Consider the following 109620-nt stretch of genomic DNA (forward strand, 5'->3'; position numbering starts at 1 on the left):
CCTGGAGATCGACGTCGCCGACGCCTGGGCCACCGGCATCACCCCGGACTCCACCTCACCGCTGGAGCACGTGCGCGCCGGGCTGGACCGCCAGGGCGTGCTCACGGTGGCCGCGGCCACGGCGACGGAGCCGGGACGCCGCGTCGCGGTCGGCGGGGTGGTCACCCACCGGCAGCGGCCGGGCACCGCCGGCGGGGTGACGTTCCTGTCCCTGGAGGACGAGACCGGGCTGCTCAACGTCATCTGCACCCCCGGGCTGTGGCGCCGGTTCCGCACCGTGGCGCGCGGCGCCCCGGCGCTCGTGGTACGCGGACAGGTGGAGCAGGCCGACGGCGCGGTCAACCTGCTCGCCGAGCACCTGGCGCCGCTGCGCCTGCCGGTCACGACCCGGTCGCGCGACTTCCGCTGACAGCGCTCGGCGCCGGTCCGCCCGCCGCCTCAGGCGAGCGGCACCACGACGCAGACCTCGAAGGTGCCCCGGGCCCGCCGCAGCAGGTAGCGCACCCGCCGGCTGGAGCGTTCCGCGGCCAGCTCGTCGCGCAGGCTCCAGCGCACCTCGACCCACAGCAGCGCCCAGCCCAGCTCGGCGGAGTCGGTGACCTGGGGCACCAGCGCGACGGCGTCCCCCGGGTCCGGCGCCCCGGCGTGCTCGCGCAGCATGTCGTGCACCCGCTCCGGGGTCGACAGCGCCACCGTCTCCTCGGCGAGCACCAGCACGGCGGTCGCGTCGAACCGGTCGGCGACCGCCTCCAGGTCGCCGGAACCCAGTGCCAGGCCCTGCTCGACGAAGTAGGTGCGCAGCGCCTCGTGGTCGTAGTCGCCGGTGTCGGTCGCCATCTGCCCACGGTAGGCCGGGTGCCGGGTCCACACGAGCCGACCGCCACGGCACGGCCCGGCGGCCGACCTTTTGACACGACCGGTCCGGTCACGTACTGACTGGAGGGTGCGCGTGCTCGCCCCGTCGGCCCTGACGGCGCGGGCACGCTGCGTGCATGAGACGCCACGATCCCGGGACGACCCGGGAGAAGGGAGACCCATGACCGCCATGGTCGAGACCACGACCGACCTCTACCCGAGCCGTCTGGCCCAGCCCGGCGCGTTCGTCGAGCGTCAGCACCCCACGGTGTGGGGCACGGCCGAGGACGGCCCGTTCGACGCCGACACCCTCGCGGCGCACGAGCAGCGGGGCTTCACCGTCCTCGAGGACTTCATCACCCCCGACGAGGTGACCCGGTACAGCGCGGAGCTGAGCCGGCTGTCCTCGGACGATTCGCTGCGGGGCGACCCGCGGGTCGTCACCGAGAAGAGCTCCGGCGAGGTCCGCTCCGTCTTCGAGGTCACGAGGCTCAGCCAGCAGATCGACGCGCTCGCCCGGGACCCGCGGCTGCTCGACCGTGCCCGCCAGCTGCTCGGCTCGGAGGTGTACCTGCACCAGACGCGCGTCAACTACATGCCCGGCTACAAGGGCGCCGGCTTCTACTGGCACTCGGACTTCGAGACCTGGCACGCCGAGGACGGCATGCCGGCCCCGCGCGCCGTGAGCTGCTCGATCGCGCTGACGCCCAACTACCCGTACAACGGCGGCCTGATGGTCATGCCGGGCTCGCACCGCACCTACGTGCCGTGCGTAGGCGAGACCCCGGAGAACTACCACCAGGACTCCCTCACGGAGCAGCGGATCGGCGTGCCCTCCGAGGACGCCATCACCGAGCTCGCCCGGAGGTACGGCATCGACCAGTTCACCGGTGCGGCCGGCTCGGCGCTCTGGTTCGACGCGAACATCATGCACGGGTCCGGCAACAACATCACGCCGTTCCCGCGGTCGAACATCTTCCTGGTGTTCAACAGCGTCGAGAACGCGCTCACCGAGCCGTACAGCGCGCCCGCGCCGCGGCCCGAGCACATCGGCAGCCGCGACACCACGCCGCTGCGGTAGTCCGGGAGCCGGGCTGGGCCGGGCAACACGGTGCCCGGCCCAGGTCGGCCGCCGGTCTGCCGGCCCGAGCGCCGGTGCGCTCGCAGCGCACCGGCGCCCGGTGCCGTCACCAGGCCTGCGCCAGCAGGTCGGCGAACACCTCGTCGGCGTCCACCGCGAGCCCGCGCGCGGCGAACCAGCGGCAGACCGTGCGGCAGTCGCGGTGCAGCAGCTCGGGGCCCGCAGGGTTGGCCACGAGGTCCACGACCTGGGGCACGTCGATGACGACGATGCGCCCGGCGTCGACCAGCACGTTGTACGGCGACAGGTCCCCGTGCGCCCAGCCGAGCCGGGCCAGCACGCTCATCGTGGCCAGCAGCTGCTCGAACCAGTCGGCGGCCTCGTCCGGGGCCGGCCGGCTGCGGTCCAGGCGCGGCGCCGCGACCGCCGTGCCGTCGTCGTCGACCGTGCCGACGAACTCCATGAGCACCTCGGTGCCGTCGACCTGCACCGGGTAGGGCACGGCCGCCCCCGCGTCCCACAGCGTGCCCAGCGTGGTGAACTCGGCGTCGGCCCACTGGGTCGCGCGCACGCCGCGCCCCCACGCCGAGCGACGGTCCTCGACGGCGCGCTGGTCGCGCGTGCGGCGCACGCGGCGTCCGTCGGTGTAGGTGCTGTCGCGGTGGAACTGGCGGTGCTCGGGGGTGCGGTACCGCTTGGCGGCCAGGAGCGAGGCCTGGCCGGGGTCGGCGGGCACGGCACGTTCGACGAGGAAGACGTCGGCCTCCTTGCCGGTCTTGAGGACGCCGAGCTCGGTGTCCAGGGCGGCGGCCGCGGTGACGACCCAGTCGGGTCGTGGCGCCGGGCCGCGCTGACCCTTCGCGACGGTCGGCCAGGTCGACCAGCGCTGGTCCGGGCCGGGGCCGTCGTGGTCGGCGGTGGTCAGGGAGAGGGAGAGGTTCGGGGGCACGGAAGGATCCTTCGGGTGGTGAGGGCACGAACGGTCCGGTGGGTCAGGGTCATCGCTCGGCCTCCTTCCGTGTCGGCCCGCGCAGGTCGCGGGTGCGTGCTCTGGCGCGTGCGGTGCCAGTCTGGGCCCGCTGGCGCGCGGGACGCACGGGATTTTCCGCGGCCTAGACTTGCACGGTGCGTCTGCTGTTTGCCGGAACCCCCGAACCCGCCGTGCCCGCCCTGCGGGCGCTGATCGACTCCGACCACGAGGTCGTCGCCGTGCTGACCCGCGCCGACGCCCGCGCCGGCCGCGGTCGCCGGCTGGTGCCCAGCCCCGTGCGCGTCGCCGCGGAGGAGGCCGGCCTCGAGGTCATCACCGACGTCCCGCGCGGGGAGGAGTTCGTGGCCCGGCTGCGCGCCCTCGAGGTGGACGCCGCCCCCGTGGTCGCCTACGGCCACCTGCTGCGCCCCGACGTGCTCGCCGTGCCCCGGCTGGGCTGGGTCAACCTGCACTTCTCCGTGCTGCCCGCCTGGCGCGGCGCCGCCCCCGTCCAGCACGCGGTGCTGGCCGGCGACGACGTCACCGGCGCCACGACGTTCCTGCTCGACGACGGCATGGACACCGGCCCGGTGCTGGGCACCTCCACCGAGACGATCCGGCCCCGCGACACCTCCGGCGACCTGCTCGGGCGTCTGGCCACCTCCGGCGCGGGGCTGCTCGTGGCCACCCTGGACGCCCTGGAGGCCGGCACCCTGTCCCCGGAGCCGCAGAGCCCCGACGGCGCCTCCTACGCCCCCAAGATCACCGCCGAGGACGCCCTGGTGCGCTGGGACGACCCGGCGCTCGCGGTCGACCGGCGCGTGCGGGCGGTCACCCCCGCGCCGGGGGCGTGGACGACGCTGCCCGCGTCCGAGGAGGGCACGCCGGGTGCCCGGCTCGGCCTGGGCCCGGTGCGCCCGCGACCCGACGTGGTCGACCTCGCCCCCGGCCAGGTGCGGGCCGGCAAGTCCGAGGTGCTGGTGGGCACCGCCACCCATGCCGTCGAGCTGGGCGAGGTGCGGCCCGTGGGCAAGAAGCCCATGGGCGCGGCCGACTGGGCGCGCGGCGCCGGACGGGCCGTCGTCGAGTCCGGCGCCCCGCTGGGAGGTGCCCGATGAGCGAGGACCGTCGCGACGAGCGCCGCAACCCCCGGGGACGTCAGCGGGGGGCCGCCCGCTCCCGCGGGCAGGGCCACCGCAGCGCCCAGGCGCCCTCCGAGCGCCGCCGACGCACCGACCCGGCGCGCACCGCCGCCTACGACGTGCTGCGCGAGGTCGACACCTCCGACGCCTACGCCAACCTCGTGCTGCCCCCGCTGCTGCGCGAGCGCGGCCTGAGCGGGCGCGACGCCGGGTTCGCCACCGAGCTCGCCTACGGCACCCTGCGCCTGCGCGGGCGCTACGACGCGATCCTGGCGCGCTGCGTCAGCCGCCCGCTGGACCGCCTCGACACCGAGGTGCTCGACGTGCTGCGCCTGGGCGCCCACCAGCTGCTCGGCATGCGGGTGCCCGCCCACGCCGCGGTCTCCGAGACGGTCGCCCTGTGCCGCGACCGGGTCGGCGCCGGACCCGCCCAGATGGTCAACGCCGTGCTGCGTGCCGTGGGTCGCCGCCCGCTGGACGAGTGGCTCGACGAGCTGCGCGCCGACGCTCCCGACGCCGTCACGGCCCTGGCGCAGGTCGGCTCGCACCCGGTGTGGGTCACCCGCGCCCTGCGCGAGGCCCTGCACGGGTCCGGGCGCGACGTCGGCGAGATCGGCGACCTGCTCGACGCGGACAACACGCCCCCGCGGGTGACCCTCGTCGCCCGGCCCGGGCTCGTGGACGCCGACGCCCTGGCCGACGGCGCCGGGCACGACGTGCGCCTCGAGGCGGGCCGCTGGGCCCCCACCGCGCGGGTGCTCGGCGCCGGCACCGACCCCGCCGACGTGCCCGCCGTCGCCGACGGGCGGGCCGGCGTCCAGGACGAGGGCAGCCAGCTCGTCACCCTCGCCCTGGCGGCCGCCCCCCTGGAGGGGCCCGACGCGCGCTGGCTCGACCTGTGCGCCGGCCCCGGGGGCAAGGCGGCCCTGCTGGCCGCGCTCGCCGCGCAGCGCGACGCCCGCCTGGTCGCCAACGAGGTCCAGCCGCACCGGGCGCGCCTGGTGCGCCGCGGGCTGCGGGCCGTGCCCGAGGGGGTCGTGGAGCAGGTGCGCACCGGGGACGGACGCGAGATGGGCTCCGAGGAGCCCGGCGCCTACGACCGCGTGCTCGTCGACGCCCCCTGCACCGGCCTGGGGGCGCTGCGCCGGCGTCCCGAGTCGCGCTGGCGACGCACCCCCGCCGACCTCGGGGTGCTCACCCGGCTGCAGGGCGAGCTGCTCGACTCCGCCGTGGACGCCGTCCGGCCCGGGGGAGTGGTCGCCTACGTGACCTGCTCGCCGCACCTGGCCGAGACGCGGCTCGTGGTCGACGACGTGCTGCGCCGCCGCGACGACGTCACCCGCCTGGACGCCCGCGCCGCCGTGCGTGACGTGCTCGTCCCGGGGGCGCAGATCGACCTCGGGCCCGACGACGGCGGCGCGGGCGGGCTCGACGTCCAGCTGTGGCCGCACGTGCACGGCACGGACGCGATGCACCTGACGCTGCTGCGCCGGGCCGGCTGACCGACGGGCTGCAGGCGATTGACGGGAAAATCTTGCACTCCACAGTGGAGTCAGGATAACCTGACGCCAGCCTGGCACGTGTGAATATCCTGACATGAGGAGGCGTCATGGCCGACGAGCCGCGATGGACGCAGGCCCGTAGCTCTCGGGACATCGGTCGCTTCGTGCAGAAATCCCGGCGCGGCCGAGGGCTCAGCCAGGCGGCGCTCGCGGAGGAGCTAGGTCTAACACGCCAGTACGTCTCCGAGGTGGAGTCAGGTGTCGGGAACCTGTACATCACCCGACTCTTCGAGATGTTCGACGAGCTCGGAATCGACGTTCAACTCGTCGAGCGGGGGATCGATGGTCGCGACTGAGATCGATGTCTGGCTCTACGGCAGCCGACTGGCGCGCTTCAGCAGCCGCGCCATGCTCCGGAGTGCCCCGCGAGCCGAGATGGAGTGGGACTCGTCGGCGGCCACTCGCTGGGGCTGGGGATCGCGCATCCTGTCCCACCTTCTGCCGATCGACGAAGGCGCGTTGCCTCATCCTGCCCGCGTGACCGCCTGGCTCGACGGGCTCATGCCAGAGGGGCGTGTCCGCGACAACATGGCGATGGAGGCCGGCATCGACCCCGATGACCCGGTGGCCTTCTTCGCTGCCTATGGCGGGGACACAGTCGGGGCGCTCCAGTTCGTCGAGGCGGGGCGACCCCCCGGGGTCGAAAGCGGCGGCCCTGTCCTGTTGGATGATGCCGGTGTTGCACAGCTTCTGCGTGAAGCTCTCGCTAGGGCTGGCGGGCGTGGCAGGAGCGAACATCTGACGAGCTCGCTCCCAGGTATGGAGCCGAAGCTCGGACTCGCGCGTGGACAGGGCTCTTGGATCCGGGCCCCTCGTGACCAGCCCACCACCCACATCCTCAAGGTCGCGCGCGCTGCGGACTCACCGACGGCGGACCTCGTCGACACCGAGGCTGCCGCGATCGACCTCGCACGCCGCGTCGGGCTCACGACGATCCAGGCACAGGTGGAGACGTTCGAGGACGTGCGCTGCCTCGTGGTGTCCCGGTACGACCGTGTCCCCGACGCCGAGGCACCGGGCGGGCTGCGGCGGATCCACCAGGAGGACGCCGCCCAGGCGCTGGGCATCAACACCCGCGACCCGGAGCGCAAGTTCCAGCACGGACGGACCATCCCGTCGCTGCGGGCGATCGCCCAGGTGCTGCGCGACGACGGCTCCCGCCCGGACCGCCTCCTGGCGCTGACGACGCTCAACCTGGCCCTCGGCAACACCGATGCACACGCCAAGAACATCTCGATGCTGCGCCGCGCGGACGGGACGGTGTCCCTCGCCCCGGCCTACGACATCTCCATGCACCTGCACCACGAGCACGCCTCGCGCGTCTTCGCCATGGACGTGGCGGGCACGCGGGACATGGATGCGATCACCGGCACCGACCTCGTGGACGAGGGGGTCGCGTGGGGGCTGCCGCGTCGCCGGGCGGAGCGGGTCGTCACGACCACGCTGGACGGCCTGCGCACGGCGCTGGGGGAGGTCGACCGCGACGCCCACCCCGGCGTCGGCGAGGCGGCGTGGCGCACCGTCGAGGCCTGCACCGACCGTCTGCGCGCTGACCTGCGCTGACCGGTCAGTGCAGCGTGCGCTGCATCAGCATCGTGCTGACGTCGCGTCCGTGCTTGCGCCCGACGTCGCGCAGCACCCCGACGACCTCGAACCCGAGGCGACGGTGCAGGGGCACCGACCCGGCACCCGCCGGGTCGTCGGCGACGACCGCGACCACCTGGCGGATGCCGGCCACCGTGCAGGCGTCCAGCAGCGCCGACAGCAGGCGGGTCCCCACGCCGCGCCCCTGCGCGGCCGGTGCCAGGTAGATCGTGTCCTCGACGGTGTGGCGGTAGGCCGCCCGCGGACGCCAGGGTGTCACGTAGGCGTACCCGACGACCGCGCCGTCGAGCTCGGCGACGAGGAAGGGGAGTCCGCCCGCGTCCGCGTCCTCCAGCCGGTCGGACCAGTCGGCGGCGCTCGGCGGGTCCTCCGCGAACGTCACCGCCGTACCGGTCACGTACGGCGCGAAGATCGCGGCGACCGCCGGGAGGTCGGCCGGGACCGCGCGCCGGATCCGGGGACGGTCCACCGCACCGGGCGGCCCGTCGCCGGGGGAGGGGAGTGGTGCCACGGGGCGAGCGTAGACCGACCGCGGCCTAGGCTGAGGCCATGCCTGCACTGATCAACCCGAGCATCCTGTCCGCCGACTTCGCCAACCTCGAGCGTGACCTGCACGCCATCGCGACGGCGGACGCCGCCCACGTCGACGTCATGGACTACCACTTCGTGCCGAACCTGACGCTCGGCCTGCCGGTGTTCGAGCGGCTGGTGCAGGTCTCGCCGGTGCCCGTCGACGGCCACCTGATGATCGCGGACCCCGACCGGTGGGCGCCCGCCTACGCCGAGGCCGGCGCGGCGTCGGTCACCTTCCACGCCGAGGCGGCACAGGCCCCGGTGCGGCTGGCGCGCGAGCTGCGACGCCTGGGAGCCCGCGCCGGGGTGGCGCTGCGCCCGGCGACGCCGGTGGAGCCGTACCTCGACCTGCTCGCCGAGGTGGACATGATCCTCGTCATGACCGTCGAACCGGGCTTCGGCGGTCAGTCCTTCATCGAGGGCACGCTGCCCAAGATCCGCCGCGCGCGGCGCGCGATCAGCGAGCAGGACCTCGATGTGCACATCCAGGTCGACGGGGGAGTGTCCCGCGACACGATCGAGCGGGCGGCCGAGGCGGGGGCGAACGTCTTCGTGGCGGGCTCCGCGGTGTACGGCGCCGAGGACGTCCCGGGGGAGATCGAGACCTTGCGGGCGATGGCCGAGCGCCACGTGCACTGAGCGGCACGGAGCCGGGTCGGCGCGCGATGACGCGCCGACCTCGCTCCCACAAAAAATAGTGTGCCAAGCACCAAAGGGTGACCAGATCGACGTCCGCACCACGGACCCCAGCAGCAGGGACGCGAGGGTCTCCGTCTACGCTGGGGATCGTGAAGACCTTCGACTCCCTGTTCGCCGAGCTGTCCGCCAAGGCCGAGTCCCGTCCCGCCGGGTCGGGGACCGTCGCGCAGCTGGACGCCGGCGTCCATGCGATCGGCAAGAAGATCGTGGAGGAGGCCGCCGAGGTGTGGATGGCCGCCGAGCACGAGTCGGACGACGCGGCCGCCGAGGAGATCTCCCAGCTGCTCTACCACCTGCAGGTCCTGATGCTGGCCAAGGGGCTCACGCTGGAGGACGTCTACGACCATCTCTGAGCGCTCGGTCGTTCCCGGCCCGGCGCGCTCCGACGTCTCCACCGATCCAGACCAGAACGAGGTAACCCGTTGCTCCGCATCGCCGTCCCCAACAAGGGGTCACTGTCCACACCCGCCACCGACATGCTGCGCGAGGCCGGGTACCGCCAGCGTCGCGACGGCCGTGAGCTCGTGCTCACCGACGCCGACAACGACGTCGAGTTCTTCTTCCTGCGCCCGCGGGACGTCGCCGTCTACGTCGGCGCCGGCACCGTCGACGTCGGTATCACCGGCCGCGACCTGCTGCTCGACTCGGGCGCCGCGGCGGTCGAGCACCTTCCGCTCGGCTTCGCAGGGTCGACGTTCCGCTACGCCGCACCGGCCGGGACCATCACACAGGTGGAGGACATCGCCGGCAAGCGCGTCGCCTCGTCCTACACCCGGTTGGTCGCCGACCACCTGGCACGCAAGGGTGTCGAGCCCTCGGCGATCGTGCACCTCGACGGTGCGGTGGAGAGCTCGGTCCGGCTCGGCGTCGCGGACGTCATCGCCGACGTCGTCGAGACCGGGACGACGCTGCGCGCCGCCGGCATGGAGGTGTTCGGCGAGCCGATCCTGCGGTCCGAGGCCGTGATGATCCGCCACGCCGACGCACCGGAGCCCGCCGGGCTCGACGTCCTCACACGACGCCTCCAGGGCGTGATCACCGCCCGGGAGTACGTCCTGCTGGACTACGACGTGCCGATGGAGCTCCTCGACGCCGCGGTGGCGGTGACCCCGGGCTTCGAGTCGCCCACGGTGTCCCCGCTGCACAACGGCCAGTCGGCCGCCGTGCGGTCGATGGTCCGCCGGGCGGACACCAACCGCGTCATGGACGTGCTCTACGAGGTGGGGGCACGCGGCATCCTCGTCACGTCCATCCACGCCTGCCGCCTCTAGACGATGGTCGACGACGGCACCGGTCGGGAGTTCCGCACGTTCCGCCCGCTCTGGGCGAGGGTGGCGGTCGTCGTGACCGGTGCCGTCGCGGCGGGCGGCAGCCTGCTCGTCGGGCTCTTCGCCCCCACGGGCGTGCTGCTGGGCGACGGGACCAGGCTGTCCTTCGTCGTCTTCGCCGCGTTCGTCGTGTGGCTGCTGTGGCGCCTGGGAGGCGTGCACGCCCGTCCGGACGACGACGGCCTCACGGTGCGCAACGTCGTGCGGACCCGACGGGTCACCTGGCCCGAGATCGTCGCGGTGCGGATGACGACGAACGACTCCTGGGTGGTGCTCGACCTGGCCGACGGCGGCACCCTCGCCGTCATGGCGATCCAGCGCGCCGACGGCGAGCGGGGGATGGCCGAGGCCCGTCGGCTGCAGTCTCTCGTGCAGCGCCTGGGCGAGGCGCCCGACGTCGACTGACGCCGGGCGCCCCGTGCTCAGGCGGTGTGGGCGGGGTGCCGCTCGCTGCGCGGGGCACGACCCTGCGGTGCGCCCTTGTCCGGGGCGATGCGCAGCTGGCGGCCGGCGACGTTGGCCCGGCCGATCTTGTTCATGGCCGCGTCGTCGAGCGGCTTGGTGATGTCGACGAGCGAGAAGCTGCCGAAGATGTCGATCTTGCCGATGTCCGCGCCGCGCAGACCGCCCTCGTTGGTCAGCGCCCCGACGATGCCGCGGGGCTGGGCGCCGTGCGCGTGGCCGACCGCGACCCGGTACCGGGTGCCCTCGGCGGGGCGCCGGATGCCGCGAGACCGGTCCTCACGACGGTCGGCCCGGGGGTGGCGGTGCGTGCGGTCGCCGTCACGGTCCGACCGCTCGGCACGCTTCGTCTCCCGCGTGCGTCCGCCGCGGACCTCGGCGCGCTCCTTCTCGTGCTCGGCCTGAGCGGCCAGGTGCTGCGGCCCGTCGTCTCCCACCGCGAGCGCCAGCAGGGCTGCGGCGACCTGGGTGGGGTCGGGGGTGGTGCCGTCCTCGCCGGGGGTGAGGTGCTGGGTGAGCAGCTCGGTGTACAGGTCGAGGCGGCCGGCCTCGAGCCGGGTGGGCACCGTGGACAGGATGGTGCCGGCCCGGTGGGCGGAGACGTCGCGGGGCGAGGGGATCTCGGCCTCGGTGAGCCTGGTGCGGATGGTGCGCTCGATGTGCTTGAGCTTGCCGCGCTCGTGGGGGGTGACGAAGGACAGGGCCTTGCCGGTGCGGCCGGCGCGACCGGTGCGGCCGATGCGGTGCACGTAGGCCTCGGCCTCGCGGGGCAGGTCGAAGTTGACGACGAGTCCGATGCGGTCGACGTCCAGGCCACGGGCGGCGACGTCGGTGGCGACGAGCACGTCGAGGGAGCCGTTGCGCAGGCGCTCGACGATCTTCTCGCGCTCCTTCTGGGCGACGTCGCCGGAGATGGTGGCGGCGGAGACGCCGCGCTCGACGAGGGCGACGCCGACCTCCTCGGCGGCGGCGCGGGTGCGGGTGAAGACGATGGTGGCGTCGGCGTCGGAGGTGGCCAGGACGCGGACCAGCGAGCCGACCTTGTGCCGGAAGGGCACGACGGCGTAGGTCTGCTCGACGGTGGTGACGGTGCTGGACTGCCGGCTGACGGCGATCTGCACCGGGTCGGTCATGTGGGTGTCGGCGACGTGGCGGATCGCGGCCGGCATGGTGGCGGAGAACAGGGCCACCTGCCGCTCGGCGGGCGCCTGGCCGAAGATCTTCTCGACGTCCTCCGCGAAGCCCATGCGCAGCATCTCGTCGGCCTCGTCGAGGACGAGGAACTTCACGTCCTCGAGGGTGAGAGCGGAACGCTCCATGTGGTCCATGACGCGCCCGGGGGTGCCGACGACGACGTGCACGCCGTCGCGCAGGGCGCGCTGCTGCGGCTGGTAGGGGGCGCCGCCGTAGACGGGCAGGACGTGGACGCCGGGCAGGTGGGCGGCGAAGGACTCGACGGCCTCGGCGACCTGCATGGCGAGCTCGCGGGTGGGGGCGAGCACGAGCGCCTGGACGCGGCCCCGGGCGACGTCGGCCGCGGGGTCGAGCGCGGCGAGCAGCGGCAGGCCGAAGGCGGCGGTCTTGCCGGTACCGGTCTGGGCGACACCGGTGATGTCGCGTCCGGCCAGCAGGGCGGGGATGGCCTCGGCCTGGATGGGGGAGGGCGTGGTGAAGCCGAGGTCGTCGACGGCGCGCTGGAGCGGGTCGGGCAGGCCGAGCTCGCTGAACGCGGGCTGCACGTCGGTGGGCAGGGTGGAGTCAGGGGTGCTCATGGGGTTTGACCATTCGTCGGGTGCGGGGGAGTCCTGCGTCGCCGTGGCGGCGAGGCGGTCGCTCTGTCCCGTACACACACCTGCCCCGCCGCTGGTGGCGGGGCCCTTGAACACGCGGGAGGACGACGAACTCCGAGGGAATGCCCCCATGCTACGGGGCGTGCGGTCACCGGGGGAGGGCGGGGCCCGGTGAGTTTGCCCACTACGTCGTGGACGTGCCGCGGGTGCGTAGGATGTGCGAGGTAGCAGCCCGGTGGACGCAGGCGGTGAACGTGCAGGCAGGTGGGCAGGCCGACTCGGCGGTCTGGACGGTCCCGAACGTCGTCAGCATGCTTCGTCTGGCGCTGGTGCCCGTGTTCGCCGTCCTGATCGTCGTGGGCGAGGACGTGTGGGCGCTGGTGGTCCTCGCCGTGTCGGGCGCGACGGACTGGCTGGACGGCGTCCTGGCGCGACGGCTGAACCAGGTCACCAAGCTGGGCCAGATGCTGGACCCCGCGGCGGACCGGTTGTTCATCCTCGTGACGCTGATCGGCCTGACCTGGCGCGGCGTCATCCCGTGGTGGGTGCTGGCGGTCATCGTGGCGCGCGACGTGATGCTCGCGTTCCTGGTGCGCCCGCTGGCCCGGCGTGGGTACGGTCCGGTGCCGGTCACGTTCGTCGGCAAGGCCGGCACGTTCGCGCTGCTGTACGCCTTCCCGCTGCTGCTCCTGGCGGCGATGCCGGGCGGCGTCGGTGCGGTGGCGCACGTGATCGGCTGGGCGTTCGCCTGGTGGGGCATCGGGCTGTACTGGCTGGCCGGCTTCCAGTACGTGCGGCACGTGCGCCGACTGGTGACCGACGACCGTGGTGAGGCGCAGACGGAAGGTGCGGCATGAACGTGGCGACGGGTCGGCGCCCGGACGAGTCGATGACGCTCCTGGTCGAGGTGATGGAGAGCCCGCTGGACGCGGGGTACGCCCAGGCGGCACGTCGCCGCGCGGCGGGGGAGCGGAGGCACCGGTCCACGCTGGCGCTGCTCGGGCTGCTGGCGGTGCTGCTCGGGCTGATGACGGTCGCTGCCGCCCAGCAGCTGCGAGCGCCCGTGGAGGGTGTCTCGGCGCGCGAGGTGCTCCAGGAGGAGATCCTCGCGCGGCAGGCGACCGCCGAGGACCTGCGGGAGCGCTCGGCGGCGCTGTCGGCGGAGATCACCGCACTGAACGAGGAGACGTTGGCCGCCCAGGACTCGGAGCTCGTGGACCGGCTGCGCCTGGACGGGGTGACCACCGGGTCGGTGGCGGTCTCGGGGCCGGGACTCGTGGTGACCCTGAGCGACGGCGCGGTGGGGACCGCCCAGGACGGTTCGGCGACGTCGGCGCCGGTGCAGGCGATCGACCTGCAGCGGGTCGTCAACGCGCTGTGGGCGTCCGGCGCGGAGGCGATCAGCGTCGGCGGGGAGCGGCTGACGTCGGTGTCGGCGATCCGGCACGCCGGCCAGGCGATCATGGTGGATCTCGTGCCGCTGCCCGGGCCGAGCTACGCGGTCGAGGCGATCGGTGACCCGGAGGCGATGCAGACCGCGTACGCTCGGACCGACGCGCCGGCGTACACGCAGCTCCTGTCGTCGCAGTACGGCATCGGGTCCTCGCTGGAGACCGCCGACTCGTTGGAGCTCGCCGGGGTGGGCAGCCAGCTGTTGCGGTATGCGGAGCCGGTGGAGGCGGACGTGAGTCCGGACGAAGACCAGGAGGGGAACCCATGATCGCCGTCGTCGGGCTCGTGATCGGCGTGGCCGCCGGTCTGCTGCTGGAGCCGACCGTGCCCGTGGCGCTGCAGCCGTACCTGCCCATCGCGGTGGTGGCGGCGCTGGACGCGTTGTTCGGTGGCCTGCGCGCGAAGCTGGACGGGCTGTTCGACGACAAGGTCTTCGTGGTGTCGTTCCTGTCCAACGTGCTGGTCGCGGCGTTCATCGTGTTCCTGGGCGATCAGCTCGGTGTCGGTTCGCAGCTGTCGACGGCCGTGGTGGTCGTGCTGGGCATCCGCATCTTCTCCAACGCGGCCTCGATCCGCCGGCACCTGTTCAAGGCATGAGGATGAACGACGACGAGCGCACGGACTCCCCGGACCGGACGCCGGGCGAGGACGACACCGCACCGCTGACGCCGCCGGACGCGGCCGCGGAGCCGCCCGCGCCGGGGGGCGGGGACGTCGAGCCGACGCCGGTCGCCGAGCACCCCGACGAGCCGGTCGGGGAGACGGCACCGCTCGAGGAAGCGACCCCGCTCGGCGAGGGCCTCGACGAGCCGACGCCGCTCGAGGAACCGGCACACCCGGACCTGCCCACGGACGCCTCCGGGGAGTCCGCGAGCGGCCACGGGGCGCGCGTCGCGGCGGACCCCCTGGACCTGTCGGTGCCCGTCGAGCAGCTCGACACCGGCGACGAGCCGGTGCCGGGCCACGGGGCGGCCGCGGCCGAGGACCCCGCCCCGGGGACGGGCGAGACCGACGACGGCGCGCACCGGACGCCGGAGCCGGTGCACACCGGCCCGTTCCCCCCGACGGGTGCCCAGGCCCTCCCCAGCCGTGCCGACGACGAACCGGCCGGCTCCGCCCCGAAGGGCACCGGTGCGCACGAACCGCCCCCGGCGACCGGCTGGCGGGCGCTGGGTCAGATGCTGCGCCCGCGGGGCACCCGCTCGCAGCTGCTGGTCGCGCTGCTGCTCGCCGCGCTCGGGTTCGCGCTCGTGGTCCAGGTGCAGCAGTCCGCCCAGGACCCGCTGTCCTCGGCGCGCCAGGACGACCTGGTGCGTCTGCTGGACGAGGTGACCCAGCGCTCGGAGCAGCTCGGCGACGAGGTGCGCGAGCTGACGGAGACCCGGGACGAGCTCGCCTCCGGTTCCGGGCAGGCGCAGGCGGCGCTCGAGCTGGCGGAGGAGCGGGCGACGTCCGAGGGCATCCTGTCCGGCAGGCTCCCCGCGGTGGGGCCCGGTCTGGAGATCGTCATCAGCGACCCCGACCGGGTGCTGGCGGCCTCGAAGATGTTCAACATGCTCGAGGAGCTGCGCAACGCCGGGGCGGAGGTCATCGCGGTCAACGACGTCCGCCTGGTGACCTCGACCTGGTTCCTGGACGGCGCGAGCGGCATCATCGTCGACGACCAGCTCATCGAGCCGCCGTACCGCTGGCAGGTCATCGGTGACCCCGCCACCCTGACACCCGCGCTGGAGATCCCCGGCGGCGCCCTCGCCGCGGTGCGCAACGACGGGGCCGACGCCCGCACGGAGGAACGGGACGAGGTCCTGATCGACGCCGTCCGCGTGCCCAGCGAACCCGAGTACGCCACCCCGAGGCGCCCCGCGGAGTAGACCGCGGTCGGAACCTCACGAAGGCTGCTTCCCGACGCAGGTGGTGAGAAGGTAGGTTGAGCGGACGACGGCGCACGTCGCCCGCGTGATTCAGCAGGAGGACGAATGACGGACCCGCGCTCCACGCCGCGCCACGAGGCCGGCGCGGACACCACCGCGCATCTCGGTCGGATCGGTGGTTCCACCGAGGAGCAGACCCCGCGCGTCCCGCTGACCGCGGAGGAGTCGGCCGCCGTGTCCGCGCTGCCGCGACACTCCGCCCTGCTCGTGGTCCAGTACGGGTCGGGTGCCGTCGGCGAACGGTTCCTGCTGGACACCGACCGCGCCGTGGCCGGACGCAGCGAGCACGCCGACATCTTCCTCGACGACGTCACCGTGTCGCGCAAGCACGCGGAGTTCGTCCGCGAGGGCGACCGCTTCGTGGTGCGCGACATCGGCTCGCTCAACGGCACGTACCTCAACCGCGAGCGCATCGACGCGGCGGTCCTGACCACGGGCGACGAGGTCCAGATCGGCAAGTTCCGGATGTCCTTCCACGCCAGCCCGCAGGCGCCGCGGGACCTGCAGGCGCCGGCATCGTGACGGCCGGTTCCGGGGCGGCCTCGGCTTCGGAGCCCGACGCGCCGGAACCCTGGCCGCGGGGGATCTCCCGCCACGCGGGCATGCGGATCTCCGACGTGCTCAACCACCTGCGGGGCGACTTCCCGCACGTGTCCCACTCCAAGCTGCGGTTCCTGGAGGACCAGGGCCTGATCACCCCGGTGCGGACACCGGCGGGCTACCGCCAGTACAGCCCTGCGGACGTCGAGCGGCTGCGGTTCGTGCTGTCGGAGCAGCGGGACTCCTACCTGCCGCTGAAGGTCATCAAGGAACGCCTGGCCGCGATGGACGCGGGGGAGCCCGCGCCCGGTCCGTCGCCGCGCCCGGCACCGGACGGTCCGGGCGAGGACTCGCGGCGACGCTGGACCGTGGAGTCGGTCGCCGGCACGACGGGCACGAGCGTCGAGTTCGTCGAGTCCCTGGTCACGGCCGGGGTGCTGCAGCCCAGCGGCGACACCCTGGACGGGTCGGCGGCCGAGGTGGTGCGCATCGTGCAGCGCCTGACCGAGCACGGCATCGAGCCGCGGCACCTGCGTCCGCTGCGTGCCTCCGCCGCCCGCCACGTGGCGCTCGTCGACCAGGCGGTGGCCCCGTACCGCAGCCACCAGAACGGCAACGGCGGCACGGTCGCCGGGGAGCTCGCCGCCGAGCTGGGCGACCTGCTGGCCCGGCTGCACACCACCTGGATCCGCCAGGGCACCGACGGCACCGTCTAGCCGACCCGGCACGCGCGGGTGGGCCCACGTCGTCGTACCGTGGACAAGGTGGGAAGAGACGAGGGCGCCGAGGCGCCCATGGTGCCCGTCGAGGTGCTCGGGGTGCGTCAGCAGCAGAACGACCAGGAGATCGTCGTGCTGCTGCTGGACACCTCCGCGGAGCTCGCCGTCCCGATCGTCATCGGTGCCCGCGAGGCGTCCGCCATCGCCATGGCGCAGGCGGGGGTCGCCACGCCGCGCCCCATGACGCACGACCTGCTGCGCGACCTGCTCACCGCCGTGGGGGTCGAGCTCGAGCGGGTGGAGATCGTCGCCCTGGACGGCGGCATCTTCTTCGCCGAGCTGGTGCTGTCCAACGGCACCCGCCTGGACTCGCGGGCCTCGGACGCGATCGCCCTGGCCGTGCGCACCGGCAGCCCCGTGCTGTGCTCGGCCGAGGTGGTCGCCGCGGCCGGCGTCGAGATCGTCGACCTCGCCCAGCAGCGCGAGGTGGAGAAGTTCCGCGACTTCCTCGACCACGTGAACCCGGAGGACTTCACCAACCCCGAGTCGGGCGACGACGTCGAGGACGGCGGCAGCCCCGACACGCCCCCTTGACCCTCACCTCGACGGTGAGGGTTCGCGCGTATCCTCGACAGCACCCGTCGGCCGCGACCGCAGGTCGCGGCTCGGCACCGCCCCGCGACACGCCACGTCCCGCGAAGGCGACGTCGTTGACGACCCCCCGGGGCCGCCATAGCGTGGAAGCGACAACTCAGGAGGCACAGTGGACAGCAGCAGCGAGGCCAGCGCTTCGGTCGGTGTCACCCCGGCGGGCGCCCAGGGTCTCCTGTTCGGCGAGAACCTCACGGAGCAGGACGCCGGGACCGGGTACCGGGGGACGACGGCGTGCCGCGTCGTCGGGATCACCTACCGGCAGCTGGACTACTGGGCCCGCACCGGTCTGGTGGAGCCGTCGATCCGCGCCGCCACCGGGTCCGGCACGCACCGTCTCTACAGCTTCCGCGACGTGCTCGTGCTCAAGATCGTCAAGCGGCTGCTCGACACCGGCGTCTCCCTGCAGCAGATCCGCAGCGCGGTGACGCACCTGCGGGAGCGCGGGGTGGAGGATCTCGCGCAGATCACCCTGATGAGCGACGGCGCGTCCGTCTACGAGTGCACCTCGCCGGACGAGGTCGTCGACCTCGTCCAGGGCGGTCAGGGCGTGTTCGGCATCGCGGTCGGCCGCGTGTGGCGCGAGATCGAGGGCACCCTGTCCCAGATGCCGACGGAGTCCCTCGAGGACCACGACCCGGAGGGCGTGCACGCCGACGACGAGCTCGCCGCCCGACGCCGGGCCCGCACCGCGGGCTGAGGACATCGACCGGCGGGACCGCCGGCAGGGTCCGGCCGGGGCGAGCGGCGCGGCTCAGAGCAGGGGCTCGAGCGGCTCCAGGGCGCGTTCGGCGACCTTGTTGACGAAGGAACGGCCCAACCACTCCTCGTAGGTCAGCTCGCGCGCGTTGGACTCGTCCATCCGGAAGATGTCCTCGAGCCGGCCCGCCAGGCCCCGGTCGACGATGTCGAGGTTGATCTCGTAGTTGCCCGTGAGGCTCAGCCGGTCGATGTTGGCCGTGCCGACCGTGGCCCACCGTCCGTCGATCGTGGCCGTCTTGGCGTGCACCATCGCACCCTGGTAGAGCATGATCCGCACGCCGCCGCGCAGCAGCTTGGTGTAGCGGCCCCGGGCCAGCCAGTCCGCGAGCGCGTGGTTGGACCGTTCGGGCACCAGCACGCGCACGTCGACGCCGCGGGCGGCGGCGGCGAGCAGCGCGCGCAGGATGTCGCGGTCCGGGATGAAGTAGGCCTGGGTGATGTAGATGTGGCTGGTGGCGCGGTCGATGGCGTCGAGGTAGATGCCCCGGATGGGGAACACGAGGTCGCTGGGGGCGTTGCGGGCGGCGCGCAGGGCGGGCTGCCAGTGCTCGGCGCCGACGTCCTGCAGCACGGGGTGCTTCGGGCCGCGCCACCGGTTCCAGAAGTCGACGAAGGCGTTGCGCAGCTCCCACACGGCCGGGCCGTCGATGCGCACGTGGGTGTCGCGCCACTGGGTGGCGTACACGTCACCGATGTTGTAGCCGCCGACGAACCCGACCCGGTCGTCCACGACGAGGATCTTGCGGTGGTCCCGCCCGGACTTGCGGATGTTGAGCGTGAGCAGCCCGGCCCGCACGACCGGGAAGCGCAGCACGTGCACCTGCGGCGGGAACACGTAGAAGGAGGGGGGCACGACGAGGTTCGCGAAGCCGTCGTAGATGACGTAGACCTCCACGCCGCGTTCGCACGCGTCGGCGATGGCCTGCTTGAAACGTTCGCCGATCCGGTCGCCCTTCCAGATGTAGGACTCCAGCAGGACCGTGTGCTCGGCCGACTCGATGGCCTCGAGCATCGCGTCGTACAGGTCGGCGCCGTAGGTGTACAGCGTGGCGTGCGACCCCTCGACGTCCGTCGTCGTCGGTTCCGCGGTGGGGAACTTGGCGTCCAGCGGATGGCGTTGACCGCGGATCTTGTCGATCGTCATCACGGCCGCGCCCGCGGTCAGCGGGATCGCGGCGGCGACGGCCGCGGCACGGCCGGCCAGGCGCAGGACCCTGCGCCAGTCGACGTGGACGTCGATGGGGAGCGTGGAACGGAAGGAACCATCGGGCACAGGGTCACCGTAGCGACGACTCCGGCGATCTGCGCGGCGAGCCGCTCGCCGCGGTCGGCGGTGTGCCCTGCAACGACGTCGCCAGGGGGTGGGTGCGCAGGGCGGCGGCGAGCTCGCCGTCGATGCGGTCGAGGTAGACGTCGGTGGTCGCGATCGAGGAGTGGCCGAGCAGCTCGGCGACGACCTTGACGTCCCACCCGTCGGCCACGAGGAGCGTCGCGGTGGTGTGGCGCAGGGCGTGCGGGGTCGTGGGTCGCCGGTAGGGCTCGGGCATCCGGGCCACGGCGCGCGCCAGCAGGGCCCGCACCGCCTGGGTGTCCAGCCGTCGGCCGCGCCAGGACAGCAGCAGGGCGCCCTGGGCGTCGGCGTCGTCGGGGCGGCGGGCGGCCAGCCGGGGGCGCAGGGTGCCCAGGTAGGTCTCCAGGGCGTCGGCCAGCGGCGGGCTGAGCGCGACCGTGCGGGTGCTGCCGCCCTTGCCGAGGATGCGCCAGCTCGTCTGGTCGGGTTCGCGCACGAAGTCCGCGACGTCGGCGCGCACCAGCTCCGAGACGCGGGGGCCGAGCACGATCAGCAGCGCCACGACGAGCCGGTCACGGTCGGCGAGCGCCTGGTCGGCCCGCGTCGGCGGTGCGGTGGTGGCGGCGTCCGGGTGGACGGTGCCGAGCAGGGCCTGGGCGGCGGACGCGGACAGGGCGGTGCGCTGGACGCGCAGGCGTTCGCGGACCTTGGCCGGGGGAGCGGCCCACTGCATCGGGTCGGCCTGGACCCAGCACTGCCGGGTGGCGTGGGAGAAGAAGCGGGTCACGGACTGGCGGAACCGGTTGACGGTGGCGGTGGAGCGGCCGGGGCCGGCCTTGCGGGCGGGGTCGGTGTACCGGCCGTCGGGGCCGGCCTGGTAGCGCACCAGGGCGTCGTCGACGTCATCTCCGGTGACGTCGTCCAGGACCCGGTCCGGGCCGAGCAGCTCGACGAGCTCGCGCACGTCGCGACGGTAGGAGCGTTCGGTGGCGGCGGAGAGCACGCCCCGCACCGTCTCCACACGGACGGCGGCGAGGTAGCGGTCGCCGGCGTCGGCGACGGTGACCCGTTCGGGGCGGGGTGGGGCGACCACGGCTGCAGAGGATCCTTTCGCTGCGTGACCTGCGACGACCCCGTGAGACTAGTGCCGGGCTCCGACACCGGCGCGGGTATCCCACGCGAGGGCGGACGTGCTTGGATGCCCCTGATGCCCGTCATGTCCGTGAAGGCCCGGTTGATCACCCTCCTCATGGCTGTGGTGGCCCTCGCCGTCACCCTGGCGTCGTCCGGGCACCCCGGGCCGGTCCCGTACGCCGAGGGGTTGGTCGAGCGTGTCGACGTGGGCGACGTCCAACCGTGGCCGGACTCGGTGCAGGGTGCGCCGGTGGACGTCGCCGACGCGGTGGTGGTCGGGAGGTTCACCACGCAGGTGCTGCTGGTCGGATTCTTCGACCAGCGCGAGCTCGCCGACGTGGCCGACGAGCTCGTCGCCGTCGAGCGTGTCGCGCTGTTCCTGAACCGTCCGGTGTTCACCGAGCGCTCCGGCTGGGCCGTCAGCCTGGACTGGAGCCTGCTGGGGGAGGTGTCCGCGGACGAGGCGGTGACGTGGCCGGTGCTGGACGCGGCGCGCGCGGCGGAGGAGGAGCGCCGCGACGGGGAGGCGCTCCCGCCCCAGCGGCAGGGCAGGACGCCGGGGAGCCTCCCGGTCGACGTGTTCACGCTGGAGGATCTGCGCTCCGGAGCCGGGTGAGGGGTTCGACGTCAGGACTGTCGACGGTCGCGCATCTCGGCACAGACCACTGTGTTGCCCTATACACAATGGTTTGGGCCTCATGTCCGTTTCATGATAGCGCGGACGGCCCGGTGGTGCCCGACGTCACCGGGCCGGCGGCGCGCGGGGGTGTCCGGGGGTGACGCCCGGTGCTAGCGTCCGGCGCAGAGTCCGCGACCAGGACTCCCGGACGAGGGGTGCCGTACCCGGAGCGCGACAAGACGGCATCGGGGAGTGGTGGTCATGTCCTGGATCCTGCTGGTGGTCTCCGGCGTGCTGGAGGCCGTGTGGGCGACCGCGCTGGAGCGCTCCGAGGGCTTCTCGCGCCCGGTGCCGTCGATCGTCTTCGCCGTCTCGCTGACCGCCAGCATGGCGGGCCTGGCGTTCGCGCTGCGTGAGCTGCCGGTCGGCACGGCCTACGCCGTCTGGGTCGGCATCGGCGCCACGCTGACCGCCGGGTACGCGATGTTCACCGGCGCCGAGCCGGTCACCGTCGTGCGCGTCCTGCTGATCCTGGGGATCGTCGGCTGCGTCGCCGGCCTGAAGTTCGCCGGCCACTGACGTCGGTGACAGAACGCCGGCAGGAGGGGACCGGCTCCCGTGCCGCGGGCCGGCTCCCTTCGCTCAAAATGACATAATGTACATTATCGGCCCCTTACCGGATCGGCCGGACGACCGCTGCGAGCCCCGAGATCCGCGCCTCTCGTGCTGGCTAGCCTGGTGCGCGTGACCCTCCGCCCACGTCGGGACGCCGACCTGCCCGAGCTCGTCGAGCGGCTCGACGAGACCCACCGGCTCGACCGGTACCCGGTGCGCCCCGCCAGCGTCCGCGTCGGCTGGCTCACCGCGCACGACGGGCCCGCGTTCGTGGCGCTCGTGGCCGGACGCCCGGTCGGCCACGTCGCCGTCCATGGCCACGGTCCGTGCGAGATCGTGCGCTTCTTCGTCGCGCCGACGGCACGAGGCCGTGGTCTGGCGGGTGCGCTGCTCGACCGTGCCGTCACCGCGGCGCGGCTGCGGTGCGACGACGTCGTGCTGCAGGTCATGGAGCACAGCACCGCCGCGATCGCGTTCTACGAACGGCGCGGCTGGCGACGCACCGGTGCGTCCACCATGGACTGGGACGACGCAGGCCGGTCCTGCCACTGGTACACGGCGCCGTGACCGGCTCCCGGCCGCGGCCGGCCGGGCGGGGGTGACACGTGCCCCTGCCGGCCCCGGCGCCGATCTTTCATGACACGGCGTCCTCTCCCCCGGGATCTGGACAGAAATTCTGTGAATTCTCCCAATTGACGCTCAATTTACGTGAGATTGATGCGCAGGAAGCATTCACCTGATATTCAGGTTCTGCAGTCCGTCCAGCACGATGACGTCGTCGGAGGTAGCAGAATGCCAGGCAAACGGATCATCAGCGGGGCCGCGGCGGCCGCGCTCGTCGGAGGGCTCCTCGTCGGAGGGGCTTCAGTGGCCGGGGCGCACCCCGGCCACGACTTCACCGGAGACAGCAAGCCGCTCAAGGAGCGCTACTTCGACAACGGCGTCGTCGCCGACGTCAGCCCCGGCGGGGTGCCCATGGAGGCGATGTCGGGCGAACGGTGCGAGGACGGCATGGCGGCCGACCTCTTCCCCTGCCAGAAGGTCGACCTCGCCTCGTTCACCCCGTTGCAGGACCTCGGCGCGACCCACCTCAACGACATCTGGGGCTGGGAGGACGACGAGACCGGCATGCAGGTGGCCATCGTCGGCACCTTCGAGGGCACCGCGTTCGTCGACGTGACCGACGGGGAGAACCCGGTCCTGCTCGGCACGCTGGGAGCCGTGAACCCGGACGACTCCGGGAACATCTGGGGTGACGTGCGGGTGTTCGAGGACACCGCCTACATCGTCACCGAGTCGTTCGACATCAGCACCTACGACCGTGCCACGGGCTACCTGGAGGGCAACGGCGTCCAGATCGTCGACCTGACCCAGTTCCGTGGTGCGACCGGCGAGATGGAGGTCGTCGAGGAACCGCGGATCACCGACTTCACGCAGAGCCACAACGTCTCGATCAACACCGACACGGGCCGGCTCTACGTGGTCGGCGCGGTCTACTCGGTGAAGAACGAGTGCGCCGTCGATCCCCCGGCCGGGTACCCGGCCGTGTACAGCGGCAGCGGTGGCGCGATCGTCTACGACCTCAACGGCGACCCGACCTCCCCGACCCTGGTCGGCTGCCTCAACGACGACGGGTACTCCCACGACATCCAGTGCGTGGTCTACCACGGCCCCGACGAGGACTACCAGGGCCGTGAGGTCTGCATCGGCTCCAACGAGGACACCGTCACGCTGTACGACGTCACGGACATCGACGACCCCGTCGTGCTGTCCCGCCTGCCCTACGACGCCGCGGCCTACACCCACCAGGGCTGGCTCAGCGAGGACCACCGGTTCTTCTTCCTCGGCGACGAGATCGACGAGCTGGCGGGCACCGTCAGCGAGCGCACCACCTACATCTGGGACTTCACCGACCTGGACGACGCCGAGCTCATCGGCATGCACAGCGACGGCAACACCTCGATCGACCACAACATGTTCGTCAAGGACGGGCTGCTGTACCAGTCGAACTACACCTCGGGCCTGTGGATCTACGACGCCTGGAAGGCCGAGCAGGGCCGGGTGACGTCGCGCGGCTTCTTCGACGTCTTCCCCTCGGACGACCGCACCGACTTCTTCGGCACCTGGGGCAACTACCCCTACTTCGGTGACGGGAAGGTCGTCGTGACCAGCAGCGACGAGGGTCTCTTCGTCCTGCAGTCGCGGGCGAAGAGCTCCTCGCAGAACAACGGCATGAAGCCTGCGATGTAGCAGGCACGCTGAACGAGCGTCGCGCGGGTCGGACCGGTCACGGTCCGGCCCGCGCGGTCGTTCCACCCGCACCTCTCCCCCGGCGGCCGCGACGGCGAAAGGTCGGATCCCGGACCAAGGTCCCGGCCGGGAGGGACGAACGCGGGTACCGCTGCATGCGCCGCACTCCTAGCGTGGACGGTGTCCGTCGGGGCGCCTCCACGAGGAGGCGCCCGGCGGGCACGGGACCGGGGAGAGCCACATGCGTACCGTCGTCGTCACGGGGTCCGCGTCCGGGATCGGGCGCGCGACCAGAGATCTGCTGCAGTCGCGCGGGCACCGGGTGATCGGGGTGGACGTGCACGACGCGGACGTCGTCGCCGACCTGTCGACCACGGACGGTCGCGCGCGGCTGGTCGAGGGCGTCCGCGAGCTGGGCGACGGACGCCTCGACGCCGTCGTCGCCAACGCGGGCCTGGCCCACGAGTCCCCGGCGACCGTGGCGGTCGACTTCTTCGGTGCCGTGGCGACGCTGGACGGGCTGCGCGACCTGCTGACGGGTTCCACGGCGCCGCGCGCCGCCGCCACCGCCTCGATGGCGGGGCTGCTCGGCGCGGACGACGAGCTCGTCGAGCGGTGCCTCGCCGGCGACGAACCCGCGGCGCTGGAGCGAGCCGAGCATCTCGTGACGTCCGGGCGGGGCGGCATGCTCTACCCGAGCGCCAAGAGGGCGCTGTGCCGGTGGGTCCGGCGGCACGCCGCGACGCCCGAGTGGGCCGGCGCCGGCATCCCGCTGAACGCCATCGCCCCGGGCATCGTGCGGACGCCGATGGTCGCGGACCTCATCGCGACGCCGGAGCAGCGTGACGCGATGGCGCAGGCGGTCCCCATGCCGTTGAACGGCTACATGGACCCCGAGGTCCCGGCACGACTGCTGGCCTGGCTCGTCGACGAGGAGAACTCGCACCTGTGCGGACAGGTCGTCTTCGTCGACGGTGGCTCCGACGTCGTCCTGCGCGGCGACACCACCTGGTAGCGAGAGAGGGCATCACCATGACCAAGGACGACAGCACGGGCGCCGTCACGCCGGCGTCGGACAACCCGGCGGCCGCCACGGTACGCCGCACCTGGGAGGACATGACCCGGGACCTCGGTGCGCTGTGGCCCGCACGGTGGGACTGGCCGTTCGGCGAGGGGACGTCGCCCCGCGACACGTCCCCCGTGAGCGGGTTCCCGCTGCGGGTCGAGGAGTTCCGTGAGGACGGCGACCTCGTGGTCCGCGCGGAGATCCCGGGCATCGACCCGGACGAGGACGTCGAGGTCACCGTCGACAACGGCGTGCTGAGGATCTCGGCGCACCGCGAGGAGCGCACCCGCCAGGAGGGCGACGAGTTCCGCAGCGAGTTCCGGTACGGCAGCTTCGAGCGCCGCATCCGGCTGCCGCAGGGCGCGGACGTCGCAGACGTGGCCGCCACCTACCGCGACGGTGTGCTCGAGGTGCGTCTCCCCCTGCCGGCGGAGCGTCCTGAGACCCGGTCGGTCCCCGTTCAGCGCACCTGACCCGCGGCGGTCCGACGCAGCGCCTGCTGCGCGCGGGCCAGCGTCCGGGCGACCTCGTCGTCCGGACGGGCACCGAGGACCGCGAACGCGACGATCTGCAACGGGATCGTCCCGCGGAACGCGTCGGCCCGGCGCACGGTGCCGGGGTCCGCGAGCGCCTCGACGTGCGGCCACAGGCCGAACGAGGTCGCGACGGTGGCGACGTCCTCGGCGGGGTCCTCCCGGGCGGTGAGGTCCCAGTCGATCACTCCGCTGACGCGGTCGCCCGACCACAGGACGTTGCTCGCCCCGAGGTCGCCGTGGTTGAGGGTGCGGGGGGCGTCCTCGAGGGCGGCGAGGGCGTCGATCCGGTCCTGGGCGTCGGCGCGCAGGTCGGCGTCCAGCAGGGGCACGACGCGCTCGCGCAGGGTCTGCTCCCAGGCCGCTCCCCCGCAGAACGCCCGTCGTGGTGCCAGGTGCTCGGTGACGGGCGCGGTGTCGACGGCGTGCACGGCGTCCAGCAGCTCGCGCAGCACGCCCGGGTCCGGCGTGGCGGCCGGTGCCGTGCTGCCGTGGAGGCGCCGGGTGGCGACGGCGGTGTAGCCGTCGATCTCGACGGCCTCGCCGAGCGACCGCGGCACGGCGAACGGCAGGTCGGGCAGCGCGTCCACGAGGCGTCGGGCCCGCAGCACCTCTCCCCCGGCCTGGCGCTGCCGGGCGACGCGCACGGCGACCCGGTCGGTGAGCGCGACGACGGTGGCCGAGCCGTGCTCGACCCAGGTGACCTCGGTGCCGGGCGGTTCGTCGGCGGCCGCGAGCGCCGCGGTGGCCAGGGCGTCGAGGGTGGCGCGCGGGGGGCGCGCGTAGCGGGTCTCCCAGGTCATGGCGTCAGGTCGGGGTGCGGGTCAGGCGGATCTCGGTGACGCCGTCGTCGTCGACGGTGCCGGCCCCGTCGGGGGTGAAGCCCTGCTTGCGGTAGAAGGCCTGGGCGCGGGGGTTGGGGTCGGCGACCCACAGCGCGGCGGCCTCGTCGGGGGCGAGGACGGCGTGCAGCAGGTCGGTGCCGGCGCCGGAGCCGTGGTGGGCGGCGTCGAGGTAGAGCACGTACAGCTCCCGGGCCCAGGCGGCGTCCTCGTCGCGGGGGATGCCGGCCAGCGCGATGCCGACGACCTCCCCGTCGGCGGTGGCGACGGCGGTGCGGTGCCCGCGCTCGTCCTGGTGTGCCAGCAGATCGGTCCACAGCCGCTGGCGGGCGGGCACGAAGCCGGGGTCGTCGAGCACCCGGTCGGGCATCAGCCCGCGGTAGGTCTGCTGCCAGCAGCGCACGTGCACGCGGGCCATGGCGGGGGCGTCGGCGGGGACCGGGGGGCGGACGGTGAGCGCGGGTCCGGGGGCGGGCATGCGTCATGCTCCCACGTAGTCGGCCAGGTGCTTCCCGGTCAGCGTGGCGCGGGCGGCGACGAGGTCGGCGGGGGTGCCCTCGAAGACCACGGTGCCGCCGTCGTGCCCGGCGCCGGGGCCGAGGTCGATGATGCGGTCGGCGTGCGCCATGACGGCCTGGTGGTGCTCGATGACCACGACGGTCCTGCCGGCGTCGACGAGGCGGTCCAGCAGGGCCAGCAGGTGGGCGACGTCCGCCAGGTGCAGGCCGGTGGTGGGTTCGTCCAGCACGAGCACGCCGCCGTCGTCGCCCATGCGCATCGCGAGCCTCAGGCGCTGGCGCTCGCCCCCGGACAGGGTGTTCAGCGGCTGGCCGAGCCGCAGGTAGCCGAGCCCGACGTCGTGCAGGTGTCCCAGGATCGTGCGGGCCGCGGGGACCTCGGCGTCGGTGGTGCCGAAGAAGTCGTGGGCCTGCGCCACGGAGAGGTCCAGGACGTCGGCGATGTTCTTGCCGCCCAGGGTGTACTCCAGGACGGCGGCCTGGAACCGGCGGCCGCCGCACTCCTCGCAGACGGTCTCGACGGTCTCCATGAAGCCGAGCTCGGTGTAGATGCGGCCGTTGCCCTGGCAGGTGGGGCAGGCGCCCTCGGAGTTGGCGCTGAACAGCGCGGGCTTGACGCCGTTCGCCTTCGCGAAGGCCTTGCGCACCGGGTCGAGCAGCCCGGTGTAGGTGGCGGGGTTGGACCGGCGCGAGCCCTTGATGGCGCCCTGGTCGACGACGACGACGCCCTCGCGCCCGGCGAGGTTGCCGTGGATCAGCGAGCTCTTGCCGGACCCGGCCACGCCGGTGACCACGGTGAGCACCCCGGTGGGGACGTCGACGTCGACGGCGCGCAGGTTGTTCTGCCTCGCCCCGCGGATCTCCAGCGCACCGGTGGGTTCGCGCACGGTGTCCTTGAGGCGGGCGCGGTCGTCGAGGTGGCGGCCCGTGAGGGTGTCGGCGGCGCGCAGCCCGGCCACGTCGCCCTCGTAGGTGATCGTCCCGCCGTCGCTGCCGGCGCCGGGGCCGAGGTCGACGACGTGGTCGGCGATGGCGATGGTCTCGGGCTTGTGCTCGACCACGAGCACGGTGTTGCCCTTGTCCCGCAGGTCCTCGAGCAGGGTGTTCATGCGGGCGATGTCGTGCGGGTGCAGGCCGCTGGTGGGCTCGTCGAACACGTAGGTGACGTCGGTCAGGGCGGAGCCGAGGTGGCGGATCATCTTGACCCGTTGCGCCTCTCCCCCGGACAGCGTGCCCGCGGGTCGGTCCAGGGAGAGGTAGCCCAGGCCGATCGCGACGAAGGCGTCGAACAGGCGCGCCAGGTTGGCCACCAGCGGCGCGACGCCCGGGTCGTCGACCTCGCGCACCCAGTCGGCGGCGTCGGTGATCTGCATCCGGGCGACCTCGGCGATGTTCCTGCCGTGCACGGTGGCCGAGCGGGCGGCGTCGTTCAGGCGGCTCCCCTCGCAGGCCGGGCAGGGCGCGAACACGGCGGCACGCTCGACGAAGCGGCGCACGTGCGGCTGCAGCGCGTCGGGGTCCTTGGAGAAGATCGACTCGCGCAGCTTGGGGATGAGCCCCTGGTAGGTCATGTTCATGCCCAGGGCCTTGATCTTGCCCTTGTCCCGGTACAGGAAGTCGTGGCGCTCGGTGGCGGTGTAGTCCTTGATCGGCTTGTCGCCGTCGAGGAACCCGGACTCGGAGAACCCGCGCACCATCCAGCCGTCGGCCTTGTAGCCGGGCACGAGGATCGCGCCGTCGTTCAGCGACCGCGACTCGTCGACGATGACGGACAGATCCAGGTCGGAGACGGTGCCGCGGCCCTCGCACTCGGGGCACATGCCGCCGAGATAGACGGCCTCGCGCACGATCTTGGTCGTGGTGCCCCCGCCGGCGGCCTCGGTGCGCATCACCCCGGAGGCGCGCGAGGTGGGCACGTTGAAGCTGAACGCGGCGGGCGGGCCGACGTACGGGTCCCCGGCGCGGCTGAACAGGTGGCGCAGCATGGCGTGGGCGTCGGTGACCGTGCCCACGGTGGAGCGCGCGTTGGCGCCCAGGCGCTCCTGGTCCACGACGATCGCCGTGGTGACGCCCTCGAGCTCGTCGACGTCGGGGCGGGGCAGGGACGCCATGAACCCCTGCAGGAACGTCGGGTAGGTCTCGTCGATGAGGCGGCGCGACTCGGCGGCGATCGTGGCGAACACCAGCGAGCTCTTGCCGGACCCGGACACGCCGGTGAACACGGTCAGGCGGCGCTTGGGCAGCTCGACGGACACCTCGCGCAGGTTGTTCTCCCGCGCGCCGACCACCCGGATGCGGTCGTGGCGGTCGGCCGGGTGCACCGCGGCGCCGGGCGCCGGGCGCGGGGTCGTGGTGGTCATCGCGCCGGCCCGACCTCGTCGATGCGGACCATGTTCCCGGCCGGGTCGCGGAACGCGCAGTCGCGCACGCCCCACGGCTGCTCGGCCGGCTCGGACACGACCTCGGCCGCGGCGCCGGCGACCCGGGCGAAGGTCGCGTCCAGGTCGGTGGTGGCCAGGATGATCGACTGGTAGGCACCCTTGGCCATCAGCTCGGCGATGGTGCGGCGCTCGTCGTCGGTGATGCCCGGGTCGGCGGCCGGCGGGGCCAGGACCAGACGCACGCCCCGCTGGGTCGGCGACATGAGCGTCAGCCAGCGCATGTCCCCCGAGCCGACGTCCTGGACGAGCTCGAAGCCGAGCAGGTCGCGGTAGAACGCCAGCGACGCCTCGGGGTTGGTGTGCGGCAGGAACGTGGTGTGAATGGCGATGTCCATGCCGACCACGCTAGGCATCACCGGGGGGCGACGCTTCTCGATTCCTGATCGGTCGGCGCACCTGCTTGGTCACGCAGGACGGCAGCTCGGCCGCTCCGGCGGTGCGGGCCCGACGCCGGTACTCCCCCGGCGGCATCCCCACCAGCTCGGTGAACCGCGTGGTGAACGTGCCCAGCGAGGACGCGCCGACGGCGAAGCACACCTCGGTCACGCTCAGGTCGCCGCGGCGCAGCAGCGCCATGGCCCGCTCCACCCGGCGGGTCATCAGGTACCGGTACGGCGGTTCGCCGAAGGTCTCGGCGAACCGGCGGCTGAGGTGCCCGGCGGACATGCCGACGCCGGCCGCGAGCGCCGTCACGTCCAGGGGTCGGGCGTGCTCGCGGTCGATGCGGTCGCGCACGCGGCGCAGCAGCACCAGGTCGTGCAGGTGCTGGTCGTGGGCGCTGCGGGCCATGGCCCCGATGGTGCCACCGTCGGGGCGGGTGTGCGCGGCACGGGCGGTTCAGTAGCCGGTGTAGCGCCCGGGCCGGTGGTTGAGCGCCACCAGGAAGTTCAGCAGCACCGCCCCGAGCGCGGACAGCAGCACCGTGGTGGCGGGCACGGCCGCGAACGCGGACAGCACCACGGCGGTGTCCAGGACCATCAGGACGTACCCGGCGCGCCAGCCGAGGCGGTCCTGGGCGATGAGGGCGGCGATCATGAAGCCGCCGAGGCTGGAGCGGTGCCGGAACAGGATGAGCAGGCCGACCCCGCACAGGATGTTGCCGGCCAGCACCGCGTACAGCGGGGGCAGGTCGAGGGTCCCGAACACGAGCGGGTGCAGCTGGGACAGGCCGGCGACCAGCGCGATGGACAGGCCGGTGCGCAGGGTGAAGTCCCAGCCCTTCTTGCGGATGGCCAGCAGGAAGAACGGCAGGTTCACGGCGGCGAACAGCACGCCGAAGGGCACCGGGGCGACGTAGCTGACCAGCAGCGACAGCCCGGCGGTGCCGCCGGTGACCGCCGAGACCGAGCGGAGCAGGAACAGCCCGAGGGAGACCACGAAGGTGCCGGTCAGGATGCCGAGGGCGTCCTCGACCGGGGAGTGCTTGACCCCGGCGGGGGCGACGGGCTGGTCGGCGGGGGCGGGCGGTGTGGCGGTCATCGGCGGGTCGGGTCCTCGTGGGTCCGGTGCGGCGGGCGGGGCACGGGGTCGCCGTGCGCGTGCCATGGTGCCACGTCGCCGGTGCGCCGAGGGTGACGGCCGGGCCGCCTCAGGGGGAAGGCGGTCCGGCCGTCGGGGTCGCCGGGCGCGGGAGGGGAGGTGCGCCCGGCGGGCTGCGCGGTCCTCAGGCGCGCATGTCCATCACGACGCGGCCGTCGATGGCGCCGGCGAGCATCTCGTCGAAGATGTCGTTGACCTCGCCCAGGGGCCGCACCGTGTAGGTGGGCTCGACCTGGCCGCGGGCGAAGAAGTCCAGCGCCTCGGCCATGTCGGCGCGGGTGCCGACGATGGAGCCGCGCACGGTCAGGCCGAACAGGACGGTGGAGAAGATGTCCAGGCCGAACTCCTCCGGCGGCAGGCCCACCAGCGCCACGGTGCCGCCGCGGCGCAGCCCGCCGACGGCCTGGCCGAAGGCCTTGCCGGCGACCGCGGTGACCAGGCCGCCGTGCGCTCCCCCGCCGGTGATGTCGACGATGCGGGCGGCGGGGTCGTCGGCGGTGGCGGCGTTGACGGTGGCCTCGGCGCCGTGCCGGCGGGCCAGGGCGAGCTTGTCGTCGGCGACGTCGACGGCCAGCACGCGCATGCCCATGGCGCGGGCGTACTGCACGGCGAGGTGGCCCAGTCCCCCGATGCCGGAGATCAGCACCCACTGCCCGGGGCGCACCTCGGACTGCTTGAGGCCCTTGTAGACGGTCACCCCGGCGCACAGGATGGGGGCGGCGGCGGCCAGGTCGACGCCGGCGGGGATGATCGGGGCGTAGCGGGCGTCGACGAGCATGTACTGCCCGAAGGAGCCGTCCACGCTGTAGCCGCCGTTGGTCTGGTCCGGGCAGAGGGTCTCGCGCCCGGTCTGGCAGAACTCGCACTGGCCGCACGCGCTCCACAGCCAGGCGTTGCCCACGGTGTCGCCGACGGCGAGGCGGGTGACGTCCTCGGCCACGGCCACGACCTCCCCCACGCCCTCGTGGCCGGGCACGAACGGCGGGGCGGGCTTGACCGGCCAGTCGCCGTGCGCGGCGTGCAGGTCGGTGTGGCACACGCCCGAGTAGAGCACCTTCACCAGCGCCTGGCCGGGGCCGGGCTGCGGGAGGTCGACGTCGGTGACCTCCAGCGGGGCGCGGAACGCGGTGACGACGGCTGCCTTCATGCTCATGGTGACCTCCTGGGTCCGTGTGGTAATACCATGCTACGCCTTGTGGTCGGACCTCACCGCCGCCGGCGATGTGGCGTGCGTCATCCCTGGCCTGCGGGCATCAGTTGCTGTAGAGTAACGGTTACTGATGAGCAACATTGTTGATCCCCACAGCGCGCTCGACGCCCTCGGCGACCCGACCCGGCGGCAGATCGTCGAGCGCCTGCGGCACGGACCCCTCCCGGTCGGCGACCTGGCCGCCGCGCTGCCCGTCGGGCGCCCCGCGGTGAGCAAGCACCTGCGGGTGCTGGCCGACGCCGGCCTGGTGCGGCATACCGCGGTCGGCACCCGCCACCTGTACTCCCTGGCCCCCGCCGGCCCGGACGCCGTGCGCTCCTGGCTGGCCGCGCAGTGGGGCGGGGTGCTGGAGGCGTTCGCCGACCACGTCGAGCACACCGAGCACAGGAGTCAGCCATGAGCGTCGAACCGAGCCTCGCACCCGTCGAGTGCGAGGTCCTCGTCCCCTGTCCCCCGGCGCGGGCCTACCGCCTGTTCGTCGACGACCTCGGCACCTGGTGGCCGCTGGGCACGCACAGCGTCTTCGGGGCCGAGGGCACCGTGGCCGTGACCGACGGCCGCCTGGTCGAGACCGGCCCGGACGGGGCCACCGCCGTGTGGGGCACGATCACCGAGGCCGTCGAACCCGAGGTGCTGGAGTTCACCTGGCACCCCGGCGCGGACCCCGACACCGCGACCCTGGTGCGGGTCACCTTCGCCGCGGCCGGGCCGGGCGGCACCCGCGTGCGGCTGGTGCACACCGGCTGGCAGGCCCGGCCCGACGGCGCCGCGGCCCGCGCGGGCTACGACCGCGGCTGGCCGGGGGTGCTGGACGCGCTGGCCGCGGCCGCCTGAACCGGCCGGCCGGTGCCGTCGCCACCGGCCCGCCCGCGCGCGTCGGCGTCGAGGCGGGCGCGCAGGTGGGCCGCCAGGCGCACGGACGCCTCGATCTCCGCGCGCCGGATCGAGACCGACTCGACGTTGAAGCCGTACGGGATGCGGTGCCGCGTGCAGAACTGGGCCAGGTCCTCGGCGATGGCGACGCACTGGTCGTAGCTGGTGGAAAGCGGGTCGTCGGTGTGCCGCAGGTCGTTGCGCATCCAGCCCGGCACGTGCACGCCCAGCCACTCCAGGAACTCCAGCGTGCGCGCCGAGCCGCACACGGACAGCGTGAACACCACCGGCACCGTGGCGGTGCCCGCGTCGCCGCAGGCGTAGTGGTAGTCCGAGACCATCGACTTGGCGGCGCCCACGTCGTAGACGACCTGGGTGACGAAGAAGCTCACGCCGGCGGCCTGCTTGGCGCGCATGCGCTCGTGCTCGTCCCCGCGCGAGGCGTGCCGCTCGGGGATCGCCACCCCGCCCAGCGGCAGGTCCGGGGCGTGCTCGCGGCGCAGCCGCTGGGCCTGGGACAGCGTGGTGCGCACCGCGGCGTCCGAGGAGGAGGCCCCCACCAGCACGGTGCGCACCCGCTGCGGGTCCTGGGCGGCGAACCAGTCCGCGAGCGCCGCCGGGTCGTGCTTGCCGGCGCTGCGGTAGACGATCACCGGCCGGTCCCAGGCCTGCAGGTGCCGGGCGTGGAAGTCGCCGGGGTCCAGGGTGGGCAGGTACGGGAACGGCCGCTCGGCGCTGGTGCGGTCGGACTCGTCGTCGATGTCGTAGATGACCAGGGCGTCCAGGTCGAGCCCGCGCAACCGGGCGCAGGTGCGGTCGGCGATGCGCTGGGCCTCGGCGGGCTCGGTCGAGCGCCGCGGCGGCGTGATCGCGAACAGCAGCCAGGGGCGCGGCGGGTCGGGGGCGGCCATGCGTCCACGCTAGCCGCGCCCGCGCCGGGGTGCCGGGCGGTGCGGCACTTCTGCCGATCAATGTCACTCTTCTGCCTGCCTGGTGCTGACAAGTGGCGCGCCCGGCGTATAAGTTGAGCGGAAGTACACAATGTCGTCCGCGCAAGGGAGCGCCATGACCACCTCGACCCGTCCTCGCCGCATCGTCTCCGCGCTGGCCACGTCCGCCGTCGCCGTCGGGCTGTGCTCGGCGGCCACCGCCCCGGCCGCGGCCGCCGAGCCCGGGCTGGAGGAGATCCTCGTCGTCGGCAAGACCCTCGGGTTCCGGCACTCGCACATCGACGAGACCACCCACGCCCTGATCGACCTCGGTGCCGAGCACGGCTACGAGGTCGACGTGTGGGACCCGCCCAACGACTCCGGCGGCTGGTGGGGGCCCGGCTCGGCCGGCCAGCCGGACCTGACGATGGACAGCACGCCGTTCACGACCGCCGCGGACCTGGCCCGCTACGACTCGATCGTGTTCGTCTCCCCGGTGGACAACACCAACAACCTCGACCCCGCCCAGCCCCGGCTGCTGGACGAGACCGAGATCGCCGCCCTGCAGGGCTACGTCCACGCCGGTGGCGGCGTGGTCGGCCTGCACGCCGCCACCGACACCATGCACACCTCGAGCTGGTTCACCCGGCTCATCGGCGGCGGGGCACGGTTCGCCGGGCACCCGCGCCAGCAGACCGCCACCATGCGCGTGGAGAACCCGGCCCACCCCTCGATGACGGACGTGCCCGCCACCTGGGAGCGCTGGGACGAGTGGTACAACTACACGCTCAACCCGCGCGGCGAGGTCCAGGTGCTCATGACCCTGGACGAGGACACCTACGACGGCGGCACGATGGGCGACGACCACCCCATCGCGTGGTGCCAGAACTTCGAGGGGGGCCGCTCCTGGCACCAGGGCGCCGGGCACGTCGACGAGGCGTGGTCGGACCCGACGTTCCTGACCTCGGTGCTGCGCGGCATCCGGTGGACGGCCGGGACGGTCAGCGGCGGCGGCGACTGCGTCACCTTCGGCGAGGTCGACGCCCTGGTGGCCGACCTGCCCGCCGCCACGGCGCGCGACCGGGTCGCCGTGGACCAGCTCGAGCGGCGGCTCGCCACCGCGCGGGCGCAGGCCGAGGCCGGCGAGCACGGCGCCGCGGTGCGCACGCTGCGCCCGGCCACGGCCCTGGCCGACGCGCTCGTGGCCGACGGCGCCACCGCCGGGCACCTGTCCGGCAAGGTCGCCGACCTGGTCACCTGGCAGCAGGCCCTCGCCACGACGTCCTGACCCGCCGCCCGCCGGCCGCGACGGTGCGCACCGCCTCGGCCACGGACTCGGCCACCCGGTGGTCGAACACCCCGGGGATGACGAAGGCGCTGTTGAGCTCGTCGTCGGCGACCACCCCGGCGATCGCCAGCGCGGCCACGCGCATCAGCTCGTCGGTGATCTCGGTGGCGCCGGAGTCCAGCAGGCCGCGGAACAGCCCGGGGAAGGCCAGCACGTTGTTGATCTGGTTGGGGTGGTCCGAGCGGCCGGTGGCCACCACGGTGGCGTGCTCGGAGGCGGCCACCGGGTCGACCTCGGGGGTGGGGTTGGCCAGCGCGAACACGATCGCGTCGTCGGCCATGCGGGCGATGTCGGCGCCGGTGAGGATGTCCCCGGCGGAGACGCCGATGAACACGTCGGCCCCGGCCAGCCCGTCGCGCAGGGAGCCGGTGAACCCCTCGGGGTTGGTGTGCTCGGCGATCCAGGCGCGGTGCGGGTCGCCGTGCTCCTCGCCGGGGTGCAGCGCCCCGGTGCGCCCGAAGGCGACGATGTGCCGGGCGCCCTGGGCGCGCAGCAGCCGGATGATGGCGTTGCCGGCCGCGCCCACCCCGGAGACGACCACGCGCACCTGGGAGATGTGCTTGTCCACCACCTTCAGGGCGTTGACCAGGGCCGCCAGCACCACGATCGCGGTGCCGTGCTGGTCGTCGTGGAAGACGGGGATGTCGAGCTCGGCGCGCAGCCGGGCCTCGATCTCGAAGCAGCGCGGGGCGGCGATGTCCTCGAGGTTCACCCCGCCGTACACCGGGGCGAGCGCCTTGACGATCGCGACGATCTCGTCGGTGTCGGTGGTGTCCAGGCACACGGGCCAGGCGTCCACCCCGCCGAACTGCTTGAACAGCGCCGCCTTGCCCTCCATCACCGGCAGCGCCGCGGCCGGGCCGATGTCGCCCAGGCCGAGCACCGCCGTGCCGTCGGTGACCACCGCGACGGTGTTGCGCTTGATCGTCAGCCGGCGCGCGTCCTCGGGGTTGTCGGCGATGGCGGTGCACACCCGCGCCACGCCCGGGGTGTAGGCGCGCGACAGGTCGCGCCGGGTGGTGATCGGGGACTTGACCGCCACCTCGATCTTGCCGCCCAGGTGCAGCAGGAACGTCGAGTCCGACCACTTGAGCACGTGCACGCCCTCGAGCTCCTCGAGCCGCGCCGCGATCCGGTCGCCGTGCTCGGCGTCGACGGTGTCGCAGGTCAGGTCCACGACCAGGCCGTGCGCGGTGGAGTGGGCGACGTCGACGCCGGTCACCGCCGCCCCGGTGTCCGCGACCGCGGCGACCACGGTGCTCGAGGCCCGCTGGGAGGCCGGGACCTGCACGCGCAGGGTGATGGTGTAGCTGGGGCTGGGCAGGGCCACGGTGCTTCCTTCCGCGACGGCCACGGTGCCGCCGGGTCGAGGTCGGGTCGGGGCCACAGTATGGCGCGCCCGCCACCCCGGCGCGCACCCCCGTCCCGCGGGTCGATATCGTGCCCCGATGACGTGCGAGCCGCAGGGACCCGACCCCGCCGTCCGCGACGTCGTGGCCGGCTGGCTCGGACCCGTCCGCGTCGTGGCCGCCCACTCCCGGGGATCGACCGGCACCGGCGTGTGGCAGGTGCGGGCCGCCGACGGCACCCTGGCGGCGGTCAGGCGCTACCGCGACGTGGACGGGCGTTTCGGGCGCGAGCTGGCCGCGCACACCGAGGTCCTGGACGACCTGACCGGCCAGGACCGCTTCCCCCGCCTGCTCGGCGCCGACCGCGAGCAGCGCCTGCTCGCGCTCGGCTGGCTGCCGGGGCGCCCGGCCGAGGGGCACCCCGCCGCGGAGCGGCCCGAGACCTACCGGCAGGCCGGGATGCTGCTGGCCCGGCTGCACGCGACCGGGTCGCGCGTGGACGGCGACTGGGAGGCCGCCCAGGACGCCCGCACGCTCGCCCTGCTCGACGACGACCACCGCATCGCGCCCGCCGCGGTGGCCGCGCTGCGCCGCGCGATCGCCGCGCACGAGCACCCGCCGGTGCGCGTGGTGCCCACCCACGGCGACTTCGTGCCCCGCCGCTGGCTGCTCGACGACGCCGGACTGCTGCGCGTGGTCGGCTTCGGGCGGTACGGGTGGCGCCCGCCGGTGGCCGACCTGGCCCGCCTGGACGCCCGGGAGCTCACCGGTCGGGCCGACCTGCGCGCCGCCGTCGTCGAGGGCTACGGCGCCGACCCCTTCCACGGCCCGACCTGGCGCCGGGCGCGGCTGCGCGAGGCGGTCCGCACCGCCGTGCGGGCCCACCGGGCCGGGGCGCGCGCCCTGGAGGCCCGCGGCCACCGGCTCATCGACGCGGCGCTCGCCGACGCCGCGGCCGACGCGCCGGCGGCCGCCTGCTGAGGCTCAGCGCCAGCCGAGCTGCGGGGCCACGTGCCGCACCACGTTCTCGATGACGTGGGCGTTGTAGTCCACCCCGAGCTGGTTGGGCACCGTCAGCAGCAGGGTGTCCGCGGCCGCGACCGCCGTGTCCCCGGCGAGGTCCGCCACGACCTGGTCGACCTCCCCGGCGTAGGTCTTGCCGAACCGCGCCCGGCCGCCCTCGAGCATGCCCACCTGGTCGGTGGAGCGCGTCTCCAGGCCGAAGTAGGCGCGGTCGCGGTCGTCGGTGATCGGGAAGACCGACCGGGACACCGACACCCGCGGGGCGTGCGCGTGCCCGGCCGCGGCCCAGGCGTCGCGGAACCGCCGGATCTGCTCGGCCTGCAGCTCGTGGAACGGCACGCCCGTGTCCTCGGTCAGCAGCGTCGAGCTCATGAGGTGCATGCCCTGGGCCGCCGCCCACTCGGCCGTCGCCCGCGAGCCCGCACCCCACCAGATGCGCTCGCGCAGGCCCGGCGCGTGCGGCTCCAGGCGCAGCAGGCCCGGCGGGTTGGGGAACATCGGGCGCGGGTTCGGCTCGGCGAACCCCTGGCCGGACAGCAGCTCCAGGAACCGGGCGGTGTGCCGGCGGGCCATGTCCGCGTCCGACTCCCCCGGCGCCGGGACGTGCTCGAAGTGCCGGTAGCCCTCGATGACCTGCTCCGGGCTGCCGCGCGAGATCCCCAGCTGCAGCCGCCCGCCGGCGATGAGGTCCGCCGCCCCGGCGTCCTCGACCATGTAGGCGGGGTTCTCGTAGCGCATGTCGATCACCCCCGTGCCGATCTCGATGCGGCGCGTGCGCGCCCCCACGGCCGCCAGCAGCGGGAACGGGCTGGCCAGCTGGCGGGCGAAGTGGTGCACCCGGAAGTAGGCGCCGTCGGCACCCAGCTCCTCGGCCGCCTCGGCCAGCTCGATCGACTGCGCGAGCACGTCCGCCGCGCTGCGGGTGGCCGAGGACGGGTGGTCGGTCCAGTGGCCGAAGGACAGGAAACCGATGTGCTTCATGTCCATGACAACCGATGGACCGGCGCGGCATTCCCGGGTGCGATCCGCCCCCACCCCTCCTAGCGTGGGGTCATGCTGCTCGCCCACGACGTCACCGGCACCGGTCCGCACGCCCTCCTGCTGCACGCCGGGGTCGCCGACCGGCACATGTGGGACCCCGTCATGACGGGTCTGAGCCAGGTCTTCCGCGTCCTGCGGCCCGACCTGCGCGGCTTCGGCGAGACCCCGCTGCCCGCCGAGGACTACGTCGACGCCGACGACGTGGCCGAGGTCATGGACGCCTGCGGCATCGAGGACGCCGTCGTGGTCGGCAACAGCCTCGGCGCGCGCGTGGCCCTCGAGCTCGCGAGCCGCCACCCCGACCGCGTGCGCGAGCTCGTGCTCATCTCCCCCGCCTACCCCGACCTGCCGCCGAGCGCCGCCCTGCGCGACTTCATCGCCCACGAGGAGACGCTGCTGGACGCCGGGGACCTGGACGCCGCCGTGGCGCTCAACGTCGACACCTGGCTGGGGCCCGACGCCGACGACGAGACCCGGGCCGCGCTGGCACGCATGCAGCACCGCGCCTTCGACATCCAGCTCGCCGCCGAGACCGACGCCCACGCCCGCGGCGCCGCCGCCGGCACCCCGCGACCCGTCGACGTCGACCTGCACCGCATCCACGTGCCCACCCTCGTGGTCACCGGCGGCCACGACATGGACCACTTCCGGGCCGTGGCCGCGCGCCTGGTCGAGTCCATCCCCGGCGCCGAGCTGCTCGCCCTGGACTGGGCCGGGCACCTGCCCACCCTGGAGAACCCCGACGCCATCGAGCCGCTGCTGCTGGACGTGCTGCGCGACGACCCCACCGTGCACGCTCCCTGAGACTCCCCGCGCCGCCGTCACACCCGCGCAACACGCGCCAGGGATGATGGCCTGCGTGAACATCGCCGTCGACTCCCCCGCCCGCGCGGACGTGCGCGCCCTGCTCGAGGAGCACCTCGCCGAGATGCACGCCACCTCCCCGCCGGAGTCCGTGCACGCCCTCGACCCGGTGGCGCTCGCGGGCCCGGCCGTGACGTTCCTGACCGCGCGCAGCGACGAGACCGGGCAGCTGCTCGGCTGCGGGGCGCTCAGCGAGCTCGACCCGGGTCCGGGCGGGCACGGGGAGATCAAGTCGATGCGCACCGCCCGCGGGGCGCGCGGGCTCGGGGTCGCCACCCGCCTGCTGGGCGAGCTGATGACCCTGGCCGCCGAGCGCGGGTACACCCGCGTGAGCCTGGAGACCGGCGCCGAGGACTTCTTCGCCCCGGCCCGGCGCATCTACACCCGGCACGGGTTCGTCGAGTGCGAGCCGTTCGCCACTTACGTGCCGGACCCGAACAGCGTTTTCATGACGTTCGCCTTGCCTGTCCCGCCTCCTGAGGACGGTCGCTGAACGGCGGCGTGCCGCCGTCGCGGCCCGGCAGCGGGCCGATAGCGTCAGGCGTATGCCGACGATCACCGGTTCCGCCGACCGGACCCGCACCCCGCAGGTCGGGGACGAGCGGGAGACGCTGCTGAGCATGCTCGCCTTCCAGCGCGACACGATCCGGTGGAAGTGCTCCGGGCTGAGTTCCGAACAGCTCGCCCAGCGGCATGCCCCGAGCGCGCTCACCCTCGGCGGTCTGCTCAAGCACCTGGCCGTCGTCGAGGCGGGCTGGGTCAACCTGACCTTCGCCGGCGGTGTGGAGGCGCCGTCCTGGCTCGACCAGTGGCAGCGCGAGAACGAGGGCTGGACATTCACCACGGCCGCGGCGGACTCCCCGGCGCAGCTGTTCGCCTGGCTCGACGAGTCGCAGCGCGTCACCGAGCAGATCGTGGCCAGCGCGGCAGGGCTCGACGTCCTCGCGGTGAACCCACCCGAGGGCGAGGGGCCGTACTCGCTGCGGTGGATCCTGCTGCACCTGGTCCAGGAGTACGCCCGGCACCTGGGGCACGCCGACCTGATCCGCGAGGCGATCGACGGCTCCGTGGGCGTCTAGGACCGGGCTGACCACCGGTCGGCGTTTCGCCCCCGGCCGCACACGGCGCGCCGCTAGCGTGGAAGTCGGCCCGTCGAGAGGTGGCAGCGTGGACGAGACGTTCGACCACGTCAACGGTCTGCCCTACTACGACCGCCAGGGGCGGCGGATCTCCCATGCGGAATGGCTCGACCACATGGCGGACTTCGAGTTCAGGGGGGTGGCCTTCGACGCGCTCGGCCGCTACCAGGTGTCGACCGTGTGGCTGGGCACCGACAACTGGCGCGGACTGCCCGTCGCGCGCCCGCTGATCTTCGAGACCATGGTCTTCCCGGTGCTCAAGCCGTCCCTCCCCGGCGTCAGGGGGCCGGACTACGGACCACCGTGCACGACACGGCGGTACGCCACCGAGGCCGAGGCGCTCGCCGGGCACGACCAGATCCTCGCGGAGTTCCGCATCCTGCGGGCCATGGAGGACGACCTCGCCGCCGAGCCCTGAGCAACTCGCACCGACCCTTGTCCTCCACGGCGTCGCCGCAGGTCATCGCCGTGACCGGGCCAGTAGGCTCCCCCCATGGCCTACACCGAGAAGCGCACCGGAGCCGGCGGCACGACGTCGTACGTAGGGCGCTTCCGCATCGACGGCCGTCTGCGCAGCACCCGGGCGTTCCGGGCCCGACGTGACGCGCTGGCCGAGGCCCGCCGGGCCGAGGAGGCGGGCAAGCGCGGGGACTGGGTCGACCCGCGGTCCGGCACGCTGACCGTGGCCGAGTGGTTCGAGGCCTGGCAGGCCGCCCGCGCCGACCGCGCCCCGCGCACCCTGGAGTCCGAGCGCGAACGGTTCCGGACCCTGGTCGCCCCCGCCTTCGGCCAGGAGCCGCTGCGCCGGGTGACGCACGACGACGTCGCCCGGTGGGCGGTCGAGATGCGCCCGCACGGGGCCGCCGAGCCGGCCTCCCCCGCCCGGCGTCGTGACGCGGTGCGACTGCTGGTGGCGCTGCTGGACGCCGCGGTGGACGCCCGCCGACTGACGGCCAACCCGGCCCGCACCCCCTCGGGGCGCGTGCCGTCCCTGCCGCGCGCGCCCAAGACCAAGCCGCACCGGTACCTGTCCCACGAACAGCTGCGCCGCGCGGCCGACGCGACCGCCTCCGCCCCGGCGCGCACGCTGGTGCTGCTGGCCGGGCTGACCGGGCTGCGCTGGGGCGAGGTCTCGGCCCTGCGCACCGGGGACGTGGACCTGCTGCGGCGACGCGTCACCATCGAACGCGCCTACACCCGCCTGGACGACGGCACCCTGCTGCTCGGCAGCACCAAGACCCACGCGCGCCGCGAGGTGCCGGTCCCGAGCGTGCTGGAGCCCCAGCTCGCCGAGCGGCTCGGCGGCCGCCCGGGCACCGCGCTGCTGTTCACCGCGCGCGACGGCGGCCCGCTGCGCCGCGAGTCCTTCGACCGGCACGCCTTCCGCCCGGCCGTGCGCGCCGCCGGCACCGCGGTGAGCACGCTCCAGGAGCTGCTCGGGCTGCCCGCCACCGGGATCTACGACACGACCACCCTGACCGCCGTGCGCCGGGTCCAGGCCGATCAGGACCTGCCGGTCACCGGCGTCGTGGACGCCGCCACCTGGGCGGTGCTGGTCGAGGCCGACCGCACCCGCCGCGACGGCCTGACCCGCGGCCAGAAGATCGCCCGCACGCGGCGCCTGGAGGCCGTGGCCCGCGTCACCCTGCGCGCCGGCGCCGAGGACTTCGCCCCGCTGACCCTGCACGACCTGCGGCACACCGCCGCCTCGTTGGCCATCGCCAGCGGCGCGAGCGTCAAGGCCGTCCAGCGCATGCTCGGCCACGAGTCCCCCGTCCTGACCCTGCGCACCTACGCGGGGCTGTTCGAGGACGACCTCGACCGCCTCGGCGAGTCGATGTCCGCGCAGTTCGCCGCGCACGACCCGGCAGACACTGCTCACGATGTGCTCACCGATGGTGCAGATGCACCGTTTGGGGTGGTTCACCTGACCGCCCGCGCAGCGCGCTGAACTGCGCAAACGCTCTCCGTACGGCATCCCCGCGCATTCTTGCGCACCCGCTTTGGAAAAGCGGGTGTCGGTAGTTGGTCAGGAGGAGTAACGGTAGGATCGCATCATGACTACTCCTCCTCCGGTCCTCTCGTCCGTCACACCCTCCGAGGACGACGGCCGCCCGGCGGACGACGCCGCCGACGCTCCCCCGGCACCGGTCACCGCCCGGGAGCGGGTGTTCGCCGCGGCCGACGCACTGCTGGCGGACGACGAGCCGGTGACGGTCAGCACCGTGCGCGAGCGGGCGGGGTGCTCCAACGCCACGGCCACCACCCACCTGCGCGCCTGGCGGACGCAGCGCGCCGAGGACGCCGCCGACGCGGCGCGCCTGCCCGACCTGCCCCGGTCGGTCGAGCTGCTGGTCGAGCGCGGGGTCGCCGGCCTCTGGGGGGAGGCGGTGCGACGGGCGCGCGACGAGCACGCCGAGGAGGCGGCGGACCTGGCGGAACGCGCCGCCTCGGCGCGCGAGGACGCCGTCCGGCTGGCACGCGCGGCCGATGCCGCCGGTGCCGAGTGGGACGAGGCCCGCGCCGACCTCGCCGAGGCACGGGCCGAGACCCAGCGGCTGCGGAACCTCCTGGACGAGGCCGGGCTCGCCCGCGAGCAGGCGGGCGCCGCGGCACGTCGGGCCGAGGGTCAGGCCGAGGAGCTGCGTGCCGAGCTGGCACGGGCGCACGCCGAGACCGCGGCGCTGCGCGAGGACCTCACCGCCGCGGTGGACGCCCGCTCGGCCGCGGCCGAGCAGCGCGCCGAGGCGCGCGCCGCGCTGAGCGGCGTCCAGGAGACGCTGGCCGAGGCCCGCTCCGCGCTGGAGTCGGTGCGCGGCGAGCACCGGCGCGGCGAGGACGAGCGGGCCCGCCTGGCCGCCGAGCTCACCGCGGCCCGGTCCGCGAGCGACCGGCTCGAGGGCGAGGCCGCCCGGCTGCGCGACGAGCTGGCCGCGGCCCGGTCCCGCGCGGACGACGCCGCCCGCGACGGGGCGGCCCAGGCGGCGGCCCGGGCGCGGGCCGAGGGCGAGCTCGCCGGGCTGCGCGCGTCGGCGACCGCGGCGGAGGGGACGGGGACCCCGGACACCCCGGAGGCGACGGCCTGAGCCGACGCCCGGGGGCTCAGTACCAGCCGCCGCGGGTGTGCTGGAAGATCAGGTTCGTCTCGGTCAGCGCCACCCCGGGGTTGGCCGAGAGGTTCTCGATGACGAACTCGTTGAGCACGTCCGTGTCCGGGGCGGTGACGTGCACGAAGAAGTCGTGGGCGCCGCCCAGCAGGTAGACGTCCAGCACACCCGGCAGCCTCGCCAGCTCGCGGGCGAACGCCGGCAGGTGCGACCGCGCCGCCCCCTGCATGCGCACGGCGATGACGGCCTGCAGGGGCCGGCCCGCCAGCGCCGGGTCGACGTCCGCGTGGAACCCGCGGATGACGCCCTCGTCCCGCAGGCGCCGCACCCGGGTCAGACAGGTCGACGGCGCGATGCCGACCTGGGCGGCCAGGGCGTTGTTCGGCACGCGGGCGTCCTCGGCCAGCGCCGCCAGCAGCCGGTGGTCGATCGCGTCCAGGCGCACCGCCGCGCGGGCGCGCCGCTCCAGACCGGGTGCGGCCTCGGCACGGGACCGAACATCCTGCGAACGGGATGTGCGCGAGGCTCGCGTGGACGAAGAACTCGATGCCATCCATCGACGGTACCGAAGAAACCGCTGATCTGACCGCACACACCGAACGGAGGCGTCACACTGGAGGTGAGCGCCGTCACATCCGGTCGGCGCGTCCGCGCTCGCGACCCGAGCCGACCGAGAGGGCCACGATGGACGTCGCCGTCCCGAAGGAAGTCAAGAACCACGAAGACCGCGTCGCCATCACCCCGGCCGGCGTGCACGAGCTGGTCACGCGCGGACACACCGTGCACGTCCAGGCCGGTGCCGGCCTCGGCGCCGGGATCACCGACGCCCAGTACGCCGAGGAGGGCGCCCACATCGTCGAGGGCGCCGCCGCGACCTGGGCGGCCGGCGAGATGGTGCTCAAGGTCAAGGAACCCGTCGCCGAGGAGTACCACCTCCTGCGCGAGGACCAGCTGCTGTTCACCTACCTGCACCTCGCCGCGGACAAGGCCCTCACCGAGGAGCTGCTCGCCCGGCGCGTCACCTCCGTGGCCTACGAGACCGTCCAGCACGCCGACGGCTTCCTGCCGCTGCTGGCCCCGATGTCCGAGGTCGCGGGCCGGCTCGCCACCCAGGTCGGGGCGGCCACCCTGCAGAACGCCGCCGGCGGCCGCGGGGTGCTGCTCGGCGGCGTGCCCGGCGTGCCGGCCGCGCAGGTCGTCATCATCGGTGCCGGCACCTCGGGGATGAACGCCGCCCGCATCGCCGTGGGCATGGGCGCCCACGTCACCCTGCTGGACACCAACGTCGACGTGCTGCGCGCCGCGGACCGCGAGTTCGCCGGCCGCGTGCAGACCCTGACGTCCAACCGGCTCAGCCTGCGCCAGGCCGTGCTCGAGGCCGACCTGGTCATCGGCGCCGTCCTGCTGCCCGGCGCCAAGGCCCCCGTCCTGGTGCCCAACGAGCTCGTGGCCCAGATGCGGCCCGGTGCGGTGCTGGTCGACATCGCGATCGACCAGGGCGGCTGCTTCGCGGACTCGCGGCCCACGACCCACGACCAGCCCACCTACCCGGTGCACGACACCGTGTTCTACTGCGTGGCCAACATGCCCGGCGCCGTGCCGCGCACCTCCACCTACGCCCTGACCAACGTCACGCTGCCCTACGCCGTGGCGCTCGCGGACTCGGGCTGGCGCGAGGCGCTGCGCGCCGACGCCGCGCTCGCGCGCGGGCTCAACACCCACGCCGGTCACATCACGCACGCGGGGGTCGCCCAGGCCCACGGCCTGGACCACCGCGAGGTCGCCGGGGTGCTGTGAGCCGACCCCGCCGCGGATCGACGCCCGCGCCCGGCACCGCCGGGCGCGGGCGTCCGCGCGCTCCGGCGGCGCTCGTCCTGGCCGGCGTCGTGCTGGCCGGGTGCCAGCCGGCCGGCCCGGACGACGGCGACGGCGCCCCGTCCTCCGCGACGACGGCGGACGCCCAGCGCCACCCGGACGTGCTGGAGGTGGTGGCCGACTGCTCGGGCGAGACCTGCGACCTCGAGGTCACGATGAGCTCGCCGTACGACACCCCCGAGCGGTACGCCGACGGCTGGCGGGTCCTGACCCCCGACGGCACCGAGCTCGCCGTGCACACCCTGGCCCACGACCACGCCGGCGAGCAGCCGTTCACGCGCACCCAGCGCGGCGTCGAGATCCCGCGGGAGGTCGAGGCGGTCGTCGTCGAGGGCCGCGACCAGGTCCACGGCTTCGGCGGGCGGACCGTGACGGTGACCCTGCCCGACCGCTGAGCCCGCGCGCCGACGTCGTTCCTGGTCAGGCGTCCGGGAAGCCCTGCGGGTTGGCCTGCTGCCAGCGCCAGGTGTCGGCGCACATGTCGTCGATCGTCTTGTGCGCACGCCAGCCCAGCTCGGTGTGCGCCCGCGTGGGGTCGGCCCAGAACGCCGGCAGGTCACCGGCGCGGCGCGGACCGATCTCGTAGGGCAGCTCGCGGCCGGTCGCGCGCTCGAAGGCGTGCAGCATCTGCAGCACCGAGGTGCCGGTGCCGGTGCCGAGGTTGAACGCCCGCACCGGCTCGACCATCGCGTCGAGGTGCTCCAGGGCGGCCACGTGCCCGGCGGCGAGGTCCTCGACGTGCAGGTAGTCGCGCTCGCAGGTGCCGTCCGCGGTCGGGTAGTCGTCGCCGAACACCGTCAGGCGCTCGCGGCGGCCCACCGCCACCTGGGCGATGAACGGCATGAGGTTGTTCGGGATGCCCTGGGGGTCCTCGCCGATCTGGCCCGACGGGTGGGCGCCGACGGGGTTGAAGTAGCGCAGCAGCGCCACCCGCAGCCCGTCGGTGGCGGCGGCGACGTCGGTCATGATGCGCTCGATCATGACCTTCGTCTGCCCGTACGGCGAGGAGGAGGACAGGTGCTCGTAGTCCTCGACGTACGGCACCGGGGCGTGCTCGCCGTAGACGGTCGCCGAGGAGGAGAACACCAGCCGGTGCACGTCGTGGCGGCGCATCGCCTCCAGCAGCGACAGCGTGGAGTCGATGTTGTTGCGGTAGTACGCCAGCGGCTTGGCCACGGACTCCCCCACCGCCTTGAACCCGGCGAAGTGCACGACCGCGTCGAAGGTCTCGTGGGCGAACAGCCGCTCGGTCTTCTCGGCGTCGGTCAGGTCGATCGCGTGCACCGGCACGTGCCGGCCGGACAGGGCCTCCAGCCGGCCGATGACGCTCGGCTTGGCGTTGGAGAAGTCGTCGACCACGACGACGTCGTGGCCGGAGGCCAGCAGGGACAGGACCGTGTGGGAACCGATGTAGCCGGCTCCGCCGGAGACCAGGACGCGCATGGGCCCGAGCGTACCCGGACCTGCGCGTCCGCCCCGACGGCGGACCGGTCAGGAGCCGCCGAGCAGCTCGGCGAAGTCGGGGGTGTCGCCGAACGGGTCGTCCTGCGGGCCCGCGGCCGGGCGGGCGCCCACGGCCTCGGCGAGCTCGCGGCCCGCCCGCGCGATGCGGCGCGGCAGGGCGCCGTCGTCGTCCTGGCCGGCCCAGTCGTCGGTGGCCGCGAAGACCGCGGTGGGCACCACCTGGGCGCGCAGGTAGGTCAGCAGCGGGCGCATCGAGTAGTCCAGCGCCAGGGAGTGCCGCGCGGTGCCGCCGGTCGCCCCGAGCAGCACCGGCGTCCCGGTCAGGGCGTCGGGGTCGACGATGTCGAGGAACGACTTGAACAGCCCCGAGTAGGTCGTGGTGAACAGCGGGCTGACCAGGACCAGGCCGTCGGCGTTCGTGACGGTGTCCAGGGCGTCGGCGAGATCGCCGGCGGGGAATCGGGTCAGCATCGCGTCGACGATGGCGTGCGCGTGCTCGCGCAGCTCGACGACCTCGACGTCGACCTCGTGCCCGGCGGCGCGCAGCTCGTCGGCGGCGGCGCCGGCCAGCCGGTCGGCGAGCAGCCGGGTCGAGGACGGCTGGGACAGCCCCGCGGTGACGACCGCGAGGGTGCGGCGGGTGCTCATCGGAGGACCTCCTCGGCTCGGGTGCCGGTCACGGCGTCGCCGCCGTCGCCGACGTGCGTGGCGCCGGAGCGGCCGGCCGTGCGGGCGGCGGCGACGCGTTCGGCGTGGGTGGGCGGGTTCAGCGGCACGTCCTCGGCGGGCCGCTTGGCCTCGACGATCGTGCGCAGAGCGGGCACGATCTCCTCGGCCAGCAGGTCGATCTGCTCCAGGACGGTCTTCAGGGGCAGGCCGGCGTGGTCGATGAGGAACATCTGGCGCTGGTAGTAGCCGACGTCCTCGACGAACGCGCCGTAGCGGTCGATGACCTGCTGGGGCGAGCCGACGGTCAGCGGCGTCTGGGCGGAGAAGTCCTCCAGGCTCGGGCCGTGGCCGTAGACCGGCGCGACGTCGAAGTAGGGGCGGAACTCGCGCACCGCGTCCTGGGAGTTCTTGCGCACGAACACCTGGCCGCCCAGGCCCACGATCGCCTGGTCGGCACGCCCGTGGCCGTGGTGCTCGTAGCGCTGGCGGTAGAACCGCACCATCTGCTTGGTGTGGTGCATGGGCCAGAAGATGTTGTTGTGCAGGAACCCGTCGCCGTAGTAGGCGGCCTGCTCGGCGATCTCCGGGGACCGGATGGAGCCGTGCCACACGAACGGCGGCACCCCGTCCAAGGGCCGCGGGGTGGAGGTGAAGCCCTGCAGCGGGGTGCGGAACTGCCCGCTCCAGTCCACGACGTCCTCGGTCCACAGCCGGCGCAGCAGCGCGTAGTTCTCGATCGCGAGCGGGATGCCGTTGCGGATGTCCTGGCCGAACCAGGGGTAGACGGGACCGGTGTTGCCGCGGCCCATCATCAGGTCCATGCGGCCGTCGGAGACGACCTGGAGCATCGCGTACTCCTCGGCCAGGCGCACCGGGTCGTTGGTGGTGATCAGGGTGGTGGCCGTGGACAGCGTGATGTTCTCGGTGACGCCGGCCAGGTAGCCGAGCAGCGTGGTGGGGCTCGAGGCCACGAACGGCGGGTTGTGGTGCTCGCCGGTGGCGAAGACGTCCAGGCCCGCGGCGTCGGCGTGCCGGGCGATGGTCAGCATCGAGCGCACCCGCTCGGTGTCGTCCGGGGTGCGGCCGGTGGTGGGGTCCGTCGTGACGTCCGAGACGGAGAAGATGCCGAACTGCACGTTGCACTCCTGTCGGTCCTCTGCATGCGTTTGCATGCACTCGCGCCAACCCGTCGGTGCCGTCGATTGTTCCCGGCGCACGCCCCGCCCGGGTGACGTCACCCACACCAGGGTGCCGCACAAGGCTCTCGACTTGCGAGCGGGGGCGGTCCTCGCCACATTGGGTCCCGTCGCCGGACCCGGAACCCGAGGAGCCGGTACGCTTCACCGGACCTTCACGCCCGGGCGGAACAACCGCCGTCGGCGGCGCGTTGGATCCCACGGCCCCCTGAAACCCGACCTGTGGAGGACGACATGCCCGACCGCTCTCTGCGTGGCATGAGCATCGGCAGCAAGAGCATGGAGTCCGACGAGGGCGTGGACTTCGCCCCGCGATTCCAGGCGCACTACGACTGCCCCAACGGCCACACCATCATCCTGCCGTTCTCCACCGACGCCGAGGTTCCCCCGATCTGGGAGTGCCAGTGCGGTGGGGAGGCCCTGCTGCGGGACGCGGAGCGTCCCGACGCCAAGCCGACCAAGCCGCAGCGCACCCACTGGGACATGCTGCTCGAGCGCCGCACCGTCTCCGAGCTCGAGGAGCTCCTCGACGAGCGGCTCGAGCTGCTGCGCGCCGGCAAGCTGCGCCGCTCGGCCTGACGTCGGCCGGCCCGGCGCCCGGCTCGACACGCACGATCAAGGGCGGCCCTCCCGCGGGAGGGCCGCCCTTCGTCGTGCCCGGCACCGCCGGTCGGGCGGGCGCCGGGGCGCGGTCAGGGGCGCCGCCGCCCGCCGGGCAGCAGCCGGCGCAGCTGGCGGCCGCGGTGCGCCAGGCCCCACGCGGTCACCTTCGTCAGCGCCTCGACCACGATCGCCCGCGACATCTTCGACTCCCCCACCGTGCGCTCGACGAACGTGATCGGCACCTCGGCGACGGTGCCGCCGCCGCGCAGCACCCGCCAGGTCATGTCCACCTGGAAGCAGTAGCCGTGCGACTCCACGGCGGCCAGGTCGATCGCCCGCAGCGTGTCCGCCCGGAAGGCGCGGAACCCCCCGGTGGCGTCCCGCACGGCCACGCCCAGCAGCAGCCGCACGTAGGTGTTGCCGCCGCGGGAGAGCAGCTGGCGGTGCCACGGCCAGTTCACGACCCGGCCCCCGGGCACCCAGCGCGAGCCGAGCACCAGACCGGGGGCGTCGGGGTCCGCCGCACGGTCCAGCAGCCGTGACAGCTCCTCGGGCCGGTGGGAGCCGTCGGCGTCCATCTCGCACAGCACGTCGTAGCCGCGCCCGAGCCCCCAGCCGAACCCGGCGACGTAGGCCGCGCCGAGCCCGCCCTTGCCGGTGCGGTGCAGCACGTGCACCCGTGGGTCCCGGGCCGCGACCTCCTCGGCCCATCGCCCGGTGCCGTCCGGCGAGGCGTCGTCGACCACCAGCACGTCCACGTCCGGCTGCGCGGTGCGCAGCCGTTCCAGCGTGCCCGGCAGCGACTCGCGTTCGTCGTACGTGGGGATGATGACCAGCGTGCTCACGACTCTCCTCCCGCGCGACGGCGGCTGACGAGGGCCGAGACCGCACCGGCGGCCACGAGCAGCACGGCCGCGGCCTCCACGACGATCCCCGGCCCCTCCCCGGCGCGCACCGCCGGGGTCATGGTGGTGCGCAGCGGCAGCTCCGCCACGAGCTGGTCGGCGGTGAACAGGTCGGTCGCCGCCACCAGCGTGCCGTCCGGTGCCACGACGCCCGAGACCCCCACGGTGGAGATCTGCACCGCCGCGCGACCGGTGGTCATCGCCTGCATGCGGGTCATGGCCAGCTGCTGGGTGGACTCCGCGGTGTACCCGAACGAGGCGTTGTTCGTCGGGACCACCAGCACCTGCGCACCGCGCCGCACCGCGTCCCGCACGATCTCGTCGTAGGCGACCTCGAAGCAGATCGCCGTGGCCATCGGCACCGTGGGCCCGTCCGGGCGCGGCAGGTCGACCACGGCCGGCTCGGTGCCCGCCAGCATGTCGTTGGTGACCCGGTCCACCTGGGCCGAGAACAGCCGCACGAACCCGCGCAGCGGGATGTACTCCCCGAACGGGGCCGGGTGCTGCTTGGCGTACCGGTCGATCACCCCGGCCCCCGGCTGCCACAGCAGGGACACGTTGTACCGGCCACCGGTCTCGGGGTACTCCTGGGCGCCCACCAGGATCGGGGCACCCACCCGCGCCGCGGCCGCGTCGAGCGCCGCGGCGACGTCGTCCGCCTCCTGCGGGTCCAGGTCCGATCCGTTCTCCGGCCACAGCACCACGTCGAGGTCGAGGTCGCGGCCGGCCAGCGCGTCGGTGCCGTCCAGGTGGTTGGTCAGCACCTCGGCCCGGTTGGCGAACGACCCCAGGCCGGGTTCGGCCACGTCGCCCTGCACCGCGCCGGCCCGCAGCACGGGGCCCGGCCCCTCGTGGGTGGCCGTGCCCGCGTCCACCACGACCGTGTCCAGGTCCGCGGTCGCCACCGGCTCCGGCGGCACGGGGCCGGCCGGCAGCGGCAGCGCCGCCGGCGCCACCGCCAGGACCACCGCGCCGAGCACGCCGGCCTCGGCACCCAGCAGCGCCGGCCGCACCGCACGACCCGCCCGCCGGGCACGGACCGCCGCCAGCACCCGGCCCGCGGCCACCGCACCGAGCACCCCGACCAGCGCCACCAGCAACGAGACCGCGACCGTGCCGCCCAGCCAGGCCGCCCGTCCGGTCGGGGCGTCCACCATCGTCCAGGCCAGCCGGCCCCACGGGAAGCCGCCGAACGGCACCTGCGAGCGGGCCTGCTCCACCCCGACGAACAGCACCGCGAACGCCGCCGCGTGCCCGAGCGTGCGCAGCACCGCGGTCGCGGCGGACGCGCCCGGGTCCGGCAGGGCCAGCGCCGGCCAGCGGCGCGCCCACGTCCACACCGCCCCCAGCAGCGCCCAGAACGCCGCCTGCAGGGTGGCCAGCGCCAGCCACGGCACGGTGTCCGTGGCGAAGTTCGCCCACCAGATGTGCGGCAACCAGAACGACCAGCCGGCCACCAGCCCCACCAGCGCGTTCCACGCGGCCGCGCGCCGGCCCGTGCGGCGCCAGGCCGCGAACAGCAGGCCCACCGCCACGAACGCCGCCGGCCAGGCCCCCACGTCGGGGAAAGCGGTCCACAGCACCACCCCGGCGGCGACGCCCAGCAGCAGCGTCGCCGACCGCGACGTCATCCAGGACGCCGGCGCGCCGGAGGCGCTCGCGGACGCGGGGGACGGGGCGGGATCGGTCACGGTGCTCATCCGGTCAGCCGTCGAGCACGTCGTGCAGCACGACGCCGTCCCGCACGGTGCGCAGGCACTGCGGGGCCGGCGCGTCCTCGGACAGGTCCGGCAGCAGCGGCTGGCCGGCACGCGCCTCGGGGTTCCACTGCGACAGCCGGCCCGGCGCGGACTGCACGGCCAGCGACCCGGTGCGCCACACCGCCAGGTGCGCCGGTGCACCGACGCGCAGCTCGCCGGCACCGGTGTGGTCCAGCCCGGCCAGGCGCCAGCCGCCGCGGGAGTGGGCGCGGAACGCCGAGCGGGCGCTGACCCGCTGGGAGGGGTCCGCGTGCCCGATCGCCGCGCGGACCGCCTGCCAGGGGTCCAGCGGGGTCACCGGACTGTCGGACCCGAACGCGATCGGCACCCCCGCCCCGGCCAGGTCCGCGAACGGCGACAGGTTCGCCGCGCGCGGCCCGCCGAGCCGCGTGGTGTACATGCCGTCCGGGCCGCCCCAGGTCGAGTCGTACGCCGGCTGGATCGACAGCCCCATGCCGTACAGCAGCAGCGAGGCCAGGGCCGCGGCGTCCACGAACAGGGCGTGCTCGATGCGGTGGTGCCCGCCGCGCAGCGTGGCGGCGTCCGCGCGGCCCACCGCGACCTCCAGCCCCTCGACGAGCTCGTCCATGGCCCGGTCGCCCACGACGTGCAGGCCGCCCTGGACCCCGGCGGCCGAGCAGGCCAGCAGGTGGGTGGCGATCTGGTCGGCCGACAGGTACAGCCGGCCGGTGCGCTCGCGGGCCTCCGACGGCAGGTCCGTGTAGGGCGAGGTCAGGGCCGCGGTGCGCGAACCGAGGGTGCCGTCCACGGTCAGGTCCCCGCCGATGCCGGTCAGGAACGGCAGCTCGGCCAGCAGCGCCCGGGCGTCCTCGGGACCGGTGCACAGCTCGGCGCGGTAGGCGGTCACGTGCGGCAGCCGCTGGTCGGGGTCGGCGGCGAGCGACATCAGCGCGGTCAGGCCCTCGCGGGTGTCCACGTGCGGGGTGCTCATCTCGTGCACGGCCACGATGCCGCGCGCGGCGGCCTGCGACAGCGCCCGGCGGTACAGCGTCTCGCGGCGCGCGGGGTCCAGGTCGTGCACGGCGGCGCGGGCGCTCGCGTACGCCTGCCCGCCGACGAGCCCGGTGCCGTCCCAGTCCGGGGTGCGGTCCAGGCCGGTGCGGGCGGCGAGCGAGGACGAGGCCAGCGCGCTGTGTCCGTCGACGCGCACCGCGAGCGTGGGCCGTCCCCCGGTGGCGGCGTCCAGCTCGCTCAGCCAGGGGGCGCGACCCTCGGGCCAGGCGCCCTCGTCCCACCCGAGGGCGAGCAGGATCTGCTGCCCGCCGGGGTCGGCGGCGTCCAGGTCGCGGGTGGCGGCCGCCAGGCGGTCCAGGGCGGCGGCCAGGGTGTGGCCGCCGGCGGCCGGGGACAGGTCGACGCCCGCGGCGGTCAGCCCCGTCTCGAGGGTGTGCACGTGGGCGTCGACGAACCCGGGAGTGACCAGCGCGCCGTCGAGGTCGACGACCTCGTCGGCACGGGCGGCCAGACCGGCGGCGGTGTCCTCGGCGCCGAGCCAGGCCACCACCCCGTCGTCGACGAGCAGGGCCTCGGCGAACGGGTCCGCGGCCGAGTGGACGACACCGTTGCGGTACAGGGTGGAGGTCACGGCCGAAAGCCTAGGGCACCGCGGGGGTGCCCCGGGGAACCGGCGGCCCGGGATCAGACCGTGGAGTGCGCCACGACACCGCGCAGCACCGCGTCCTGGGCGGCCCGCGCCCGGCCCCGCAGCGGCGGCCCGGCGGCCGCGGCGAGCTGGTCGAGCACGTCGACGACCTGCTTGCACCAGCGCACGAAGTCACCCGCCGCGATGTCGGTGCCGCGCAGCACCGTGTCGAGGCTGGCGCCCGAGGCCCACTGGTGCACGGGGGCGGTCAGCGCGGTGTCCAGGGTGCCGGTCACCTCCAGGCGATGGGCGGCCTCCAGCTCGGTGACACGGGCCCACACGGCGGCGGTCGCGTCCACGGCGTCGGCGAGCCGGCGCCCCGGCACCCCCGCCAGACCGGTCTGGGCCTCCTCACGCCGCCCGGCGTACACCACCACCGACACGGCGGCGGCCAGCTCGGCGGGTCGCAGCTCGTCCCACACGCCCTGGCGCAGGCACTCGGCCAGCAGCAGGTCGTCCTCGGCGTACAGCCGGCCCAGCCGGCGTCCGGACTCGGTGACCTGCAGCCCGTCGTCGCCGCGGTGCAGGTAGTCCAGCTCGGTCAGCACGTCGCAGATCCGGTCGAACGTGCGGGCGATGGACCCGGTGCGGCCCTCGATGCGCCGGACCAGCGCGTCCTGCTCGCGGGCGAGCGTCTCGGCGCGCTGGGCCCACCGCAGGTGGTCCTCCCGCTCCGGGCAGCCGTGGACCGGGTGGGCGCGCAGGTCGCCGCGCAGCCGCTGCAGCTCGCGGTCGGAGGCGACGTCACCGCCCCGCTCGCGCGCCTCGCGCCCGGCCGGGTCGTTACCGGGGGCGGACCGCTCCCCCAGCGCGTTGCGCAGGCTGGAGGCCAGGTCCCGCCGGTCGGCGGGCCGGCGGGAGTTGAAGCTCTTCGGGATGCGCACACGGGTCACGGTGCGCACCCCGTCGGGGGTGTCGGCGACGGTGAGCTTCTTGACCTGCCGCTCCTGGGTCAGCACCGTCGGGCGCGGCCCGTCGAAGCCGCCCTCGTCGCCGCCGGGGTCCAGCACGACCACGAAGCCGCGCCGCCGACCCGACGGCACCTCGGCGACGTCGCCACGCCGCAGCCGCGACAGCGAGTCGATCGCGTCGGCGCGGCGCGCCCCCTTGGCGGCGCGGGACAGCTCCTTCTCCCGGGCGGTGATGGCCCGCCGGATCGTGAGGTAGCCCTCGACGTCGCCGTGCTCGCAGTGCGCGGCGCCGCGGTAGCCCTCCAGCGCCTCGGCGTGCGCCTGGGCCTGCTTGGCCAGGTCGACCACGCCCCGGTCGGCCTGGAACTGCGCGAAGCTGGTCTCCAGCACCTCGCGGGCACGTTCGGCGCCGACCTGGCCGACGAGGTTGACCGCCATGTTGTACGTCGGGCGGAAGCTGGAGCGCAGCGGGTACAGCCGGCGCGAGGCGAGCCCGGCCAGGGCGACCGGGTCCAGGCCCACGTGGTCGACGACGACGGCGTGGCCCTCGACGTCGATGCCGCGCCGTCCGGCGCGTCCGGTCAGCTGGGTGTACTCCCCCGGCGTGATGGGCTGGTGGGCGGTGCCGTCGAACTTCACCAGCTTCTCCAGCACCACCGACCGGGCGGGCATGTTGATGCCGAGCGCGAGCGTCTCGGTGGCGAACACGACCTTGACCAGCCCGCGGGCGAACAGCTCCTCGACGGTCTCCTTGAACACCGGCAGCAGCCCGGCGTGGTGGGCGGCCACGCCCCGTGCCAGCGCGTGCTGCCACTGCCAGAAGCCCAGCACCTCCAGGTCCTCGGGCGGCACGGTGACCGTGCGCTCCTCGATCACCCGGCGGATCTCGGCCTCCTCCTCGGCGTTGGTCAGGCGCAGCCCGGCGCGCAGGCACTGCTCGACGGCGCCCTCGCAGCCGGCGCGGGAGAAGATGAAGTAGATCGCCGGCAGCAGGGCGTCCTCGTCGAGCGCCTCGACCACGGCGTACCGGCGCGGCACGCGGCGCTGCGGGACCACGCCCTGGTCGCCGCCGCGCCCGCCGCGACCGCGGTAGCCGCGGTCCCCGCGGCCACGGCGTCGGGCGCCCGGCGCGGACCCGGCGCGGCCGTGCGTGCGGAACAGCCGGGCCAGGTCGGGGTCGATCGGCGGGTTGGTGCCGGGGTCGGTGGGGTCGACGTGCCCCGCGTACAGGTCGAACAGGCGCGGGTGCCCGCGCGGCTCGTCCGGGGCGGTGATGACGTGCTGCCACAGCGGCACCGGGCGGTGCTCGCTGACCACCACGGCGGTGTCGCCGCGCACGGTGGCGAGCCAGTCGCCGAACTCCTCGGCGTTGGACACCGTCGCCGACAGCGAGACGAGCTGGACGTGGTCGGGCAGGTGGATGATGACCTCCTCCCACACCGGGCCGCGGAACCGGTCGGCGAGGTAGTGCACCTCGTCCATCACCACGTAGGCCAGCCCCTCCAGCGTGGTCGAGCCGGCGTAGAGCATGTTGCGCAGCACCTCGGTGGTCATCACGACCACCGGCGCGTCGCCGTTGATGGAGGTGTCGCCGGTCAGCAGCCCGACGGCGTCGACGCCGTGCCGGTCGACGAGGTCGTGGTACTTCTGGTTGCTCAGCGCCTTGATGGGCGTGGTGTAGAAGGTCTTGCCGCCGCGGGCGAGCGCCAGGTGCACGGCGAACTCGCCGACCACGGTCTTGCCGGCGCCGGTGGGGGCCGCCACCAGGACGCCGCGGCCGCGCTCCAGGGCGGCGCAGGCCTCGGCCTGGAAGTCGTCGAGCTCGAAGTCGACCAGGGAGCGGAACCGGCCGAGCTCCCCGGCCTCGGCCCGCGCGCGGGCCGAGCGGGCCCGGGCGGCGGCGTAACGTTCGGCGGGGCTGGGTACTGCCGTCATGCCGTCAGCCTACGGCTCAGGCCGAGGTCAGCACCTGCAGCGCCCCGGGCACCGCGCGGGCGGTCAGGGGCAGCGCGGACAGCGCCTCCCCGTCGCCGTGGGCCACCGGCCAGACGGTGCCGGGCTCGGCGTCCGGGCCGGGGCTGATCGTCACCGCCCGGGCGCGCAGCACGTGCACGTCGCGCCGGCGGACGTGGGTGCCGGCGTACATGAACGGGAAGATGCTCGCCGCGGCCGCCCGGGAGGTGATCGGCGCCACGAGCACGTCGAGCAGCCCGTCGTCGACCCGCGCGTGCGGGGTGACGCGGATGCCGCCGCCGATGCGGTCGACGTTGGCGGCGGTGACCATCGCGGCACGCCCCTGCCAGGTCGGGCGGCCCGGGTCGCCGGCCAGCGCCAGCCCGCCGTCGTCGACGACGTCGGTGAGCTCCAGGCGGTAGTCCCACGCCCGGAACCGGGCCAGCTCGGCCAGGGTGGCCACGGTGTAGCGGGCGGGACCGCGCGGGTGCCGCATCCGCAGCGCCCGGGCGCTGACGGCGGCGTCCAGCCCGGCCGAGACCGCGCCGGCCACCCAGCGCGGGGGGTCGTGCGGGCCGGTGACCTCGATGGCGTCCACGGCGCGGCGGGTGCCGTGCTCCAGGGCCGCCACGACGTGGTCGACGGCGTCCAGCGGGTCGTCGGGCAGCCCGAGCACGGCGGCGAAGTCGTTGCCGGTCCCCACCGGCACCACCCCGAGCGGGGTGCCGGTGCCCGCGGTCGCGCCCGCTCCCAGGTGGACCATGCCGTCGCCGCCGACCACCACCAGGGCCTCCAGGTCGTGCCGGGCGGCCAGGCGCGCGGCCGTCGCCGCCCCGTCGGGGCCGGACAGGTCGCTGACCCGGTGCCCCGCTCGCCGCAGCCGGTCGGTGGCCACCGTGGCGATCACGCGGCCGCGGCCCGCCCCGGCGGTGGGGTTGACCACCAGCCCGACGTGGTGGGCGCCGGTCCGTGCCGCGGCGCTCACTCGACGGGGGCGACGCGGCGCCGGTCGACGCGGCGGTCGTGCACGAAGCAGATCCCGGTCGCCACGAAGTACAGCGCGGCGATGGGCAGCGCGATCCCGAACATGCTCAGCACGTCCATGGTCGGGGTGACGATCGCGGCGAAGAGGAACGAGACGAGGATCGCCCAGCGCCAGCCCGCGAGCCAGGTGCGCGCGCGCACGAGGCCCATCAGGTTGAGCACCACCATGAACACCGGCACCAGGAACGCGATGCCGCACGCCAGGATCAGGCGCATCACGAAGCTGAGGTAGAGCTGGGCGCCGATGAGGTTCGAGCCGCCCTCGGGCACGAAGTCGTTGAGGACCTCGACCACGAACGGCAGCACCGACCAGGCCAGCAGCGCCCCGGCCAGGAACATCGGCACCGCCGCGGTCAGGAACCCGAAGACGTAGCGGCGCTCGGAGCGGGTCAGACCCGGGGTGATGAACGCGAAGACCTGGTACAGCCACCAGGGGCTGGAGACGATCACTGCCAGGAACAGCGAGACCTTGACCCGCATGTCGATCGCGGTGGCCACGCCGTCGAAGTTCAGCCCGATCAGCGCGCCGCGCCGGTCCGCCGCCATCTCCAGGGGACGCATCAGCGCGTCCAGCAGCGGGTCGTACAGGATCCAGCCGACGATCGCGCCGAGCAGCAGGCCGATCGCGATGCGCACGATCCGCCGCCGCGCCTCGACCAGGTGCTCGCGCAGCGGCATCCGCCCCTCGGGATCCCGGGGGGTTCGAGCCATCAGCCCGCTCTCAGGACTGGTGCGGGTCGGGACGACCCGAGCCCTGCGCCGGGGCCTCGCCCTGCGGCGGCTGCGCCGACGACGCCGACGGGGCGCCGTCCTGCGCACCGGTGCCCTGCGTCGTGGTGCCCGACGCGGTGGACCGCGAGGTCGTGGTGTCGTTGTCGTCGTCGTCCTCGCCCAGGTCCTTGATCTCCTTCTTGAAGATCTTCAGCGACGAACCGACGCTGCGGGCCACGTCCGGCAGACGGTTGGCCCCGAACAGCAGCACGACCAGCAGGATCAGCGCGATGATCACAGCCGGGTTGCGGAAGATACCCACGGACTTCAACTCCCAGGACGTTCGGACGTGCCGCGACCGGCACGCAAGCCCAGTGTAGGCCGACACCGGTGTGCGACGGAACACACGCCCGCCCCGCGGCGCCGGTCAGGGGTGCCGGTCAGCGCGGCGCTCGGCCTGCCGGCGTTCCAGCCAGGTGCTCTCGGACCAGGTGCGCCACACCGCGGCCTGGTCCACGCGTCGCCGGTCGCGCCGCTCCCAGCGGTCCCGCCGCAGCTGCTCGCGCCGCGCCCGCAGCACCGCACGGTCCTCGAACATCGTCGCCGTGATCCGCGGCGGGTCGGCCTGCGCGGCCGCGGCCGCCGCCCCGACACGCTCCGCCGCCTCGCCCCACGTGCTGCCCGCCTCCGCGGCGGTGCGCAGCAGCGCGAGCCCGGTGCGCACCACGCGCCAGGCCAGCCACGCCAGGAACACCACGGCGGCCAGCGCCAGCACGGTCCAGATCCAACCCCACACGCCCGCCACCCTAGCCCTCGTCGTAGGCGCCCAGCGCCTCCCGCGCCGCCGCGGCCACCTCCGCGGCCACCTGCGGCGGCTCCACCGCCAGCACGTCCACCGCGTGGGTGAGCAGCAGCCGGCGCAGCCACGCCGGGTTCGTCACCCGCAGCCGCACCTCGAACGACCCGTCGGCCAGGTCCGTGACCTCCTCGACCGGCACCTCCTCGGCCACCCAGCGCGCCGCCGAGCGCCAGCGCACCCGCGCCTCACGCGCCCGCCCGGCGGCGTCCGCGACCACCTGCGCGGCCACGTCCACGTCGGCGTCCGTCCCGCGCGCCTCCACCGGCACGTCCAGCAGCTCGGCGCCCAGCACCCGGTCCACCCGGAAGGTGCGCCGCCCCCCGGCGCGGTGGCACCAGCCCACCAGGTAGGTCGCCCCCGACTGCGTCAGCAGCCGCCACGGGTCCACGTCCCGCTCGCTGGTGACGTCCGCCGCGTCCACGTACCGCAGCCGCACCCGGCGCCCGGCCGCCAGCGCCTGCGACAGCACCCCCAGCGTCGCCACGTCCTCCGGGCCGCCCAGGCGCACGTCCACGGCGCTCGCGGCCTCGCCGGTGGCGGCGGTGAGCTTGTCCAGCGCGCCGGTGACCACGGCCGCCCGGGCCGGGTCGGCCTGCACGGCGGGGGTGGTGCTCATGGCGCGCAGGGCGGCCACGAGCGCGACGGCCTCCCGGGTGCCCAGCCGCAGGGGGCGGGTCAGGCCACGGGACTGGGTGAGGCTGACCAGCCCCTCCTCCAGGGAGAACGCGTCGAAGTCGATGAGGTCGTCGGGCATGTAGCCGGGCGTGCCGGAGACCCACAGGGCGTCGATGTCCTCGCGCAGCCGGGCCGGGGTGACGCCGAACCGGTGGGCGAGCTCCTCGACGTCGACCGGGCCGGCGCCGTCGAGGTAGGCGACGATGCCCAGCAGGCGCACCAGCCGGTCGTCGGCGCGTTCAGCCACGGTCGGCCTCCTCCTCCGGGCGCGTGGACAGGGCGGCGGCGGCCCGCAGCCGGCGCAGCACCTCGGCGCGCAGGTCGGGCGGGTCCAGCACGACCACGGCCGCGCCGTAGCCCGCGACCTCGTCGGCGAAGGTCGTCAGGCTGCCGTAGGGCACCGTGACCAGGTCCCGCCCGGCAGGAGCCGCCGGGGTGCCGGGACGCGCGACCGCCGGGACGGTGTCCGCCGCCCGGGCGCGCAGCGCGGTGGCGCGCTCGGGCACCACCGCGAGCAGCGCGGTGCTGTCGTGGCGCACGCGGGCGCCCAGGGCCGCGTCGACGTCCACCCGGTCGGGCAGCTCGTAGGCGTGCGGCGTCGCGCCGAGGCGGACCCGGCCCTCGATGCGCGAGAGCCGGAAGACGCGTTCGGCGTCCCGGTCGCGGTCGTGGCCCACCAGGTACCAGCCACCGCCGCGGGCGGCGATGCGCCACGGCTCGACCTGCCGGGTGCGCACCTGCCCGGTGGAGGCGGCGCGGTAGCGGAAGCTGACGACCCGCCGTTCGGAGATCGCCTCCAGCAGCGGCCCGTAGGCGTCGCCGGCAGCCCGCACCCGGGGTGTCAGCCCGGCCACCGCGTCCCCGACGGCGTCGCCGGCGCCGGCGGCGGCGAGCTTGGTCATCGCCCGCGACATGTCGGTGCGCAGCGTCTTGTCGGACCACAGCTGGGCGGCCAGGGCGACCACCCCCAGCTCGGCCGGGGTGAGGTCGACCGCGCCCAGGGCGTAGGCCTCGTTGTCGATGCGGTAGCCGACCTCGTCGCTGTGCCCGCTGCCCTCGACCGTGACGATCGGCACCCCGAGCGCACGCAACGTGTCCTTGTCCCGCTCGAACATCCGCTCGAACGCCTCGGTCGAGGCCGCGGCGTCGTAGCCGTGCACGCCCGCGCGGACCTGCTGCTTCGTCATCGCCGCCGAGGTGTTCACCAGCGCGATGACGAGGTTGAGCAGCCGCTCGTCGGGTCGTGTCGGCGGCCCGCCCGCCGCGATCTCACCAGCCATCGGCCACCACGCTATCCCCCGGTACGCTCGGGCGGGTGACGACAGGGCCGACGCAGCACCGAACCGCAGCCGACCACGTGACCTGGCGCACCGGCGTCGTGACCGCCACCGGACGGTCGTGGCCCGGCGCCGCGGAGCTGCGCGTGCGGCTCGACGACCCGCTGCCCGCGGGTCCCGACGACGGGACGCCGCCGCGCGAGGTGCGGGCGCTGGCCTACACCACGCTCGTCGGCACGCCCGCCGTCGGCGACCCGGTCGCGCTGAACGTCTCGGCCCTGGCCCGCGGCCTGGGCACCGGCGGGTACGCCCTCGTGGTCGCCCCCACCGACGCCGCCGCGCTGCCGGGCGACCCCGCCCCCGGTCCGGGTCACCTGGTCAAGGCCCGCTACACGCCCCTGCAGGCCCTCGTGCTGGGCGTCGACGAGCAGGAGTCGGCCCACCACGAGCTGCTGCGCGACGCCGACGACCTCGACGGCACACCCGTCGTCGTCGCCGACCTGCACTCCGCGCTGCCGGCGGTCGTGGCCGGGGCCCGCCACGCCGCCGAGCAGGCCGGCCGCCCCGCCCCCCGCGTCGCCTACGTGATGACCGACGGCGGCGCCCTGCCCGCCGCCTTCTCGCGCACCGTCGCCGCGCTGCGCGACACCGGATGGCTGGCCGCCACCATCACCGTCGGGCAGGCCTTCGGCGGCGACCACGAGGCCGTCACCGTGCACACCGGGCTGCTCGCCGCCCGTCACGTCGTCGGCGCCGACCTCGTCGTCGTCGCCCAGGGCCCCGGCAACCTCGGCACCGGCACCCGGTGGGGGTTCTCCGGGGTGGCCGCCGGGGACGCCCTCAACGCCGTGGCCACGCTCGGCGGGACCCCCGTCGCCTCGCTGCGCGTCTCCGGCGCCGACCCGCGCGACCGGCACCTGGGCGTCTCGCACCACTCGCTGACCGCCTACGGCCGGGTCGCGCTCGCCCCCGCCGACGTCGTCGTGCCGCACCCCAGCGCCGCGCTCGAGGACCGGCCCGGCTGGGGTGCCGGGCTCACCCGCCGCCTCCACGACCAGGCCCGCACCCTCGCGGACCGCCACCGCCTCGTGGACGTCGACGCGGACACCGACCTGCTCGACGCGCTCGACCGCTCCCCGGCCCGGCTGTCCACGATGGGGCGCGGGCTGCACGACGACCCCGCCGCCTTCGTCGCCGTGGCCGCCGCCGGCCGGCACGCCCAGCAGGTCGCATGAACCGCCCGCACCCGGGCGGCCGGCCGCTGCTGCTGACCGGCCTCGCGGCCCTCGTCGTCCTCGGCGCCGCCACCGCCACCCCCTGGCAGGTCCGGATGCCCACGGCCCTGGCCGGGCTCGGCGGCCTCGACCTGCCCGACGGGCCCACCCCCAGCGTCGTGCCCTCGCCCGTCGAGGACCTGCAGACCACCGAACCCGACGACTCCCTGCTCACCGTCCTGCTGCTGGTGGGCGCCGCCGTCGCGTTCCTCCTGCTCGCCCTCGTCGCCCGTCGCGTCCTCACCATGCTGCAGGCCGCCCCACCCGCCCCCCAGGACCCCGACCAGCCCGCGGCCGGCGCCGCGCTGGCCGGCACCGAGGCGCCCTCCGTCCCCCTGCCCGCGCTCGACGACGCCGTCACCCGCGCCCTCGGCCGTCTGGAGGACGCCCGCACGCCCCACGACGCCGTCGTCGCCGCCTGGGTCGCCCTCGAAGACGCTGCGGCCCAGCACGGCACTCCCCGCGACCCCGCCCAGACCCCCACCGAGTACACCCAGGACCTCCTCGCGCGCACCCCCGCACCGCCCGCCGAGGTCACCACCCTGCGCAGGCTGTACCAGCAGGCACGCTTCGCCGACCACCCCACCACCGACGCCCAGGTCGACGACGCCCGCGCCGCCCTGACCCGCATCGCCCGGCGACTGGCCACCGCCCCCACCGCGGACCGCACCCCGTGACCCGCCGGTACCTGCCGGCCGCCCTCGCCGTCGCCGCCGCGCTGCTCCTCGCCCTCAGCGACACCCTCGACCCCGTGCACGCCGTCCTGCTGCCCGCCGCGCTGCTCGCCCTGCGGCAGGCGTGGGCCGCGCTCGACGACGGCGACCACGCCGACTGGCCGCCCCCGCCCACCGAGGAACGCCACGGCGCCCGCCGCGACGTCTCCGACCTCGCCTGGGCCGCCTTCACCCGCAACGGCCGCGTCTCCCCCCGGGTCACGCGTCGCGTCCGCGAGCTCGCGGCGCACCGGCTCCGGGCCCGCGGCATCGACCCGCACGACCCCGACCGGTACGACGACGCCGCCGCCCTGCTCGGCGCCGACACCCTCGCCGGCCTCCTCTCCCCCGAGCCGCCCACCGCCCGCACCCTGCACCGCTGGCTCGACGACCTCGACCGCCTCACCACCGACGCACCACCATCCGGAAGGCCCACCCGATGACCGACACCCCCGCCGCCCTGCCCGTCCCGGCCGTCGCCGCCCACGCCGACGCCGTCCTCGACGAGATCGGCACCGCCGTCGTCGGCATGCGCGACGCCCTCGAGCTGGCGCTCGCGGCGGTGCTGGCGGGCGGGCACGTGCTCTTCGAGGACGTGCCCGGGCTCGGCAAGACCCTCGCGGCGCGTTCGCTCGCGACCGCCCTCGGTCTCGACTTCGCGCGTCTGCAGTGCACGCCCGACCTGCTGCCCAGCGACGTGACCGGCTCCAGCGTCTTCGACCCGGCGACGCGCGAGTTCGTGTTCCGGCCGGGCCCGGTCTTCACCGGCCTGTTCCTCGCGGACGAGATCAACCGGACGGCCCCCAAGACGCAGTCGGCGCTGCTGGAGGCGATGGCCGAGCGCCAGGTGTCGGTGGACGGCGTGACGCGGCCGCTGCGGGCGCCGTTCCACGTCGTGGCGACGTCCAACCCGGTCGAGTACGAGGGCACCTATCCGCTGCCCGAGGCGCAGCTCGACCGGTTCATGGTGCGGCTCGCCGTCAGCTACCCGGGTGCCGCGCAGGAGCGCGACGTCCTGCTGCGTCGCGTGGCCCGTCGGCAGGAGGCGGCCGAGGTCGGTCGCGTCGTCGACGCGGACACCGTCCGGGCCATGCAGGCCGGCGTCGAGGCCGTCGCAGTCGACGAGGACGTCGTCGACTACTGCGTGGCGCTGACGGCCGCGACCCGCGCCCACCCGGCGCTGGAGGTCGGCGCCTCCCCGCGCGGTTCGCAGAACCTGCTGCTCATGGCGCGTGCCGTGGCGGTGCTGGACGGCCGTGACTACACGCTGCCGGAGGACGTGAAGCGGGTCGCCGTCCCGGTCCTCGCGCACCGGCTGACGCTGACCCCCACGGCGTGGGCGGCCGCGACCCGCCCCGAGGACGTCGTGCGCGAGCTGCTGGCCTCCGTGCCCGGTCCGGCGACCGTCGGAGCCGCGCGGTGACCTTCGGGGCGACCCTCCGCGACCGCGCGCTGGACCGAGGGGCACGGACCGGGGCCGAACCGGTGTGGCGCCGGACGCCCACGGCGGTCCTCGGGACCGTGGCGGGCGTCGTCGTGCTCGGTGCGGGGCTCCTCGCCGGGCGCGCCGACGTCGCCGCGTTCGGTGTGCCGCTGCTGCTGTCCGGAACCTGGAGCGGCCGTCCCGGCGCGCCCCGGGGAGACGCGCCCGACCGACCCACCGCGGCGACGGTGGTCTCGCCCGAGGAGCCCACCGCACCCGGTGAGATCCGGGCGACGGTCCGTCTCGACCCTCCCTCCGGCGCCGGGCTCGTCGTGCTGCGCGCCGCGGCCCCGGGGCACGAGTCGACGGATCTCGTGGTCGCGGCAGACCGGGCAGAGATCGTGCTGCGCTCCGCGACCGTGCGCACCGGGCCGCAGCCGACGTTCGTCGTGGACCTGCGCGGCTACGGTCCCGGCGGGACGACGGCGGAGGACCCGGTGCGGGCCGCCGGCGCGACCCGTCTCGTGCTGCCCACGGCGGTCCCGCTCGGGCGGGTGCCGCTGCCCCCGCGGATGCGAGGGCTCACCGGGCCGCACACGTCCCGGCGGCTCGGCGCCGGGGACGAGCTGCGCGACGTCCACCCCTTCACCCCGGGTGACCGGCTCCGTCGCATCGACTGGCGCACGACCGCGCGTCGGTCACCGGACCTCGACGAGCTGTCCGTGCGCCGCACGTACGCGACCGCGGAGGCCACGACGATGCTCGTGGTCGACTCCCGGGACGACGTGGGTCCCGACCTGCGCACCTGGCGCGGCCAGGGTGAGCAACGGGTCGACGAGGCGACGTCGTTGGACCTGGCCCGGCAGGCCGCCGCGTCCGTCGCCCGCGCCGTGGTCGACGCCGGGGACCGGGTGGGGCTGCAGGACCTGGGACGTCGTCGTCGACCGCTGCCGCCCGCGGCCGGACGCCGGCACCTGCGCAGGATCCTGCACGGCCTGGCGATGACCAGCCCGCTGGGGAGCCCCGCACGACGCCTGCGTCCCCCGCAGCTCCCGGCCGACGCCGTGGTGTTCCTCTTCTCGACCGTGCTGGACGACGAGCCGGTGGTGCTGGCGCGCACCTGGCGCGAGCAGGGGCACCGTGTGGTGCTGGTCGACACGCTGCCGGCGCTGCGGCCGGTCACCGAGCCGCACATGCAGATCGCCTGGCGCGTGACCTCGATGGAGCGGGAGGACAGGCTCCGCCAGCTGGTCGCCGAGGGCACGCCCGTGGTGCCGTGGCGGGCGACGGAGCGGACGCGCGCCGCGGCCAGGTTCGAGGCCCTGGTCAAGGCCTCCGAGCGCCACCACAGCGCGCACGTCCACCGGGCGCAGGTCGCCGGGGGTGCGGTATGACGCTGCGCGCGGAGCTCCAGGACTGGCGGCACCGGCGCCACGACCGTCCGATGCCCACCGTGCAGGTGGAGCACGGCACCGCCGTGCGCGGCGTCTGGTTGCGGATCGCCGCGGCGTGCGCCGCGACGGGGCTCCTGCTCCTGACCGCCGCCCGCACCGACGTGATCCTCGAGCTCGCGCTCGTGGGCGCGGGGTCGGTCGGGGGGTGGTCGCTGGTGCGCCCGGGCCGCGTGCCGGCCCATCTCGCGGTCGTCGTCAGCGCGCTCCTCCTGCTCGGTTCGCGGTCGGCGCCTTTCGACCCCGCCGTCCTCTGGCTCCTCCCGGTGGCCCTCCTGACGGTGCGTCTGGGGTGGTGGGCCGAGCACGTCGCGGGGGGAACCCTGGTCGAGGTCGCGGCGCTGCGCCGGACGGTCGGTCGTGACCTGCTGATCGTCGCCGTGTCGACGGTGGTCGCCGCCGTGGCATGGGCCGCCACCGCCTGGACCGCTGGTGCCCTGCTGGTACTGGGGGGCCTCGCACTCGTCGTCCTGGCCTGGTGGACTCTGCCACGATGGACGCCGTGAGCAGCCTCGAGATCCGTCCCTACCGATCGTCCGACCGCTCGGCCGTGGCCGAGATCTGCGTCCGGACGGCTGCCGGCGGGGGTGACGCCCGGGGCGTCTACTCCGACGACTCGCTCATGCCCGACGTCTACGCCCTCCCCTACGTCGAGCACGCCCCGGACCTCGCGTTCGTGGTCGTCGACCGCGACGCCGACGGGACCACCGACCCGCTGGTCGTGGACGACGGACGGCTGATCGGCTACGTCCTCGGGACACCGGACACCACGGCGTTCGTCGACTGGTGGCGTCAGGAGTGGACGCCGTCGTTCCGGGCACGCCATCCGGAGGTCGGCGACGTCACCGCTGCGGCACCCGGGTACACCGAGGAGGCCCTGTGGCGGGACGGCACGGACCCCGAGCGGATGACCCGCGGTCTCGACCCGGCCGACCTGCGCACGTACCCGGCGCACCTGCACATCGACCTGGTCCCCGAGGCCCAGGGACGTGGCCTGGGCCGACGGCTGGTGCGCACGCTGTGCGACGCCCTCGCGGCGCGCGGCGTCCCCGGCGTGCACCTCTCCTACGACCCGGCCAACACCGGCGCCCGCGCGTTCTACGACCGGTTGGGCTTCGTCGAGCTCAGCTCCTCGACCCCGCACCTACCCGTCCTGGGTCTCCCGACCGGGCGGGGCTGACCCCGCTCCTCCGGGCTGGGTGACTGTTTGTGGGTCGGTACGTCGGCTGTCCGCGCTTGGCACACTATTTTTCTTGGAGTGTGACGCCGGGATCGGGGATCCCCGCGTCCACCCAAGCGCGCCGCACCTGCTCGAAACGGGTCGGCAGCGGAGGCCGCGTCGCCCCGAGGCGCGCGTTCGTCCGATGGACGAACCGCCTCCACGAGAGCACCAGCCCCTGCTTCGTGATCGGCAGTCCGCTCGAGACCGTGGTGCCGTTGTCGTGCGTGTGGTGCACGGTCAGCAGCAGCGCGCGGGGTACGGAGCCCTCCAGCTCGGCGGCCAGCTCGGTCCGCACGACGGCCCAGTGCCGGAGCACCACGACGACCTCGCCCGGCACGCGGTGACGACGGGGGATGCGGTGCTTCCCGTGGCGCACGACGACGCGCCCCTCCCCCGGCACGCGGGCCCCGGCCACGCGCCCTCGGCCGGCCAGCACGTCGGGCCCCAGGTCGAGGTCCTCGACACGCACCCGCAGCAGGTCGCCGTAGCGCGCACCGGTGCTCCGCGTCAGGCCGGCGACGACCGCGAGCCGCACCGTCTCGGGCTTGGCCTCCGGTCGCAGGGCCTCGACGGCCAGCTCGCGCCAGACCCAGTCCGCCTCCTCGAGCGAGACGGTCGGCCGCGGGTATCGGGTCGGGGCGCGATGGTCGGTGGTCTCCGGAGTCATGGGTTCAGTCTGCCGCTTGGCACACTTTTTCATCCCCGCTGGTCTCGGCGTGTCCACGATCCGCGGGCGGCCAGCGCACCAGGGCCAGCACTCCCAGCGCGAGCACGCCGCCCGCCACGGCGAACGCGAGGCCGCGAGAGGTCGTCGTGACGAGCGCTCCGAGGGCGAGCGCCGCCCCGGCTCCGCCGGCCTGCAGGACCATCGAGTTCACCGACAGGGCCGTGGCGCGCTCCCGGGACGACACGGCGCGGTGCGTCAGGTCGTCGAGCAGCGGCCCGCCGACGCCGAGCAGCAGGTAGAAGGTGACGAACGCCGCGGCCGCCGCTCCCCCGACCGGGATCCCGACCGCGGCCAGGGCGCCCGCCGCGAGGACCGCCGACACCGCGACCGCCCGGGGCGACGACCGCGCGAGGCGCGCAGCGGCGGGGGCCAGCGCCGCCCCCGCCGCGGAGGCGCAGAACCCCGCCGTGACGAGGGCGGCGTAGGGGGCGGCCGCGCTCGACGCCCCGCCGAGCAGCGCGGCGGCGGCCGCCGGCGCGAGGAGCTCGATCCCCGCCAGCGCGAACCCGAGCATCACCATGAACGAGGCGATGCGGCGCAAGGGTGCACGGGACGCAGCCAGCACGACCCCACGGACGACCGTCCGCGGGACGTCCGCGACCAGGTCGCGTGGCCGGCAGGCGCCGTTCGGGCGGACCTCGCGCACCCAGGCCACGACCAGCACCAGGTGCACGAGCCCGACGGCCGCGGCGACCAGGAACGGCGTCGACAGGGCGACCACCACCGTCCCGGCGGTGGGCCACGGGGAGACGGCCACGAGGACACCCCCGACCAGCGCGCCCCCGCCGAGCCCGAGCGACTCGGCGGCGCCGGCCCGTCCGAGCGCGGGTCGCAGGTCGGCCTGCGCGTCGAGCTCCTGCGCGCGGTCGACGTACCAGGCCTGCAACGGTCCGGAGTCGAGGGCGCGCGCGACACCGAGCAGCACCGAGGCCGTCCCCAGCACGAGCAGGGAGGTGCCCGTCGCATAGAGCACCGAGGCGGCCACGGACAGCACCGAGGCGGCCACGAGCACGGGGCGCCGGCCGACGACGTCCGCCATCCCGCCCGTCGGCAGCTCGAGGACCAGCGTGGTGACGCTGTACAGCGCGACGAGCAGACCGACGGCGGCGAGGTCGAGACCGCGCTGCTGGAGCAGCAGGACCATGACGGGCACGATCAGCCCGGTGGGGAACCACCGCAGGAAGGCCAGCGCCACGAACCGCCGCCGCACGGCCACCAGGGCGTCGGGCCGCACCCCGGGCGCGGTCACCGGTGCGCCTCGCCGGCGCCGGGACCACCGGGGTAGGCGTAGGCGAAGAGACGGACGGCGCGGGCGCCCTCCGGGCGCGCGGCCGGGTCGGCGTCCCGCTCCTCGTACGGCGCGAAGAGGTCGTAGAGGCCCTGCGTGACCCGCTCCAGCTCCGCGGGGGTCAGCCACGCCACCACGTCGGTGGACAACGCCGCTCGCCGCCACGGCTCGGGTTCCGCGGCCCGCCGCCGCCGGAACCGTCGCCACGCGTCGAAGCGGAACTCGTCGACGGCCTCGTCCAGCGCGACCCGGGCAGCCACGCCCGCCGGACCGTCCTCGTCCCAGGTGATGCCCTCGTCCCGCGCACGCCAGGGTCGTTCGCGGCCGTGCCCGCCGTCCGCCCGGAACACGTGCCCGTACTTCTCGAGCTGGCGCAGGTGGTACGAGCAGTTCGCCGGGGTCTCCCCCAACCGTTCGGCGCACTGCGTGGCCGTCAGCGGCCCTTCGGCGAGGAGGTCGATGATGGCGAACCGCACCGGGTGGGCGAGGGCGCGCAGCTCCCGGGGGTCGGAGATCTTCCGCACGGGGAACGGCGGGACGGGCTTCCCGTTCCCGGGCGGGGGCACCGAGGGTGGTGTCGAAGGCGTCTCCATGTATCGAAAGTATTCTTTCGAAAGAGTTCTTGCAAGTGTAGGATGGGGGTGTGCCCGCTCCTCTGCCCCGCACCCTCGCCGATCCCGTCGACCACGAGCTGGTGATCAAGAAGTCGCGGTTCCTCGCCCACCTCGCGCCGGTGGCGTCCGAGACCGAGGCCGACGCCGTGATCGCGGCGGTCCGCAAGCAGCACTGGGACGCCCGCCACCACTGCGTGGCCATGGTGCTGGGCACGCACGCGGACTCCCAGCGCTCCTCCGACGACGGCGAACCGTCCGGCACGGCGGGCGTCCCGATGCTGGAGGTGCTGCGCCACCGCCGCCTGACCGACGTGGTGGCCGTGGTCACCCGCTACTTCGGCGGGGTCCTGCTGGGTGCCGGCGGGCTGGTGCGCGCCTACTCCGCGGCCGTGGCGGGAGCGGTCGACGCCGCCGACGCCGGGGGCGGCATCCTGGAGCGCCGCACGGTGCGCGAGGTCTCCGTGGACGCCCCGCACGCCGATGCCGGCCGCATCGACCACCTGCTGCGCGACTGGAGCGCCGCGCACGGCGCCGTCGTGGACGACCCCGAGTACGCGGAGGTCGCGCGGCTGCGGCTGCTCGTCCCGCCGACCGAGCTGGAGACGCTCGACGCCGAGCTCGCCGCCGCGTCCGCCGGACGGCTGCGGGCCACCGTGGGTGCCGAACGGATCGTCGACGTCCCGGCGCACGACTGACGCGCACCCGGCGCCGGGCCGCCCCGGGTCAGGCCTGCACGCCGTCCGCGGTGATCGTCGCCCCGTCGGGGACGGTGCCCGCGTCGCCGTCCGGTTCCGGCAGCATCGCGTCGCCCACGACGGTGACGTCCGCACCGAACGTCCAGTCGCCGGCCACGGCGAGGCCGTCGGCGCCGCGCAGCGAGGGCGGCCCGGCGGCGAAGCGCTCGTCGAACGCGCCGATCGTCTTGTAGGTCTTCGAGAGCTGGACCAGGGGCGCGGGGACCGTGGCCTCCAGGCGGAAGTCGTCGGTGAGGTCGTACACGTCCGAGCGCAGCAGCAGCAGGTCGTTGGTGGTCTTCACCGGCAGGAACCGCTCCCGGCCGACCTCGATGGCGGTGGCGCCGTCGAAGACCGCGACCGCCGCGCCCATCGCCGACTCGATCTGGACCACCTCGGGAGAGTCGCCGTCGGTGGGGTCGACCGTCTTGGCGTTGCGGATCAGCGGCAGCTCGAGCACTCCCCCGGTCCGGTCCAGCTCGGCAGCCAGCGCCTCCAGGTCGAACCACAGGTTGTTGGTGTGGAAGTACCGGTGGCGCGACGCGTCGAGGAAGGCGTCCATGTCGTCCGGGTGCGTCTGCGCGGTCTCGCGCTGGATGATCCGGCCGTCCGAGCGGCGCACCACCAGCTGACCCCCCTTGACGTCGGCCGGTGTCTTCAGGCACATCTCGGCCGCGTACGGGGCGCCCGACCGGGCGAACCACGCAGCGATCTCCCCGTCGGGCGTCGCCCCGAGGTTGTCGGAGTTGGACACCGACGCGTACCGGAAGCCCGCCTCGAGCAGGGCGTGGACCACGCCGCCGGCGTGCAGCGCCGGGTACAGGTCGCCGTGCCCCGGCGGGCACCACTCCATCGCCGGGTCGGCGGGCCACTCCACCGGCTCGAGCGTGTCGGCCCGCAGCTTCGGCTCGCGGTTCTGCAGGAAGTCGAGCGGCAGGCCGTCGACGGCGAGGTCGCCGTAGGGAGCCAGCGCCGCGAGCGTGTCGTCCTGCGTCCGGAAGGAGTTCATGAGCACCAGCGGCAGCCGTGCGCCCGTGGCCCGCCGGGCGGCCCGCACCTGGCCGACGATGACGTCGAGGAAGCTCATCGGGCGTCCCTCCGCGTCGCGACGGACCTCCAGCAGGGACTTGGCGCGGTCCATGCCCATCGAGGTGCCGAGCCCCCCGTTCAGCTTGATGATCGCGGTGCGACCCAGCGCCTCGGCGGCCTCCTGCGGCGTCACGTCGAGGTCGGCATGGCGGGTCAGGTCGGTCAACGGCTCGACGTCGTCCTCGCGGACGAGACCCGTGGCGCCCTCCTCCAGCAGCCGGTAGAACCGGGTGAAGGTGTCGATCGCGGCGGTGGCCACACCCGCCGCGCGCATCTTGTCCTGTGCCAGCTGGAGTCCACGATCGCTCATGCCAGGAACCCTAGCCGCCAGGGGCGCCGAGCGCGTGGGCGGGTCGTGGTGGGGTCCTCACAGGAAGGGGTCGGGATCCCCCGCGCCCTCGCGGACGACCTCCGGCGTCGGGCCGGAGAAGTCCACCACCGTCGTGGGAGCGGCGGTCACCTCACCGGACTCGACGACGAGATCGACGTCACTGTCCAGCTCCTCGGCGACCTGCCATCCCTCGGTCATGGCCTCCTCCTCGCCCGGCAGGATGAGCGTCGAGCTGAGCAGCGGCTCGCCGAGCTCGCGCAGGATCTCCTGCACCAGCCTCGAGTCGGGGATGCGCACCCCCACGGTCTTCTTCTTGGGGTGCGCGAGCCGCCGGGGCACCTCCGACGTCGCCGGGAGCACGAAGGTGTAGGGACCGGGCGTGGCGGCCTTGATCGCCCGGAACTCGGCGGTGTCGAGACGGACGAGCTGGCCCATCTGGGCGAAGTCGGAGCACACGAGCGTGAAGTGGTGCTTGGCGTCCAGACGCCGGATACGCCGGATCCGCTCCGCGCCGTCGTGCTGCCCGATGCGGCAGCCGAGCGCGTAGCCGGAGTCGGTCGGGTAGGCGATGAGCGCCCCGTCCCGCAGGGCGTCCACGACCTGCCGGACCAGTCGCGGCTGCGGGTCCACCGGATGGATGTCGACGATGCGCGCCATCGGGCCAGGTTACGCCGCGGCACCGGCCGCGTCGCACGTCAACGCGCGCAGCAGCTCCTCCTCGCGCGCGTTGCCCCCGCTGCACACCACCCCCACGCGCCGTCCGGCGAACCGGTCGGGAAAGGACAGCACCGCGGCCAGCGCCGCGGCGCCCGCGCCCTCGGCGACCGTGCGCGCCGCGGTGAGGTAGGCGTGCTGGGCCTCGGTGATCGCCTCGTCGTCCACGAGCAGGAAGTCGGCCAGGTGCCGGAGCAGCACCGTCTGGGTCAGGGCGAAGCCGCACCCGACCGCCAGCCCCTCGGCGCGGGTCCTCACGGGCCGGGTCCGCAACGCACCGGACCGCCAGGAGTCGTGCGCGGCCGGGGCGGCGGACGACTGCACGCCGACGACCTCGACGTGCGGCGCGAGCGCCGCCGTGACCAGGCAGGCGGCCGCGGCACCCGAGCCGCCGCCGACCGGCACGACGAGCGTGTCCAGGTCGGGTGCCTGCTCCAACAGCTCGACGGTCGCCGTGGCGACCCCGGCCACGAGCTCCGGCTCGTCCCCCGCGCTGACGAGCCGTGCCCCGCGCCGGTCCGCGATGCTCCGGGCGTGCACGGCGGCCTCGCCGAGGTCCGCACCGTGCAGGACGACCTCGGCACCTCGGTCGCGCACGGCGCGTTCCTTGACCGGGTTGGGGTCCCGCGGCATCACGATCGTGCACGGCACGCCCGCCGCGGCGGAGGCGTAGGCCAGCGCCTGGGCGTGGTTGCCGGTGGAGTAGGCCACGACGCCGTGCTCGATCCCGCGACCTCGACGCACGAGGTTGAGGGCGCCGCGCACCTTGAAGGCACCGGTGTGCTGCAGGTTCTCGTGCTTGACGACGACGGACGTCCCCGCCGACCCACGGGCCCGGACACGCCGGTCGAGCTCGGGGTAGGCGGTGGTCGGCGTCGTCACCACGAGCCCCTCGAGCCGCTGCCGCGCGGCCCGCACGTCGTCGATGGTCGGCGGTGCTGGTGCCATGTGCACCATCGTCCGCCGCACCGTCCCATCGGTCCAATGCCTGTCTTCGCAGCTTTGGATCGCAACCATCGATGAATCACTCGTAGGCTGGTGGCATGACGGACGTCCCTCCTCCCCCGGCACAGCTCGACCTGACCCGGCTCCGGGTGCTGGCCGCCGTCGCCCGCACGGGTTCGGTGACCGCGGCCGCCCGGGACCTGCACTACGCCCAGCCCTCGGTGAGCCACCACCTGGCCCGGCTGGAGGCGGAGGCGGGCCTGCCCCTGCTGGAACGCGTCGGCCGCGGCGTCCGCCTCACCGAGGCGGGCCAGCTCCTGGCGGATCGCGCGGAGGAGATCATCGCCCGCGTCGAGGGCGCCCAGCGCGAGCTGGACGCCCTGGCCGGGCTGCGGGCCGGACGCGCGCGCCTGGCCGCCTTCCCGTCCGCCCTCGCCACGCTCGTGCCCGAGGCGGTCAGCAGGCTCCGCGAGGCCCACCCGGGCCTCGGCGTCAGTCTCGTCGAGGCGGAGCCACCGGAGGCCGTCGCCGCGCTGCGCGCCGGTGAGGTGGACGTGGCACTCGTGTTCGAGCACCAGGACATCACCGGCGAGCGCTCGGTCCAGGACCCGTCGCCGTTCACCGCGACACCGGTGCTCGACGACCAGGTCCACCTCGTCACGCGCACGGCGGACGGCGGAGCCCCCGCCCCCGAGGGCCCCGCCGACGGGTGGACGCCGCTGCGCCCGTTCGCGGACGCCGCGTGGATCGCCGGCTGCGAGCGCTGCCGCGCCGACCTGGTCGCACGGTGCGCCGTCGCCGGCTACGCGCCCCGGATCGCGTTCGAGACCGACGACTACGTCGCGGTGCAGGCGCTGGTCGCCGCCGGGGCGGGGGTCAGCCTGCTGCCGGGTCTGGCGCTGCGCGCCCACCGCCACCCGGACGTCGACACGGCGGTGCTGCCGGGAGCGCGCCGCGCCGTCCGCGCCCTGACCGTCGGCGAGCCGTCGCCGCCGGTGCGGGCGCTGGTGGACCAGCTCGTCGCGATCGGGGCGTCCGCACCCGCCCCGGCCTGACCTGCCGTCTCAGGCCACGGAGTCGCGCCACGCGGCCTGCATCGCCGCGTAGCGTCCGCCGGCGGCCACCAGGTCCGCCGGTGCGCCGTCCTCCAGGACGCGACCGTGCTCGAGCACGAGCACCCGGTCGGCGATGTCCACCGTGGAGAGCCGGTGGGCGATGATGATCGCGGTCCGGTCGGCCAGAAGGGTCTGCAGGCCACGCTGCACCAGCCGCTCGCCCGGGATGTCGAGCGAGCTGGTCGCCTCGTCGAGGACCAGCACCGCGGGGTCCGCGAGGAAGGCCCGCGCGAAGCTGAGCAGCTGGCGCTGCCCGGACGACACGCGGCCGCCGCGCTTGTTGACGTCGGTGTCGTAGCCCTCGGGCAGGCTCGTCACGAACTCGTGCACACCGACGGCGCGTGCCGCCGCCTCGACCTCCGCGTCGGTGGCGTCCGGCCTCCCCAGGGCGATGTTCTCCCGCACCGACCCGCTGAACAGGTAGGCCTCCTGGGTGACCATGACGACGGCACGGCGCAGGTCGGTGCCGGAGACGTCGCGGACGTCCACGCCGTCCAGCAGCACCCGTCCCGCGCTGGCGTCGTAGAACCGCGTGACGAGCTTGGCGAGGGTGGACTTGCCGGCACCGGTGGACCCGACCAGGGCGACGGTCTGACCGGCCGGGATCGTCAGGTCCAGCCGGGGCAGCACCACCGGGCCGTCCCCGTAGCCGAAGGTGACGTCCTGCAGGCGGATCTCGCCGCGCGGTGACGGCAGGGGTGTGGGGTCGGACGGCTCGACGACGGTGGGTTCCTCGGCGAGCAGGCCGGACACCTTCTCGAGCGCGGCGACGGCCGACTGCAGCGCGTTGTAGAACATGCCGAGCTGCTGGATGGGCTGGAAGAACCGCTTCACGTACAGCAGGACGGCGACGAGCGCGCCGACGTCCAGGGAGCCCTCGACCACGCGCCATCCGCCGTAGGCGAGGGCGGCGGCGACCGTCAGGTTCCCGATGAGCACCAGTCCCGGCTGGTACCGGCCGTTGACCCCGAAGATCCGCAGGTTCGCGTCGCGGTACTGCTCGCCGAGCCGGCCGTACTCGGCGTCGTCGGTGGCCTCCCTGCGGAAGGCCTGGACCGCGCGCATGCCGGTCATGGTCTCGACGAACTTCACGATCAGCCGTGCCGAGGCGGTGCGCTGCTCGCGGTAGGACTGCTGCGAGCGGCGCTGGAACCAGCGCGTCAGGAGCCAGGCCGGCACGAGGGCCGCCAGGAGCACCAGCCCCGAGCGCCAGTCGACGTAGAAGAGCGCGCCGGCGGTGAAGACCATGAGCATCAGCGACGAGACCACGCCGGTCAGCCCGCCGTCGAACAGCTCGCGCAACGCCTCCAGGTCGGAGGTCTGGCGGCTGATCACCCGGCCCGACGTGTACGACTCGTGGAACTCCAGGGAGAGCCGCTGGGTGTGCCGGAAGACGCGGCGGCGCAGCTCGAGCAGGACGCTCTGGGCGACCCGGGCCGCGGCACGCACGTAGGCGCCCGCGCACAGCCCGCCGAGCACGGCCGCCAGCACGTAGATGCCGCCGACGAGGACCAGCCGGGTCGGGTCGCCCTCGCGCAGGGCGGGCAGCGCCGTGTCGATCGCGGCCTGGACCAGCAACGGCCCGGAGACCTGGGCCAGCGTGCTGATCACCACGAGCGCGCCGGCCCCGGCGAGCGCCCCGGCGCGGGGGCGCAGGAGCTGGCCGAGCAGGTGCAGCGAGCGGCGCCGCACGGCCCGGGAGGTGCCCCGGTCGAGGTCGGTGGCGTCGTCGGCCCGCGCGTCGGTGGGGCGCAGACGTCCGGTGGCCGCGGTCATCGCGCCTCCTGGGTCACGTCGGTCTCGTGCTCGTGGGCCACCCAGTCCTCCTCGAGCGAGGCGACGACGTAGCGGTAGTGGGGGTCGCGGGCGAGCAGCTCGCGGTGGGTGCCCACCGCGCTGATGCGGCCGCCGGACAGGACGGCGACCCGGTCCGCGAGCGCGACCGTCGAGGGACGGTGGGCGATGACGAGGCTCGTGGTGCCCGCCAGCACCTCGCGCAGCCCGCGGGTGACGGCCTCCTCGGTGGTGACGTCGAGTGCGGACAGCGGGTCGTCCAGGACGAGGACGCGGGGCCGGGCCGCGATGGCGCGGGCCAGGGCCAGGCGTTGCCGCTGCCCGCCGGACAGCGACAGGCCCTCCTCGCCGATCCGGGTGTCGACACCCTGGGGCAGGTCGTGGACGAACCCGGCCCGGGCGACGTCGAGGGAGCTGTGCAGCAGCCGCTCCCGCTCAGGCGCGGGCAGGGAGTCGTCGACACCGAGCAGGACGTTCTCGCGGACGGTGGTGGAGAACAGCGTCGGCTCCTCGAAGGCGACGGCGACCGCGCGACGCAGGTCGTGGCGACGCAGGTCGCGCACGTCGATGCCGTCGAGGCGGACGGACCCGGTGGTCACGTCGTGGAGACGGGGCAGGAGCATCGCCAGCGTCGACTTGCCGGAGCCCGTGAGCCCGACGAGCGCGGTCGTGGTGCCGGCCGGCAGGTCGAGGTCGACGCCGTCCAGGACCGGGGGCTCGTCGGCCTCGTGGCGGAAGGTCACGTCACGCAGCGTGACGTCACCGCGCACGGTGCCGAGCTCACGGGGCTCGGCGGGGTCCGTCAGCGGGTTCGCGGTCTCGACGACCTCGAAGAAGCGGTCGACGGCGGTCCGCGCGTTGAGCGTCATGGACAGGGTCATGCCGAGGTCGACGACGGGACCGTTGATGACGGCGGCGGTGAGGAAGAAGGCGGCCAGGGCCCCGACGGTGAGCTGCCCCTCGGCGGCCGACCAGACGCCGAGGACGAGGCAGACCGCCAGGGTGGCCTCGGGGATGAGGTGCAGGGCGGTGGTGACCGTCGCCTGGTTGCCGGCCTTGCGGATCTCGGTGCGACGCAGCTGCTCGGCCTGTCCCGTGAAGGACTCCAGGGCGTCGCCCCCGCGCCCGAAGGCCTTGAGCACCCGGATGCCGTGCACGGACTCCTCGACGGTGTTGGCGAGGTCGCCGGACTGGTCCTGGGACGTCCGGGCGATGACGCGGTACCGGCGCGAGAAGCGGTAGGCGATGACGACGACGGGGACCGCGCCGACGAGGTAGACGAGCCCCAGCCATCCCGCCGTGGCGACCAGCACGGCGATGCCGACGACGACGGTGATCGTGCTGACCACCAGCTGCAGGAGCCCGAAGACCAGCCAGCGGCGCAGCAGCCCCAGGTCGGTCATGGAGCGGCTGAGCAGCTGGCCACCGGCCCACCGGTCGTGGAAGGCGGCGGGCAGCTGGAGCAGGTGACGGAACAGCGTGGTGCGCAGCGCCGCCTCGACCCGCGTGCCGGGGTACATCACGAGCGTGCGGCGCAGGAGGATCAGTCCGGCCTCCAGCAGCCCGAGGGCGAGCACGGCCAGCGTGGGCCACAGCAGCGCCGCAGGGTCGCCGGCCGCCGCGCCGGCGGCCAACGGACCCTCGACGAGCACCTGCAGCACGCGCGGGATCGCGAGGGCCGCCAGGCTGGCACCGAGCGCCGCGACCAGCCCGGCGACGAGGCGCGGCAGCGCGGGACGGACGGTGGGCAGCAACCGGCGCAGGGAGGCGAGGGTGCTCAGGTCGGACCCCGCCGGGACGGACGGGCTGGCGGGGCGGTCGGCGCGCGCGGTGGGGGGCATCGAATCGATTCTCGCACCACCCACCGACACGGTTGCTCCGGGCACTCCGGTGCGGGCCTACCCTGGGCCCGTGGTCCGCTTCGACGACGAGCACTGGGACGCCTACAACGCCCGGCAGGGCACGCGGCCGGTCCGTGACCTGTGCCGACGGCTCCTCGGCCACGCCGGTCCCGGCGCGGGCCGGCTCGCGCTGGACGTGGGGGCCGGCGCCGGGGTCGAGACAGCGGCGCTGGTGAGCCACGGGTGGCGGGTGCTGGCGATCGACCCGGCGCCGTCGACGGTCGCCCGGGTCACGGCGGCGGTGCCGCCCGGGCACCGGCACGCGCTCCGGGTCCGACGGGTCGGCGTCGGTGCCGCGCTGCCGCTGCCCGGCCTCGACCTGGTGCACGCCTCCTTCGCCCTGCCGTTCGTGCCCCCGGAGGAGTTCCCGGACGTCTGGCACGGCCTGCGGTCCGCGCTGCGCCCGGGCGGCTGGTGCGGGGTCACGTTCTTCGGCCCACGGGACCAGTGGGCCTGCGCACCGGGTCTCGCCGACCGGCTGACGTTCCACGACCGCGCCGCGGTCGACGAGGTGTTCGCCGGGTGGGAGACGGTCGAGGTCACCGAGCACGAGTCCGACGGCACCTCCTTCGGCGGCCCGAAGCACTGGCACACGATCGAGGTCGTGGCCCGCCGACCGGCGTCCGGTCAGACGTCGACGGGCACGCGCTGAGCCACCGGACCCCATCCCCCGCCGACGGGTTCGGCCCCGGCGGCCACGACGACGTCGCGCAGGGCCGCGAAGTGGTCCACCGGCCCGCGCCCCCGGCCGACGCCGAGGTCACCGGCGCCGGTCAGGGCCGACGTCAGCCACGCCTTGGTGCCCATCAGCGCACGGCGCCAGTCCCCCTCGCGCACGTACCGCGTCGCCAGCCCGGAGGACAACGAGCAGCCGGTCCCGTGCGTGTGCCGGGTGCCCACGCGGACGCCGTCGACCTGCTGCACGTCACCGCCCGGCCCGACGAGCGCGTCCGGGGCCTGGTCACCGGCCAGGTGACCGCCCTTGACCAGGACACGGACCTGCCACCGCGCCGCCAGCCGCGCGCCCTGGGCGAGGGCCGCCGACCAGTCCCCGGCGCACGGTTCGCCGAGCAGCACGCCCAGCTCGGGTAGGTTCGGGGTGACCACGTCGCAGCGCGCCAGCAGGCCGCGGACGGCCTCCTCCCCCGCCGGGGCCAGGAGCCGGTCGCCCGAGGTGGCCACCATCACCGGGTCGAGCACCACCGGCACCGACGCGGGGGTACGGCGCAGCCAGTCGGCCAGGACCGCGGCGACCTCGGCGGTCGCCAGCATGCCGATCTTGACGGCGTCGACGGCCACGTCGTCCGACACCGCCGCGAGCTGCGCCGCCAGGAACTCCGGCGGCGGCACGTGCACGGCACGGACCCCGCACGTGTTCTGGGCGGTCAGCGCCGTCACGGCCGCCATGCCGTAGCCGCCGGCGGCACCGATCGACTTCAGGTCGGCCTGCACGCCGGCCCCGCCGGACGGGTCGGAACCCGCCACCGCGAGCACCCGCGGCACGGGACCGCGGGGGGTTGCGGTGACCGGCTGGTGCGGCGCGTTCGTCGTCATCGGCGACATCCCTTCGTCAGTGCGAGCTGCTTCAGGTTCGACGGGTGTGATCTCAGCGCCCCGACGGGCGCACCCCGTGTCGGTCCCTCACCGTAGTAGCCCCCGGCGCCGTGGGGCGACGGGGGCTACGGGGGCAGGGGCGCACCGGCGTGCCGACGAACGGTGGTGCCGGCTCAGGACCGCGGGATGACCTGGTCCAGCGCGTCCTCGAGGGAGACGACGCCGACCAGCAGGTCGCCGTCCATCACCACGGCGAGCTGCACGCTCTCGCGGCGCATGCCCGACAACGCCTCGTGGACCGGCATCCGGGGGCGCACCACGTAGGCCGGTCGGGCGAGGTCGCGGGCGAGGCGGTCGGAGGGCTCCAGCAGCGTGTCGCGCACGTGCACGATGCCGGGCGGGCCGTCACCGGTGTCGACGAGGATGCGCAGGTGGCCGCTGCGTCGGGCGGCCTCCTGCACGGCGGCCACGTCGGCGTCGGCGGGCACCGCCGTGGGTGCCGCCTCGGCGCTGACGAACGAGGACACCTCGCGCGTGCTCAGGTCGAGCGCACCGGCCAGCGGGCCGCTGAGCGCGTCGTCGAGCGCCCCCTCCTTCGTGGAGTGGTCGACCAGGTGACGGATCGTGTCGGCGTCCTGCCCCCCGACGGCCGCCCGGTCCACCGGTTCGACGCCGGTCGCGGCCACCAGCCTGTTCGCCATCCGGTTGATCCAGCCCAGCAGCGGCCGGAACACCCAGATGAACGCGCGTGCCGGGGGTGCGATGAGCATCGCCGAGCGCTCCGGGTGGGTGATCGCCCAGGACTTCGGCGCCATCTCCCCCAGGACCAGGTGCAGGAAGGTCACCACGAGCAGGGACAGCAGGAACGCGGCCGTGTCGGCGAGCCAGTACGGGGCGCCGACCGCCTCGAGCCCGGGGCCGAGCCAGGCGTCCAGGGCCGGCTTGGTCACGGCGCCCAGCGCGAAGGTGCAGGCGGTGATCCCGAGCTGGGCCCCCGCGAGCATGACGGTCAGCTCGTTGGTCGCCCGCAGCGCGGAGCGGGCCGCGCCGCTGGACGGCGCCATCTCCTCCAGCCGGTGCCGGCGCGCGCCGATCAGCGCGAACTCGATGATCACGAAGAAGCCGCTCGCCACGAGGAGCGCCGTCGTCACGGCCAGCACGATCCACGGGTTCGTCATCGCCGGTCCCCCTCGCTCTCGAGGTCGCCGCTCGCGACGTCCCCGTTCTCGTGCCCCTCGTCCTCGGCCGGTGCCTCGACCTCGTGCAAGGTCACCCGGAGCTGGGACGGGACGTAGCGGTCCACGGAGAGCACCTCGATGCTCAGCCGGCGCCGCACCTGCTCGTGCAGGGCGAGCTCGACCGCTTCGGTCGCGAGCTCGATGGTCACGGTCTCCCCGACCTCCGGCAGGTTGCCGTGCTCGGCGATCACCAGTCCGGACATCGTCTCGTAGTCGCCGCGGGGCAGATCGTGGTCGAGGACCCGCTCGGCCTCGTCCAGGTGGACGTCCCCGCCCATGCGCCAGGTCGCCTCGCCCTCCGGCTCGACGACCTCGGCCTGCTCGACGTCGTGCTCGTCGGTGATCTCCCCGGCCACCTCCTCGGCGAGGTCCTCCACGGTGAGGATGCCGGCGAACCCGCCGTACTCGTCGATGACGCAGGCCAGCTCGTCGCGGCGCGCCGTGAGCTCGGCGAGCGCGTCCGGCAGCAGCATGAGGGTCGGCAGGACGGTCGCCGGCTGCATGATGTCGCCGACCGGGGTGTCATGCGCCTCACCGGCGGCCAGCACGTCGAGCAGGTGCACGACACCGACCGGCTCGTCCTCGTCCGAGATCACCGGGTACCGCGTGTGGGCCTGCGCCATGGCGGCCCGGGCCTCGCCGACGGTGTCGTCGGGGTGCAGCGTGTCGACCCGGGCGCGCGGCACCATGGCGTGCTCGACGTCGCGCTGCGGGAAGTCGAGGATCCGGTCCAGCATCATCGACAGGTCCTCGGGCAGGTCACCGCTGTGGCGCGAGTCGGCGACGATGTGCTCCAGGTCGCGGGCGGTCGCGCTGGAGTCGACGTCGTCCACCGGCTCGATGCCCACCAGGCGCAGCAGCCCGTTCGCTGCGCGGTCGAACACCGTGATCAGCCAGCCGAAGGCGGCCAGGTAGATCCGGGTCGAGCGGGCGAGCCGCCGCGCCAACGGGTCGGGCGCGGCGATCGCGAGGTTCTTGGGGAACAGCTCGCCGAAGATCATCTGGGCCACGGTCGACAGCGCGAGCGCCCCGACGGTGCCGACCGCCACGCTCACGCCCGCCGGGACGCCGACGACGCCGAAGATCTCACCGAGGGACTCCCCGACGAGCGGTTCGGCCACGTACCCGATGAGCAGACCGGTCACGGTGATGCCCAGCTGGGCACCCGAGAGCATGAAGGACGTGCGCCGCGTGACCGCCAGCGCGTCGGCGGCGCTGCGGTCCCCGGCCTCCGCCTGGGCGCCGAGCCGGGACCGGTCGACCGACATGTAGGCGAACTCCTGGGCGACGAAGTACCCGTTGAACGCGATGACGACGGCGATGACCACGATCCCGAGGAGCAGGGTGGCGACGGTGATCAGCACCGGTCACCCCCGGAGGGTCGGCACGACGGACGATGACGATGGTGCCCGTCTGCTGGACCAGCAGGGTTGTTCACGAGTTCTCTCACGCCTCCCAGCGGCTGTCGTCCCGGGATCGTATCCCGGGACGACAGGGTCGGCCACGCCGACGACGGCCGCTGCGCCGCTGCAGGTCAGCGGCCCGGGGACAGCCGCGGGTTCGACAGCGCCAGGCGCAGCACGTTGGCCGCGGTGCGCTGCAGCTCGCCGAGCGTGACGCCGTCGGCGGCCGCCAGGGAGGCCAGCAGCGACCCGTCCCCGTGCCGGTCGTCACGCCCCCACGCACCGGGCATGTGGACGTCCACCTGGGCGCGCACGCGGTAGGCGTCGTTGGTCACGGCCGGGAAGTCGGGGTCGACGGCCTCCCGCATCCACCAGTCGGTCATCACCGCGCCGTCGAAGCCCCACTCGCCGCGCAGGATCGTGGTGACCAGGTCGTGGTGGTAGTGACCCCAGACGCCGTTGATCTTGTTGTACGAGGTCATGAGGGTGCGCGGCGCCGACTCGGCGACGCAGATCTCGAACCCCCGCAGGTAGATCTCCCGCAGCGCCCGCTCCGAGACACGGGAGTCGTTGTACTCCCGGTTGTCCTCCTGGTTGTTGGCGGCGAAGTGCTTGGGGCAGGCCGCCAGCCCCTCGGACTGGATGCCGCGCACCGTGGCGGCCGCCATCCGGCCCGTGAGCAGCGGGTCCTCGGAGAAGTACTCGAAGTTGCGGCCGCAGAGCGGGTCGCGCTGGATGTTCATCCCCGGCGAGAGCAGGATGTCCGACCCCTTCGCCGCCATCTCGACGGCCAGCAGCGCGTTCAGCGTCGTGACCAGCTCGGGGTTCCAGGTCGAGGCCAGGGCGGTGCCGCTGGGCAGCAGCGCGGTGTGCGTGGCCAGCCGGATCCCGGCCGGTCCGTCCGTCGTGGTCAGCGCCGGGACGCCCTTGGCCCGCAGGGACTCGACGGTGCCGGCGAGCGCGCCGGCGTTGCCCGGCGCGCCGAGCCTCGAGTCCATCGTGAAGTCGCCCCGCGACAGCGCTTCGAGCTCGTCGTCGTCGAGCTGGGCCACGAACTCGTCGAGCGACGCGTCCCCCGCGGCGACGTCGGCCAGCGTGACACCGCGGTCCCCGGTGCGCTCGACGGGCGCGGGCAGCGCACCGAGCACGCGGTCCCGACGCGAGACCGTCGCCTCCGGGACCGTCTCGCGTGCCGCCCGGACCTCACCGCCCTCCGTGCGGGCGACGACGCGTTCGAAGGCGTGCCCGGGTGCGACGGCGCCGGCCTCGGTGACCTGCCGCACCACCCGCAGCTCCGCGACGTCCGCACCGCCGCACGGCACGGCGGTGCGCACGTCGGTGCCCACGAGGACCTCGTAGCGGCCGGCCTCCAGGACGTAGGCCGACCGGTGGCCCGTCGCGCCGGTGTCGTCGTAGGCCGCCAGGTCGTCGAGGCGGAAACGCAGCTCGAGCGTCTCGGACTCGCCGGGCGCCAGCTCGCGGGTCTTGCCGAAGGCGGCCAGGTGCCGGGCCGGGCGGCCGAGGGCGCCCTGCGGGGCACGGACGTAGGCCTGGACGACCTCGGTGCCGCGGTGCACGCCGTGGGTGTTCGTGACGCGTGCTCGCACCACGACCTCGCCGTCGCGGGTGCCGACCTCCTCGGCGCGGACGTCGAAGCTCGCGTAGGTCAGGCCGTAGCCGAACGGGAACAGCACGTGCTCGGGGGCGAAGGTCTCGAACCATCGGTAGCCGACGTAGACGTCCTCGACGTACTCGTTGTGGTCGTGACCGCCGAAGTGTCCGGCGCTCGGGTAGCGGTCGTACGCGGTCGCGATCGTCGCGGTGAGCTTGCCCCCGGCGGGCACCGCACCGGTGAGCACGTCGGCCACGGCCCGCCCGGACTCCATGCCGCCCTGCCAGGCCAGCAGCACGGCGTCGAGGTCGTACTCCTGCGTCCAGGCCAGGTCGACCACGTTGCCCGTGTCGACGACGACCACGGTCCGCTCGAACGCCGCGCTGGCGTGGGAGAGCAGTGCCCGCTCGTCGGCGGTCAGGTAGTAGCCGCCCTCCTCGAGCGCCTGCTCGCGTGCCTCGCCCGCCGCGCGCCCGATGACGACGACGGCGGTGGAGGCGCGGTCGGCGGCCGCCGCGACCTCGTCCGCGGTCAGCGGCATCTCCGGGTGCGACCGCGGCCAGGTGCCCCAGGCCGGCTCCGGGTCGACCGGGTGGTCCGCGCACCAGGCCGCGTACCGCTCGGCCAGCGCCTCGTCCACCCGCAGGTCGGTCGCCTGCAGAGCGTCGATCAGGTTCCACGTGTACGGCGGGCGCACGTCGCCGCCGGAGCCGTAGCCCACCATGAAGTAGTCGCGCTGCACCCGGCCGAGGACCGCGATGGTAGCGCTCTCAGCCAGCGGGAGCGTCTCGTTCCGGTTCGTCAGCAGCACGATGCCCTCGGCCGCCGCGCGCCGGCACGTCTCCCCCATGCCCTCCGGGATCCACGTGTCCGTGGACTGCAGCTGTACCCGTCCCTGGGCGAGCTGGTCCGTGCTGTCGATCTGGCCGATACCTGCGCCTCGTTGATTCACCCGAACACTGTACGCGCCGCGTGCGAACGCGGACGTCCGGGCCGTCCGGCGCACCGGACGTCCGCCCCGGCCGCCGGGGGCGGGTCCCGGACCGCTCCGGGACCCGCCCGCGGCGCGTGTCAGCCGTCGACGACGGAGACCGTCACGTCGATGTTCCCCCGGGTGGCGTTGGAGTAGGGGCACACCCTCTCCGCGGCGTCCGCGAGCGCCCGGGCGTCCTGCGCAGGCAGGTCGGGCACGACGACCTCGAGCTCGACGGCCAGGCCGAAGCCGCCGTCGCCGTCCGCCCCGATGTGCACGCGGGCGCCGACCGAGGTGTCGGTCAGGCGGATCTTCCGCTGCCTCGCGACGCTCTGCAGCGCCGAGTGGAAGCAGGCGGCGTACCCGGCGGCGAAGAGCTGCTCGGGGTTCGACCCGTCGCCCGAGCCGCCGAGGTCCTTCGGGACGGCCATGTCGAGGTCGACGCGGCCGTCGTCGGTGCGGACGCGGCCGTCGCGGCCGGCGCCGGTGGAGAGGGCTTCGGCGGTGTAGCCGATGTTCTGCAGCACGGAGCGTTCCCTTCGTTCGGACTCACCGCGCCCGGTCAGGCGTCGGCGTGCAGGGCCAGGTAGTCGTTGGCCTCGCGCAGCCGGGCGAGCAGGTCGCCCGCGGCGGCGCGGTCGGGCGGCAGGCGTTCGGCCAGGCAGCGCTGGACGTCGCCCAGCTCCCCGTGCAGGTCGTCCCCGGCCGCGGTCAGCGCGACCGTGACCACGCGTTCGTCGTCCCGGCTCCGCTCCCGGCGCACGACCCCCCGCGCCTCGAGCCGCTTGACCAGCGGGGACAACGTCCCCGAGTCCAGGTCCAGCAGCCGGCCGAGCTCGCCGACGGTGAGGGGCTCGCCGTGGTTCGCGCCGAGCATCTCGACGACGAGGTACTGGGTGTAGCTCAGTCGCCACGGGGCGAGGAGGTCGGCGTAGAGCCGCCCGATGCGTCGCTCGAGCGAGTACACGGCGAAGCACAGCAACGGGTCGAGGGCCTTCGAGGCGCCGACGTCTGGCATGCGTTCATGGTTGCACGCAATTCTATTGCGCACAACTGAGTATGGGCAACGGTCCCCGGAGAGCTCTCGTCAGGGCCGACGGCCCCGGTCAGGGCTACCGTGGAGACATGACCACCCGGCTGCGCGCCGTCGTCCACGGCAGGGTCCAGGGCGTCGGGTTCCGCGACGCCACGGCCCGGGTGGCCGAGCGCGCCGGGGTGGCCGGTCAGGTCGCCAACCTGCCCGACGGCACCGTCGAGGTCGAGCTGGAGGGCGACGAGGGCGCGGTCGGGTCCGTGGTGGAGTACCTGCACCACGGCCCGCCCGCCGCCGCCGTCTCGAGCGTGCGGGTCACGGACCTGGAGCCCCGCGGGGACACCGTCTTCCGGATCCGGTGACGCGCGGCCGCGACGCCTCAGTCGAAGTAGTGCGGGACGTCGATGGGCCCGCCCTGCGCGGCGAACTCGGCGTGCACCGACTCGCGCAACGAGGCGTCCCCCAGGTAGTCGAGCGCGGTGGCGGCCAGTCCCGCCGCGCCGTCGACCGCGGCCCGGACCGCGGCGGGGCCGCCGGCGGCCTCCGCGAACTCCACCGTGTGCAGCGCCACGTCGGGGTCCGCGACCTGGACGAGCGGGTGGATGCCGGGGATGCGGAAGCTGACGTTGCCGAAGTCGGTGGACGCCGCCAGCGTCTCGGACACCACGCCGCCGGGCAGCACGTCCCGGCCCCGCCGACGCTGCGCCGCGACCCACCGCCGGGTCAGGGCCTGGTTCGTGCGCACCGGCAGCGAGGGGTGGGCGCCGTCGTCCCAGGCGATGTCGACCTCGGTGCCGGTCATGAGCGCGGCGCCGCGTGCGACGTCGTCGAGCCGCCGGGAGAGGTCGCGCAGGGTGTCCGGGTACTTCGAGCGGGCGTACAGGTGCATCACCGCCCGGTCCGGGACGATGCTCGGCCGGGTCCCGCCCTCGACGATCGTGGCGTGCACGCGGTCGACCGGCGGGAGCTGCTGCCGCAGCAGCCCGATGCCGGTGTAGGCGAGGTTGGCCGCGTCCAGGGCGTTGCGCCCCATGAAGGGCTGCGCCGAGGCGTGCGCGCTGCGTCCGGTGAACGTCCAGGTGAGCAGGCGGCGGCCGAGCCAGACCTGGTCGGCCACGTCCACGCCGTAGGGGTGCAGCATGATCGCGGCGTCCAGGTCCTCGAACGCGCCTGCCCGCGCCAGCACCTCCTTGCCGCTGTGCCCCTCCTCGGCGGGCGTGCCCAGCAGGACGACCCGCCCGGCCGGCGCGTCGGGCGCGGCCAGGGCCTCGTGCAGGGCCAGGAACGCGCCGACCGCGGCGGCCGCGATGACGTTGTGCCCGCAGGCGTGGCCGATGCCGGGCAGGGCGTCGTACTCCGCCAGGACCGCGATCGCCGGGCCGTCGGCGGGCCGCCCGGTCCCGGCGCGGAACGCCGTCTCGACGCCGTGCACGCCGGTGGCGGCCTCGACGCCGTGCCGGGCCAGGACCTCGACCAGCAGCCGTGCGCTGGCGTGCTCGGCGAACGCGGTCTCGGGGTGCGCGTGCAGGGTCCGGACGATCTCGGCGAGCTCCGGCTCCAGGGCCGAGGCCGCGGCCTCCGCCGCGGCGACCAGGGCCTCCGGGGCTCCCCCGGCGGCGGCCCCCGGGGGCCCGGCAGCCAGCGCCGCCTCCCGGCGGTCGTCGGTCTCGGCGGCGAGATGGTCGAGGTAGGCCGTGCTCGGCCGGTTCGGCGCTGGCATGCGGCCATCGTACGGAGGCGTCGGCCCGGTGCACGCGGCTACGCGCGGAGCCCGCCCCGCGTGCGGGGAGCCGGGCCGCGACCCGTCGCGCGCCCGGGTGCGCGCTGCCAGGATGACGGGATGCACCGTCGACTCGGCCTCAAGCTCACCCAGGACGCCCCGGTCACCGCGTTCGCGGACGTGTGGCGCACGGCCGACGACGCCGGGTTCGACCACGTGTGGGTGATGGACCACATCGCCTCCCTCGGCCCCGACCCGGGACGCCCCGTCTTCGACGCCTGGGCGATGCAGGCCGCGATGGCGACCCTGACCTCACGCGTGCGCATCGGCTGCATGGTCTCGGGCAACTCGTACCGGCACCCCGGGATGCTCGCCAAGCTCGCCACGACGGTCGACCACCTCTCGGGCGGGCGCCTGGAGTTCGGGATCGGCGCCGGGTGGAACGAGCGCGAGCACACCATGTACGGGCTGGACCTCGGGGACGTGGGCACCCGGATGGACCGCCTCGAGGAGGCGCTCGTCGTCATCCGCTCGCTGTGGGGGCGGCCGACCACGACGTTCCACGGCGAGCACTACCGCCTCACCGACGCCGTCGCCGAGCCGAAACCCCTGCAGCGGCCGCACCCGCCGATCTGGGTCGGCGGGTCCGGCCCCCGCCGCACGCTGCGGCTGGTGGCGCGGTACGCCGACGTGTGGAACGACACCGAGAGCAGCCCGGAGCGGATCGGTGAGCTCAGCGAGGTGCTGGCGCGGCACTGCGACGACGTGGGGCGCGACCCGGCCGAGATCCGTCGCACCGTCCAGCTGCGCCTGCGTCAGCACGACCTGGCGGACCTGCCGGCGCTCGTGGCGGCCTACGAGGCCGTCGGGGTCAGCGAGTTCGTCATCGTGCTGCCGTCCGACGGGGACGTGCGTCCGCACCTGGACGCCGTGGTCGACGCGCTCCCCCGGCTCCGGTCCGCCGGCTGACCCCGGTCGAGGCCGGGCGGCAGGCCTCGACGAGGTGTCGCGTCGAGGCCTGCCGCAAGAGGGTCGTACCGACGGGCGTGCTCAGTCGTGCACCGAGGCGGCGACGAGCCAGGCGGTCAGCAGCACGACCACGACCATGAAGCCCGTCTCGTGCCCCGCGCCGCGCTGCAGCAGGCTGGCGGCCTTGTGGGCCCGCCGGGCCCCGTGACCCGGCGCCTGCAGCAGCGGCACCACACGGAAGTGCTGGTAGGCACCGATCGCGGCGACCACCGCCACCACCGCGACCTTGGCCAGCAGGAACAGCCCCCAGCTCGTCTCCCACAGCTGGGAGGGTCGGTCGAGGATCTCCACCGTCAGCGCCACCCCGGCGAGGCCGACCAGCGCGATCGACCCCGTGGCCAGCACCGCGAAGCGGCTGCCCAGCAGTCCGGCGTCCAGGGGGCGGGCGTCCCGGCGGCGGCGGCGCAGGACGACGCCGACCATGACGACGCCCCCCACCCACGCGGCGGCCGCGAGCAGGTGCGTGACGTCGGTGGTCACGACCAGCCAGTGCGGCCCGACGCTGCGGCTGTGCCCGTCCAGCACGATGCCGGTGCCGAGCAGCAGGGCACCCACCACGGCCAGCCACGACCCCGCGAGCGTGCGCCGTGCGCCGACCAGCACGGCCAGGGCGCCTGCGGCCTGCAGACCGAGCACGAGCGCCGTGTCGCCGGTCAGGGCGTCGCGCAGGGCCGACGGTGTCCAGGCGGCGCTGATCTCGCCCTGGGCCACCACGACGGCCCGGGCCGCGAGGCGCAGCGGGACGGCCACGAGCGCGAGCAGACCGACCCAGCGCACGGCGGTGAGCACCGTGGGCACGTCCTCGCGGTCGCGCCCGCGCAGGACGAGCGCCGCGAACAGCAGCCCGCCTCCGGCCACGAGCGCACCCCACAGGACGGCGGCACCGGCGAGGCGGGACACCACGGCGGCGAACCCCGCCGCCGTCTCGTCGTCCTCCTCGGCAGCGGTCACGCCCGCGTCCGTGTCCGGCGCGGGTTCGGGCGACGGTTCCTCGGAGGCGTCCGGCTCGGCCGGCTCCTGCGCGGGCGCGGCCCCGGTGACCGCGAACACCACGGTCCCGTCCAGCGGGTGGCCGTCCTCGGCGGCCACGTTCCAGTCGACCGTGTACTCCCCGTCCGTGAGCGGCTCGGCGGGGGTCGCGGTCAGCACGGTGCCGTCGTCGGACTGCGTGACCTCGACGGGCACGGCACCGTCCGGGCCGGTGACCTCCACGGCTTCGCCCAGCGGGGTGACCGGCAGCGTGTAGGTGAGCACGACCTCCTCGACCGGGCCCTGCGCGGTCGAGCCGTCGGCGGGTTCGGCGGTGTCGAGCTTGGTGTGCGCCGAGGCGGGTCCGGCCCCGGCGAGCAGGAGCAGCAGGGCGAGCAGGAACCCGCCGACGAGGGTACGGGCGCGCGTCATGAGGACTCCTCGGGGTCGGAGGAGGCGGCCGGGAGCAGGTCGGCCATCTGCTCGATCTCGGCGGTCTGGGCGGCGACCATCCCGGCCGCCAGCTCGACCATCTCGGTCGACGAGCCGTCGGTCACGACGCGGTCGGCCATCTGCACGCCGTGCTCGTGGTGCACCGTCATCTGCCGCAGGAACACCTCCTGCAGCTCGTCGGCGGGCACGGCCTCGAGGTCCTGCGCAGTGATCTCGGGCACGGTGTCGTCGACCCGCTCGAGCTCGCGGGCGCCGAGCCAGTCGTTCATCCGGGTGTTCTCCTGGCTCTGGGAGCCGGCGACGGAGCGCGCGAGGTCGCGCACCTCGGCGTCGACGCCGTCGGCCTGCAGCAGCGCCTGCGACATCGCGATCGCGTCGACGTGGTGCGGGATCATCATCTGCGCGAACATCACGTCCACGCGGTTGTGGTCGTCGGGGGCGGTGGGTCCGTCGGCCGCACAGGCCGACACGGTCAGGGTGAGGGCGGCGCCGAGCGCCGCCGCGGTGCTCCGGGCGGTCATGAGGTCCTTCTGCGGGGTCGGTCGCGAGGCCGGGTTCACCGGCACGTGGGGTCAGGGCGGTCGTCGTCGACGACCGCGCCCTCACGTGCGCGAGATACCCAGGACGACGGGTTCGGGCGTGCCCGGCACGCGCGCGGTGCGCGGGAGCGCCGGCAGGAGCGCGCTCGCCGGGGCGGGCGCCCAGACCGCCCGGCCGGCGGGCCGGGGTCGCAACCGCCGCAGGGCCAGCAGGGTCAGGGCGGCCAGGAGGGTGCAGGCGACGAGCGTCTCGTGGTCGTGGTCGTTCGTCGGGCTTCCGTGGCCGGCCGGCGAGGCCGCCGTGCGCGGGGCGTCCGCGGCGTGGTCGTGTCCCCCGGGCTCCGCGAGCGCACCGGCGGTCTGGTGGACGCCGTCACCGGGACCGTGCACGTGGCCGGACGACCCGGACGGCTGGTGCGAGACGAGCAGCAGCGCGAGCGCCACCACGAGCAGGCAGACGCCCGCCCACAGCGCGAGGGCGCGCAGCGGGACGCTGCGGCGCGACGCGACCGGTGCCGTTCTCGTCATGCCCCCGATCCTACGCGGACGCGCCGAGCAGCCCGGCGGTCATCCCCAGCAGCAGGCTCGTCGCGGCGGCCGTGTGCAGGACGACCACCGCGGGGCGCGGGACGGTCCCCCGCCGGGGGCGGGTGGACGTCACCGCCCGGAAGGCGGGGGCGACCCAGCGCAGGTAGTAGAACAGGCTCGCCACGGAGTTGACCGCCGCGAGCACGACGAGCCAGGCGTACCCGCCGTCGGCCGCGGTGGTGAACGCGCCGAGCTTGCCCAGGAAGACGGCCGTGGGCGGGGTGCCGACCAGACCGAGCAGGCACACCACGAGACTGACCAGCAACCACGGGCGACCCGTGACCCCGGCGGCCCACCCGACCAGCGTGGTGCGGCGCGGCACGGCGGCCACGGCGGCGAAGGCGCCGATGTTGGTCACGGCGTAGGCGGCGAGGTACAGCCGCAGCGCCGGGGCGGCGAGCTCGACCGTGCCGGCCACCGCGACGATCATCAGCAGGTAGCCGACCTGGCTGATCGTCGAGTACGCGAGCAGCCGCTGCAGCGAGGTCTGCCAGAACGCCGCGAGGTTGCCCAGCGTCATGCTCGCCGCCGCGACGAGTGCCACGCCGAGCGCCAGGCCCGCCGGGGTCTCGGCGAACGGGCCGGCGACGAGACGGAACGCGGCGGCGACGGCGCCGATCTTCGGGACCGTGGAGATCAGCGCGGCCACCGCGGGGCTCGCACCGTCGACGGCGTCGGGCACCCAGAAGTGCACGGGGACGGCACCGGCCTTGAACAGCACGGCGGCCAGCAGGCCGAGGGCGGCGAGCGCCGCGACGGCGGGAGCCGCGGCCGGCAGCGACGCCGAGATGGCGGCGTAGCCGGTGCGGCCGGTGCCGAGGACCAGGGCGGCCGCGCCGACCAGCAGCACCACCCCCACCAGGGCGCTGAGCAGGTAGTACTTCAACGCCGCCTCGGTACCGCGGGCGTCCTTGCGGAAGGCGGTCAGCGTGTACGCGGGGACGCTCGCCAGCAGGTAGGCCGCCACGAGCAGCAGGGCGTCGGTGGTCCCGGCGAGGGCGTCGGCGCCGAGGGCGACGAGCAGCGTGAGCACGTAGGCCTCGGTCTCGCGCGGGTGACCCGCCAGCTCGGTGCGCAGCAGCACGACCACGGCCGCCGTGGCCGCCGCCACCGCGAGGCGCACCACGCCCGTGGTCGCGTCCACCGTCCAGGTGCCGCTGAAGACCGTCCGCACGGGGTCGCCGAGCACGGCGGCCGCCGCGGCCGCGCTCACCAGGCAGCCGACGACGGCGATCCAGGCCACGCGTCGCTGGGCACGCTGCGGCGTCCACAGCCCGACCAGCAGGCCGCCGACGGCGGCGGCGAGCAGCGCGGCCTCGGGCAGCAGCGCGAGGGCGTCCTGGGCCGTCATCCGCGCCTCACCGGGCCACCAGCGCGACGAGGCCGTCGGCCGCCGGGCCGACGACGTCGACGAGCACCCAGGGCAGCAGCCCGACGGCGACGCTGAGCCCGAGCAGGGGCACCACGGCCACCCGTTCGACGGTGGTCACGTCCCCGAGCCCGCCGGCGTCGACCCCGTCGGGCACCCGCAGGTCTCCGGTCAGCAACCGCTGCAGCGCCCGCAGGAACAGGCCGGCGGTGAGCAGGATGCCCACCACCGCGACCACCACGGCCACGGGGACGGCCGCGAGCGACCCGGCGAAGATCTGGAACTCGGCCACGAAGCCGGACAGGCCGGGCAGCCCGAGCGAGCCGAAGGCGGCCACGGCGAACAGGACGGCGAACCCGGGCAGGGCGCGCGCGAGACCGCCCCACCGGGCGAAGGCGTACGTCCCACCCCGCGTCCACAGCATCCCCGCGACGAGGAACAGGGCGCCGGTGAGCAGGCCGTGGCTGACCATCTGCACGACGGCGCCGGTCGCCGCGACACCGGCCGCGGCGGCGGGGCCGGACCCGTCCGCGCCGTCCCGGGCGAGCACCCCGACGGCGCCCAGCCCGAGCAGGACGTACCCCATGTGGTTGACGGAGGTGTAGGCGATCATCCGCTTCAGGTCGTCCTGGGCCAGGGCCACCAGCGCGCCCCACAGCACGCTGACCACACCGATCACCACGATCCACGTGCCCCAGCGCTGCCAGGCGTCGGGCAGCGTGGGCATGGCGATCCGCACGAACCCGAAGGTGCCGAGCTTCAGCAGCACACCGGCCAGGACCGCGGACCCCTCCGCCGGGGCGTCGGTGTGCGCGGGCGGCAGCCACGTGTGGAACGGGACCAGGGGCGTCTTGACCGCGAGCCCCACGACCAGGGCGAGCAGCACCCAGGACGCGGTCCCGCTCTGACCGGCCCACGGCGGGTCCTCGACGAGCCGCACGATGTCGAAGGTGCGCGGCTCGCTGCCGAGGAACAGCCCGATGAAACCCAGGAGCAGCGCCAGCGATCCCAGGAACGTGTACAGGAAGAAGGTCAGGGCGCTGCGGCGGCGGTCGCCGTGGCCCCACCCGGCGATGACGAAGTACATCGCCACGATCGACAGGTCGAAGAACAGGAAGAACAGGATCAGGTCGAGCGCCGCGAACGTGCCCAGGCAGGTCGTCTGGAGCAGCAGGAACAGGGCCGCGTGGCTGCGCGGCCGCGGGGTGCCGCGCAGCGACCACACCGCGCAGCACCAGAACAGCACGGCGGTCAGGGCCAGCAGCGGCAACGACAGCCCGTCGACGCCCACGTGGTAGGAGGCGTCGACCGTCGGGATCCAGCGCAGCTTGACGTCGTACTGGAACCCGCCACCGGGGTCGAACCCCCACCAGAGCCAGGCGACCAGCCCGACCACCACCGAGGACGTGGCCACCCACGCCCAGGACGCGGTCCGGTCCGGGACACGGGCCGCCACCAGGACGAGCCCGGCGAGCGCCGGGAGCAGGACGAGGACGGTCAGGAGCACGAGGTCACCTCACGAGGAGCAGCAGGAGCAGCAGCAGGCCGAGACCGGCCGCCGCCTGGGCGTAGTACTGGTGCAGCAGTCCGGTCTGCAGGCGCCGCGCGGCGTGCCCGGCCCGTGCCACGCCGGAGGCGACGTCGCGCACGGCGCCGTCGACGCGGCGGTCGTCCAGGACCGCCGCACGGCGGGCACCGGCCACCGCGAGCCCGGCGGTGCGCCGCACCGCGCGATGGATCCCGGAGTCGTCGAGGACGGCGACCCGCCCGGCCAGCCGCGGGACCGCCCTCGCCACGGCGTGGACGGAGCGGTCCAGACCGCCGTCCACCCGGTCGACCCGGCGCGCCAGGGCGCGGACACCGCGGCCGACCGTCACGAGCAGCGCGGGCATGGCCCACCACGACGTCAGCGGTGCGCGCTCGGCGACCCGTACCAGGGCGGGGCGCCACAGCACCACGGCCGCCACGACGACGGCGAGCCCGCCGGAGAGCACCAGTGCGCCGGGCGTGGGGGCGGGTCCGGGCTGCGCGCCGAGGACCCGGGCGGCGCCGTCGCGAACGACGGGAAGGGCGAACGCCCCCAGGCCCACCGCGGCCGCGGCGAGCGCCAGCGCGGCGGCGACCGCCGGACGCGGTGCGCGGGAGCCGTCGCCCGGGTGCCGCGGGGCGAGCACCACCGCGACGATCTTCGCGGCGTAGGCGGCGGACAGCGCGCCGGCCACCAGGGCCACGACGTGCAGCACGGCGCCGCCGGCCAGGTGCGCCTCCTCCGCCCCGGCCAGGATCTCGTCCTTGGTCACCCACAGCGACAGCGGTGGGACACCGGCCAGGGCCGCCGCCGCGGCGACCGACGCGGCCCCGACGAGCGGGTACCGGCGGCCGGCGCCGCGCAGCTCGGCCAGCGCCCGCGTGCCGAGCGCACCGAGCCAGATGCCGGCCGCCACGAACAGCCCGGCCTTCACCGCCGCGTGCGCCACCAGGTGCTCGACGCCACCGAGCAGCCCGGTACCGGCGCCGGCGGCCCACGCCCCGGCGGCCAGGACGACGAACCCCATCTGCGCCGCGGTGCTCGCGGCCAGCAGCTGCTTGAGGTCGGTCTGCGCCACGGCGACGAGCCCGAGCGCCAGCGCCGTCGCGGCCCCGACCCAGGCCACCACCGGGGCGGCGCCGTCGGCCAGGGCAGGGCCGAGTCGCAGGAGCAGGTAGCCGCCGGCCGCGACCATGGTGGCCGAGTGCAGCAGCGCCGAGACCGGGCTGGGACCCTGCATCGCGGCGGACAGCCAGCCGGACAGCGGCAGCTGGGCCGACTTGCCGAGCGCGGCGACGACGACGCCGGTCGTCGCCACCGCCGCCCAGGGCGCCGGCAGCCCCTCGAGGCCGGACAGGCCCAGGCTGCCGCTGCCGGCGAGCACGGCACCGGCGGCGACGTACAGGCCGAGGTCAGCGGCCCGGGTGGTCAGCAGCGCCGTCGTACCCGCGGACGTCCGTCCCGCCAGCCGCCACCGGAAGCCGATGAGGGCGTAGGAGGTCGCCCCCATGACCTCCCAGCCGAGCATCAGCGCCGGAAAGGTCGTCGCCGTGACGGTCAGCTGCATCGCGGCGACGAACAGCAGCCAGTAGCCGAAGAACCGGGCCCGCGAGGTGCGCGCCTCGTGGTCGACCGCGGCGTGCACGGTGACGGTCAGCGCGACGACGGCGACGGTCACCGTGAGCACCGCCGAGAGCCCGTCCACCGCCAGCGCGAGATCCGCACCGTCGGCGACGGCCGCGGCGCCGCTGCCCAGGAACGAGACCGAGACGGTGGGTCGCCCCGTGGCGGCCACGATCGCGAGAGCCGCGCCGACCAGCCCGAGCCCGAGCGCCAGGGGTGCCGCGACCCCGTCCAGCCGGTGCCGCCCGAGCAGCAGTGCCGTCCCGCCGACGGCGGGCAGCAGCACGACCAGCAGCAGGGCGGCGCTCATCCGGCGAGGTCCTCGGCGGCGTCGACCGTGTCGACCTGTCGGGCGCGATAGATCGCCAGGGCGACGGAGAATCCCATCGCCATCTCCACCGCCATGACGACGGTGGCCACGAGCACGAGCACCTGCGCCCCGGGCAGCTGCGGGGTGAGGTAGGCCCAGGCGGCACCGGCGGCCAGGATGACGCCGTTGACCACGAGCTCGAGGCCCATCATGACCATGACGATCGACTGCTGGGACAGCGCGCCGAACAGGCCGGTACCCACGAGGGCGGCGGCGACGGTCAGCACGACCTGCAGGGTGACCTCGGTCATCGGGGCAGCCCTCCGCGCACGGGGTCGTCGGGGTCGCGTTCCAGGTCGGCCCCGAACCGGTCGTAGCGTCCGCGGTGCGTGGCCAGCGCGATGCCCGCCACCATGGTGGCGAGCAGGACGACCCCCACCACGATCATCACGAGCATGTAGTCCCCCATGATCGCCTCGCCGACCTGGACGGTCGCGTTCGCGGGCCGGGGTCCGGGCCGGTCGGGCCAGTCGACGGTCCACACCCCGACCGTCAGCACGACGAACGCCACGACCCCCGCCGCGATCGAGCCCCGGGTGTTGTGCACCATGGTCATGGGCATGAGCCCGGCGGGGTTCATCATCAGCATGATCATGAACACCGCCATGATCGCCATCTCGATGGTCATCATCAGGATGGTCAGCAGCCCGAGGTAGGCCAGGTCCATCAGGAGCAGCGCGGCGCCGGTGGCGAGGAAGGACGCGAGCAGGGAGAACGTCGCGCGCGCCATGGAGTCGACGACGAACACCAGCACCCCGGTGCACACCGCCACGGCGCCGAGGACGGCCAGGAGCAGCAGCTCGGTCATCGGTAGAAACCTCCCAGCACGAGCACCGCCGCCACGGCGGACTGCACGACGGTGGCCGGCAGCAGCACCACCCAGGCGACGTCGGCGAACCGTTCGGGGCGCACGACCGGCCAGCGCCGCCCCACCCCGACCAGCAGAGCCATGACGGCGAGCGTCTTCAGGGCGTACCAGACCGGGCCGGGCAGTCCTGGCCCGTCCTCGCCCCCGAGGAACCATGCCGCGGCGGTGGCGGCGGCGACGCCGAGGAAGGTCGCACGGCCGACCTGGACCAGGAGCCGGTCGACGCCGGAGGTCTCGGCCAGCACTCCCCCGGCGACGTCGGCCCCGGCGGGGGCGCCGAACGGCCCCCAGAAGGCGAAAGCCGCCGCGCCGATCAGGAAGACGACGAACGCCACCGGCATGGTCCACAGGAACCAGGCCCCGCCGGCCTGGGCGGTGACGACGTCCGTGGCGCGCAGCGAGCCCGCGCCCACCCCGACCGTGATGATCGCGAACATCAACGGCAGCTCGTAGGCCAGGCCCTGGGCCAGGAACCGGTAGGCGCCCACCAGGGGGTGCACCGCGTTCGGTCCCCAGCCCAGCAGCCAGACCGCGGCCCACAGCAGCGCCTCGGCCGCGTTGAACCACACCAGGTCCGCCGACGTCGAGACCACGCTGCGTCCTCCGAACGGCAGCACCGCGGCCGACATCAGGGCCAGGACGGGCACGGCCGGCACCGCCACCGTGCTGAGCAACCGGTCCGGGGCGATCGTCGTCCGGCGCCGTTCGAGCAGCATCCGGGCACCGTCGCGCACCGGAGCGACGACCACGTCCGCGCGACGCCCGCCCGCCGGGGCGCGGCGTGCCAGGGCGTCCATCACGGCGAGCACGAGCCCGAGCAGCAGCGCCACGGCCACCACGACCGGTCCCGCCCACGGCGAGGTCCAGACGGTCTCAGGCAAGTCGGTCCCCCTCGTCGGCGGCCGGTTCGCGCTCCCCCGGCCCCACCTCGACGCTCGCCACCGCGAGCCGGGCGGCGGCGAGCTCGGCGCCCTCCAGCGCCACGGCCACGGCCTGGGGCGGCACCGGCTCGGGCGGGGCGGCGCCGTCGAGGACGTCGCACCAGGTGTGCAGACGGTCGAGGACGTCCGTGCCCTGCGGCGCGGGCAGGCCGCGCAGGGACCACCGCAGCCGGCGGGAGCCGCGCAGGTCCCGGGCGAGCCGGCTCACCTGCTCCGACGCCGACGGACGCTGCTGCCCGACGGCGTCCCGGGCGCGGCGGGCGCGGTGCAGGTCGCGCTCGGGTCCGGCGAGGACCAGGACGCGGCACACGGCGTCCAGGGCACGCAGCTGTGCCGGGCGGGGCGCGGCCGTGACGCCGTCCGCCCAGCGCACACCGGCACCGCTCAGCACGTCACCCTGCATGGTGGCCCGCACGACGAGACCGTCCGGGGACCCGGGCAGCCAGGGACCCAGCGTGACGTCCAGGGCCTCGAGCTCCAGGCCGTCGCGGTCGGGGGCCGAGGACGCCATCGGCAGGCCGGCCACCTCCATGTCCCCGTGGCCCCCGTGGCCCCCGTGGCCGTGCTCGTCGTGGTCCTCGTGGTCCTCGTGGTCGGGGCCGTCCGGCTGCGCCCCCCGGCCGATCCACGGGTCGCCGTCGGCGTCGGCCGACCGACGCTGCGCGCCGCGGTCCACCAGCGACGCCGCGGCGGCGTCGAGGCGAGCACCGACCTCCGCGGGCCGATCCACCCGGGTCCGCGCCCGCGGTGCGGGCATCTGCGACCAGAGCACCTCGACGGCGCCGCCGAGCTCGGGACCGGGATCGCCGACGACGACGAGGAGGTCCGCACCCGCCGGTGAGAGTGCCGGCGGCCACCCCCGTCGCAGCAGGGCGGACTCGACCTCCTGCCCGGCCGCGGTCGCTCCCGGGGCGACGACGAGCACGCGGGGCCGCCCCAGCGCGAAGCCCCACAGCCGTGCGCTCAGGCCCATCGCAGCGCTCCTTCGCGCCAGGCGTACACCACACCCACCAGCAGCACCGCCAGGAACCCGAACATCTCCACGACGGACGTCGCCCCCATCTGCGCGACGACGACCGCCCAGGGGTACATGAAGACCATCTCCATGTCGAAGGCCAGGAAGAGCACGCTCACCGCGTACCACCGCACGTGGAACCGTGACACGGCGTGCTGGGTCGGCAGGACCCCGGACTCGAAGGGGAGACTCATCGCGGGCGTCCGGGCCACCGCGAGCGCGGTAGCCGCGCCCCGCAGGCCGAGCAGCAGCAGGGCGATCCCTGCCACGAGTCCCGCCAGGGCCATCCGTGCACTCACCGTCCCGTCGTGGTGGTCGTGTCGGCAGCGCCCATGATGGTGGCCGTGGACCGGCTCGGCATCCCGAGAACCGGGACGCGAGCAGCGGACATAGGCTCGGGACATGGCCCACCGCCGGACGACGCTCGCCCTGCTGCCGGGTTGGTGCGAGACGGGCGGCGTCTTCGAGCGCCTGATCCGCCAGCTCCCGCCGGCGGTCACCCCTCTCGTCGTCGAGCTGTCCACCCCGACCGTCACCGACTGGTCGGTCCCTGCCCTGGCCACCCGCGCCGCCGACGCCCTGACCCGTGCGTCGGTGGACGGACCCACCGTGGCGCTCGGGACCTCCAGCGGCGGCTACGTGGCCCAGCAGCTCGCCGTCGACCGCCCCGACCTGCTGGACGGGCTGGTCCTGGTCGGCGCGCCCGCGGACCTGCGTGGCAGGCCGCCGTTCGCCGAGGACGTCGACCGGCTCACCGACCCGATCGACCCCGAGTGGGTCCGGGACTCCCTGGCCTGGTACGGCACGGGCACGGCGATCGACCCGGCCTTCCTCACGGCACGTGCCGCCGAGGCCGCCGACCTGGGCGCCGACGTCTGGCAGGCGTCGCTCCAGGGGTTGACCGAGTCGACGCCGCCCCTGCTCACGGGCACGATCGATCTGCCGACGCTGGTCCTGAGCGGGGAGCTGGACGACGTCGTGGGCCCCAGCCACGACCGGATCCTGGCGGCCGTCCCGCGCGCCCGCGGGATCGTCTACGCGGCCACCGGCCACCTGGTGCTCTGGGAGCGGCCGGAGCGGGTCGCGGCCGACGTCGCGGCGTTCCTCGGCGACCTCGACGTGCGGCGGTGAACCGGCTCAGGCGGAGGCGGCGGTGAGGTGCTCGAGCTCGTCCGGTGCGAGCTCGAGCGTCATGGACGTCAGCAGGGCGTCGAGCTGCTCGGTGTGGCGGGCGGAGGCGATCGGCGCGACCACGGTCGGCCGCGAGCGCAGCCAGGCGAGGGCCACCGAGGCCACCGGCACGTCGTGCGTGGCGGCGAGGTCGTCCAGCACGGCCAGCACACGCCGTCCGCGCTCGTCGAGGTAGCGCGACGCGCGCCCGGCCCGCGGGCTGTCCGGCGCGACGCCGTCACGGTAGGCGCCCGTGAGGAACCCCGAGGCCAGCGCCGAGTACGGCAGCACACCCAGACCGTGACGCTGCGCGGCGTCCCGCGACGCGCCCTCGAACCCTCGCTCGACGAGGTTGTAGAGCGGCTGCAGCGCGACGGGCCGGTGCAGCCCCTCGGCCTCGGCGACGGCGAACCACTCGGCGATGCGCTCGGGGGTGTAGTTCGACAGCCCGATCTCGCGGACCAGGCCGTCCTCGACGAGCCGGGAGAACGCCGTGGCGGCCTCGGCGACCGGGGTGTCGGGGTCGTCGGCGTGCGCGTAGTACAGGTCGACGTGGTCGGTCCCGAGCCGCTGCAGGGACGCCTCCGCGGCGGCGCGGACGTTGCCGGCGGACAGCCCCGGGAACCCCGGGTGCCGGGAGACCTTGGTGGCGATCACGACGTCGTCGCGGCGTCCCCCGCGCTCCAGCCAGCGGCCGATCGTGGCCTCGCTCTCGCCGCCGGTGTGCCCCGGTGCCCAGGCGGAGTAGGCGTCGGCGGTGTCGACCATCCGCCCACCGGCCCGGACGAAGGCGTCCAGCACGCCGAAGGACGCGTCGTCGTCGGCCGTCCAGCCGAACACGTTGCCGCCGAGGGCCAGCGGAGCGTTCGCGAGGTCGAGGGAACCGAGATGTGCTGTGATCGTCGACGGAGTCATACGGGAGACAATCGAGGAGGGGCCGCGCGCATTCCGGCGTCGGCCCGACGGGACCCGGGGCGGCGGCGGAGGTGGAGCACATGAGGCACCGGACGACGGACACGACGGCGACGGCACGGCACGACCGGGACGACCGCGTCGTGGACGCCCCGGCAGGCAGGTTCCGGGCGAGCGTCGGCGGCGACGTGCTGCGCGCCGGTGGGATCCGCTACGCCCGTGCCGCGAGGTTCTCGCCGCCCGTGGACGAGCCGCCGGCCGCCGGGACGGTGGACGCCACCGGGTTCTCGCCGTCGTCGCCGCAGAACCCCGACCCGATCGGTCTGGACGTCTTCGGGCCGGACTCGGCGCGCCCGCTGCCCCCGTCGGAGGACTGCCTGCGCCTGACGGTGACCGCCCCGGCGGACGTGCGACCGGGAGAGGGCTTGCCGGTGATCGTCTGGATCCACGGGGGGTCCTACGTCTCGGGTGCCGGTGACGCCATCAGCTACGACCCGTCGGCGCTCGTGCGCGAGCACCGGGTCGTCGTGGTCGCGGTGACCTACCGGCTGGGGGTCCTGGGGTTCCTCGGCGACGACGGCCGCCCCGCCAACCTCGGCCTGCGGGACATGCTGTCCGCGCTGCGCTGGGTGGCCCGCAACGCCGAGGCGTTCGGCGGCGACCCGGCGTCGGTGACCGTCATGGGCGAGTCCGCGGGCGCCGACGCGATCACCCGGCTCATGGTCGCCGACGGCGCCGCGGGACTGTTCCGGCGCGCCGTGGTGCAGAGCCCGCCGCTGGGGATCTCCCGGCGCCGCGCGCAGATGGCCGCCACGATGGCGGCCGAGGTCCGCGGCGTGCCCGACGACGCCGATCTGGACGAGCTCCTCGCCGCCCAGCGACGGGCCGTGCGCCGTGTGCTGCCCCGGTACGGGCTCCGGGCGGCGATGCCCTTCGGTCCCCAGCACGGCTACCCTCCCGTGCCTCCCGAGGAGCACCTCGAGGCGGCGTGGAGCCGCGTCGCGCCGGACGTCGACCTGCTGATCGGGACGAACGCGCGCGAGACGGCACTGTTCGTCGAGGGGGTCCTGCCCCGCACCATGGTGCCCGCCGTGGGACCGGCGCTGCGCGAGGGCGTCGGGCACGGGTTGACCCGCGCCGTCTACGGCCGCGCGGTCGACCAGTTCGTCGAACGGCACCGGCGTGCCGGCGGCCGTGCGGCGCGCTACACCTTCCTGGGCGGCCCGACCGAGCACCCGCTGCGCGCGGCGCACGCCACCGAGCTGCCCCTGCTGCTCGGGGACCCGGAGAGCTGGCGCGGCGTGCCGGTCGTGGCCGGCCGCGACGACGCAGAGCTCGTCGCCAGCGGTCGGCTGCTGCGCGGCGCCTGGGCCCAGTTCGCCCGGACGGGCCGCCCGCCCACGGACATCCCGGGCCTGCTGCGCGTCGACTGACGACAGGCGCGGGTCCGGCCGCCGCCCTCCTGCACCACGTTCCCGCACCGAAAGGCCCTCATGACGTCACGTCCCGCGATCAGTGCTGCCCCTCAGGCTCCGGACTGGGTGCCCGACGCCGTCGCCGCGGCCGGGGCCCGGCTCGTGCCGCTCGGCGCCGAGACCGAGGGGCTGCTGTGGTTCGGGCCCCTGGGTGTGGACGGGCTCGGCCCGGCGCTGTCGGCGGCGCCCGAGGCCCGGTGGGTCCAGCTCCCCTCCGCCGGTGTCGACGCCGGCCTGGAGGCCGGTCTCATCGACTCGACCCGCACGTGGACCTCGGCCAAGGGGTCCTTCGCGGAGCCCGTGGCCGAGCACGCCCTCGCCCTGACCCTCGCCGCGCTGCGCCGCCTGCCCGAGCGGGCCCGCACCCGCTCGTGGGGGCCGGAGTTCGGCCGGACGCTCTACGAGGCCGAGGTGCTCGTGGTCGGAGCCGGCGGGATCGCCCGGTCCTTCCTGGAGCTGCTGGGGCCGTTCCGCACCCGTGCGGTCGTGGTGCGCCGCCGCCCGGAGCCGGTCGACGGCGCCCGGGTCGTGACCTCCGAGAGGTTGCGGGACGAGCTCGGGCGGGCGGACGTCGTCGTGCTCGCCGCCGCACTCACGGACCGCACGCGGGCGATGATCGGGGCCGCCGAGCTCGCGGCGATGCGGCCCGGCGCCGTGCTGGTCAACGTGGCCCGGGGCGCGCTGGTCGACACCGACGCGCTCGTGGCCGCCCTGCGGTCGGGTCGGGTCGGGGCCGCGGGGCTCGACGTCACCGATCCCGAGCCGCTGCCGCCGGGGCACCCGCTGTGGGAGCTGCCGAACGCCCTGGTGACACCGCACACGGCCGACACCCCGGAGATGGTCGACCCGCTGCTGCGCCGACGGGTCGAGGAGAACCTGCACCGCTTCGTGCGGGACGAGCCGATGGTGGGTGTCGTCGATCCGCGGACCGGGTACTGAGACCCCGGGGCCTCACAGCTCCCGGTACCTGCCGGGCGCGTCGGGGCGGGCGAGCCGCACGGCCTCGACGCCGTACCAGGTGAGGCCGATCGCGAAGAGCAGTCGCTGGGCCGCGCCCGCCACGAACGGCATGGTCAGCATCGTCAACGGCAGCACCACGGCGGCGACGAGCGCGACGATGTCCAGGACGCGGATCCAGCCGGGTCGACGTCCCCGGCGGATCGTCACGGCCAGCACGCCGACCATGAAGGCGAACCCGACGGTCGTCGACGCCACCGTGTGCAGGGTGTCCTCGGCCCGGTCCCAGGCGGCGCTGTACCAGGGGCTGTGGGAGAACACCGCGACACCGAACATCCCGGCGCCGTAGACCGCGTGCGCGCCGCGCCCCCACGGACCCCACGCCTCCCCCGCGCGCGCGGCCTCGACCAGCACCGCGAGCCCGAGCAGCACGAACCCCGTGCGCGCCACCCAGGCACCCGGCACCCCTTGTCCCGCGGACTCGCTCACCGAGTGCCGCACGACGTCGTAGGAGTCGGGGACGGCCAGCGGGGCGAGGGCCAGGCACAGCAGAGCAGCACCGAGCAGGACCAGCACCGTCACCGCCGAGGATCGACTCACGACCTCACGATCTCATCGTCGCGCCGGTCGGGCGCGACGTCGTGACGCCGGGTGAAGTCCGCGCGGGCGTGGGCCGCCCCGCGAGCGTGCGCCCGCCGACCTGCCTACGTTCGACCCGGTGACGCAGGAGCAGGCTCGACGGCGAGTCCGCCCGGTCACCCGACCCCCAGGAGGTTCCGAGATGAAGAAGCTCGCTGTCGGCGCTGCCACGCTCGCCCTGCTCGCCGCTCCCCTCGCCGCCGCCCCGGCCGCCGCCGCGGGGCACGGACCGCACCCGTCCTGCTGGGGCCAGGCCTCGGCCGTGTTCGCCCAGATGCAGATGATGGGCGAGCACTCGTCGTCGTTCGCCACCCCACGTGTGGGGCTGCGCAACCTGGCCCGCTCCGCGCTCGGCGAGGACGCCACCATGGCCGACCTCGGGGTGTTCGTCGCCGATGAGCTCGGGCTGTCCATCGACGCCTGCATGTGACCTGCGGTGGCGCCCGGGGACGGTCGACCCCCGGGCGCCCTGGGAACATCGTCACACCGGTCGGGGGCCGGTCAGCACGGTGTCGTGACCTACCCTCGGGCCATGGCCACCTTCTCCTCCGTCACGCGTCCGCACGTGCTCTCGGCGATCGCCGAGCACGACGACCGCGGTGCCACCGCGTTCCTCAGCGTCTACGGGTTCACCCCGACCCCGGGGGTCACGCTGACGCACGAGGGCCGGACCTACGACGCCACGGCCCTGCTCGCCGTCGCGCACCGCTACGCGACCGGACGGGCCGCCCTGCCCGAGGAGATGACCGGGGGCAAGGTCGCCGTGGGCACGCTGCTGAGCAAGCGCGGGTTCGACGTCACGGGCGCCCCGTCCTCCCGGACGACCGCACGCCGCACGACGGCCTCCCGGCCCACCACGCCTCGCAAGGCTCCCGAGCCGGAGAAGCCCACCCCCGTGTGCCCGTCGTGCTTCATGGCCCTGCCCGCGACGGGGGTCTGCGACAGCTGCGGGTGAGCCCTCTCACCCGTCGGTGACGGGTGTGGCGCGACGCCCCGATTGTTACGGTGGGGGGTATCTGGACGACGCCCCCTGACGCCGGAGACGATGCGCACATGACGTGGCTCTACCTGGCACTGCTCGTGCTCGGTGCCACGCTGCTCGGCGTCACGGCCGTGCGCGTGCTCGTCGGCGGCCTCCGCCCCCCGCACCGCGCCCGCCCGGACGACACGCCCGCCGCGCCCGCGAGACCGCGGGCCGCGACCTCGACGGCGCGAGAGATCCTCGACGAGCGGTACGCCGCCGGCGAGCTGAGCACCGAGGAGTACGACCACCGACGCCGGGTCCTGGAGCGCTGATGGAGCCCATCAGCCGGCGCACCGCGTTGACCCTCGGCGGGCTGGGGCTCGTCAGCGCCACCGTGGGGGGCGTGGGTCTCTGGCGCGAGCTGAGCACCACCGGCACGACCTCGGGAGCGACGGGCGAGACCCTCCGCGCCCCCGAGGTCGTGCGCAGCACCGACGGCGTGCTCGACGTCCGGCTGGAGGCGGCCCGCGGGACCCACGAGATCGCCGGACGACGGGCCACCACCCTGGCGTACAACGGCGGTGTTCCCGGTCCGACCCTGCGGGTGCGCGCCGGGGACACGGTGCGCGTCGAGCTCGTCAACAGCACGGACGAGACGACCAACCTCCACGTGCACGGCCTGCACGTCTCGCCCGAGGGCACCGCGGACAACGTCTTCCTCGCCGTCGAGCCCGGCGGGTCCCAGCAGTACGAGTACATGCTGCCCGCCGATCACCCGGCCGGGACGTACTGGTACCACCCGCACCACCACGGCACCGTCGCGGACCAGCTGTTCGGGGGCCTCTACGGCGCCATCGTCGTCGAGGAGGACGACGCGCTCCCCGTCACCCGCGAGCGCACCCTGGTGATCGCCGACATCACCCTGGACGGCGCCGGAGCCGTCGCGGCGCCCTCGGCGCCGGAGCGCATGACGGGGCGTGAGGGTGAGCTGCTCCTCGTCAACGGGCAGCGGCGCCCTCGCCTGCGGGCGGCGGCCGGGGAACGCGAGCGCTGGCGGATCGTCAACGCCTGCGCCTCCCGGTACGTGGACCTGAGCCTGGCCGGTCAGAGCGTCCGGGTGATCGGGCGTGACGGCCCGCGGTCCACGGGCATGCCGTCGCTGGACGACGCCGTGCTCGCCCCCGGCAACCGCCTCGACCTCGTCGTGGACATGCGCGAGGGCACCGGTGAGCTGGTCGCCGCTCCGTTCGACCGCGGCGGGCCGATGGGTCGGATGATGGGCGGGGGCACGGGCGCCGGGGGCGACGACCCCGTCGTGGTGGCCGACCTCGCCGTCGCCGCCGGCCCGGGGGCGGACCTCGGCCCGCTGCCGCCCGCCCCCGCACCGCGCGACCTCCGCGGCGCGCCGGTCGACCGGCGCCGCACCCTCCGGTTCGCGATGGGGAGGGGCGGCACGATGGCCGGGGACGGCGGCCGGTTCACCATCGACGGGCGGACCTTCGACCCCGAGCGCGTCGACCAGCAGGTGAGGCTGGGCACGGTCGAGGAGTGGACCATCGTCAACGACAGCCCGATGAACCACCCCTTCCACCTGCACGTCTGGCCGATGCAGGTGGTCACCGCCGCCGGCGTCGACCCCCCGGCCCCGCTCTGGCTCGACGTGGTCGACGTCCCGGCCGGGCAGAGCGTGACCGTGCGGGTGCCGTTCGAGGACTTCGGCGGACGCACCGTGTACCACTGCCACATCCTCGATCACGAGGACCTGGGAATGATGGGCGTCGTCACCGCCCGGTGACGCCGACAGGAGGGAGAGAGCCATGATGGGCGACGGATTCGGCATGGGATGGATGTGGCTCGTGTGGCCGCTGATCGTCGTCGGCGTGGTGCTGGTGGTGCTGGCGGTGGTGCTGGCCGTCCGAAGCAGCGGGAACTCTCGAGGCGGCGGCCAGGCACCTCCCGCGACGCCGGGGCGCCCGCCGAGCCGGGCCGAGGAGATCCTCGACGAGCGGTACGCCCGTGGTGAGCTCACCGACGAGGAGTACCAGGACCGCCGCCGGCGCCTGCGGGACGGCACCGAGCGCTGATCCCGGCGTGATCACACCAGGCGGTGCTCGTAGGCGTAGGCGACGGCCGCCGCGCGCGACCCGACGTCGAGCTTGGCGAAGATGTTCGACAGGTGCCGCGCCACCGTCTTGACCGACAGCACCAGCTCGGCCGCGATCTCGGCGTTGGTGTACCCCTCGGCGACCAGGCACAGCACCTCGACCTCCCGGGCGCTCAGACCGCCGGGCCGAACCTCCCCGGGCAGCAGCGCCGCCACCTCGGCCGAGGCGGGCATCGCGCCCAGCTCGGCGAAGGTCCGGGCGGCCGGCTCGAGCTCGGCGAGCGCCGACCGCTCGTCACCCAGCGCTCGCAGCGCGCGCGCGACCAGCACGCGGCACCGGGCGCACTCGTAGGGGGCCTCGAGACCACCCCACGACGTCCCGGCACGACGGGCGGCGGCCAGCGCGCGTTCGGCGTCGCCGCGGGCGAGAGCGACGGATGCCGTCGCGTACGCCCCGGCGGCGGCCAGGGCGACGCTGCCGAACTCGTCGGCGGTGGCACGGATCTCGTCGGCGAGCCCCGCCGCCTCGTCGACCTCTCCCGCCGCGGTCAGGATCTCGACCGCGGCCGGGAGCAGGGCCGAGCGCCGCACCGGGTCGACGGCCTCGGCGAGCGACACACGGATCGCGCGCTCGGCGGCGTCGGTCTCGCCGCGCGCGAGCCACAGCAGCGCCCGGCCGGGCTGACCCGGGTGGCCGAGACCGGTCGCCCGGTCGTAGGCGGATGCGGCGTCGTCCTCCCGGCCGAGGACACGCAGCGCCTCGCCGCGCTCGTAGTGAGCGAGACCGGCGGCCGCTCCCCCGCCGGCGGTGCCGTGCCGCGCGGCAGCGTCCTCCAGCTCGCGCACCGCGTCCGGGAACGCGCCGTGCATGCGCAGCAGCTGGCCGCGGTGCACGGCGCACTGACCGGTGAACGCCACCAGGCCGGCCTGGCGGTCGCACCACGTCGACATCGCCCGGGTCCACTCGTGGGCGCGTCCGAGGTCGGACAGCTCCTGGCACGCCTCGATCGCGGCGCAGAAGGCGAGGCCGGAGTAGATCGGCGAGGTCTCACCGGCCACGACCGACGCCATCGCCTCGTCGACGAGCGCGAGACCACCAGGCACGTCGCCGGTGTAGATCCGCAGCCGCCCCTCGACGACCAGCCCCGCCGCGGCGAGGTCCGGGTCGGCGAACCGTCGACCGTAGGCCGTGACGGTCGGCGCGAGCGCGAGGGCGTCGGCGATCTCCCCGCGCGCCAGGTGGGCGAAGGTCTGGCGCTCGCGCAGGTACCCGTGCTCGACGACGTCCTCGTCCAGCCGCCCGAGCAAGCCCTCGGCCCGGGACAGCCAGCCGTGGGCGACCGCTCGCTCTCCCGCGTCCTCCAGGACGGTGGTCAGCCACAGCGCGGCCCGTGCGGCCCCGCGCAGGTCACGGGCCTTCTCGGAGGAGCGGTAGGCGCGGTGCAGGGCCTGGACGACGTCGTCGTGCCGTCCCACCAGGTATGCCGCGGTGGCGAGAGCGACGAAGTCGGGGCCGACCAACGCGTCGTCGTCGAGGGCGCTCAGCAGGCGGTAGGCCGAGATCCAGTCACGCCGCTCGTAGGCCGCGCGAGCGAGGTCGAGGTCCTCCGGTGCACCCATCGCAGATCATCCCTGCTCCCGACGATAGCTCCGCCCCCGACTCCTCGACAGGGCGGCGGCTCACGCCGACGCCAGGGACCGCGACACCGGCCGGGCGGCACGGTGGGCGATGTGGTCGGCGACGTACGCGGCGTCGGCGGCGACGCCGGGGAGCACCATCGAGGCCATCGACCACTGGAAGACCAGTCCGCAGAAGTACAG

Annotated in this window: 117 protein-coding genes and 2 riboswitches (2 of these 119 cut by a window edge); of the genes, 57 read left to right on the forward strand and 60 right to left on the reverse strand. The window is 74.8% G+C overall.

The window, feature by feature from the left end; translation table 11 throughout:
• Positions 1 to 409, forward strand: partial view of an error-prone DNA polymerase gene (locus tag Q6349_RS09355; protein ID WP_304603863.1) — the final stretch only. It extends 3146 nt beyond the left edge of the window; 409 of the gene's 3555 nt are visible here — the last part of the coding sequence; its start codon lies beyond the left edge, outside the window; it ends in the stop codon at positions 407 to 409.
• 29 nt (positions 410 to 438) lie between these two features.
• On the opposite strand, the gene Q6349_RS09360 is transcribed toward Q6349_RS09355, so the two are convergent.
• Entirely contained in the window at positions 439 to 837 is a 399-nt protein-coding gene (locus Q6349_RS09360) for a hypothetical protein (protein ID WP_171245831.1), read from the reverse strand.
• A gap of 199 nt (positions 838 to 1036) precedes the next feature.
• Between Q6349_RS09360 and thpD the strand changes: the two genes are divergently transcribed.
• Entirely contained in the window at positions 1037 to 1936 is a 900-nt protein-coding gene (thpD, locus tag Q6349_RS09365; protein WP_304603864.1) for an ectoine hydroxylase, read from the forward strand.
• A 106-nt stretch (positions 1937 to 2042) separates the two neighbouring features.
• Here the strand turns inward: thpD and Q6349_RS09370 are convergent, their stop codons facing one another.
• The gene (locus Q6349_RS09370) at positions 2043 to 2885 is read right to left on the reverse strand and encodes a serine protein kinase RIO (protein WP_304603865.1); all 843 of its coding nucleotides are present in this window, start codon (positions 2883 to 2885) and stop codon (positions 2043 to 2045) included.
• 176 nt (positions 2886 to 3061) lie between these two features.
• Between Q6349_RS09370 and fmt the strand changes: the two genes are divergently transcribed.
• From fmt to Q6349_RS15315, 4 genes are all read left to right on the forward strand, one after another.
• Positions 3062 to 4024 carry a methionyl-tRNA formyltransferase gene (fmt, locus tag Q6349_RS09375; protein ID WP_304603866.1) on the forward strand — a complete coding sequence of 321 codons (963 nt, stop codon included), beginning with the start codon at positions 3062 to 3064 and terminating at the stop codon, positions 4022 to 4024.
• Entirely contained in the window at positions 4021 to 5550 is a 1530-nt protein-coding gene (locus tag Q6349_RS09380) for an RsmB/NOP family class I SAM-dependent RNA methyltransferase (RefSeq protein ID WP_304603867.1), read from the forward strand. Before fmt ends, Q6349_RS09380 begins: the two co-directional genes overlap by 4 nt.
• 107 nt (positions 5551 to 5657) lie before the next feature.
• Positions 5658 to 5906, forward strand: a complete 249-nt coding sequence (locus tag Q6349_RS09385; protein ID WP_304603868.1) for a helix-turn-helix domain-containing protein — start codon at positions 5658 to 5660, stop codon at positions 5904 to 5906.
• Positions 5893 to 7173, forward strand: coding sequence for a HipA domain-containing protein (locus Q6349_RS15315; protein WP_370375620.1), 1281 nt, complete (start codon positions 5893 to 5895; stop codon positions 7171 to 7173). The genes Q6349_RS09385 and Q6349_RS15315 overlap by 14 nt, the downstream gene beginning before the upstream one ends.
• 4 nt (positions 7174 to 7177) lie before the next feature.
• On the opposite strand, the gene Q6349_RS09395 is transcribed toward Q6349_RS15315, so the two are convergent.
• Positions 7178 to 7726, reverse strand: coding sequence for a GNAT family N-acetyltransferase (locus Q6349_RS09395; protein WP_304603870.1), 549 nt, complete (start codon positions 7724 to 7726; stop codon positions 7178 to 7180).
• A gap of 38 nt (positions 7727 to 7764) precedes the next feature.
• On the opposite strand from Q6349_RS09395, the gene rpe reads away from it, so the two are divergent.
• From rpe to Q6349_RS09415, 4 genes are all read left to right on the forward strand, one after another.
• Positions 7765 to 8427 (forward strand): ribulose-phosphate 3-epimerase, encoded by a 663-nt coding sequence (rpe, locus tag Q6349_RS09400; protein ID WP_171245822.1) that lies wholly within the window; start codon positions 7765 to 7767, stop codon positions 8425 to 8427.
• Positions 8428 to 8576: 149 nt separating this feature from the next.
• Complete coding sequence (locus Q6349_RS09405) at positions 8577 to 8840, forward strand: phosphoribosyl-ATP diphosphatase (protein WP_304603871.1); 264 nt, start codon at positions 8577 to 8579, stop codon at positions 8838 to 8840.
• Positions 8841 to 8909: 69 nt separating this feature from the next.
• Complete coding sequence (gene hisG, locus Q6349_RS09410; protein ID WP_304603872.1) at positions 8910 to 9758, forward strand: ATP phosphoribosyltransferase; 849 nt, start codon at positions 8910 to 8912, stop codon at positions 9756 to 9758.
• 3 nt (positions 9759 to 9761) lie between these two features.
• Positions 9762 to 10220 carry a PH domain-containing protein gene (locus Q6349_RS09415; protein ID WP_304603873.1) on the forward strand — a complete coding sequence of 153 codons (459 nt, stop codon included), beginning with the start codon at positions 9762 to 9764 and terminating at the stop codon, positions 10218 to 10220.
• 17 nt (positions 10221 to 10237) lie between these two features.
• Here the strand turns inward: Q6349_RS09415 and Q6349_RS09420 are convergent, their stop codons facing one another.
• A complete protein-coding gene (locus Q6349_RS09420) occupies positions 10238 to 12049 on the reverse strand; it encodes a DEAD/DEAH box helicase (protein ID WP_304603874.1) in 1812 nt (603 codons plus the stop codon).
• A gap of 272 nt (positions 12050 to 12321) precedes the next feature.
• On the opposite strand from Q6349_RS09420, the gene Q6349_RS09425 reads away from it, so the two are divergent.
• The 8 genes from Q6349_RS09425 (at position 12322) to Q6349_RS09460 (ending at position 18060) form a co-directional block, all read left to right on the forward strand.
• Positions 12322 to 12924 carry a CDP-alcohol phosphatidyltransferase family protein gene (locus Q6349_RS09425; protein ID WP_304604444.1) on the forward strand — a complete coding sequence of 201 codons (603 nt, stop codon included), beginning with the start codon at positions 12322 to 12324 and terminating at the stop codon, positions 12922 to 12924.
• On the forward strand, positions 12921 to 13787 hold the full coding sequence (locus tag Q6349_RS09430) for a DUF881 domain-containing protein (RefSeq protein WP_304603875.1): 867 nt from the start codon (positions 12921 to 12923) through the stop codon (positions 13785 to 13787). Before Q6349_RS09425 ends, Q6349_RS09430 begins: the two co-directional genes overlap by 4 nt.
• On the forward strand, positions 13784 to 14116 hold the full coding sequence (locus Q6349_RS09435; protein WP_171245815.1) for a small basic family protein: 333 nt from the start codon (positions 13784 to 13786) through the stop codon (positions 14114 to 14116). Before Q6349_RS09430 ends, Q6349_RS09435 begins: the two co-directional genes overlap by 4 nt.
• A 2-nt stretch (positions 14117 to 14118) precedes the next feature.
• Positions 14119 to 15390, forward strand: coding sequence for a DUF881 domain-containing protein (locus tag Q6349_RS09440; RefSeq protein ID WP_304603876.1), 1272 nt, complete (start codon positions 14119 to 14121; stop codon positions 15388 to 15390).
• 105 nt (positions 15391 to 15495) lie between these two features.
• A complete protein-coding gene (locus Q6349_RS09445) occupies positions 15496 to 15972 on the forward strand; it encodes an FHA domain-containing protein (protein WP_171245814.1) in 477 nt (158 codons plus the stop codon).
• A complete protein-coding gene (locus tag Q6349_RS09450) occupies positions 15969 to 16706 on the forward strand; it encodes a MerR family transcriptional regulator (RefSeq protein ID WP_304603877.1) in 738 nt (245 codons plus the stop codon). Before Q6349_RS09445 ends, Q6349_RS09450 begins: the two co-directional genes overlap by 4 nt.
• A 78-nt stretch (positions 16707 to 16784) precedes the next feature.
• Positions 16785 to 17303 carry a bifunctional nuclease family protein gene (locus tag Q6349_RS09455; RefSeq protein ID WP_304604445.1) on the forward strand — a complete coding sequence of 173 codons (519 nt, stop codon included), beginning with the start codon at positions 16785 to 16787 and terminating at the stop codon, positions 17301 to 17303.
• Between the two features lie 169 nt (positions 17304 to 17472).
• On the forward strand, positions 17473 to 18060 hold the full coding sequence (locus tag Q6349_RS09460) for a MerR family transcriptional regulator (RefSeq protein ID WP_304603878.1): 588 nt from the start codon (positions 17473 to 17475) through the stop codon (positions 18058 to 18060).
• Positions 18061 to 18114: 54 nt separating this feature from the next.
• Here Q6349_RS09460 and Q6349_RS09465 read toward each other — a convergent pair whose 3' ends face one another.
• Positions 18115 to 19395 carry a phosphatidylserine/phosphatidylglycerophosphate/cardiolipin synthase family protein gene (locus tag Q6349_RS09465; RefSeq protein ID WP_304603879.1) on the reverse strand — a complete coding sequence of 427 codons (1281 nt, stop codon included), beginning with the start codon at positions 19393 to 19395 and terminating at the stop codon, positions 18115 to 18117.
• 4 nt (positions 19396 to 19399) lie between these two features.
• Entirely contained in the window at positions 19400 to 20506 is a 1107-nt protein-coding gene (locus Q6349_RS09470; protein ID WP_304603880.1) for a tyrosine-type recombinase/integrase, read from the reverse strand.
• A 114-nt stretch (positions 20507 to 20620) separates the two neighbouring features.
• Here Q6349_RS09470 and Q6349_RS09475 point away from each other — a divergent pair, with 114 nt between their 5' ends.
• From Q6349_RS09475 to Q6349_RS09500, 6 genes are all read left to right on the forward strand, one after another.
• The gene (locus Q6349_RS09475; RefSeq protein ID WP_304603881.1) at positions 20621 to 21163 is read left to right on the forward strand and encodes a hypothetical protein; all 543 of its coding nucleotides are present in this window, start codon (positions 20621 to 20623) and stop codon (positions 21161 to 21163) included.
• A gap of 185 nt (positions 21164 to 21348) precedes the next feature.
• Positions 21349 to 21415, forward strand: a riboswitch (guanidine-III (ykkC-III) riboswitch).
• A gap of 12 nt (positions 21416 to 21427) precedes the next feature.
• Positions 21428 to 21745 carry a multidrug efflux SMR transporter gene (locus tag Q6349_RS09480; protein ID WP_304603882.1) on the forward strand — a complete coding sequence of 106 codons (318 nt, stop codon included), beginning with the start codon at positions 21428 to 21430 and terminating at the stop codon, positions 21743 to 21745.
• A 165-nt stretch (positions 21746 to 21910) separates the two neighbouring features.
• Positions 21911 to 22348, forward strand: coding sequence for a GNAT family N-acetyltransferase (locus Q6349_RS09485; RefSeq protein ID WP_304603883.1), 438 nt, complete (start codon positions 21911 to 21913; stop codon positions 22346 to 22348).
• Positions 22349 to 22573: 225 nt separating this feature from the next.
• Positions 22574 to 24031: a choice-of-anchor B family protein gene (locus tag Q6349_RS09490; RefSeq protein WP_304603884.1), complete on the forward strand. Its 1458-nt coding sequence runs from the start codon at positions 22574 to 22576 to the stop codon at positions 24029 to 24031.
• 241 nt (positions 24032 to 24272) lie between these two features.
• Positions 24273 to 25046, forward strand: coding sequence for an SDR family oxidoreductase (locus Q6349_RS09495; RefSeq protein WP_304603885.1), 774 nt, complete (start codon positions 24273 to 24275; stop codon positions 25044 to 25046).
• Positions 25047 to 25063: 17 nt separating this feature from the next.
• A complete protein-coding gene (locus Q6349_RS09500) occupies positions 25064 to 25570 on the forward strand; it encodes an Hsp20/alpha crystallin family protein (protein ID WP_246246260.1) in 507 nt (168 codons plus the stop codon).
• Here the strand turns inward: Q6349_RS09500 and Q6349_RS09505 are convergent.
• The 7 genes from Q6349_RS09505 to adhP form a co-directional block, all read right to left on the reverse strand.
• Positions 25558 to 26433 carry a phosphotransferase gene (locus Q6349_RS09505; protein ID WP_304603886.1) on the reverse strand — a complete coding sequence of 292 codons (876 nt, stop codon included), beginning with the start codon at positions 26431 to 26433 and terminating at the stop codon, positions 25558 to 25560. The genes Q6349_RS09500 and Q6349_RS09505 overlap by 13 nt on opposite strands.
• A 4-nt stretch (positions 26434 to 26437) precedes the next feature.
• A complete protein-coding gene (locus Q6349_RS09510) occupies positions 26438 to 26950 on the reverse strand; it encodes a GNAT family N-acetyltransferase (protein WP_304603887.1) in 513 nt (170 codons plus the stop codon).
• A gap of 3 nt (positions 26951 to 26953) precedes the next feature.
• Positions 26954 to 29350 (reverse strand): excinuclease ABC subunit UvrA, encoded by a 2397-nt coding sequence (locus tag Q6349_RS09515; protein WP_304603888.1) that lies wholly within the window; start codon positions 29348 to 29350, stop codon positions 26954 to 26956.
• Positions 29347 to 29766: a VOC family protein gene (locus Q6349_RS09520; protein ID WP_304603889.1), complete on the reverse strand. Its 420-nt coding sequence runs from the start codon at positions 29764 to 29766 to the stop codon at positions 29347 to 29349. Before Q6349_RS09520 ends, Q6349_RS09515 begins: the two co-directional genes overlap by 4 nt.
• Positions 29767 to 29776: 10 nt before the next feature.
• Positions 29777 to 30220 carry a helix-turn-helix transcriptional regulator gene (locus Q6349_RS09525; RefSeq protein ID WP_171245802.1) on the reverse strand — a complete coding sequence of 148 codons (444 nt, stop codon included), beginning with the start codon at positions 30218 to 30220 and terminating at the stop codon, positions 29777 to 29779.
• A gap of 48 nt (positions 30221 to 30268) precedes the next feature.
• Positions 30269 to 30910, reverse strand: coding sequence for a YitT family protein (locus tag Q6349_RS09530; protein ID WP_171245801.1), 642 nt, complete (start codon positions 30908 to 30910; stop codon positions 30269 to 30271).
• Between the two features lie 184 nt (positions 30911 to 31094).
• Complete coding sequence (gene adhP / locus Q6349_RS09535) at positions 31095 to 32123, reverse strand: alcohol dehydrogenase AdhP (protein ID WP_216077234.1); 1029 nt, start codon at positions 32121 to 32123, stop codon at positions 31095 to 31097.
• Positions 32124 to 32250: 127 nt separating this feature from the next.
• On the opposite strand from adhP, the gene Q6349_RS09540 reads away from it, so the two are divergent.
• Both Q6349_RS09540 and Q6349_RS09545 read left to right on the forward strand, forming a co-directional pair.
• Positions 32251 to 32580 carry a helix-turn-helix transcriptional regulator gene (locus Q6349_RS09540; RefSeq protein ID WP_304603890.1) on the forward strand — a complete coding sequence of 110 codons (330 nt, stop codon included), beginning with the start codon at positions 32251 to 32253 and terminating at the stop codon, positions 32578 to 32580.
• Positions 32577 to 33014 (forward strand): SRPBCC domain-containing protein, encoded by a 438-nt coding sequence (locus Q6349_RS09545; RefSeq protein ID WP_304603891.1) that lies wholly within the window; start codon positions 32577 to 32579, stop codon positions 33012 to 33014. Before Q6349_RS09540 ends, Q6349_RS09545 begins: the two co-directional genes overlap by 4 nt.
• On the opposite strand, the gene Q6349_RS09550 is transcribed toward Q6349_RS09545, so the two are convergent.
• Entirely contained in the window at positions 32963 to 33964 is a 1002-nt protein-coding gene (locus Q6349_RS09550) for a methylenetetrahydrofolate reductase (RefSeq protein ID WP_304603892.1), read from the reverse strand. The two genes, Q6349_RS09545 and Q6349_RS09550, sit on opposite strands and share 52 nt — an antisense overlap.
• A gap of 154 nt (positions 33965 to 34118) precedes the next feature.
• Here Q6349_RS09550 and Q6349_RS09555 point away from each other — a divergent pair, with 154 nt between their 5' ends.
• Positions 34119 to 35270: a ThuA domain-containing protein gene (locus tag Q6349_RS09555; protein WP_304603893.1), complete on the forward strand. Its 1152-nt coding sequence runs from the start codon at positions 34119 to 34121 to the stop codon at positions 35268 to 35270.
• Here the strand turns inward: Q6349_RS09555 and Q6349_RS09560 are convergent.
• Positions 35236 to 36660 carry an NAD-dependent malic enzyme gene (locus Q6349_RS09560; protein ID WP_304603894.1) on the reverse strand — a complete coding sequence of 475 codons (1425 nt, stop codon included), beginning with the start codon at positions 36658 to 36660 and terminating at the stop codon, positions 35236 to 35238. The two genes, Q6349_RS09555 and Q6349_RS09560, sit on opposite strands and share 35 nt — an antisense overlap.
• Positions 36661 to 36778: 118 nt before the next feature.
• On the opposite strand from Q6349_RS09560, the gene Q6349_RS09565 reads away from it, so the two are divergent.
• Entirely contained in the window at positions 36779 to 37660 is an 882-nt protein-coding gene (locus tag Q6349_RS09565; protein ID WP_304603895.1) for an aminoglycoside phosphotransferase family protein, read from the forward strand.
• 3 nt (positions 37661 to 37663) lie between these two features.
• Here the strand turns inward: Q6349_RS09565 and Q6349_RS09570 are convergent, their stop codons facing one another.
• Entirely contained in the window at positions 37664 to 38683 is a 1020-nt protein-coding gene (locus Q6349_RS09570) for an LLM class flavin-dependent oxidoreductase (RefSeq protein WP_304604446.1), read from the reverse strand.
• A 72-nt stretch (positions 38684 to 38755) separates the two neighbouring features.
• On the opposite strand from Q6349_RS09570, the gene Q6349_RS09575 reads away from it, so the two are divergent.
• The 6 genes from Q6349_RS09575 (at position 38756) to Q6349_RS09600 (ending at position 43832) form a co-directional block, all read left to right on the forward strand.
• Positions 38756 to 39547, forward strand: coding sequence for an alpha/beta fold hydrolase (locus Q6349_RS09575; RefSeq protein ID WP_304603896.1), 792 nt, complete (start codon positions 38756 to 38758; stop codon positions 39545 to 39547).
• Positions 39548 to 39593: 46 nt separating this feature from the next.
• On the forward strand, positions 39594 to 40100 hold the full coding sequence (locus Q6349_RS09580) for a GNAT family N-acetyltransferase (protein ID WP_304604447.1): 507 nt from the start codon (positions 39594 to 39596) through the stop codon (positions 40098 to 40100).
• 52 nt (positions 40101 to 40152) lie between these two features.
• A complete protein-coding gene (locus Q6349_RS09585) occupies positions 40153 to 40686 on the forward strand; it encodes a DinB family protein (protein WP_304603897.1) in 534 nt (177 codons plus the stop codon).
• A gap of 88 nt (positions 40687 to 40774) precedes the next feature.
• Entirely contained in the window at positions 40775 to 41164 is a 390-nt protein-coding gene (locus Q6349_RS09590; RefSeq protein WP_304603898.1) for a hypothetical protein, read from the forward strand.
• 75 nt (positions 41165 to 41239) lie between these two features.
• Positions 41240 to 42697, forward strand: a complete 1458-nt coding sequence (locus Q6349_RS09595; RefSeq protein WP_304603899.1) for a tyrosine-type recombinase/integrase — start codon at positions 41240 to 41242, stop codon at positions 42695 to 42697.
• 106 nt (positions 42698 to 42803) lie between these two features.
• Entirely contained in the window at positions 42804 to 43832 is a 1029-nt protein-coding gene (locus Q6349_RS09600; protein ID WP_304603900.1) for a hypothetical protein, read from the forward strand.
• A 16-nt stretch (positions 43833 to 43848) separates the two neighbouring features.
• On the opposite strand, the gene Q6349_RS09605 is transcribed toward Q6349_RS09600, so the two are convergent.
• A complete protein-coding gene (locus Q6349_RS09605; RefSeq protein ID WP_304603901.1) occupies positions 43849 to 44406 on the reverse strand; it encodes an Lrp/AsnC family transcriptional regulator in 558 nt (185 codons plus the stop codon).
• Between the two features lie 131 nt (positions 44407 to 44537).
• On the opposite strand from Q6349_RS09605, the gene ald reads away from it, so the two are divergent.
• Both ald and Q6349_RS09615 read left to right on the forward strand, forming a co-directional pair.
• Positions 44538 to 45650 carry an alanine dehydrogenase gene (gene ald / locus Q6349_RS09610; protein WP_304603902.1) on the forward strand — a complete coding sequence of 371 codons (1113 nt, stop codon included), beginning with the start codon at positions 44538 to 44540 and terminating at the stop codon, positions 45648 to 45650.
• Positions 45647 to 46123 (forward strand): hypothetical protein, encoded by a 477-nt coding sequence (locus tag Q6349_RS09615; protein ID WP_304603903.1) that lies wholly within the window; start codon positions 45647 to 45649, stop codon positions 46121 to 46123. Before ald ends, Q6349_RS09615 begins: the two co-directional genes overlap by 4 nt.
• 25 nt (positions 46124 to 46148) lie before the next feature.
• Here Q6349_RS09615 and galE read toward each other — a convergent pair whose 3' ends face one another.
• From galE to Q6349_RS09630, 3 genes are read right to left on the reverse strand one after another with little or no spacing between them, the layout of a single operon-like run.
• Positions 46149 to 47171, reverse strand: a complete 1023-nt coding sequence (galE, locus tag Q6349_RS09620; protein WP_304603904.1) for a UDP-glucose 4-epimerase GalE — start codon at positions 47169 to 47171, stop codon at positions 46149 to 46151.
• Between the two features lie 48 nt (positions 47172 to 47219).
• Positions 47220 to 47840 (reverse strand): FMN reductase, encoded by a 621-nt coding sequence (locus Q6349_RS09625; protein ID WP_171245785.1) that lies wholly within the window; start codon positions 47838 to 47840, stop codon positions 47220 to 47222.
• Positions 47837 to 48997 carry an LLM class flavin-dependent oxidoreductase gene (locus Q6349_RS09630; protein ID WP_171245784.1) on the reverse strand — a complete coding sequence of 387 codons (1161 nt, stop codon included), beginning with the start codon at positions 48995 to 48997 and terminating at the stop codon, positions 47837 to 47839. The genes Q6349_RS09625 and Q6349_RS09630 overlap by 4 nt, the downstream gene beginning before the upstream one ends.
• 294 nt (positions 48998 to 49291) lie before the next feature.
• Here Q6349_RS09630 and Q6349_RS09635 point away from each other — a divergent pair, with 294 nt between their 5' ends.
• A complete protein-coding gene (locus Q6349_RS09635) occupies positions 49292 to 49636 on the forward strand; it encodes an RNA polymerase-binding protein RbpA (protein WP_171245783.1) in 345 nt (114 codons plus the stop codon).
• A 113-nt stretch (positions 49637 to 49749) separates the two neighbouring features.
• Here the strand turns inward: Q6349_RS09635 and Q6349_RS09640 are convergent, their stop codons facing one another.
• The 10 genes from Q6349_RS09640 to Q6349_RS09685 all read right to left on the reverse strand — a co-directional run bounded on the left by Q6349_RS09640 (position 49750) and on the right by Q6349_RS09685 (position 61421).
• Positions 49750 to 50505, reverse strand: coding sequence for a polyprenol monophosphomannose synthase (locus Q6349_RS09640; RefSeq protein WP_304603905.1), 756 nt, complete (start codon positions 50503 to 50505; stop codon positions 49750 to 49752).
• Positions 50502 to 52265: an apolipoprotein N-acyltransferase gene (gene lnt, locus Q6349_RS09645; protein WP_304603906.1), complete on the reverse strand. Its 1764-nt coding sequence runs from the start codon at positions 52263 to 52265 to the stop codon at positions 50502 to 50504. Before lnt ends, Q6349_RS09640 begins: the two co-directional genes overlap by 4 nt.
• 4 nt (positions 52266 to 52269) lie before the next feature.
• The gene (locus Q6349_RS09650) at positions 52270 to 53931 is read right to left on the reverse strand and encodes an amidohydrolase (RefSeq protein WP_304603907.1); all 1662 of its coding nucleotides are present in this window, start codon (positions 53929 to 53931) and stop codon (positions 52270 to 52272) included.
• Between the two features lie 53 nt (positions 53932 to 53984).
• A complete protein-coding gene (locus tag Q6349_RS09655) occupies positions 53985 to 56834 on the reverse strand; it encodes an RNA helicase (protein ID WP_304603908.1) in 2850 nt (949 codons plus the stop codon).
• Between the two features lie 16 nt (positions 56835 to 56850).
• On the reverse strand, positions 56851 to 57837 hold the full coding sequence (locus Q6349_RS09660; protein WP_304603909.1) for a diacylglycerol kinase family protein: 987 nt from the start codon (positions 57835 to 57837) through the stop codon (positions 56851 to 56853).
• Positions 57834 to 58607: a twin-arginine translocase subunit TatC gene (tatC, locus tag Q6349_RS09665; protein WP_343035560.1), complete on the reverse strand. Its 774-nt coding sequence runs from the start codon at positions 58605 to 58607 to the stop codon at positions 57834 to 57836. The genes Q6349_RS09660 and tatC overlap by 4 nt, the downstream gene beginning before the upstream one ends.
• A gap of 10 nt (positions 58608 to 58617) precedes the next feature.
• The gene (locus Q6349_RS09670) at positions 58618 to 58929 is read right to left on the reverse strand and encodes a twin-arginine translocase TatA/TatE family subunit (protein ID WP_171245777.1); all 312 of its coding nucleotides are present in this window, start codon (positions 58927 to 58929) and stop codon (positions 58618 to 58620) included.
• Positions 58930 to 59034: 105 nt separating this feature from the next.
• Positions 59035 to 59403: a hypothetical protein gene (locus Q6349_RS09675; protein WP_304603910.1), complete on the reverse strand. Its 369-nt coding sequence runs from the start codon at positions 59401 to 59403 to the stop codon at positions 59035 to 59037.
• 10 nt (positions 59404 to 59413) lie between these two features.
• Entirely contained in the window at positions 59414 to 60388 is a 975-nt protein-coding gene (locus Q6349_RS09680) for a YafY family protein (RefSeq protein WP_171245775.1), read from the reverse strand.
• A complete protein-coding gene (locus Q6349_RS09685) occupies positions 60381 to 61421 on the reverse strand; it encodes a YafY family protein (RefSeq protein ID WP_304603911.1) in 1041 nt (346 codons plus the stop codon). The genes Q6349_RS09680 and Q6349_RS09685 overlap by 8 nt, the downstream gene beginning before the upstream one ends.
• Before the next feature lie 35 nt (positions 61422 to 61456).
• Between Q6349_RS09685 and Q6349_RS09690 the strand changes: the two genes are divergently transcribed.
• The 7 genes from Q6349_RS09690 to Q6349_RS09720 are packed head-to-tail and all read left to right on the forward strand — an operon-like array spanning position 61457 to position 67459.
• Positions 61457 to 62653 (forward strand): DUF3866 family protein, encoded by a 1197-nt coding sequence (locus Q6349_RS09690; protein ID WP_304603912.1) that lies wholly within the window; start codon positions 61457 to 61459, stop codon positions 62651 to 62653.
• Positions 62650 to 63369, forward strand: coding sequence for a DUF4129 domain-containing protein (locus tag Q6349_RS09695; RefSeq protein WP_304603913.1), 720 nt, complete (start codon positions 62650 to 62652; stop codon positions 63367 to 63369). The genes Q6349_RS09690 and Q6349_RS09695 overlap by 4 nt, the downstream gene beginning before the upstream one ends.
• On the forward strand, positions 63366 to 63848 hold the full coding sequence (locus tag Q6349_RS09700) for a hypothetical protein (protein WP_304603914.1): 483 nt from the start codon (positions 63366 to 63368) through the stop codon (positions 63846 to 63848). Before Q6349_RS09695 ends, Q6349_RS09700 begins: the two co-directional genes overlap by 4 nt.
• Complete coding sequence (locus tag Q6349_RS09705; RefSeq protein ID WP_304603915.1) at positions 63845 to 64828, forward strand: MoxR family ATPase; 984 nt, start codon at positions 63845 to 63847, stop codon at positions 64826 to 64828. The genes Q6349_RS09700 and Q6349_RS09705 overlap by 4 nt, the downstream gene beginning before the upstream one ends.
• Positions 64825 to 66222, forward strand: coding sequence for a DUF58 domain-containing protein (locus tag Q6349_RS09710; protein ID WP_304603916.1), 1398 nt, complete (start codon positions 64825 to 64827; stop codon positions 66220 to 66222). Before Q6349_RS09705 ends, Q6349_RS09710 begins: the two co-directional genes overlap by 4 nt.
• Positions 66219 to 66785, forward strand: a complete 567-nt coding sequence (locus tag Q6349_RS09715; RefSeq protein WP_304603917.1) for a hypothetical protein — start codon at positions 66219 to 66221, stop codon at positions 66783 to 66785. The genes Q6349_RS09710 and Q6349_RS09715 overlap by 4 nt, the downstream gene beginning before the upstream one ends.
• A complete protein-coding gene (locus Q6349_RS09720) occupies positions 66773 to 67459 on the forward strand; it encodes a GNAT family N-acetyltransferase (RefSeq protein ID WP_171245769.1) in 687 nt (228 codons plus the stop codon). The genes Q6349_RS09715 and Q6349_RS09720 overlap by 13 nt, the downstream gene beginning before the upstream one ends.
• Positions 67460 to 67523: 64 nt before the next feature.
• Here the strand turns inward: Q6349_RS09720 and Q6349_RS09725 are convergent, their stop codons facing one another.
• From Q6349_RS09725 to Q6349_RS09735, 3 genes are read right to left on the reverse strand one after another with little or no spacing between them, the layout of a single operon-like run.
• Positions 67524 to 68168 (reverse strand): hypothetical protein, encoded by a 645-nt coding sequence (locus Q6349_RS09725; RefSeq protein ID WP_304603919.1) that lies wholly within the window; start codon positions 68166 to 68168, stop codon positions 67524 to 67526.
• Between the two features lie 4 nt (positions 68169 to 68172).
• Positions 68173 to 69477 carry an MFS transporter gene (locus Q6349_RS09730; RefSeq protein ID WP_304603920.1) on the reverse strand — a complete coding sequence of 435 codons (1305 nt, stop codon included), beginning with the start codon at positions 69475 to 69477 and terminating at the stop codon, positions 68173 to 68175.
• Positions 69474 to 70109 carry a transcriptional regulator gene (locus tag Q6349_RS09735; protein WP_216077231.1) on the reverse strand — a complete coding sequence of 212 codons (636 nt, stop codon included), beginning with the start codon at positions 70107 to 70109 and terminating at the stop codon, positions 69474 to 69476. The genes Q6349_RS09730 and Q6349_RS09735 overlap by 4 nt, the downstream gene beginning before the upstream one ends.
• A gap of 50 nt (positions 70110 to 70159) precedes the next feature.
• On the opposite strand from Q6349_RS09735, the gene Q6349_RS09740 reads away from it, so the two are divergent.
• Entirely contained in the window at positions 70160 to 70825 is a 666-nt protein-coding gene (locus Q6349_RS09740; RefSeq protein WP_171245766.1) for a YigZ family protein, read from the forward strand.
• A 28-nt stretch (positions 70826 to 70853) separates the two neighbouring features.
• Here the strand turns inward: Q6349_RS09740 and Q6349_RS09745 are convergent, their stop codons facing one another.
• From Q6349_RS09745 to Q6349_RS09755, 3 genes are read right to left on the reverse strand one after another with little or no spacing between them, the layout of a single operon-like run.
• Positions 70854 to 72263: a UTP--glucose-1-phosphate uridylyltransferase gene (locus Q6349_RS09745; RefSeq protein WP_304603921.1), complete on the reverse strand. Its 1410-nt coding sequence runs from the start codon at positions 72261 to 72263 to the stop codon at positions 70854 to 70856.
• Between the two features lie 57 nt (positions 72264 to 72320).
• Positions 72321 to 72941 carry an L-threonylcarbamoyladenylate synthase gene (locus Q6349_RS09750; RefSeq protein WP_304603922.1) on the reverse strand — a complete coding sequence of 207 codons (621 nt, stop codon included), beginning with the start codon at positions 72939 to 72941 and terminating at the stop codon, positions 72321 to 72323.
• Between the two features lie 9 nt (positions 72942 to 72950).
• Entirely contained in the window at positions 72951 to 73946 is a 996-nt protein-coding gene (locus Q6349_RS09755) for a threonine/serine dehydratase (protein WP_304603923.1), read from the reverse strand.
• 95 nt (positions 73947 to 74041) lie between these two features.
• Between Q6349_RS09755 and Q6349_RS09760 the strand changes: the two genes are divergently transcribed.
• Positions 74042 to 74998, forward strand: coding sequence for a LysR family transcriptional regulator (locus Q6349_RS09760; RefSeq protein WP_304603924.1), 957 nt, complete (start codon positions 74042 to 74044; stop codon positions 74996 to 74998).
• Between the two features lie 9 nt (positions 74999 to 75007).
• On the opposite strand, the gene Q6349_RS09765 is transcribed toward Q6349_RS09760, so the two are convergent.
• Positions 75008 to 76834, reverse strand: a complete 1827-nt coding sequence (locus Q6349_RS09765) for an ABC transporter ATP-binding protein (RefSeq protein WP_304603925.1) — start codon at positions 76832 to 76834, stop codon at positions 75008 to 75010.
• Entirely contained in the window at positions 76831 to 78693 is a 1863-nt protein-coding gene (locus Q6349_RS09770; protein ID WP_304603926.1) for an ABC transporter ATP-binding protein, read from the reverse strand. Before Q6349_RS09770 ends, Q6349_RS09765 begins: the two co-directional genes overlap by 4 nt.
• 70 nt (positions 78694 to 78763) lie before the next feature.
• Here Q6349_RS09770 and Q6349_RS09775 point away from each other — a divergent pair, with 70 nt between their 5' ends.
• The gene (locus Q6349_RS09775) at positions 78764 to 79405 is read left to right on the forward strand and encodes a class I SAM-dependent methyltransferase (RefSeq protein ID WP_304603927.1); all 642 of its coding nucleotides are present in this window, start codon (positions 78764 to 78766) and stop codon (positions 79403 to 79405) included.
• Here Q6349_RS09775 and thiD read toward each other — a convergent pair.
• The 6 genes from thiD to Q6349_RS09805 form a co-directional block, all read right to left on the reverse strand.
• The gene (thiD, locus tag Q6349_RS09780) at positions 79381 to 80307 is read right to left on the reverse strand and encodes a bifunctional hydroxymethylpyrimidine kinase/phosphomethylpyrimidine kinase (protein WP_370375611.1); all 927 of its coding nucleotides are present in this window, start codon (positions 80305 to 80307) and stop codon (positions 79381 to 79383) included. The two genes, Q6349_RS09775 and thiD, sit on opposite strands and share 25 nt — an antisense overlap.
• Positions 80299 to 80394: riboswitch (TPP riboswitch) on the reverse strand. It overlaps the preceding gene by 9 nt.
• Before the next feature lie 86 nt (positions 80395 to 80480).
• A complete protein-coding gene (locus tag Q6349_RS09785; RefSeq protein ID WP_304603928.1) occupies positions 80481 to 81485 on the reverse strand; it encodes a hemolysin family protein in 1005 nt (334 codons plus the stop codon).
• Entirely contained in the window at positions 81482 to 82909 is a 1428-nt protein-coding gene (locus Q6349_RS09790) for a hemolysin family protein (RefSeq protein WP_304603929.1), read from the reverse strand. Before Q6349_RS09790 ends, Q6349_RS09785 begins: the two co-directional genes overlap by 4 nt.
• Positions 82910 to 83079: 170 nt before the next feature.
• Positions 83080 to 85512, reverse strand: a complete 2433-nt coding sequence (locus tag Q6349_RS09795) for a glycoside hydrolase family 3 protein (RefSeq protein ID WP_304603930.1) — start codon at positions 85510 to 85512, stop codon at positions 83080 to 83082.
• Positions 85513 to 85631: 119 nt separating this feature from the next.
• Complete coding sequence (locus tag Q6349_RS09800) at positions 85632 to 86060, reverse strand: organic hydroperoxide resistance protein (protein WP_369810863.1); 429 nt, start codon at positions 86058 to 86060, stop codon at positions 85632 to 85634.
• Positions 86061 to 86095: 35 nt separating this feature from the next.
• Positions 86096 to 86551: a MarR family winged helix-turn-helix transcriptional regulator gene (locus tag Q6349_RS09805; protein ID WP_304603931.1), complete on the reverse strand. Its 456-nt coding sequence runs from the start codon at positions 86549 to 86551 to the stop codon at positions 86096 to 86098.
• A 107-nt stretch (positions 86552 to 86658) separates the two neighbouring features.
• Here Q6349_RS09805 and Q6349_RS09810 point away from each other — a divergent pair, with 107 nt between their 5' ends.
• Positions 86659 to 86928 carry an acylphosphatase gene (locus Q6349_RS09810; protein ID WP_171245754.1) on the forward strand — a complete coding sequence of 90 codons (270 nt, stop codon included), beginning with the start codon at positions 86659 to 86661 and terminating at the stop codon, positions 86926 to 86928.
• A gap of 17 nt (positions 86929 to 86945) precedes the next feature.
• On the opposite strand, the gene Q6349_RS09815 is transcribed toward Q6349_RS09810, so the two are convergent.
• Complete coding sequence (locus Q6349_RS09815; RefSeq protein ID WP_304603932.1) at positions 86946 to 88286, reverse strand: amidohydrolase; 1341 nt, start codon at positions 88284 to 88286, stop codon at positions 86946 to 86948.
• Positions 88287 to 88406: 120 nt separating this feature from the next.
• Here Q6349_RS09815 and Q6349_RS09820 point away from each other — a divergent pair, with 120 nt between their 5' ends.
• Complete coding sequence (locus Q6349_RS09820; protein WP_304603933.1) at positions 88407 to 89255, forward strand: LLM class F420-dependent oxidoreductase; 849 nt, start codon at positions 88407 to 88409, stop codon at positions 89253 to 89255.
• Between the two features lie 81 nt (positions 89256 to 89336).
• Here the strand turns inward: Q6349_RS09820 and Q6349_RS09825 are convergent, their stop codons facing one another.
• From Q6349_RS09825 to Q6349_RS09875, 11 genes are all read right to left on the reverse strand, one after another.
• Positions 89337 to 90716: a copper resistance CopC/CopD family protein gene (locus Q6349_RS09825; protein WP_304603934.1), complete on the reverse strand. Its 1380-nt coding sequence runs from the start codon at positions 90714 to 90716 to the stop codon at positions 89337 to 89339.
• Positions 90713 to 91258: a DUF305 domain-containing protein gene (locus Q6349_RS09830; RefSeq protein WP_304603935.1), complete on the reverse strand. Its 546-nt coding sequence runs from the start codon at positions 91256 to 91258 to the stop codon at positions 90713 to 90715. The genes Q6349_RS09825 and Q6349_RS09830 overlap by 4 nt, the downstream gene beginning before the upstream one ends.
• Positions 91259 to 91339: 81 nt before the next feature.
• Positions 91340 to 91804 carry a hypothetical protein gene (locus tag Q6349_RS09835; protein WP_304603936.1) on the reverse strand — a complete coding sequence of 155 codons (465 nt, stop codon included), beginning with the start codon at positions 91802 to 91804 and terminating at the stop codon, positions 91340 to 91342.
• A 10-nt stretch (positions 91805 to 91814) separates the two neighbouring features.
• Positions 91815 to 93215: an NADH-quinone oxidoreductase subunit N gene (locus Q6349_RS09840; protein ID WP_304603937.1), complete on the reverse strand. Its 1401-nt coding sequence runs from the start codon at positions 93213 to 93215 to the stop codon at positions 91815 to 91817.
• A 7-nt stretch (positions 93216 to 93222) separates the two neighbouring features.
• Positions 93223 to 94740 (reverse strand): NuoM family protein, encoded by a 1518-nt coding sequence (locus Q6349_RS09845; RefSeq protein WP_304603938.1) that lies wholly within the window; start codon positions 94738 to 94740, stop codon positions 93223 to 93225.
• Between the two features lie 4 nt (positions 94741 to 94744).
• Positions 94745 to 96694: a proton-conducting transporter membrane subunit gene (locus Q6349_RS09850; RefSeq protein WP_304603939.1), complete on the reverse strand. Its 1950-nt coding sequence runs from the start codon at positions 96692 to 96694 to the stop codon at positions 94745 to 94747.
• The gene (locus Q6349_RS09855) at positions 96691 to 97005 is read right to left on the reverse strand and encodes an NADH-quinone oxidoreductase subunit K (RefSeq protein WP_304603940.1); all 315 of its coding nucleotides are present in this window, start codon (positions 97003 to 97005) and stop codon (positions 96691 to 96693) included. The genes Q6349_RS09850 and Q6349_RS09855 overlap by 4 nt, the downstream gene beginning before the upstream one ends.
• Positions 97002 to 97562, reverse strand: a complete 561-nt coding sequence (locus Q6349_RS09860; RefSeq protein ID WP_304603941.1) for an NADH-quinone oxidoreductase subunit J — start codon at positions 97560 to 97562, stop codon at positions 97002 to 97004. The genes Q6349_RS09855 and Q6349_RS09860 overlap by 4 nt, the downstream gene beginning before the upstream one ends.
• A complete protein-coding gene (locus tag Q6349_RS09865) occupies positions 97559 to 98503 on the reverse strand; it encodes an NADH-quinone oxidoreductase subunit H (protein WP_304603942.1) in 945 nt (314 codons plus the stop codon). The genes Q6349_RS09860 and Q6349_RS09865 overlap by 4 nt, the downstream gene beginning before the upstream one ends.
• Positions 98496 to 99536 (reverse strand): hypothetical protein, encoded by a 1041-nt coding sequence (locus Q6349_RS09870; protein ID WP_304603943.1) that lies wholly within the window; start codon positions 99534 to 99536, stop codon positions 98496 to 98498. Before Q6349_RS09870 ends, Q6349_RS09865 begins: the two co-directional genes overlap by 8 nt.
• Positions 99527 to 99877 (reverse strand): NADH-quinone oxidoreductase subunit A, encoded by a 351-nt coding sequence (locus tag Q6349_RS09875; protein WP_304603944.1) that lies wholly within the window; start codon positions 99875 to 99877, stop codon positions 99527 to 99529. The genes Q6349_RS09870 and Q6349_RS09875 overlap by 10 nt, the downstream gene beginning before the upstream one ends.
• Positions 99878 to 99980: 103 nt before the next feature.
• Between Q6349_RS09875 and Q6349_RS09880 the strand changes: the two genes are divergently transcribed.
• Positions 99981 to 100709: an alpha/beta fold hydrolase gene (locus Q6349_RS09880; protein ID WP_304603945.1), complete on the forward strand. Its 729-nt coding sequence runs from the start codon at positions 99981 to 99983 to the stop codon at positions 100707 to 100709.
• A gap of 6 nt (positions 100710 to 100715) precedes the next feature.
• Here Q6349_RS09880 and Q6349_RS09885 read toward each other — a convergent pair whose 3' ends face one another.
• A complete protein-coding gene (locus tag Q6349_RS09885) occupies positions 100716 to 101663 on the reverse strand; it encodes an aldo/keto reductase (protein WP_304603946.1) in 948 nt (315 codons plus the stop codon).
• An 80-nt stretch (positions 101664 to 101743) separates the two neighbouring features.
• Here Q6349_RS09885 and Q6349_RS09890 point away from each other — a divergent pair, with 80 nt between their 5' ends.
• Together Q6349_RS09890 and Q6349_RS09895 are read left to right on the forward strand one after the other, a co-directional pair.
• Positions 101744 to 103093 carry a carboxylesterase family protein gene (locus tag Q6349_RS09890; RefSeq protein ID WP_171245738.1) on the forward strand — a complete coding sequence of 450 codons (1350 nt, stop codon included), beginning with the start codon at positions 101744 to 101746 and terminating at the stop codon, positions 103091 to 103093.
• A 60-nt stretch (positions 103094 to 103153) separates the two neighbouring features.
• Positions 103154 to 104074, forward strand: coding sequence for an NAD(P)-dependent oxidoreductase (locus tag Q6349_RS09895; RefSeq protein WP_304603947.1), 921 nt, complete (start codon positions 103154 to 103156; stop codon positions 104072 to 104074).
• Between the two features lie 12 nt (positions 104075 to 104086).
• On the opposite strand, the gene Q6349_RS09900 is transcribed toward Q6349_RS09895, so the two are convergent.
• Complete coding sequence (locus Q6349_RS09900) at positions 104087 to 104692, reverse strand: DUF998 domain-containing protein (RefSeq protein ID WP_171245736.1); 606 nt, start codon at positions 104690 to 104692, stop codon at positions 104087 to 104089.
• 181 nt (positions 104693 to 104873) lie between these two features.
• Here Q6349_RS09900 and Q6349_RS09905 point away from each other — a divergent pair, with 181 nt between their 5' ends.
• From Q6349_RS09905 to Q6349_RS09925, 5 genes are all read left to right on the forward strand, one after another.
• Complete coding sequence (locus Q6349_RS09905; RefSeq protein ID WP_171245735.1) at positions 104874 to 105161, forward strand: hypothetical protein; 288 nt, start codon at positions 104874 to 104876, stop codon at positions 105159 to 105161.
• A gap of 102 nt (positions 105162 to 105263) precedes the next feature.
• Positions 105264 to 105686 carry a hypothetical protein gene (locus Q6349_RS09910; RefSeq protein WP_304603948.1) on the forward strand — a complete coding sequence of 141 codons (423 nt, stop codon included), beginning with the start codon at positions 105264 to 105266 and terminating at the stop codon, positions 105684 to 105686.
• A gap of 98 nt (positions 105687 to 105784) precedes the next feature.
• Positions 105785 to 106027, forward strand: coding sequence for an SHOCT domain-containing protein (locus tag Q6349_RS09915; protein ID WP_304603949.1), 243 nt, complete (start codon positions 105785 to 105787; stop codon positions 106025 to 106027).
• Positions 106027 to 107490, forward strand: coding sequence for a multicopper oxidase family protein (locus Q6349_RS09920; protein ID WP_304603950.1), 1464 nt, complete (start codon positions 106027 to 106029; stop codon positions 107488 to 107490). Before Q6349_RS09915 ends, Q6349_RS09920 begins: the two co-directional genes overlap by 1 nt.
• A 22-nt stretch (positions 107491 to 107512) precedes the next feature.
• Positions 107513 to 107779 (forward strand): SHOCT domain-containing protein, encoded by a 267-nt coding sequence (locus Q6349_RS09925; RefSeq protein WP_304603951.1) that lies wholly within the window; start codon positions 107513 to 107515, stop codon positions 107777 to 107779.
• Between the two features lie 11 nt (positions 107780 to 107790).
• On the opposite strand, the gene Q6349_RS09930 is transcribed toward Q6349_RS09925, so the two are convergent.
• On the reverse strand, positions 107791 to 109419 hold the full coding sequence (locus Q6349_RS09930; protein WP_304603952.1) for a LuxR family transcriptional regulator: 1629 nt from the start codon (positions 109417 to 109419) through the stop codon (positions 107791 to 107793).
• 60 nt (positions 109420 to 109479) lie between these two features.
• Positions 109480 to 109620 carry the end of an NAD(P)/FAD-dependent oxidoreductase gene (locus Q6349_RS09935; protein ID WP_304603953.1) on the reverse strand. Its footprint extends 981 nt past the window's final position, so 141 of the gene's 1122 nt are visible here — the last part of the coding sequence; its start codon lies off the right edge, out of view; its stop codon occupies positions 109480 to 109482.

Source organism: Isoptericola sp. 178 (genome assembly GCF_030586525.1).
Taxonomy (GTDB): domain Bacteria; phylum Actinomycetota; class Actinomycetes; order Actinomycetales; family Cellulomonadaceae; genus Isoptericola; species Isoptericola sediminis.

Excerpts from the sequence above, each read along its gene's own strand:
- Q6349_RS09360 (WP_171245831.1), bottom strand. The coding sequence starts at position 837 with ATGGCGACCGACACCGGCGACTACGACCACGAGGCGCTGCGCACCTAC.
- thpD (WP_304603864.1), top strand. The coding sequence starts at position 1,037 with ATGACCGCCATGGTCGAGACCACGACCGACCTCTACCCGAGCCGTCTG.
- Q6349_RS09380 (WP_304603867.1), top strand. The coding sequence starts at position 4,021 with ATGAGCGAGGACCGTCGCGACGAGCGCCGCAACCCCCGGGGACGTCAG.
- Q6349_RS09385 (WP_304603868.1), top strand. The coding sequence starts at position 5,658 with ATGGCCGACGAGCCGCGATGGACGCAGGCCCGTAGCTCTCGGGACATC.
- Q6349_RS15315 (WP_370375620.1), top strand. The coding sequence starts at position 5,893 with ATGGTCGCGACTGAGATCGATGTCTGGCTCTACGGCAGCCGACTGGCG.
- rpe (WP_171245822.1), top strand. The coding sequence starts at position 7,765 with ATGCCTGCACTGATCAACCCGAGCATCCTGTCCGCCGACTTCGCCAAC.
- Q6349_RS09415 (WP_304603873.1), top strand. The coding sequence starts at position 9,762 with ATGGTCGACGACGGCACCGGTCGGGAGTTCCGCACGTTCCGCCCGCTC.
- Q6349_RS09420 (WP_304603874.1), bottom strand. The coding sequence starts at position 12,049 with ATGAGCACCCCTGACTCCACCCTGCCCACCGACGTGCAGCCCGCGTTC.
- Q6349_RS09430 (WP_304603875.1), top strand. The coding sequence starts at position 12,921 with ATGAACGTGGCGACGGGTCGGCGCCCGGACGAGTCGATGACGCTCCTG.
- Q6349_RS09435 (WP_171245815.1), top strand. The coding sequence starts at position 13,784 with ATGATCGCCGTCGTCGGGCTCGTGATCGGCGTGGCCGCCGGTCTGCTG.
- Q6349_RS09440 (WP_304603876.1), top strand. The coding sequence starts at position 14,119 with ATGAACGACGACGAGCGCACGGACTCCCCGGACCGGACGCCGGGCGAG.
- Q6349_RS09445 (WP_171245814.1), top strand. The coding sequence starts at position 15,496 with ATGACGGACCCGCGCTCCACGCCGCGCCACGAGGCCGGCGCGGACACC.
- Q6349_RS09455 (WP_304604445.1), top strand. The coding sequence starts at position 16,785 with ATGGTGCCCGTCGAGGTGCTCGGGGTGCGTCAGCAGCAGAACGACCAG.
- Q6349_RS09475 (WP_304603881.1), top strand. The coding sequence starts at position 20,621 with ATGCCCGTCATGTCCGTGAAGGCCCGGTTGATCACCCTCCTCATGGCT.
- Q6349_RS09480 (WP_304603882.1), top strand. The coding sequence starts at position 21,428 with ATGTCCTGGATCCTGCTGGTGGTCTCCGGCGTGCTGGAGGCCGTGTGG.
- Q6349_RS09490 (WP_304603884.1), top strand. The coding sequence starts at position 22,574 with ATGCCAGGCAAACGGATCATCAGCGGGGCCGCGGCGGCCGCGCTCGTC.
- Q6349_RS09495 (WP_304603885.1), top strand. The coding sequence starts at position 24,273 with ATGCGTACCGTCGTCGTCACGGGGTCCGCGTCCGGGATCGGGCGCGCG.
- Q6349_RS09500 (WP_246246260.1), top strand. The coding sequence starts at position 25,064 with ATGACCAAGGACGACAGCACGGGCGCCGTCACGCCGGCGTCGGACAAC.
- Q6349_RS09505 (WP_304603886.1), bottom strand. The coding sequence starts at position 26,433 with ATGACCTGGGAGACCCGCTACGCGCGCCCCCCGCGCGCCACCCTCGAC.
- Q6349_RS09510 (WP_304603887.1), bottom strand. The coding sequence starts at position 26,950 with ATGCCCGCCCCCGGACCCGCGCTCACCGTCCGCCCCCCGGTCCCCGCC.
- Q6349_RS09515 (WP_304603888.1), bottom strand. The coding sequence starts at position 29,350 with ATGACCACCACGACCCCGCGCCCGGCGCCCGGCGCCGCGGTGCACCCG.
- Q6349_RS09520 (WP_304603889.1), bottom strand. The coding sequence starts at position 29,766 with ATGGACATCGCCATTCACACCACGTTCCTGCCGCACACCAACCCCGAG.
- Q6349_RS09525 (WP_171245802.1), bottom strand. The coding sequence starts at position 30,220 with ATGGCCCGCAGCGCCCACGACCAGCACCTGCACGACCTGGTGCTGCTG.
- Q6349_RS09530 (WP_171245801.1), bottom strand. The coding sequence starts at position 30,910 with ATGACCGCCACACCGCCCGCCCCCGCCGACCAGCCCGTCGCCCCCGCC.
- adhP (WP_216077234.1), bottom strand. The coding sequence starts at position 32,123 with ATGAGCATGAAGGCAGCCGTCGTCACCGCGTTCCGCGCCCCGCTGGAG.
- Q6349_RS09540 (WP_304603890.1), top strand. The coding sequence starts at position 32,251 with ATGAGCAACATTGTTGATCCCCACAGCGCGCTCGACGCCCTCGGCGAC.
- Q6349_RS09545 (WP_304603891.1), top strand. The coding sequence starts at position 32,577 with ATGAGCGTCGAACCGAGCCTCGCACCCGTCGAGTGCGAGGTCCTCGTC.
- Q6349_RS09550 (WP_304603892.1), bottom strand. The coding sequence starts at position 33,964 with ATGGCCGCCCCCGACCCGCCGCGCCCCTGGCTGCTGTTCGCGATCACG.
- Q6349_RS09555 (WP_304603893.1), top strand. The coding sequence starts at position 34,119 with ATGACCACCTCGACCCGTCCTCGCCGCATCGTCTCCGCGCTGGCCACG.
- Q6349_RS09565 (WP_304603895.1), top strand. The coding sequence starts at position 36,779 with ATGACGTGCGAGCCGCAGGGACCCGACCCCGCCGTCCGCGACGTCGTG.
- Q6349_RS09570 (WP_304604446.1), bottom strand. The coding sequence starts at position 38,683 with ATGAAGCACATCGGTTTCCTGTCCTTCGGCCACTGGACCGACCACCCG.
- Q6349_RS09575 (WP_304603896.1), top strand. The coding sequence starts at position 38,756 with ATGCTGCTCGCCCACGACGTCACCGGCACCGGTCCGCACGCCCTCCTG.
- Q6349_RS09580 (WP_304604447.1), top strand. The coding sequence starts at position 39,594 with ATGGCCTGCGTGAACATCGCCGTCGACTCCCCCGCCCGCGCGGACGTG.
- Q6349_RS09585 (WP_304603897.1), top strand. The coding sequence starts at position 40,153 with ATGCCGACGATCACCGGTTCCGCCGACCGGACCCGCACCCCGCAGGTC.
- Q6349_RS09595 (WP_304603899.1), top strand. The coding sequence starts at position 41,240 with ATGGCCTACACCGAGAAGCGCACCGGAGCCGGCGGCACGACGTCGTAC.
- Q6349_RS09600 (WP_304603900.1), top strand. The coding sequence starts at position 42,804 with ATGACTACTCCTCCTCCGGTCCTCTCGTCCGTCACACCCTCCGAGGAC.
- Q6349_RS09605 (WP_304603901.1), bottom strand. The coding sequence starts at position 44,406 with ATGGCATCGAGTTCTTCGTCCACGCGAGCCTCGCGCACATCCCGTTCG.
- ald (WP_304603902.1), top strand. The coding sequence starts at position 44,538 with ATGGACGTCGCCGTCCCGAAGGAAGTCAAGAACCACGAAGACCGCGTC.
- galE (WP_304603904.1), bottom strand. The coding sequence starts at position 47,171 with ATGCGCGTCCTGGTCTCCGGCGGAGCCGGCTACATCGGTTCCCACACG.
- Q6349_RS09625 (WP_171245785.1), bottom strand. The coding sequence starts at position 47,840 with ATGAGCACCCGCCGCACCCTCGCGGTCGTCACCGCGGGGCTGTCCCAG.
- Q6349_RS09635 (WP_171245783.1), top strand. The coding sequence starts at position 49,292 with ATGCCCGACCGCTCTCTGCGTGGCATGAGCATCGGCAGCAAGAGCATG.
- lnt (WP_304603906.1), bottom strand. The coding sequence starts at position 52,265 with ATGAGCACCGTGACCGATCCCGCCCCGTCCCCCGCGTCCGCGAGCGCC.
- Q6349_RS09655 (WP_304603908.1), bottom strand. The coding sequence starts at position 56,834 with ATGACGGCAGTACCCAGCCCCGCCGAACGTTACGCCGCCGCCCGGGCC.
- tatC (WP_343035560.1), bottom strand. The coding sequence starts at position 58,607 with ATGGCTCGAACCCCCCGGGATCCCGAGGGGCGGATGCCGCTGCGCGAG.
- Q6349_RS09685 (WP_304603911.1), bottom strand. The coding sequence starts at position 61,421 with ATGGCTGGTGAGATCGCGGCGGGCGGGCCGCCGACACGACCCGACGAG.
- Q6349_RS09695 (WP_304603913.1), top strand. The coding sequence starts at position 62,650 with ATGAACCGCCCGCACCCGGGCGGCCGGCCGCTGCTGCTGACCGGCCTC.
- Q6349_RS09705 (WP_304603915.1), top strand. The coding sequence starts at position 63,845 with ATGACCGACACCCCCGCCGCCCTGCCCGTCCCGGCCGTCGCCGCCCAC.
- Q6349_RS09715 (WP_304603917.1), top strand. The coding sequence starts at position 66,219 with ATGACGCTGCGCGCGGAGCTCCAGGACTGGCGGCACCGGCGCCACGAC.
- Q6349_RS09720 (WP_171245769.1), top strand. The coding sequence starts at position 66,773 with ATGGACGCCGTGAGCAGCCTCGAGATCCGTCCCTACCGATCGTCCGAC.
- Q6349_RS09725 (WP_304603919.1), bottom strand. The coding sequence starts at position 68,168 with ATGACTCCGGAGACCACCGACCATCGCGCCCCGACCCGATACCCGCGG.
- Q6349_RS09735 (WP_216077231.1), bottom strand. The coding sequence starts at position 70,109 with ATGGAGACGCCTTCGACACCACCCTCGGTGCCCCCGCCCGGGAACGGG.
- Q6349_RS09745 (WP_304603921.1), bottom strand. The coding sequence starts at position 72,263 with ATGAGCGATCGTGGACTCCAGCTGGCACAGGACAAGATGCGCGCGGCG.
- Q6349_RS09750 (WP_304603922.1), bottom strand. The coding sequence starts at position 72,941 with ATGGCGCGCATCGTCGACATCCATCCGGTGGACCCGCAGCCGCGACTG.
- Q6349_RS09755 (WP_304603923.1), bottom strand. The coding sequence starts at position 73,946 with ATGGCACCAGCACCGCCGACCATCGACGACGTGCGGGCCGCGCGGCAG.
- Q6349_RS09760 (WP_304603924.1), top strand. The coding sequence starts at position 74,042 with ATGACGGACGTCCCTCCTCCCCCGGCACAGCTCGACCTGACCCGGCTC.
- Q6349_RS09765 (WP_304603925.1), bottom strand. The coding sequence starts at position 76,834 with ATGACCGCGGCCACCGGACGTCTGCGCCCCACCGACGCGCGGGCCGAC.
- Q6349_RS09770 (WP_304603926.1), bottom strand. The coding sequence starts at position 78,693 with ATGCCCCCCACCGCGCGCGCCGACCGCCCCGCCAGCCCGTCCGTCCCG.
- thiD (WP_370375611.1), bottom strand. The coding sequence starts at position 80,307 with ATGACGACGAACGCGCCGCACCAGCCGGTCACCGCAACCCCCCGCGGT.
- Q6349_RS09785 (WP_304603928.1), bottom strand. The coding sequence starts at position 81,485 with ATGACGAACCCGTGGATCGTGCTGGCCGTGACGACGGCGCTCCTCGTG.
- Q6349_RS09805 (WP_304603931.1), bottom strand. The coding sequence starts at position 86,551 with ATGCCAGACGTCGGCGCCTCGAAGGCCCTCGACCCGTTGCTGTGCTTC.
- Q6349_RS09810 (WP_171245754.1), top strand. The coding sequence starts at position 86,659 with ATGACCACCCGGCTGCGCGCCGTCGTCCACGGCAGGGTCCAGGGCGTC.
- Q6349_RS09815 (WP_304603932.1), bottom strand. The coding sequence starts at position 88,286 with ATGCCAGCGCCGAACCGGCCGAGCACGGCCTACCTCGACCATCTCGCC.
- Q6349_RS09820 (WP_304603933.1), top strand. The coding sequence starts at position 88,407 with ATGCACCGTCGACTCGGCCTCAAGCTCACCCAGGACGCCCCGGTCACC.
- Q6349_RS09825 (WP_304603934.1), bottom strand. The coding sequence starts at position 90,716 with ATGACGCGCGCCCGTACCCTCGTCGGCGGGTTCCTGCTCGCCCTGCTG.
- Q6349_RS09830 (WP_304603935.1), bottom strand. The coding sequence starts at position 91,258 with ATGACCGCCCGGAGCACCGCGGCGGCGCTCGGCGCCGCCCTCACCCTG.
- Q6349_RS09835 (WP_304603936.1), bottom strand. The coding sequence starts at position 91,804 with ATGACGAGAACGGCACCGGTCGCGTCGCGCCGCAGCGTCCCGCTGCGC.
- Q6349_RS09840 (WP_304603937.1), bottom strand. The coding sequence starts at position 93,215 with ATGACGGCCCAGGACGCCCTCGCGCTGCTGCCCGAGGCCGCGCTGCTC.
- Q6349_RS09850 (WP_304603939.1), bottom strand. The coding sequence starts at position 96,694 with ATGAGCGCCGCCCTGCTGCTGGTCGTGCTGCTGCCCGCCGTCGGCGGG.
- Q6349_RS09855 (WP_304603940.1), bottom strand. The coding sequence starts at position 97,005 with ATGACCGAGGTCACCCTGCAGGTCGTGCTGACCGTCGCCGCCGCCCTC.
- Q6349_RS09860 (WP_304603941.1), bottom strand. The coding sequence starts at position 97,562 with ATGACCGAGCTGCTGCTCCTGGCCGTCCTCGGCGCCGTGGCGGTGTGC.
- Q6349_RS09870 (WP_304603943.1), bottom strand. The coding sequence starts at position 99,536 with ATGGGCCTGAGCGCACGGCTGTGGGGCTTCGCGCTGGGGCGGCCCCGC.
- Q6349_RS09880 (WP_304603945.1), top strand. The coding sequence starts at position 99,981 with ATGGCCCACCGCCGGACGACGCTCGCCCTGCTGCCGGGTTGGTGCGAG.
- Q6349_RS09885 (WP_304603946.1), bottom strand. The coding sequence starts at position 101,663 with ATGACTCCGTCGACGATCACAGCACATCTCGGTTCCCTCGACCTCGCG.
- Q6349_RS09890 (WP_171245738.1), top strand. The coding sequence starts at position 101,744 with ATGAGGCACCGGACGACGGACACGACGGCGACGGCACGGCACGACCGG.
- Q6349_RS09895 (WP_304603947.1), top strand. The coding sequence starts at position 103,154 with ATGACGTCACGTCCCGCGATCAGTGCTGCCCCTCAGGCTCCGGACTGG.
- Q6349_RS09905 (WP_171245735.1), top strand. The coding sequence starts at position 104,874 with ATGAAGAAGCTCGCTGTCGGCGCTGCCACGCTCGCCCTGCTCGCCGCT.
- Q6349_RS09910 (WP_304603948.1), top strand. The coding sequence starts at position 105,264 with ATGGCCACCTTCTCCTCCGTCACGCGTCCGCACGTGCTCTCGGCGATC.
- Q6349_RS09915 (WP_304603949.1), top strand. The coding sequence starts at position 105,785 with ATGACGTGGCTCTACCTGGCACTGCTCGTGCTCGGTGCCACGCTGCTC.
- Q6349_RS09920 (WP_304603950.1), top strand. The coding sequence starts at position 106,027 with ATGGAGCCCATCAGCCGGCGCACCGCGTTGACCCTCGGCGGGCTGGGG.
- Q6349_RS09925 (WP_304603951.1), top strand. The coding sequence starts at position 107,513 with ATGATGGGCGACGGATTCGGCATGGGATGGATGTGGCTCGTGTGGCCG.
- Q6349_RS09930 (WP_304603952.1), bottom strand. The coding sequence starts at position 109,419 with ATGGGTGCACCGGAGGACCTCGACCTCGCTCGCGCGGCCTACGAGCGG.